General features: G+C 69.6%; 104 protein-coding genes, 1 tRNA gene and 1 pseudogene (2 of these 106 only partly in view). 38 read left to right on the top strand and 68 right to left on the bottom strand.

The window, feature by feature from the left end; all coding sequences use genetic code 11:
• A protein-coding gene (locus AFR_RS10880) for an ABC-F family ATP-binding cassette domain-containing protein (protein WP_023360328.1) crosses the window boundary here: on the bottom strand, positions 1-955 show its 5' portion. 650 nt of this gene lie to the left of the window's left edge; only the first 955 of its 1605 coding nucleotides appear in the window; its start codon is at positions 953-955; its stop codon lies off the left edge, out of view.
• A 235-nt stretch (positions 956-1190) separates the two neighbouring features.
• Between AFR_RS10880 and ypfJ the strand changes: the two genes are divergently transcribed.
• Positions 1191-2111 carry a KPN_02809 family neutral zinc metallopeptidase gene (gene ypfJ, locus AFR_RS10875; protein WP_023360326.1) on the top strand — a complete coding sequence of 307 codons (921 nt, stop codon included), beginning with the start codon at positions 1191-1193 and terminating at the stop codon, positions 2109-2111.
• 605 nt (positions 2112-2716) lie between these two features.
• Here ypfJ and AFR_RS10870 read toward each other — a convergent pair.
• Positions 2717-3379, bottom strand: a complete 663-nt coding sequence (locus AFR_RS10870) for an acVLRF1 family peptidyl-tRNA hydrolase (protein WP_023360324.1) — start codon at positions 3377-3379, stop codon at positions 2717-2719.
• A 394-nt stretch (positions 3380-3773) separates the two neighbouring features.
• Here AFR_RS10870 and AFR_RS10865 point away from each other — a divergent pair, with 394 nt between their 5' ends.
• On the top strand, positions 3774-4136 hold the full coding sequence (locus AFR_RS10865; RefSeq protein WP_148307922.1) for a DUF6232 family protein: 363 nt from the start codon (positions 3774-3776) through the stop codon (positions 4134-4136).
• A 1-nt stretch (position 4137) separates the two neighbouring features.
• On the opposite strand, the gene AFR_RS10860 is transcribed toward AFR_RS10865, so the two are convergent.
• The 3 genes from AFR_RS10860 to AFR_RS10850 all read right to left on the bottom strand — a co-directional run bounded on the left by AFR_RS10860 (position 4138) and on the right by AFR_RS10850 (position 7020).
• Positions 4138-5001, bottom strand: a complete 864-nt coding sequence (locus AFR_RS10860) for a helix-turn-helix domain-containing protein (RefSeq protein ID WP_084297964.1) — start codon at positions 4999-5001, stop codon at positions 4138-4140.
• Positions 5002-5067: 66 nt separating this feature from the next.
• The gene (locus AFR_RS10855; RefSeq protein WP_023360318.1) at positions 5068-5931 is read right to left on the bottom strand and encodes a helix-turn-helix domain-containing protein; all 864 of its coding nucleotides are present in this window, start codon (positions 5929-5931) and stop codon (positions 5068-5070) included.
• A gap of 231 nt (positions 5932-6162) precedes the next feature.
• Positions 6163-7020: a helix-turn-helix domain-containing protein gene (locus AFR_RS10850; RefSeq protein ID WP_023360317.1), complete on the bottom strand. Its 858-nt coding sequence runs from the start codon at positions 7018-7020 to the stop codon at positions 6163-6165.
• A 170-nt stretch (positions 7021-7190) separates the two neighbouring features.
• Between AFR_RS10850 and AFR_RS44995 the strand changes: the two genes are divergently transcribed.
• Both AFR_RS44995 and AFR_RS10845 read left to right on the top strand, forming a co-directional pair.
• Positions 7191-7385: a DUF397 domain-containing protein gene (locus tag AFR_RS44995; protein WP_438829927.1), complete on the top strand. Its 195-nt coding sequence runs from the start codon at positions 7191-7193 to the stop codon at positions 7383-7385.
• 44 nt (positions 7386-7429) lie between these two features.
• Positions 7430-8113 carry a DNA alkylation repair protein gene (locus tag AFR_RS10845; RefSeq protein ID WP_041840776.1) on the top strand — a complete coding sequence of 228 codons (684 nt, stop codon included), beginning with the start codon at positions 7430-7432 and terminating at the stop codon, positions 8111-8113.
• A gap of 298 nt (positions 8114-8411) precedes the next feature.
• On the opposite strand, the gene AFR_RS10840 is transcribed toward AFR_RS10845, so the two are convergent.
• The gene (locus AFR_RS10840; RefSeq protein ID WP_023360313.1) at positions 8412-9008 is read right to left on the bottom strand and encodes a LysE family transporter; all 597 of its coding nucleotides are present in this window, start codon (positions 9006-9008) and stop codon (positions 8412-8414) included.
• A gap of 166 nt (positions 9009-9174) precedes the next feature.
• On the opposite strand from AFR_RS10840, the gene AFR_RS10835 reads away from it, so the two are divergent.
• Entirely contained in the window at positions 9175-9870 is a 696-nt protein-coding gene (locus tag AFR_RS10835; RefSeq protein ID WP_023360311.1) for a histidine phosphatase family protein, read from the top strand.
• Here AFR_RS10835 and AFR_RS10830 read toward each other — a convergent pair whose 3' ends face one another.
• Entirely contained in the window at positions 9871-10617 is a 747-nt protein-coding gene (locus AFR_RS10830; protein ID WP_023360309.1) for a maleylpyruvate isomerase family mycothiol-dependent enzyme, read from the bottom strand.
• 40 nt (positions 10618-10657) lie between these two features.
• A complete protein-coding gene (locus AFR_RS10825) occupies positions 10658-12376 on the bottom strand; it encodes an IlvD/Edd family dehydratase (protein WP_023360307.1) in 1719 nt (572 codons plus the stop codon).
• A gap of 59 nt (positions 12377-12435) precedes the next feature.
• Here AFR_RS10825 and AFR_RS10820 point away from each other — a divergent pair, with 59 nt between their 5' ends.
• From AFR_RS10820 to AFR_RS10800, 5 genes are read left to right on the top strand one after another with little or no spacing between them, the layout of a single operon-like run.
• Positions 12436-13194 (top strand): IclR family transcriptional regulator, encoded by a 759-nt coding sequence (locus tag AFR_RS10820; RefSeq protein WP_041840775.1) that lies wholly within the window; start codon positions 12436-12438, stop codon positions 13192-13194.
• Complete coding sequence (locus AFR_RS10815) at positions 13191-14114, top strand: SMP-30/gluconolactonase/LRE family protein (RefSeq protein WP_023360303.1); 924 nt, start codon at positions 13191-13193, stop codon at positions 14112-14114. Before AFR_RS10820 ends, AFR_RS10815 begins: the two co-directional genes overlap by 4 nt.
• On the top strand, positions 14111-14953 hold the full coding sequence (locus tag AFR_RS10810) for a fumarylacetoacetate hydrolase family protein (protein ID WP_023360301.1): 843 nt from the start codon (positions 14111-14113) through the stop codon (positions 14951-14953). Before AFR_RS10815 ends, AFR_RS10810 begins: the two co-directional genes overlap by 4 nt.
• Positions 14953-15960, top strand: a complete 1008-nt coding sequence (locus AFR_RS10805) for a zinc-dependent alcohol dehydrogenase (protein ID WP_023360299.1) — start codon at positions 14953-14955, stop codon at positions 15958-15960. The genes AFR_RS10810 and AFR_RS10805 overlap by 1 nt, the downstream gene beginning before the upstream one ends.
• 4 nt (positions 15961-15964) lie before the next feature.
• Entirely contained in the window at positions 15965-16702 is a 738-nt protein-coding gene (locus AFR_RS10800; protein ID WP_023360298.1) for an SDR family NAD(P)-dependent oxidoreductase, read from the top strand.
• Positions 16703-16764: 62 nt separating this feature from the next.
• Here AFR_RS10800 and AFR_RS10795 read toward each other — a convergent pair whose 3' ends face one another.
• The 8 genes from AFR_RS10795 to AFR_RS10760 form a co-directional block, all read right to left on the bottom strand.
• A complete protein-coding gene (locus tag AFR_RS10795) occupies positions 16765-17244 on the bottom strand; it encodes a metal-sulfur cluster assembly factor (RefSeq protein WP_023360296.1) in 480 nt (159 codons plus the stop codon).
• Positions 17245-17329: 85 nt separating this feature from the next.
• Complete coding sequence (gene sufU, locus AFR_RS10790) at positions 17330-17788, bottom strand: Fe-S cluster assembly sulfur transfer protein SufU (protein ID WP_041842007.1); 459 nt, start codon at positions 17786-17788, stop codon at positions 17330-17332.
• Entirely contained in the window at positions 17785-19014 is a 1230-nt protein-coding gene (locus AFR_RS10785; protein ID WP_023360292.1) for a cysteine desulfurase, read from the bottom strand. Before AFR_RS10785 ends, sufU begins: the two co-directional genes overlap by 4 nt.
• A gap of 17 nt (positions 19015-19031) precedes the next feature.
• Positions 19032-19796, bottom strand: coding sequence for a Fe-S cluster assembly ATPase SufC (gene sufC / locus AFR_RS10780; protein ID WP_023360291.1), 765 nt, complete (start codon positions 19794-19796; stop codon positions 19032-19034).
• On the bottom strand, positions 19793-20125 hold the full coding sequence (locus tag AFR_RS10775; protein ID WP_023360289.1) for a non-heme iron oxygenase ferredoxin subunit: 333 nt from the start codon (positions 20123-20125) through the stop codon (positions 19793-19795). Before AFR_RS10775 ends, sufC begins: the two co-directional genes overlap by 4 nt.
• Positions 20122-21255: a Fe-S cluster assembly protein SufD gene (gene sufD, locus AFR_RS10770; protein WP_041840773.1), complete on the bottom strand. Its 1134-nt coding sequence runs from the start codon at positions 21253-21255 to the stop codon at positions 20122-20124. Before sufD ends, AFR_RS10775 begins: the two co-directional genes overlap by 4 nt.
• A gap of 47 nt (positions 21256-21302) precedes the next feature.
• Positions 21303-22736, bottom strand: a complete 1434-nt coding sequence (sufB, locus tag AFR_RS10765; RefSeq protein ID WP_023360285.1) for a Fe-S cluster assembly protein SufB — start codon at positions 22734-22736, stop codon at positions 21303-21305.
• Positions 22733-23476, bottom strand: a complete 744-nt coding sequence (locus AFR_RS10760; RefSeq protein WP_052359686.1) for a helix-turn-helix transcriptional regulator — start codon at positions 23474-23476, stop codon at positions 22733-22735. The genes sufB and AFR_RS10760 overlap by 4 nt, the downstream gene beginning before the upstream one ends.
• A 128-nt stretch (positions 23477-23604) precedes the next feature.
• Between AFR_RS10760 and AFR_RS10755 the strand changes: the two genes are divergently transcribed.
• Entirely contained in the window at positions 23605-24558 is a 954-nt protein-coding gene (locus tag AFR_RS10755; RefSeq protein WP_023360281.1) for a COX15/CtaA family protein, read from the top strand.
• A 1247-nt stretch (positions 24559-25805) separates the two neighbouring features.
• On the opposite strand, the gene AFR_RS10750 is transcribed toward AFR_RS10755, so the two are convergent.
• A complete protein-coding gene (locus AFR_RS10750) occupies positions 25806-26102 on the bottom strand; it encodes a hypothetical protein (protein ID WP_023360277.1) in 297 nt (98 codons plus the stop codon).
• A gap of 207 nt (positions 26103-26309) precedes the next feature.
• Complete coding sequence (locus AFR_RS10745; protein ID WP_084298361.1) at positions 26310-27269, bottom strand: heme o synthase; 960 nt, start codon at positions 27267-27269, stop codon at positions 26310-26312.
• Between the two features lie 338 nt (positions 27270-27607).
• Here AFR_RS10745 and tkt point away from each other — a divergent pair, with 338 nt between their 5' ends.
• The 6 genes from tkt (at position 27608) to pgl (ending at position 35669) form a co-directional block, all read left to right on the top strand.
• Positions 27608-29662, top strand: coding sequence for a transketolase (gene tkt, locus AFR_RS10740; protein WP_238547351.1), 2055 nt, complete (start codon positions 27608-27610; stop codon positions 29660-29662).
• 9 nt (positions 29663-29671) lie between these two features.
• Complete coding sequence (tal, locus tag AFR_RS10735; protein WP_023360272.1) at positions 29672-30811, top strand: transaldolase; 1140 nt, start codon at positions 29672-29674, stop codon at positions 30809-30811.
• Positions 30811-32256, top strand: a complete 1446-nt coding sequence (locus AFR_RS10730) for a hypothetical protein (RefSeq protein ID WP_023360270.1) — start codon at positions 30811-30813, stop codon at positions 32254-32256. The genes tal and AFR_RS10730 overlap by 1 nt, the downstream gene beginning before the upstream one ends.
• Before the next feature lie 50 nt (positions 32257-32306).
• Positions 32307-33824: a glucose-6-phosphate dehydrogenase gene (gene zwf, locus AFR_RS10725; protein WP_169739472.1), complete on the top strand. Its 1518-nt coding sequence runs from the start codon at positions 32307-32309 to the stop codon at positions 33822-33824.
• Positions 33821-34837 carry a glucose-6-phosphate dehydrogenase assembly protein OpcA gene (locus tag AFR_RS10720; protein WP_041842005.1) on the top strand — a complete coding sequence of 339 codons (1017 nt, stop codon included), beginning with the start codon at positions 33821-33823 and terminating at the stop codon, positions 34835-34837. The genes zwf and AFR_RS10720 overlap by 4 nt, the downstream gene beginning before the upstream one ends.
• Before the next feature lie 82 nt (positions 34838-34919).
• Positions 34920-35669 (top strand): 6-phosphogluconolactonase, encoded by a 750-nt coding sequence (pgl, locus tag AFR_RS10715; protein ID WP_023360263.1) that lies wholly within the window; start codon positions 34920-34922, stop codon positions 35667-35669.
• A 54-nt stretch (positions 35670-35723) separates the two neighbouring features.
• On the opposite strand, the gene fliQ is transcribed toward pgl, so the two are convergent.
• From fliQ to AFR_RS10700, 3 genes are all read right to left on the bottom strand, one after another.
• Positions 35724-35993, bottom strand: a complete 270-nt coding sequence (fliQ, locus tag AFR_RS10710) for a flagellar biosynthesis protein FliQ (RefSeq protein ID WP_023360261.1) — start codon at positions 35991-35993, stop codon at positions 35724-35726.
• Between the two features lie 99 nt (positions 35994-36092).
• Positions 36093-36449, bottom strand: coding sequence for a hypothetical protein (locus AFR_RS10705; protein ID WP_023360259.1), 357 nt, complete (start codon positions 36447-36449; stop codon positions 36093-36095).
• Entirely contained in the window at positions 36446-37030 is a 585-nt protein-coding gene (locus tag AFR_RS10700) for an RNA polymerase sigma factor (protein WP_023360257.1), read from the bottom strand. Before AFR_RS10700 ends, AFR_RS10705 begins: the two co-directional genes overlap by 4 nt.
• Before the next feature lie 68 nt (positions 37031-37098).
• On the opposite strand from AFR_RS10700, the gene AFR_RS10695 reads away from it, so the two are divergent.
• Both AFR_RS10695 and AFR_RS10690 read left to right on the top strand, forming a co-directional pair.
• Positions 37099-37512 carry a hypothetical protein gene (locus AFR_RS10695; RefSeq protein WP_148307920.1) on the top strand — a complete coding sequence of 138 codons (414 nt, stop codon included), beginning with the start codon at positions 37099-37101 and terminating at the stop codon, positions 37510-37512.
• A gap of 92 nt (positions 37513-37604) precedes the next feature.
• Positions 37605-38213, top strand: coding sequence for a GNAT family N-acetyltransferase (locus tag AFR_RS10690; protein WP_023360253.1), 609 nt, complete (start codon positions 37605-37607; stop codon positions 38211-38213).
• Between the two features lie 88 nt (positions 38214-38301).
• Here AFR_RS10690 and AFR_RS10685 read toward each other — a convergent pair whose 3' ends face one another.
• From AFR_RS10685 to rsgA, 13 genes and pseudogenes are all read right to left on the bottom strand, one after another.
• Entirely contained in the window at positions 38302-38649 is a 348-nt protein-coding gene (locus tag AFR_RS10685) for an RNA polymerase-binding protein RbpA (RefSeq protein WP_023360251.1), read from the bottom strand.
• Positions 38650-38826: 177 nt separating this feature from the next.
• On the bottom strand, positions 38827-39081 hold the full coding sequence (secG, locus tag AFR_RS10680; protein ID WP_023360249.1) for a preprotein translocase subunit SecG: 255 nt from the start codon (positions 39079-39081) through the stop codon (positions 38827-38829).
• Between the two features lie 90 nt (positions 39082-39171).
• Entirely contained in the window at positions 39172-39963 is a 792-nt protein-coding gene (tpiA, locus tag AFR_RS10675) for a triose-phosphate isomerase (protein WP_023360247.1), read from the bottom strand.
• A gap of 2 nt (positions 39964-39965) precedes the next feature.
• A complete protein-coding gene (locus tag AFR_RS10670; RefSeq protein ID WP_023360245.1) occupies positions 39966-41162 on the bottom strand; it encodes a phosphoglycerate kinase in 1197 nt (398 codons plus the stop codon).
• A gap of 5 nt (positions 41163-41167) precedes the next feature.
• Positions 41168-42163, bottom strand: coding sequence for a type I glyceraldehyde-3-phosphate dehydrogenase (gene gap / locus AFR_RS10665; RefSeq protein ID WP_023360243.1), 996 nt, complete (start codon positions 42161-42163; stop codon positions 41168-41170).
• Positions 42164-42596: 433 nt separating this feature from the next.
• On the bottom strand, positions 42597-43577 hold the full coding sequence (whiA, locus tag AFR_RS10660) for a DNA-binding protein WhiA (protein WP_023360241.1): 981 nt from the start codon (positions 43575-43577) through the stop codon (positions 42597-42599).
• Between the two features lie 41 nt (positions 43578-43618).
• Positions 43619-44689: a gluconeogenesis factor YvcK family protein gene (locus AFR_RS10655; protein WP_041842003.1), complete on the bottom strand. Its 1071-nt coding sequence runs from the start codon at positions 44687-44689 to the stop codon at positions 43619-43621.
• A gap of 386 nt (positions 44690-45075) precedes the next feature.
• Entirely contained in the window at positions 45076-45972 is an 897-nt protein-coding gene (gene rapZ, locus AFR_RS10650; RefSeq protein ID WP_041842002.1) for an RNase adapter RapZ, read from the bottom strand.
• Positions 45973-46479: 507 nt separating this feature from the next.
• Positions 46480-48750 (bottom strand): annotated as a pseudogene (gene uvrC, locus AFR_RS47725) (excinuclease ABC subunit UvrC); the annotation flags it as partial.
• A 136-nt stretch (positions 48751-48886) separates the two neighbouring features.
• Positions 48887-49429 carry a Rieske (2Fe-2S) protein gene (locus AFR_RS10640; RefSeq protein WP_041840770.1) on the bottom strand — a complete coding sequence of 181 codons (543 nt, stop codon included), beginning with the start codon at positions 49427-49429 and terminating at the stop codon, positions 48887-48889.
• Between the two features lie 208 nt (positions 49430-49637).
• Positions 49638-52595 carry an excinuclease ABC subunit UvrA gene (gene uvrA, locus AFR_RS10635; RefSeq protein WP_023360231.1) on the bottom strand — a complete coding sequence of 986 codons (2958 nt, stop codon included), beginning with the start codon at positions 52593-52595 and terminating at the stop codon, positions 49638-49640.
• 110 nt (positions 52596-52705) lie between these two features.
• A complete protein-coding gene (locus AFR_RS10630; RefSeq protein ID WP_023360229.1) occupies positions 52706-54502 on the bottom strand; it encodes a hypothetical protein in 1797 nt (598 codons plus the stop codon).
• A 24-nt stretch (positions 54503-54526) separates the two neighbouring features.
• A complete protein-coding gene (gene rsgA, locus AFR_RS10625; protein WP_023360227.1) occupies positions 54527-55567 on the bottom strand; it encodes a ribosome small subunit-dependent GTPase A in 1041 nt (346 codons plus the stop codon).
• 183 nt (positions 55568-55750) lie between these two features.
• On the opposite strand from rsgA, the gene AFR_RS10620 reads away from it, so the two are divergent.
• Positions 55751-56449: a maleylpyruvate isomerase family mycothiol-dependent enzyme gene (locus AFR_RS10620; protein ID WP_023360225.1), complete on the top strand. Its 699-nt coding sequence runs from the start codon at positions 55751-55753 to the stop codon at positions 56447-56449.
• 1 nt (position 56450) lies between these two features.
• Complete coding sequence (locus AFR_RS10615) at positions 56451-57104, top strand: MBL fold metallo-hydrolase (protein WP_023360223.1); 654 nt, start codon at positions 56451-56453, stop codon at positions 57102-57104.
• Positions 57105-57108: 4 nt separating this feature from the next.
• Here AFR_RS10615 and AFR_RS10610 read toward each other — a convergent pair whose 3' ends face one another.
• A complete protein-coding gene (locus tag AFR_RS10610; RefSeq protein ID WP_023360221.1) occupies positions 57109-57723 on the bottom strand; it encodes a cysteine hydrolase family protein in 615 nt (204 codons plus the stop codon).
• 120 nt (positions 57724-57843) lie between these two features.
• Between AFR_RS10610 and AFR_RS10605 the strand changes: the two genes are divergently transcribed.
• Complete coding sequence (locus AFR_RS10605) at positions 57844-58449, top strand: ATP-dependent Clp protease proteolytic subunit (RefSeq protein WP_023360219.1); 606 nt, start codon at positions 57844-57846, stop codon at positions 58447-58449.
• Positions 58450-58495: 46 nt separating this feature from the next.
• Here the strand turns inward: AFR_RS10605 and AFR_RS10600 are convergent, their stop codons facing one another.
• Together AFR_RS10600 and AFR_RS10595 are read right to left on the bottom strand one after the other, a co-directional pair.
• Positions 58496-58918 (bottom strand): uL11 family ribosomal protein, encoded by a 423-nt coding sequence (locus AFR_RS10600; protein WP_023360217.1) that lies wholly within the window; start codon positions 58916-58918, stop codon positions 58496-58498.
• A 184-nt stretch (positions 58919-59102) separates the two neighbouring features.
• Positions 59103-59903, bottom strand: a complete 801-nt coding sequence (locus AFR_RS10595; protein WP_023360215.1) for a transglycosylase SLT domain-containing protein — start codon at positions 59901-59903, stop codon at positions 59103-59105.
• A gap of 162 nt (positions 59904-60065) precedes the next feature.
• Here AFR_RS10595 and typA point away from each other — a divergent pair, with 162 nt between their 5' ends.
• Positions 60066-61934 carry a translational GTPase TypA gene (gene typA / locus AFR_RS10590; protein WP_023360213.1) on the top strand — a complete coding sequence of 623 codons (1869 nt, stop codon included), beginning with the start codon at positions 60066-60068 and terminating at the stop codon, positions 61932-61934.
• A 53-nt stretch (positions 61935-61987) separates the two neighbouring features.
• On the opposite strand, the gene AFR_RS10585 is transcribed toward typA, so the two are convergent.
• Positions 61988-63010, bottom strand: coding sequence for a TerC family protein (locus AFR_RS10585; RefSeq protein ID WP_193786359.1), 1023 nt, complete (start codon positions 63008-63010; stop codon positions 61988-61990).
• Positions 63011-63305: 295 nt separating this feature from the next.
• On the opposite strand from AFR_RS10585, the gene AFR_RS10580 reads away from it, so the two are divergent.
• A complete protein-coding gene (locus tag AFR_RS10580) occupies positions 63306-63635 on the top strand; it encodes an antibiotic biosynthesis monooxygenase family protein (protein WP_023360209.1) in 330 nt (109 codons plus the stop codon).
• Between the two features lie 28 nt (positions 63636-63663).
• Here AFR_RS10580 and AFR_RS10575 read toward each other — a convergent pair whose 3' ends face one another.
• The 5 genes from AFR_RS10575 to rpsA all read right to left on the bottom strand — a co-directional run bounded on the left by AFR_RS10575 (position 63664) and on the right by rpsA (position 71018).
• Complete coding sequence (locus tag AFR_RS10575; RefSeq protein WP_148307919.1) at positions 63664-64572, bottom strand: GNAT family N-acetyltransferase; 909 nt, start codon at positions 64570-64572, stop codon at positions 63664-63666.
• A gap of 782 nt (positions 64573-65354) precedes the next feature.
• Positions 65355-65744, bottom strand: coding sequence for an ester cyclase (locus AFR_RS10570; RefSeq protein ID WP_023360205.1), 390 nt, complete (start codon positions 65742-65744; stop codon positions 65355-65357).
• A 4-nt stretch (positions 65745-65748) separates the two neighbouring features.
• Complete coding sequence (gene uvrB / locus AFR_RS10565; protein ID WP_023360203.1) at positions 65749-67866, bottom strand: excinuclease ABC subunit UvrB; 2118 nt, start codon at positions 67864-67866, stop codon at positions 65749-65751.
• 363 nt (positions 67867-68229) lie between these two features.
• Complete coding sequence (coaE, locus tag AFR_RS10560) at positions 68230-69414, bottom strand: dephospho-CoA kinase (protein WP_041840769.1); 1185 nt, start codon at positions 69412-69414, stop codon at positions 68230-68232.
• An 83-nt stretch (positions 69415-69497) separates the two neighbouring features.
• A complete protein-coding gene (gene rpsA / locus AFR_RS10555) occupies positions 69498-71018 on the bottom strand; it encodes a 30S ribosomal protein S1 (protein ID WP_023360199.1) in 1521 nt (506 codons plus the stop codon).
• 333 nt (positions 71019-71351) lie between these two features.
• Here rpsA and AFR_RS10550 point away from each other — a divergent pair, with 333 nt between their 5' ends.
• From AFR_RS10550 to AFR_RS10540, 3 genes are read left to right on the top strand one after another with little or no spacing between them, the layout of a single operon-like run.
• Entirely contained in the window at positions 71352-72170 is an 819-nt protein-coding gene (locus AFR_RS10550) for a class I SAM-dependent methyltransferase (RefSeq protein WP_023360197.1), read from the top strand.
• A 17-nt stretch (positions 72171-72187) separates the two neighbouring features.
• On the top strand, positions 72188-72406 hold the full coding sequence (locus AFR_RS10545; protein ID WP_023360195.1) for a hypervirulence associated TUDOR domain-containing protein: 219 nt from the start codon (positions 72188-72190) through the stop codon (positions 72404-72406).
• A complete protein-coding gene (locus tag AFR_RS10540; RefSeq protein ID WP_023360193.1) occupies positions 72396-72716 on the top strand; it encodes a DUF3140 domain-containing protein in 321 nt (106 codons plus the stop codon). Before AFR_RS10545 ends, AFR_RS10540 begins: the two co-directional genes overlap by 11 nt.
• Before the next feature lie 816 nt (positions 72717-73532).
• Here the strand turns inward: AFR_RS10540 and AFR_RS10535 are convergent.
• The 11 genes from AFR_RS10535 to AFR_RS10485 form a co-directional block, all read right to left on the bottom strand.
• Positions 73533-73895: an ArsR/SmtB family transcription factor gene (locus tag AFR_RS10535; RefSeq protein WP_041840768.1), complete on the bottom strand. Its 363-nt coding sequence runs from the start codon at positions 73893-73895 to the stop codon at positions 73533-73535.
• Positions 73896-75007: 1112 nt separating this feature from the next.
• Positions 75008-77701, bottom strand: coding sequence for a DNA polymerase I (gene polA / locus AFR_RS10530; protein WP_023360189.1), 2694 nt, complete (start codon positions 77699-77701; stop codon positions 75008-75010).
• 54 nt (positions 77702-77755) lie between these two features.
• Positions 77756-78532, bottom strand: coding sequence for an amino acid ABC transporter ATP-binding protein (locus AFR_RS10525; RefSeq protein WP_041840767.1), 777 nt, complete (start codon positions 78530-78532; stop codon positions 77756-77758).
• A complete protein-coding gene (locus tag AFR_RS10520; RefSeq protein WP_023360186.1) occupies positions 78529-79530 on the bottom strand; it encodes an amino acid ABC transporter permease in 1002 nt (333 codons plus the stop codon). Before AFR_RS10520 ends, AFR_RS10525 begins: the two co-directional genes overlap by 4 nt.
• A gap of 7 nt (positions 79531-79537) precedes the next feature.
• The gene (locus tag AFR_RS10515; RefSeq protein WP_023360184.1) at positions 79538-80449 is read right to left on the bottom strand and encodes an ABC transporter substrate-binding protein; all 912 of its coding nucleotides are present in this window, start codon (positions 80447-80449) and stop codon (positions 79538-79540) included.
• Positions 80450-80481: 32 nt separating this feature from the next.
• On the bottom strand, positions 80482-81192 hold the full coding sequence (locus tag AFR_RS10510) for an ABC transporter ATP-binding protein (RefSeq protein WP_023360182.1): 711 nt from the start codon (positions 81190-81192) through the stop codon (positions 80482-80484).
• Complete coding sequence (locus AFR_RS10505; protein WP_202964028.1) at positions 81182-81994, bottom strand: ABC transporter ATP-binding protein; 813 nt, start codon at positions 81992-81994, stop codon at positions 81182-81184. Before AFR_RS10505 ends, AFR_RS10510 begins: the two co-directional genes overlap by 11 nt.
• 79 nt (positions 81995-82073) lie before the next feature.
• Complete coding sequence (locus AFR_RS10500) at positions 82074-83204, bottom strand: branched-chain amino acid ABC transporter permease (RefSeq protein WP_041840766.1); 1131 nt, start codon at positions 83202-83204, stop codon at positions 82074-82076.
• Complete coding sequence (locus AFR_RS10495; RefSeq protein ID WP_023360176.1) at positions 83201-84151, bottom strand: branched-chain amino acid ABC transporter permease; 951 nt, start codon at positions 84149-84151, stop codon at positions 83201-83203. Before AFR_RS10495 ends, AFR_RS10500 begins: the two co-directional genes overlap by 4 nt.
• 80 nt (positions 84152-84231) lie before the next feature.
• Positions 84232-85395, bottom strand: coding sequence for a branched-chain amino acid ABC transporter substrate-binding protein (locus AFR_RS10490; RefSeq protein ID WP_041840765.1), 1164 nt, complete (start codon positions 85393-85395; stop codon positions 84232-84234).
• 217 nt (positions 85396-85612) lie between these two features.
• Positions 85613-86230: an ANTAR domain-containing response regulator gene (locus AFR_RS10485; RefSeq protein WP_041840764.1), complete on the bottom strand. Its 618-nt coding sequence runs from the start codon at positions 86228-86230 to the stop codon at positions 85613-85615.
• Positions 86231-86359: 129 nt separating this feature from the next.
• Here AFR_RS10485 and AFR_RS46010 point away from each other — a divergent pair.
• The 3 genes from AFR_RS46010 to AFR_RS43525 all read left to right on the top strand — a co-directional run bounded on the left by AFR_RS46010 (position 86360) and on the right by AFR_RS43525 (position 88598).
• Positions 86360-86432 (top strand) — tRNA-Leu (locus AFR_RS46010).
• A gap of 71 nt (positions 86433-86503) precedes the next feature.
• On the top strand, positions 86504-87217 hold the full coding sequence (locus AFR_RS10480) for a transcriptional regulator (protein ID WP_148307918.1): 714 nt from the start codon (positions 86504-86506) through the stop codon (positions 87215-87217).
• Between the two features lie 130 nt (positions 87218-87347).
• Positions 87348-88598 (top strand): HdeD family acid-resistance protein, encoded by a 1251-nt coding sequence (locus AFR_RS43525; RefSeq protein ID WP_023360168.1) that lies wholly within the window; start codon positions 87348-87350, stop codon positions 88596-88598.
• Positions 88599-89106: 508 nt separating this feature from the next.
• Here AFR_RS43525 and AFR_RS10470 read toward each other — a convergent pair.
• Together AFR_RS10470 and pyk are read right to left on the bottom strand one after the other, a co-directional pair.
• Positions 89107-89988: an acyl-CoA thioesterase gene (locus AFR_RS10470; protein WP_041840762.1), complete on the bottom strand. Its 882-nt coding sequence runs from the start codon at positions 89986-89988 to the stop codon at positions 89107-89109.
• Positions 89985-91433 (bottom strand): pyruvate kinase, encoded by a 1449-nt coding sequence (gene pyk, locus AFR_RS10465; protein ID WP_023360164.1) that lies wholly within the window; start codon positions 91431-91433, stop codon positions 89985-89987. The genes AFR_RS10470 and pyk overlap by 4 nt, the downstream gene beginning before the upstream one ends.
• A gap of 372 nt (positions 91434-91805) precedes the next feature.
• Here pyk and AFR_RS43520 point away from each other — a divergent pair, with 372 nt between their 5' ends.
• Both AFR_RS43520 and AFR_RS10455 read left to right on the top strand, forming a co-directional pair.
• Positions 91806-92789, top strand: a complete 984-nt coding sequence (locus tag AFR_RS43520) for a caspase, EACC1-associated type (protein ID WP_023360162.1) — start codon at positions 91806-91808, stop codon at positions 92787-92789.
• Positions 92789-94564, top strand: coding sequence for a vWA domain-containing protein (locus AFR_RS10455; RefSeq protein ID WP_023360160.1), 1776 nt, complete (start codon positions 92789-92791; stop codon positions 94562-94564). Before AFR_RS43520 ends, AFR_RS10455 begins: the two co-directional genes overlap by 1 nt.
• Here AFR_RS10455 and AFR_RS10450 read toward each other — a convergent pair.
• The 4 genes from AFR_RS10450 to gltB all read right to left on the bottom strand — a co-directional run bounded on the left by AFR_RS10450 (position 94561) and on the right by gltB (position 101768).
• Positions 94561-94920, bottom strand: coding sequence for an effector-associated constant component EACC1 (locus tag AFR_RS10450; RefSeq protein ID WP_041840760.1), 360 nt, complete (start codon positions 94918-94920; stop codon positions 94561-94563). The two genes, AFR_RS10455 and AFR_RS10450, sit on opposite strands and share 4 nt — an antisense overlap.
• 205 nt (positions 94921-95125) lie before the next feature.
• A complete protein-coding gene (locus tag AFR_RS10445; protein WP_023360157.1) occupies positions 95126-95695 on the bottom strand; it encodes a hypothetical protein in 570 nt (189 codons plus the stop codon).
• A 54-nt stretch (positions 95696-95749) separates the two neighbouring features.
• Entirely contained in the window at positions 95750-97225 is a 1476-nt protein-coding gene (locus AFR_RS10440) for a glutamate synthase subunit beta (protein WP_023360155.1), read from the bottom strand.
• Positions 97218-101768 (bottom strand): glutamate synthase large subunit, encoded by a 4551-nt coding sequence (gltB, locus tag AFR_RS10435; RefSeq protein WP_498368205.1) that lies wholly within the window; start codon positions 101766-101768, stop codon positions 97218-97220. Before gltB ends, AFR_RS10440 begins: the two co-directional genes overlap by 8 nt.
• 212 nt (positions 101769-101980) lie before the next feature.
• On the opposite strand from gltB, the gene AFR_RS10430 reads away from it, so the two are divergent.
• Positions 101981-102850: a GNAT family N-acetyltransferase gene (locus tag AFR_RS10430; RefSeq protein WP_023360151.1), complete on the top strand. Its 870-nt coding sequence runs from the start codon at positions 101981-101983 to the stop codon at positions 102848-102850.
• Between the two features lie 5 nt (positions 102851-102855).
• Here the strand turns inward: AFR_RS10430 and AFR_RS10425 are convergent, their stop codons facing one another.
• Genes AFR_RS10425 through trpC form a run of 5 tightly spaced genes read right to left on the bottom strand, consistent with a single transcriptional unit; the run spans position 102856 to position 108048 of the window.
• Positions 102856-104058: an FAD-dependent oxidoreductase gene (locus AFR_RS10425; protein WP_023360149.1), complete on the bottom strand. Its 1203-nt coding sequence runs from the start codon at positions 104056-104058 to the stop codon at positions 102856-102858.
• A gap of 28 nt (positions 104059-104086) precedes the next feature.
• Entirely contained in the window at positions 104087-105163 is a 1077-nt protein-coding gene (gene lgt / locus AFR_RS10420; RefSeq protein ID WP_041841994.1) for a prolipoprotein diacylglyceryl transferase, read from the bottom strand.
• A 43-nt stretch (positions 105164-105206) separates the two neighbouring features.
• Positions 105207-106010 carry a tryptophan synthase subunit alpha gene (trpA, locus tag AFR_RS10415; protein WP_023360146.1) on the bottom strand — a complete coding sequence of 268 codons (804 nt, stop codon included), beginning with the start codon at positions 106008-106010 and terminating at the stop codon, positions 105207-105209.
• The gene (gene trpB / locus AFR_RS10410; protein WP_023360144.1) at positions 106007-107248 is read right to left on the bottom strand and encodes a tryptophan synthase subunit beta; all 1242 of its coding nucleotides are present in this window, start codon (positions 107246-107248) and stop codon (positions 106007-106009) included. The genes trpA and trpB overlap by 4 nt, the downstream gene beginning before the upstream one ends.
• Positions 107245-108048: an indole-3-glycerol phosphate synthase TrpC gene (trpC, locus tag AFR_RS10405; protein WP_023360142.1), complete on the bottom strand. Its 804-nt coding sequence runs from the start codon at positions 108046-108048 to the stop codon at positions 107245-107247. The genes trpB and trpC overlap by 4 nt, the downstream gene beginning before the upstream one ends.
• A 398-nt stretch (positions 108049-108446) precedes the next feature.
• On the opposite strand from trpC, the gene AFR_RS44985 reads away from it, so the two are divergent.
• Entirely contained in the window at positions 108447-108734 is a 288-nt protein-coding gene (locus AFR_RS44985) for a hypothetical protein (protein WP_084297961.1), read from the top strand.
• Here AFR_RS44985 and AFR_RS10400 read toward each other — a convergent pair.
• Genes AFR_RS10400 through hisI form a run of 3 tightly spaced genes read right to left on the bottom strand, consistent with a single transcriptional unit; the run spans position 108668 to position 111149 of the window.
• Positions 108668-109207, bottom strand: coding sequence for a Trp biosynthesis-associated membrane protein (locus AFR_RS10400; protein WP_041840759.1), 540 nt, complete (start codon positions 109205-109207; stop codon positions 108668-108670). The two genes, AFR_RS44985 and AFR_RS10400, sit on opposite strands and share 67 nt — an antisense overlap.
• Positions 109207-110751, bottom strand: a complete 1545-nt coding sequence (locus tag AFR_RS10395) for an anthranilate synthase component I (protein WP_023360136.1) — start codon at positions 110749-110751, stop codon at positions 109207-109209. Before AFR_RS10395 ends, AFR_RS10400 begins: the two co-directional genes overlap by 1 nt.
• The gene (gene hisI / locus AFR_RS10390) at positions 110748-111149 is read right to left on the bottom strand and encodes a phosphoribosyl-AMP cyclohydrolase (protein ID WP_041841993.1); all 402 of its coding nucleotides are present in this window, start codon (positions 111147-111149) and stop codon (positions 110748-110750) included. The genes AFR_RS10395 and hisI overlap by 4 nt, the downstream gene beginning before the upstream one ends.
• 200 nt (positions 111150-111349) lie before the next feature.
• Here hisI and AFR_RS10385 point away from each other — a divergent pair, with 200 nt between their 5' ends.
• The 4 genes from AFR_RS10385 to AFR_RS10370 all read left to right on the top strand — a co-directional run.
• Positions 111350-113188, top strand: a complete 1839-nt coding sequence (locus tag AFR_RS10385; protein WP_023360132.1) for a hypothetical protein — start codon at positions 111350-111352, stop codon at positions 113186-113188.
• 124 nt (positions 113189-113312) lie between these two features.
• Positions 113313-114038, top strand: a complete 726-nt coding sequence (locus AFR_RS10380) for an ABC transporter ATP-binding protein (RefSeq protein ID WP_023360130.1) — start codon at positions 113313-113315, stop codon at positions 114036-114038.
• 64 nt (positions 114039-114102) lie between these two features.
• Entirely contained in the window at positions 114103-114840 is a 738-nt protein-coding gene (locus tag AFR_RS10375; protein ID WP_023360128.1) for an ABC transporter permease, read from the top strand.
• 13 nt (positions 114841-114853) lie between these two features.
• A protein-coding gene (locus AFR_RS10370) for a TetR/AcrR family transcriptional regulator (RefSeq protein WP_023360126.1) crosses the window boundary here: on the top strand, positions 114854-115343 show its 5' portion. Its footprint extends 113 nt past the window's final position; only the first 490 of its 603 coding nucleotides appear in the window; the start codon lies at positions 114854-114856; its stop codon lies off the right edge, out of view.

Here is a 115343-nt window from a genome sequence, read left to right as displayed (position 1 = left end):
TCGGGAAGCGGACCTTCGCCACCCGGTCCGAGGTGCGTACGTCCTCCAGGCCGTCGAGCAGCTTGTTGGCCCGCTTCGCCATGTTCTGCGCGGCGATGGTCTTGGTGGCCTTCGCCCGCATCTTGTCGGCCTGCGCGAGCAGCGCACCGGCCTTCTTCTCCGCGTTGGCCCGCTCGCGGCGGCGCCGGCGCTCGTCGGTCTCCCGCTGCGCCAGGTACGTCTTCCAGCCGACGTTGTACATGTCGACCTCGGCGCGGTTCGCGTCGAGATACCAGACCCGGTTGACCGTGGCCTCGAGCAGGTCGACGTCGTGGCTGATCACGATCAGGCCGCCCTTGTGCTGCGAGATGTACCCGCGCAGCCAGGTGATGGAGTCCTGGTCGAGGTGGTTCGTCGGCTCGTCGAGCAGCAGTATGCCCTTGCCGTTCTGACCCGAGTTCTGGAAGAGGATGCGCGCCAGCTCGATCCGGCGGCGCTGACCACCGGAGAGCGTGCCGATCGTCTGGGCCAGCGCCCGGTCGGGCAGGCCCAGGTTGGAGCAGATCCGGGCGGCCTCGGCCTCGGCCGCGTAACCGCCGAGGCTGGCGAACTGGTCCTCCAGCTGGCCGTACTTCCGGATCAGCTTCTCGTCGGCGCTCTCCTCGAGCTCGATCTCCAGCTTTTGCATCTCGGAGAGGAGCACGTCGAGGCCGCGGGCCGAGAGCACCCGGTCGCGGGCGGTGACGTTGAGGTCGCCGGTCCGCGGGTCCTGCGGAAGGTAACCAACCTCACTGGTGCGGGTCACCTCACCGGCGTAGGGCGTGCCCTCACCGGCGAGCACCTTCAGCGTGGTCGTCTTGCCGGCGCCGTTCCGGCCGACGAGCCCGATCCGGTCACCCGGCTGCACCCGCAGCGTCGTCGGTGAGATCAGGATCCGGGAGCCGGCGCGCAGTTCAAGTCCGGTGGCGGTAATCATGAGGAAGCGTCTCGCTCTCAGAGAATGAAGGCTGGCTCAGGGCACACGGAAGCGCCGAACGGTCTCAGGTCCAGTCGGACTCGAGGGTCCCGGTCGGCGCGGGGCAGGTCAGCCTTCGCAGAGCAGCACCCGCCGATTGTACCGGGCTCCCCCCGCGACCTCCCAACCGATTAGCGAGCAAGATCATCGGGTAAGCGCCGGACCACACGTGCCGGATGGGGCGAGCGAGGATGAGATGGAACTCAACGAGAACGCCAGGGTCGACACCAGTCAGATCGACGACCAGCGAGGTTCAGGTGGAGGCGGCGGCGGCATCGGCGGCCTCCCGATCGGCGGCGGCGGCCTGACGGGCATCATCGTCACCGTGCTGCTGGCTCTGGTCGGCGGTTACTTCGGCATCAACAACCTCACCGGCGACAGCGGCGGCGCGCCGCAGACCGGCGACAACACTTCGCTCAGCCAGAAGTGTTCCCAGTCGGACGCCCGCGGGCAGCTCGACTGTCGCAACGTGCTCTACGTCAACTCGATCCAGGACTACTGGGTCGAAGCCCTCCCGGCCAACTTCGGCGAACAGTACAAACCCGCCAAGACGGTCCTGTTCTCCAACGCCGTCCGCACCGGCTGCGGCAACGCCGACTCCGGCGTCGGCCCGTTCTACTGCCCCGCCGACGACCGCGTCTACATCGACCTGACCTTCTACAAGGTCCTCGCCGACCAGCTGGGCGCGCCGGGCGAATTCGCCCAGCCCTACGTCCTCGCCCACGAATACGGCCACCACATCCAGGACCTCCTGGGCACCGAGGCCGAGATGCGCCGCGCCCAGGAACGTGACCCCGACAGCGCCAACGCCCAGTCCGTGAAGCTGGAACTCCAGGCCGACTGCTACGCCGGCGCCTGGGCCAAGAACGCCACCGGCACGGACGACGGCTCCGGCCAGAAAATCTTCAAGAGCATCACCGAACAGGACATCCAGGAAGGCCTCGACACCGCCGCCAAAATCGGTGACGACGCTCTCCAGCAGCGCAGCGGCGGCTCGGTCAACCCCGCCGAATTCACACACGGCACGAGCGCCCAGCGCCAGCAGTGGTTCAGCAAGGGGTACAGCTCGGGCTCCCCGAAGGACTGCGACACGTTCGCCGCCGGAGCGGTGAGCTGACGATCAGGATGTCCTGCTGACCGTCGTACCTGGTTCGCTCTTTTTTCCAGATCAAGGCCAGGCTGTCGTGCCTGATTGCATGGCCCTGATCGTCGCTCCCGCCGAGACCGGGCGCGGGGATCCATTCGCTGGCGCTCATGAGCAGATCCCCGCACCCTGCCAGGTCCGTGCTCGGTAACCGCACAGGACGTCTCGCCCCGCCGACGCGTGCGCGCGTGACTTCGGTCTCGCCTCGGCTGCTCGGCTTTCCGACGCCGTCCTGGACGCGGTCCGGCAAGTGAAGGCCCAACTTCACGGAAGTTGGGCCTTCCTGCCTGTAGGTAGGCCCGACTTCGCTGAAGTTGGGCCTTCCTGCCCGGTAGGTAGGCCCGACATCATGGAAGTTGGGCCCTCCCGCTGGCAGGTAGGCCCGACATCACGGAAGTTGGGCCCTCCCGCTGGCAGGTAGGCCCGACATCACGGAAGTTGGGCCCTCCCGCTGGCAGGTAGGCCCGACATCACGGAAGTTGGGCCTGCAGGCGAGGGAGGGGCCAACTTCGCGGAAGTTGGGCCTGCTGGGTCTTCCGGACGTTGTCACGGTGGTTTCTGTCGGCGCCGGGAGGTGGCTATTTGTGGCTCGGTGCTGATTGGTCTGGGGTGGGGTCCTGGATGAGGATCTGGATTGTTCGAGCCGCGGCGGTGGCGTCCTCGAGCACAGTTTTGCGGGGTTCGGGGACGTCGAGGAAACGGTCGCTGATCAGCGGCGCCAGCGGTCGCAGATTGGGTGTGGCCAGGATCGTCTCCACGGCCGTGCGGTCGCCGCCGGTGACCAGGGCGGTGAGCGTGCGTACCTCAGGGAGGAGCAGGCGGGCAGCGATGCCGGCACCGTCGGCAGCGGCTGCTTTGGCCTGGTTGTCGCGGCGGCGGGCAAAACGCTGCTGCGACCAGCCGCCGGCCGCGGTACGCCCCTGCACGTAGTGCGTGTCGACCTTGGACACGATCAGCTTGGTGCCCTCCGCGACGCCGACCGCCACCGCTCCCTTGCGCGCCAGGAGCAGCCCGATGCGGCGCGCGACGGCGGCTTCACGCTGCAACGCCGCCAGGTCTTCCACGGGCGGTGCGCCCGGCGGCGGTGAGAGCTCCGCGGTGGCGCCGTCCTCGGCGGTGACGATCAGCCCTGCGGCCGTCCACGGGCCGTGCCGGGTGGCGAAGTTCTCCAGCCAGCGCGTCAGCCGCTCGGGCGCGACATCGACCCATCGTCCCCCACCCGCCGCCGGCTTCGCGCTCATGAACGACACCCTACGGCGATCGACTTAGCGGCTGATGCACGCTCGAGGATCACAACTCCACCGGACATGCTGTCGAGAACTGGCCGCAGCGAGGTCACTGCAGCAGTCGCGCGGTCAATGAAGTGAACCCGGCCATGCCCGGGCCCTCTACTGCCCCTGCCTCAGGTCTGCTCTGCAAGGCCACCCATATCTGCACTTTGCAGATTGGGTTTCGCAGATGGCGCTTTGATGTCGGCTGGATCCTTCCTGCAAGACGCTGGTAGCAGTTTAATGAGCGTTAAGGAGAGGGGTGGCGATGTATCAAGGACCTGAGCTCGGAGGTGGCGGCGGAGGCCGGCGCCCGCGATGGCGGATCATCTACCTCGACGACACGATCATCATCACCAGTTGGTACGTGGAGATCGACGGCGCTCGCATCCCCCTGGCAGACCTGCATGACGTGCTCGTCTGCCTGACGTACCGGTACCCGCTCGTCAAAGTCACCGCAGTGATGGGCTTGATCGAGGCCGCTATCGCGGGAACCTCAGCCGCGGTGTTGCAGTCCGGCTGGATGCTCCTTGCCGGAGTGTTCTCTGCCTGCACTGTGGCGATGGGGGCGATCACGGACTTCCGGAAGAACCCACGTTTCATGACGATCGAAGCCACCTGGCGCGGCAAACGGATCGTGCTCTTCCGCACCCGGGACAAGCAGAAGTTCGGTCAGGTGCGTCGTGCCCTGATCCGGGCCATCGAAGACAACCGCGGTTTCCGGCCCTGAGTCAGAGTCCGTCGCGGATTCGGCGGATCTCCTCCACCGCGGCGTCGCGGGTGAGGCCCGAGCCGACAATGGCATCCACAATGTCGTGGTACGCCGCGGTGGCGTCCGGGTCCTTCACCACGAAATCCTTGACGGGCGACTGAACGAAGACGACATCGGGATCGGCGGTTCCCCTGAACTGGAGCAGTTCGAAGAGTCCACCCGGCCCTGGACGGGCGCCGTGCCGGAGTGGCACGACAACGAGCCGGACATGCGGCTGCCGCGCCACTTCCACCAGATGGTCGAGTTGAGCACGCATCACGTCGGCTCCACCGATCGGACGTTCGAGGACTGCGCCGTCCAGTAGGGCTACAAGCTCTGGCGGCCGGCTCCCGGCGATTCTCCCGAAGAGCTCAGCCTGACGGCGCATCCGGACGTCGATTGCGTTCTGCACGTCGGTGTCGTCGGACTTCTTGCCGATCGACGCGGTGGCGGCCTTGGCGTAGAGCTCCGTTTGCAGCAGGCCAGGGATCAGCAGGGCCTGATAGACGGTGATCCGGGAAGCTTCGCTCTCGTACGCGACAAACTCGCGGTATTCCGGGTCGAGTCGGTAGCTGCTCCACCACTGCCGCCGACGGGAGATGAGTGCGAGGTCGATCAACTCCGCGACCTGACCTCGATCACGAACGCCGTACATCCGAAGGAGAGCCTCAAGATCGACAGGCTGGACCGTGACGGCTCCGGTCTCGATGCGGTGCAATTTGGAAACGGACCAGTGCGTGCGCCTGATCACCGAGCCCGGGCTCAGACCGCTCTCTTTCCGCAGGCCAACAAGCCTCGCACGCAATCGTTCGCGGGCGACGGCCTGACGGATCTGATCGGACATGGATGTCGCCCCCGTATCACTGCATCGGGACGTCGTCGAAAATCGGGCGCCGTACAACCCAGGCTACTAGCGCCCGTCGAGGACCTGCTGTATCAGACTTCTTGCGTTGTCCTCGGAGAGGCCCGTAGCGCGTAACCTGTCGGCCTTTCCGCGATATCGGGTCGTCACTTCGGGATCACGGCTCAGGGTGTCGCCGGTGGCTGACTCGATGAAGACCAGGTCGTCGTCGCGCGAATCGGGGAACTCGAGCAGCTCGAAGACTCCGCCCAGACCGACATGCCCACCAACCGCCGTCGGCATAATGATCAACTCGACATGCGCCCGCGCTGCCTGTGTGGACAGATGCTCCAACTGCTCTCGCATGACGTCGTCGCCGCCGATCCGCCGGCGCAGCACCACCTCGTCCACAATCGCCACGATCGCCGGCAGGTCGTCCGTGGCCAGACGACTCTCGACAACACGCTGTCGCTCACGCCGTACCTGCACCACCGCGACGACATCGGAGTCTGTCGGTCCCGCTCCCAGGATGGTCGCGGTCGCTGCGAGCGCGTAAGCCGTCGTCTGGAGAAGACCGGGCACGATCAGCGGCTGGTAATGCGTGATTCTCGACGCCTCGGACTCGTAGCCCGCAAATTGCAGGTACTCGCCGGTGAGCTGATGTCGCCCCTGAGAAAGCGGCGTGCGGGCGATCCGTACCAGCCGAACCAGTTCGATCGTCTCGCTGTCGTCGCAGCCGTAGTGGGAAAGAACCGTCTCAAGCTCGAGAGGCTCAATGAGCCGCGTACCGGATTCCACATCGACCAAGGCAGAGGCCGGCCAATGCACGGCTCTCTCCACCTCGCCAACCTGCAGGGAGCGGGCTTCGCGGAGCTCACGGAGGCGCGTACGAACCCGGTCGCGGGCGATCGCCGGTCCGATGAATTCTGGCATGACGAGCCTCTCTAGGTGGGAGGTCCGACGTCGGCGTCGTCCTGGTGGCGGGTAGGAGGGAACTCCTCTCGGTGGAGAGCACGAGCAAACAACAGGTGGCCGGTACAACGATAATGGACCCGACGTCAGCGTCGAATGGCTTGACAAGTCCGCCGAGCCCGGCATAGGCGGGAATTGTCCTTGCTGAATCCGCGATCTGCGAAATCGGGCGACCTGAAAGACCCAAGGCCACTAAGGACGCCGGGTCTTGCGCACCTTCCGCACCGTCTCGTCAAGGCTCTCGCCCATGGTGAGCAACTCATCCATCACCCGGCGGAAGGGTGCGGTGTTTTCTGTGTCGGTGAGCAGGAAGTCGGTCCCCGGAGTTTCGATGAAGACAACGTCCAAGTCGCGATCTTCGGTGAAGGTCAGGAGCTCGAATGCTCCGCTGAGCCCGGGATGCACGCCGAGGCGCAACGGGAGGACCGTGAGTTCAACGGTTTCGCGCCCGGCCATCTCGACCAGGTGGTCAAGCTGAGCGTCCATGACCGCCGCGCCACCGATCGGCCGCAACAGGACCGATTCGTCGATCGCTTGGCTCACCGACGGCGGATGACCACTCGCCAGCCTGGCCATCAAGGTCTCTCGCCGCTTCATCCTGGCGTCGACCAGACCGGCCACTGTCGGGTCGTCGACGGGTTTCTGGAGAACAGATGAGGTGAGCGCCTCGGCGTATGCCCTGGTCTGCAGTAGTGGCGGGACAAAAGTGGCCTGGTACGCGTAGAGATGAGAGGCGTCGTTCTCGAAGGCGATGAAGTTCGTCAACTCGTCGGGGAAATGACGATCACGCCACCACATGCGCTGGCGCGAGATCAGCGCCAGGCCAACGAGCCGTTCGAGCGCTTCTGCATCGGTGACTCCATAGTGCTTCGCCAGTGCCTCGACCTCGAGGGCCTGGATCGTCACCTTGTTGTTTTCGATGCGATTGAGCTTTGCGAGAGACCAGTGCATCGCGCCGGCGACGTCTGCTGCGGGCGCATCGCCACGAAGAGCTCTCAGCTCCTTCGAGAGCAGAGCTCGGGCCAGCGCAGGGCCAACCGGCTCCGTCATGGCGACTCTCCCTTGGCGCACGACTGCTGTGATCTCAGCCTACAAGTGCGATCTGCAAAGTGCACTTGGTGATTTGCTTGCGATCTTGTATTCCAGCGCCTACAGTCCGAGGGTCTCTCTCAACTCTGCCCAAATGGGCATTTTTCTCATTTTAGGTGGATGATCCGATCGTGGATGCGCTCGTCTGGCGGAAGAGTTCTCGCAGCTCAAGCGGTGCATGTGTCGAGCTGGCGCCGGGCCGCAATACGATCATGGTCCGAGACTCGAAGGATCCTCAAGGGCCGATGCTGACCTTCGGACGGGACACATTCGCCGCCTTCATCGTTGGCGTGACCCAGGGTGAGTTCGACTTGCACTCCGCCTGATTCGCGGCCCGCAGACCATCGTGACGCGGTGCGATGATCGTGGGATGACGCGACCACTTGCCGATGAGCTGGTGGAACGGCTGGTCCGGGTGTTCGAGGCGGCGCGCGACCCGGAGCGTGCTGCCGGTGCGGCTGCTTACATGCGTGACCAGTTCGCCTTTCTGGGGCTGGCCACGCCGGCGCAGCGGGCTCTCGCTCGTACCGTGGTGGCCGGTCTGGGAGCACCGGCCGAGGGTGACCTGCACAAGGTTGCGCTGGCGTGCTGGGAGCGGGAGGAGCGCGAGTTTCAGTATTTTGCCTGTGACTGGCTGCGCACGCATGTTGCTGTGCCGGGCCCTGGTTTTCTGGCGACCCTTCGCACTCTGATCACCACGAAGCCGTGGTGGGACACCATCGACCCGCTGGCGACGCGGGTGGTCGGCGGACTGGTTCGGCGGCATCCGCAGCTCAGTGCGGATATGGACGCCTGGTCGGCCGACCGCGACAAGTGGCTGGTCCGCACGGCGATCCTGCACCAGCTGCACTACGGCGTGGAGACGGACACCGAGCGGCTGTTCACCTATTGCACGCGGCAGGCCGGGCACTCCGACTTTTTCGTGCGTAAGGCGATCGGCTGGGCGCTGCGGCAGTACGCCCGCACGGACCCCGACGCTGTCCGGCGCTATGTGAACCGCAACCGTGACGCGCTCTCCCCGCTCTCGATCCGCGAGGCCACCAAACACCTCTAGGGCGTCACAACGACGTCCAGGTTCGCCTCGCCAGTGGGACAGAGGGTTGTCTGCGTTCTTGCGGACCGCGCAGTCAGGCGGAAGCTGGGCCGGCGCAGTTTGGCGTGACCCGCTGGACACCCCTGGCCGGGCGCGACGACTCAGCGCGATACCGCGGCGAAGTGCCGACTCGCGACCGGGTCCCTGGGCTGGAAGCCGGCCGCAGAGCTCAACAAATTCGGCGCCGTCCGCCGACGCATTCGAGCCCGATGCAGGCGCGACGCCGCGCTGGAGCGCGGGACGGGCCGGCGGGATGGGGTCAGTGGGTGATGAGGCTGATGGCCAGGATGGTGATGACTGCGCTGGAGATCAGGGCGGTGGTGCGGCGGCCGCGGGGACCGGTCAGGATCTGGCCGATCAGGGAGCCGCCCCCGGCGATCAGGAGTTGCCAGCTGGCCGAGGCCAGGAAGGCGCCCAGCACGAACCAAACCCCACCCCCCGCGCCGCCGCGGCCCAGGACCAGAGCGGCGAAGTAGACGATCGTCATGGGGTTGAGAAGAGTAAGGACGAGAACGCCGAGGTACGCCGCACCGGCCGTCGTCGTGTCGGTAGAGGCCGCCACCGCGGGCTTGCGCAGCGCGGACCACGCCGTGTGCGCGGCCAGCAGCAGCAAAACACCGGCCGCAGCCCAGCGCAGCGGCGTGGCGATCGGGGCGACAGCCCCGGCCAGCGCCGCACCCCCCAGCACGGCCAGCAGGGCGTAAATACCGTCAGCGGTGGCCGCGCCAAGGCCGGCGGCGGCGCCCACCCGGAGTGAGGTCCGGGCGGTCAGGCCGGCGATGAGGACGGCGATGGCGCCGACGGGTACGGCCACGCCGTACCCCGCGATCACCCCGGCGACGAATGGGCCGGTCACGACAGCAGTGGAAAGACCGCCGGGGCTGCGGCCGTACGCTGCTGTCGCGGGGGCCGGTCGGGCTCGGCGGCAGACAGGTACGCGGGCAGGCTCGGCTTGGTCACCGGGTCATGATGGTCGCCTCAGTTCGTTGAGGGCCACCGGTTTTCGTGGCTAGCCTCGGATCATGGGTGTCGTCGCGGAACTGATCCTGATCCGGCACGGGCAGAGTGCGGCGAACGTCGCTTTTCCGCTCGCTGATGAGAAAGGGCTGCTGGAGTCGGGGCTCAGTGGCCGTGACACCGACGTGGAGCTGACGGAGACCGGTGTCGAGCAGGCCCGGGCGGTCGGGCGCTGGCTGGCTGGGCTGCCCGCGGATCAGGTGCCCGAGACCGTCATCACCTCGCCTTATCTGCGGGCGCGGGAGACGTGGCGGATCGCCGCCGAGACGTCCGGGCTGAGCTTTCCGGAGCCGTCGACTGATGACCGGCTGGTGGACCGGCTGCTGGGTGACCTGGAGATGTTGACGCGGGCGGCCGTCGACCAGCGGTTCCCTGATGAGCGGGCGCGGTGGGAGCAGGCCACGGAGTACACCTACCGGCCGCCCGGTGGTGAGGACTTCGCTGACATCGCCGCGCGTCTGACGAGTTTTCTGGACGATCTCAATGCCACGCACGCCGGTGAGCGGGTGGTGGTCGTCGCCCACGATTCGGTGGTGCTGATGATGCGCTATGTGATCGAGGGGCTGGACTGGACCAGGCTGGCCGCCGTGGTCGCCGAGGCGGGACGGGTGCTGAACGCGTCGATCAGCCGCTTCGACGGGTCGTCGGGGCGGCTGGTGCTGGATCACTACAACTCGGTGGATCATCTGCCGGTGGAGTGATCAGGCGGTGCCGGCCCAGGCCAGCAGCTCCTCGACGGCTTTGCGGTCGCCGTCGACGTCGAGGCTGTCCAGCGGGATGCGGTGGTAGAGGGCGAGCACGAGGTCGCTGGCCGAGCCGCGCAGTGTGGCCAGGGGTTCGCCGCTGGCGGCCGGGCCGGACTTCACCCCGGCGGGTGTCAGGTCGAGTGTCCAGGCCGGGCCTTCGACCGCTGACAGTGCAAAGCGTGCCGGCCGGTGCGGCCACGCGCCGAGCGAGCCGAGCGTGACGACCAGGAACTCGTCGACGGTGTCGACGGCAACGCCGGCCGGGATCGGCTCGGGTTTGCCGATGGTCTCCTGGGCGTCCCATGCGTGCACCGCCGCCTCCTGGACCTGGTGCCGCGCCACCGCGCCGGAGGTCATCGGGGCCTCGGACTCGCCCCACCACGTCCAGCAGTCACGGTCCGGTCCCGCGGCGCGCAGGGCGTCGAGCAGCACCCGCGTCGAGTCGGCCGACCACTCCCCCAGGTCGCCGGTGGGCTCCTCGTGGGTCACGGTCGCCGGCTTGTCGGCCGGACCGGCGGCCACGCGGACAGCCCAGGACCGCTGGACCTGGCCGAGGTGCACGACCAGGTCACGCAGCGTCCAGTCCGGACAGCCCGGCACTCGCAAGCCAAGATCGCCGGTGGTGGCAAACGCCGAGCGGAAGGTGGCCGACCGCTCGGCGATCAGGTCGAGCAGCTCGGGGAACGGCGGCAGCTGAGTCATGCCCGTCTGTCTACCACCGGGCACCGACAGAAACGGCGGCTCAGTGGGATTCGCGGCTGACCGTGTCTCCGCTCCCTCCGACCAGGAAGTCCAGGTCAGCGCCTGTGTCGGCACCGAGCACAGTGTCCACGTAGAGCTTCTGCCAGCCGCGGTCCGGACGGGCCAGCGCGGCCTGCAGCGCCGCCGACGGCTCGCGGGCCGCGAACTCCTCATCCGGTACGTCCACCGTGATGCTGCGTCCGGCCACGTCGAGGGTGATCCAGTCCCCGTCCCGCACCCGGTCGAGGGGCCCACCGGCGGCCGCCTCCGGCGCGACGTGCAGCACGACCGTGCCGTACGCCGTACCGCTCATCCGGCCGTCGCAGATCCGGACCATGTCGCGGACGCCCTCGTGCAGCAGCTTGGTGGGAAGTGGCATGTTCGCCACCTCGGGCATGCCGGGGTAACCGCGGGGTCCGCAGCCACGCAGGACGAGGACCGTGTCGGCGTCGACGTCGAGGCCGGGCGCGTCGATGCGGGCGTTGAAGTCTTCGACCGAGTCGAAGACGAGCGCCCGGCCGCGGTGTTGCAGCAGGTGCGGGCTGGCCGCCGCGGGCTTGATGATCGCTCCCTTGGGCGCGAGGTTGCCGTGCAGGACGGCGATGCCGGCGTTCGGCTGCAAGGGCTTGTCGCGGGTGCGGATGACGTCCTGGTCCCAGATCTGGGCCTCGGTGAGCGACTCGACGAACGGCCGGCCGGTCACGTCGATCGCGTCCTGGTCGAGCAGGTCGGCCACCTCACGCAACACCGCGGCCAGGCCACCGGCCCGGTAGAGGTCCTCCATCAGGTACTTCCCGGCGGGCTGGAGGTTCACCAGCAGCGGCACCTCGGCGGCGATCCGGTCGAAGTCGGCCAGGCTCAGCGGGACGCCGAGCCGGCCGGCGATCGCCAGCAGGTGCACGACCGCGTTGGTGGAGCCGCCGAGCGCGGCCAGCGCCACGATCGCGTTGTGGAACGAGCCGGTGGTCAGCACCTGGCTGGGCCGGCGTTCCGCGGCGACCATCTCCACGATCAGGCGGCCGGTCTCGTGCGAGCGGGCCAGCAGGCGGCTGTCCGGCGCCGGGGTGCCCGCGGTGCCGGGCAGGACAGCGCCGAGGGCCTCGGCGAGCAGACCCATCGTGGAGGCCGTGCCCATGGTGTTGCAGTGCCCGCGGCTGCGGATCATCGAGGACTCGGAGTCGAGGAACGCCGCCTCGCTGAGCGTGCCGGCGCGGACCTCCTCGGACAGACGCCAGACGTCGGTGCCACAGCCCAGCGGTACGCCTCGGAACGTACCGGTCAGCATGGGTCCGCCCGGGACCACGACGGCCGGGAGGTCGACGGAGGCAGCGGCCATGAGCAGGGAGGGGATGGTCTTGTCGCAGCCGCCGAGCAGGACGACGCCGTCGATCGGGTTGGCGCGCAGCATCTCCTCGGTGGCCATCGCGGCCATGTTGCGCCAGAGCATCGCGGTCGGGCGGACCTGGGTCTCGCCGATCGACACGCAAGGGAGGTTGAGCGGGACGCCGCCGGCCTCCCAGATGCCACGTTTGACGTGCTCGGCGACCTCGTCGAGGTGGCTGTTGCACGGGGTCAGGTCGGAGGCGGTGTTGGCGATCGCGATCTGCGGACGACGGCCCTCGAACGCCGAGTTCGGCGATCCCCGGCGCATCCAGGCGCGATGGATGTAGGCGTTACGGTCCTGTCCGGCGTACCACTCGGCGCTGCGCAGCTCAGGCATAGACCTTCCAATTATCGGAACGCTGGGTGCCTATCTGGAATATCAGGTACCGTACGCCGGTGCCCCCGGATATCGCACCCCCCTTGGTCGGTACGGATCGGGTGCTCGCTGTCCTGACCGAGCTGGCGCAGCACGGCGATGGCGTCTCGCTCGAGGAGATGACCCAGGCCGTGGCCAGCCCCAAGCCCACTGTGCACCGCGCCCTGGCGTCGTTGTGCCGGTTCGGCTTCGCCGCCCGCAACGGGCACGGCCGGTACGTGCTCGGCGACGAGTTCTTGCGGCTGGCGTTCGCCCACCACGAGGCCCGCCCCGACCACCTGCGGATCGCACCGGTGCTCACCGAGCTGGCCCGGCGGTACGGCGAGACGGCCCACTACGCGGTTCTCGACGGCGACACGGTGGTCTACCGGGCCAAGGTCGACCCTCCGGCCGGCGCGCTGCGCCTGACCTCCACGGTCGGCGGGCGCAACCCGGTCCACAGCACGGCGGTCGGCAAGCTGCTCCTCTCGTACGCGCTCAGTGACGAACCCGCCGTCGCGGACTGGATCGGCGACCGCCCCCTGACCCGGCGCACACCGCACACGCTGACCACGGCCGAGGCCCTCGCCGCCGACCTGGCCCGGATCCGCGTCGCCGGGTACGCCGTCGACGACCAGGAGAACGAGCCCGGCATCGTGTGTGTGGCCGTGCCCGTTTTCATGACCTCACCGACCCGGCCGAGCGGCGCGGTCAGCGTCTCCGCACCCGCCTTGCGCACCTCGCTGGAAACGCTCCTCGCGCAGATCCCGGCGATCCGGGCGACGGTGGAGGCGCGATGAGGTGGACGGCGACGGCCGCCTCGGCCGAGACGTTCAGCCTGGGTGAGGGCCCGGTCTGGGACGCGCCGCGAGAGCGCCTGCTCTGGGTCGACATCGACGCGGGCGCGGTCCACCAGGGCACCCTCGACGGCGACCGCGTCATCGTCACCCACACCCTGCCGCTGGACCGGACGGTCGGTGCCGTGGTCTGTTCCGCCGACGGTGAGCTGCTCGTCGCGGGCGCGCAGACGGTTTTCACGACCACGCCGGGCGGGCCGGCCGGTGAGCCGGTCGCGGGCCGTACGGCGACCGATCCCGCGGGCATCCGGATCATCCCGGCCGCGGCGCGCCGCCGGCTCAACGACGGCGCCTGCGACCCCGCCGGGCGCTTCCTGATCGGCACCCTCGCGCTCGCCGACACCCCTCGAGAGACTCTGGTACGCCTGGAGCACAGCGGCGAAGTCACGGTTCTCGACGACGACCTGAATCTGTCGAACGGGCTGGCGTGGAGCCCCGACGGGACGCTGTTCTACAGCATCGACAGCCGCCCGGGCATCGTCTGGGTCCGCTCGTACGACGTCACGACCGGTGCCGTCGGACCGCGCCGCGAGTGGCTGCGGATCAGTGACGGCCTGCCCGACGGGATGTGCGTCGACGCCGAGGGCCACGTGTGGATCGCGATCTGGGGCGCGGGCGAGGTGCGCCGGTTCACCCCCGACGCGCAGCCCGCCGGGGTGGTCGAGGTGCCTGCACCCCACACCACCAGCGTCGCCTTCGTGGGGCCCGGCCTGGACCGGATGCTCGTCACCACCGCCACGGCGGAGCTGGGGGCGGAGCGTCTGGCCGCGTACCCGATGTCGGGTTGTCTGTTTCTCGCCCAGGTCGGCGTGACCGGTCTGCCGGTGACCCCGTGGGCCGGACCTATCTCTGGAGAGTCATGAAGCTGATGCGGATCGGGGACGCGGGTGCCGAGCGGCCCGTCGTCCGGGTCGACGAGAGCACCTATGTCGACGTCGCAGACCTCGGCGATCAGTTCTTCACGGCGCCGGACGACTTCCGCTCGACGGTCGACGCGCGGATCACCGCCGGGCAGGTCGCGAGTTTTGCGGGTGAGCGGATCGGCGCGCCGATCCCCCGGCCGCACCAGATCCTCTGCATCGGGCTCAACTACCGGGACCACGCCGCGGAGACCGGCCAGGCCGTTCCGGACGAGCCGATCCTGTTCACCAAGTCGCCGAACACCCTGGTCGGACCGCACGACGACGTCCGGCAGCCGCGCGGTTCGACCAAGCTCGACTGGGAGGTCGAGCTGGGCATCGTGATCGGGCGGCGGGCCAGCTATCTCGACGACCACAACGCCGCCCGGGAGGCGATCGCGGGCTGGGTCGTGACCAACGACATCAGCGAGCGGGCGTTCCAGACCGAACGCGGCGGACAGTGGTCCAAGGGCAAGTCGGCCGAGACTTTCAACCCCGCCGGGCCGTGGCTCGTCACACCGGACGAGATCCCGGACGTGAACGCGCTGGGGATGTGGCTCGACGTCAACGGCGTACGCCGCCAGACCGGCAGCACCTCGACCATGGTCTTCGACCCGTACGAGATCGTGCGCTACCTGAGCCAGTTCCTGGTGCTCGAGCCCGGCGACCTGATCAACACGGGTACGCCGCCCGGTGTCGGCATGGGCTTCAAGCCGCCGATCTGGCTGCAGCCCGGAGACGTCATGGAGCTCGGCATCGACGGGCTGGGCAGCCAGCGCCAGACCGTGGTGGCCGCCCGCTGATGCGCGCCTTCGTGATCACCGGACCCGGGAAAGCCGAGGTCCAGGACGTGAAGCCACCCGAGGCCCGCGCCGGCGAGGTGGTCGTCGACGTCGCCCGGGCCGGGGTGTGCGGCACCGACATGGAGATCTACAGCGGCGCGATGTCCTACCTGCACACCGGTCAGGCGCAGTACCCGATGCGGATCGGGCACGAGTGGTCCGGCACGGTCGCGTCCGTCGGGCCGGGCGTCGACGAGGCGTGGCTCGGGCGCCGCGTCACCGGCGACACGATGCTCGGCTGCGGCCACTGCGCCCGCTGCACCAGCGGACGCCAGCACGTCTGCGCCGACCGGTACGAGATCGGTGTCCGCAACGGCTGGCCGGGTGCCCTCGCGGAGCAGTTGCCCGTACCCGTCAAGGCTCTTCAGGTTTTGCCCGACAGCGTGGATCCGGCTGCGGGAGCGATGGTCGAGCCCGCCGGCAACGCGCTGCGGGCCGTCCGCGGAGTTGCGCTCCCGCCGGGCGGACGCCTCCTGATCCTCGGCCCCGGCGCGATCGGCCTGCTCACCGCCCAGGTCGCCGCCGCCCAGGGTGCCGAGGTGCACCTGCTCGGGCGCAGCGCGACCTCGCTGGAGTTCGCCGCGTCGATCGGCTTCCCGCGCGGCTGGACCACCGAAACCCTGCCCGACCTGACCTGGGACGGCGTCATCGATGCCTCCAACGGCGCCGCGCTGCCCGCCTTGGCGGTGGACCTGGTCGAACCCGGCCGCCGTGTCGTCTTCGTCGGGCTCTCGTCGTCACCGAGCCTGATCGACTCGCGGAACCTGGCGTTGAAGGACGTCACCGCGGTCGGCGTGCTCAGCGCGTCGGGCGGCTTCGCCGGAACGGTCGAGCTGTTCGCGTCGGGCGAGGTCGACCCCCGGCCGCTGATCGCCGCGACCGTGGGTCTGGACGACGTCGCCGCCGTCCTGGCGGGCGATCGCTCCTGGGGAGCCGCCCCGAAGATCCACGTTGATCCGAGGAGTTGAGGACATGAGCGAGTTCGACGGACTCACCGCGATCGTCACCGGCGGCGCCAGCGGCATCGGCGCCGCGACGGTCGCCCTGCTGCGCGAACGCGGCGCCCGGGTGGCCGGCCTCGACCTCACCGAACACGACTCCGACCTGTCGGTCATCTGCGACGTCGGCGACTCCGCCTCGGTCGACGCGGCCGTGGCCACCGTCGCCGACAGCTTCGGCCGCCTCGACATCCTCATCAACAACGCCGGCATCGGCGCGGTCGGCGACGTCACCGCCAACAGCGACGACGAGTGGCTGAACGTCCTCAACGTCAACGTCGTCGGCATCGCCCGCCTGTCCCGCGCCGCGATGCCGCTGCTCCTCGCCTCCCCGAACGCCGCGATCGTCAACACCTGCTCGATCACCGGGTGGCTCGGCCTGCCCCAACGCGCGGTCTACTCCGCGAGCAAGGGCGCGGTCGCTGCGCTGACTCTGGCGATGGCCGCGGACCACGTGCGCGAAGGGGTACGGGTGAACGCCGTCATGCCCGGGACGGCCGACACTCCGTGGGTGGCCCGGCTGCTGGACGCGGCCGACGATCCGGTGGCGGCCGGAGCTGCGCTGCGAGCCCGCCAGCCGACCGGCCGGCTCGTCACGCCGCAGGAGATCGCGCACGCGATCGCCTACCTGGCCAGCCCCCTGGCCTCGGCGACAACCGGCACGCTACTGGCCGTCGACGGCGGCCTCGCCGGCGTCCGCCTCCCCACCTGACGTCGCTGCGCATCAAGCAAAAACGCCGGGTCAGTGACCCGGCGTTTTCTTCGTTCGCAGCCTCAGACGTTGAAGCCGAGCGACCGGAGCTGGTCGCGGCCGTCGTCGGTGATCTTGTCCGGGCCCCACGGCGGCAGCCAGACCCAGTTGATCCGGAAGTCCTTGACCAGGCCTCCGCCCGGGCCCGTGGTGAGGGCCTGACGCGTCTGGTCCTCGATCACGTCGGTCAGCGGGCAGGCCGCCGACGTCAGCGTCATGTCCAGCGTCACGACGTTGTCGTCGTCGACGTGGGCGCCGTAGACCAGGCCCAGGTCGACGACGTTGATGCCGAGCTCGGGGTCGACAACATCCTTCATCGCCTCCTCGACCTCATCGATCGTCGCCTTCGAAACGACAACGCCACTCTCGCCGGCCGGCGCGGTGCCGGCGTCCGCGGAAACTGGCGCAGCGTCCGTCTCGGCGACAACCGGGGCGGTCGCGTCATCCGGACCCGCGGTGTCGGCCGCATCCGAAGCGATCTCTTCAACAGTCTTGTCGGTCATGCTGTGCCTTCCTTTGACATGCCCTCATGGCCCTCGCGGTCGTGGCCGTCGCTGGCCGGCGGCAGGCGACGCTCGGTGCAATCGGTCATGCCTTCACCTCGGGGCTCACGCCCACACCGGCGCGCGCCGAGGCGTCCTTGAACGCCATCCACGGCAGCAACGCACATTTGACCCGGGCCGGGTAACGCGCCACACCGGCGAACGCCACCCCGTCGCCGAGGACTTCCTCGTCGGGCTCGATCGTGCCGCGGCTCTGCATCAGCGCCACAAAAGCCTCGTGCACCTGGGTGGCCTCGTCGACCGAAACACCCTGGAGCAGCTCGTACAGCACGGACGCCGACGCCTGACTGATCGAGCAGCCGATCCCGTCGTACGAGATGTCCGAGAAGGAGGAACCGTCGACGGCGACCCGGAAGGTCACCTCGTCACCGCAGGTGGGGTTGACGTGGTGGGCTTCCCCGCCGAAAGGCGCCCGCAGGCCCTTGCCGTGGGGATGCTTGTAATGGTCCAGGATGATCTCCTGGTAGAGCTGGTCGATCATCAGGCGAACACCTTCCGAACCTGCTCCAGACCGCGCGCGAGGGCGTCGATCTCGTCGGTCGTCGTATAGAGGTAGAACGAGGCCCGGGTCATCGCCGGGACCCCGAACCGCGTGCACACGGGGCGCGCGCAGTGGTGACCCACCCTGACCTCAACACCGAGATCGTCGAGAATCTGCCCGACGTCGTGCGGGTGTACCCCTTCGACCTCGAACGACACCGTTCCGCCGCGGCCCTCCGGCGTGGCCGGGCCGAAGATGCGCACGCCGGGGACGTCCGCGAGCGCCTTCAACGCGTACGCGGTGATCTCCTGCTCGTGGCGGTGGACGTTCTCCATGCCCAGGGCCGTGAGGTAGTCGACCGCCGCGCCCAGGCCGATGGCCTCGGTGATCGGCGGGGTGCCGCCCTCGAACCGGGCCGGCGGCGGCGCGAACGTGGTGCCCGCCATCGTCACGGTCTCGATCGTCGACCCGCCGGCCAGGAACGGCGGCATGGCCTCGAGCAGCGACATCTTGCCCCAGAGCACACCGATGCCGGTCGGGCCGAGCATCTTGTGGCCGGTGAAGGCGATGAAGTCGGCGCCGAGCGCGACCACGTCGATCGGCAGGTGCGGCACCGACTGCGAGCAGTCGAGCAGGACCAGCGCGCCGACCTCGTGGGCCCGGGCGACGATCCGCGCCGGGTCGTTGATCGTGCCCAGGATGTTCGACATGTGCACGATCGAGACGATCTTCGTGCGCTCGTTGACCAGCTCGTCGAGGGCCGACTCGTCGAGCCGTCCCTCGTCGGTGACTCCGAACCAGCGCAGGGTCGCCCCGGTGCGCTGACACAGCAGCTGCCAGGGGACGAGATTGGAGTGGTGCTCCATCTCGGAGACCACGATCTCGTCACCGGGGCCGAGCTTCAAAAAGTCCGCCGACGTGTACGCGACCAGGTTGATCGCCTCGGTCGAGTTCTTGGTGAACACGATCTCGTCCGGGCTCGGCGCCCCGATGAAGGCAGCGATCTTCGCCCGCGCGTCCTCGTACGCCGTTGTCGACTCGGTGCCCAGCGTGTGCACGGAACGGGACACGTTGCCGTTGTACCGCTCCTGGTGCTCGCGCATGGCGTCGAGCACCTGGCGGGGCTTCTGCGAGGTGTTGGCGCTGTCGAGGTAGACCAGCGGGTGCCCGTTGATCTCCCGGTCGAGGATCGGGAAGTCGGACCGCACCCGGGTCACGTCGAACGTCATGATCGGTTCCTCGATCCTCAGGCGCGCGCGCCGGCCACGTAACGCTCGTAACCCTCGGCTTCGAGCTGCTCGGCGAGCTCGGGGCCGCCCTCCTGGACGATCTTGCCGGCGACGAAGACGTGCACGTAGTCCGGCTTGATGTAGCGCAGGATGCGCGTGTAGTGGGTGATCAGCAGCAGACCGGCCTCGCCGGACTCCCGGACCCGGTTGACACCCTCGCTGACGATGCGCAGCGCGTCGATGTCGAGACCCGAGTCGGTCTCGTCGAGGATCGCCATCTTCGGCTTGAGCAGCTCGAGCTGCATGATCTCGTGCCGCTTCTTCTCACCGCCGGAGAAGCCCTCGTTGACGTTGCGCTGGGCGAACGCCGGGTCCATCTGGAGCTTCTCCATGGCGCCGCGCAGCTCGCCGGCCCAGGTCCGCAGCTTCGGCGCCTGGCCGTCGATCGCGGTCTTCGCGGTACGCAGGAAGTTGGCCACCGACACACCGGGGACCTCGACGGGGTACTGCATGGCCAGGAAGAGGCCGGCGCGGGCCCGCTCGTCGACGGTCATCGCGAGGACGTCGTCGCCGTCGAGGGTGACGCTGCCACCGGTGATCTCGTACTTGGGGTGACCGGCGATGGAGTAGGCCAGGGTCGACTTGCCGGAGCCGTTCGGGCCCATGATGGCGTGCGTCTCGCCCGACTTCACGGTCAGGTCGACACCGGCGAGGATCGGCTTCAGGTCGCCCTCGGGCAACTTGACCGACACCTGCAGGTCGCGGATCTCGAGGGTGCTCACGGCATTACTCCATTGCTCGGTGTCATAGAGACGTAGATGTCGCCGTCGCGGATCTCGACGGGGAAGGTCGCCACCGGTTCGATGGCGGGCAGGCCGCTGGGCTCGCCGGTACGCAGGTCGAAGCGGGAGCCGTGCAGCCAGCACTCCAGGGTGCAACCGTCGACCTCCCCCTCGGAGAGGGCGATCGACGCATGGCTGCACTCGTCGCGGACGGCGTAGAACTGGCCGTCGTCGGCGTGCACGATCGCGACGTCCACGCCGTCGATCTCCGCGGTGGTCACCGAGCCCTTGGCGAGATCCGCCGCGGGCCCGACTCGCTCGAAGCTCATGAGCCCGCCTTCGCCAGCCTCGCCTCGATGGCGTCGCCCAGGCGCTCGCGCAGCTCCTCGACCGGGATCTTGTTGATCAGCTCGGCGAAGAAGCCGCGGACGACCAGCTTGCGGGCCTCACCCTCGGGGATGCCGCGGGCCATCAGGTAGAAGAGCTGCTCGTCGTCGAACCGGCCGGTCGCGCTGGCGTGCCCGGCGCTGACCACCTCGCCGGTCTCGATCTCGAGGTTCGGCACCGAGTCGGCGCGGGCGCCATCGGTGAGCAGCAGGTTGCGGTTGATCTCGTACGTCTCGGTGCCGGTCGCCGAGGCCCGGATGTGCACGTCGCCGACCCAGACGGTGTGCGCCGACTGGCCCTGCAGCGCGCCGCGGTACCCGACGTAGCTGCGGCAGTCCGGCACGCTGTGGTCGACCAGCTGGCGGTGCTCGATGTGCTGACCGGCGTCGGCGAAGTAGAGACCCCAGAGCTCGGCCTGACCGCCGCGGCCGGCGTACTCGACGCTGGCGAACTGGCGGACCACGCTGCCGCCCAGGGTGACCTGGACGTGGTCGACGCGGGCGTCCCGGCCGACCTTGAACTTGATGTGCTGCGCCTGCACCGTGGTGTCGTCCCACTCGGCGAGCGTGACGAACGTCAGCTGGGCGCTGTCACCCAGGACGACCTCGATGTTGTCGGCGAGGGTGGCCTGGCCGACCTGCTCCAGGACCACCGTCACCTTGGCGAAGTTGCCCACCTTGACGTAGGTGCGGGCAGCCGCCGCGGCGCTGCCCTGACCCACGACCTTGATGACCACCGGCTCCGCCGCGACCGTCTCGGCGGCGATGTCGATGAGGGTCACCGAGGCCGCCGAGCCGTACGCGAGCGCGCTGATCCGGTCGAACGGCGTCAGCACCGACTCGACCTTGCCCGCGTCGACCTGCGTGAGCGACACCCCGGCCGGCAGGTCGCCGGGCGCGTAGCCCGGCGCCGTGCCGGTGAGAGCGGTCGCGGTGACGAGCTCACCGAGCCGCTTGATCGGGGTGAAGCGCCACTCCTCCTCCAGGCCCTTGAGGGCCGGGAAGTCGGCGACGTCGAAGGAACGCAGCACCTGCGACTTGGTGCTCGGCGGTGCCATGGCCTCGGTAGTCATCTCGTCCTTGCTACTGGTGGCTTGGTTTGGTTCGAGGGCGGCGGCGATCAGCCGACTGCCCCCTCCATCTGGAGCTCGATGAGGCGGTTGAGCTCGAGGGCGTACTCCATGGGGAGCTCCTTGGCGATGGGCTCGATGAAGCCGCGCACGATCATCGCCATGGCCTCGTCCTCGGTCAGGCCGCGGCTCATCAGGTAGAACAGCTGGTCGTCGCTGATCTTGGAGACCGTCGCCTCGTGACCCATCGACACGTCGTCCTCACGGATGTCGACGTACGGGTAGGTGTCCGAGCGGGAGATGGTGTCGACCAGGAGCGCGTCGCACTTGACCGTGCTGGCGCTGTGGTGCGAACCCTCCATGACCTGCACGAGACCGCGGTACGACGTGCGGCCACCGCCCCGGGCGATCGACTTGCTGATGATCGACGACGAGGTGTGCGGCGCGGCGTGCACCATCTTGGCGCCGGCGTCCTGGTGCTGGCCCTCGCCGGCCATCGCGACGCTCAGGACCTCGCCCTTGGCGTGCGCGCCGGTCATGTAGACCGCCGGGTACTTCATGGTCACCTTGGAGCCGATGTTGCCGTCGACCCACTCCATGGTCGCGCCCTCTTCGCAGGTGGCGCGCTTGGTGACCAGGTTGTAGACGTTGTTCGACCAGTTCTGGATGGTCGTGTAACGGCAGCGGGCGTTCTTCTTGACGATGATCTCGACGACCGCGCTGTGCAGCGAGTCCGACGAGTAGATCGGCGCGGTGCAGCCCTCGACGTAGTGGATGTAGGCACCCTCGTCGACGATGATCAGCGTCCGCTCGAACTGGCCCATGTTCTCGGTGTTGATCCGGAAGTAGGCCTGCAGCGGGATGTCGACGTGCACACCCTTCGGCACGTAGATGAACGAGCCACCCGACCACACCGAGGTGTTCAGCGCGGCGAACTTGTTGTCGCCGACCGGGATGACCGTGCCGAAGTACTCCTTGAAGAGCTCCTCGTGCTCCCGCAGAGCCGTGTCGGTGTCGAGGAACAGGACACCCTGCTCCTCGAGGTCCTCACGGATCTTGTGGTAGACGACCTCGGACTCGTACTGGGCCGCGACACCGGAGACGAGGCGCTGCTTCTCCGCCTCGGGGATGCCGAGCTTGTCGTACGTGTTCTTGATGTCCGCGGGCAGGTCGTCCCAGGACGCCGCCTGCTTCTCGGTCGAGCGTACGAAGTACTTGATGTTCTGGAAGTCGATGCCCGTGAGGTCGGCGCCCCAGTTCGGCATGGGCTTGCGGTCGAACAGGCGCAGACCCTTGAGCCGCAGGTCGAGCATCCACTGCGGTTCGCTCTTGAGCGCGGAGATGTTGCGCACCACCGCTTCGGACAGGCCGCGCTGGGCGGTCGCCCCGGCGGTGTCGATGTCGGCCCAGCCGTATTCGTACTTGCCCAGTGCGGCGAGGTGCTCTTCCTGGGTGACGACGGGCTGAACGATCTGCTCGGTCATCTATCTGTCCTCACAGTGGTGGCGGTCGTAGCGATGGTCTTGTCAGTGGCGCGCGGCGGGGCTGGAATGTGCGTGGTGCACACCCCGTCGCCGTGCGCGATGGTGGCTAGGCGCTGCACGTGGGTGCCGATGAGCCGCGAGATGACCGCGGTCTCGGCGTCGCACAACTGGGGGAACTCGGCGGCCACGTGCGCCACCGGGCAGTGGTGCTGGCACAGCTGCCCGCCGGACGCGATCGCGGTCGAGTTGGCAGCGTAACCCTCGGCGGTGAGCGCCTCGGCAAGCGCCTCCGCCCGGGCGATCGGATCGTCGCCGGCCTCGAGCAGAGCGGCACGGCACCGCTCCTCGAGCGCGGCGACCTGCGCGGTCGCGAAGGCGCTGACCGCCTCCGGGCCACCGTGCTCGGCGATCCACCGCAACGCGGCGGTGGCGATGCCGTCGTAGAAGTGCGGAAAGCCCTCCCGGGCAGCCGCGGTGAGCACAAAAGCCTTGGCGGGCCGGCCCCGGCCCCGCGGACCCTGCGAACGCGTCTCACGGACCTCGACCAGCCGCTCGGCCAGCATCGCGTCGAGATGCTTGCGGATGGCGGCGGGACTGAGCCCGAGCCGAGCGCCGAGCTCGGCCGCGGTGGCCGCGCCACTCTCGAAGAGCAGCTGAGCGACCCTGTCGCGGGTCCGCCCGTCGGCGATCTTGCTCTCGAGCCCGGGCAGCCTGGAGCCCACGGCCGGAACGGCCGTCAGAGTGAGCTCCTGGGTTTTCACTACGCCAACGTTACGTATTTCCCCGGAGCCCTGCAAACCGGCACCCCGGTGATCCACGACACCGCCGGCGACGGGCGCTCAAAGTCAAGATCAATTTCGGGCGTACGATGCCCGGGGTGAGCAATCGCACCCTCCTGCGCCCACTGGCCCTGACGTCCCTGATCGCCAACATCGCCTTGGTCGTCACGGGTGCCGCAGTCCGCCTCACCAAATCCGGCCTGGGCTGCCCCACCTGGCCCCGCTGCACGGACGAGTCGTACACGACAACGCCGGAAATGGGCATCAACGGCGTCATCGAGTTCGGCAACCGCGTCCTCGGCATCGTCCTGGGCCTCATCGCCCTGGCCGCGCTCGTGGCCGCCCTCCTGGAGAAGCCCCGCCGCAGGTCCCTGATCATCCTGGCCCTGGCGGCGGGCCTAGGCATCCCCGGCCAGGGCGTCATCGGCGGCATCACGGTCCTGACCGACCTGAACCCGTGGGTGGTCGGCCTCCACTTCCTCCTGTCGATGACCCTGATCGCCCTGACCTACGCCCTGTGGAAACGCACCAGGGAAGGCGACCGCCCCCGCCGCACCCTCGTACCCACCCCCCTGCCCACCCTCGCCCGCCTGACCGCCCTGATCAGCGCCGCAGTGATCGTCGTAGGCGTCATCGTCACCGGCAGCGGCCCCCACGCCGGCGACGCAGGCGCCAGACGCAACGGCCTGGACCCCGAACTGGTCTCCCAGGCCCACGCCGACCTCGTCTTCCTCCTGATCGGCCTCTCGGTGGCCCTCTGGTACGCCCTCCGCGCCGTAAAAGCCCCCCGCGCGGCGATCCGGGCGGCCGGCATCCTGGTGGTCGTCGAGCTGGCACAGGGCCTGATCGGCTTCATCCAGTACTTCACCCACCTCCCGGTAATCCTGGTCGCCGCCCACATGCTCGGCGCGTGCCTGGTCTGGGTCGCCACCCTGAACGTCCTCTGGAGCCTGCGCGAGCGGCCGTTCCATGAGGCTCGCCCTGCACCTGCGCCGGTCGCCCTGGAACCCACCGAGCCGGCCACTCCTACCCCGGTCGCCTGACTGTCCGCGCACTTCGGGACCGATGCCGCACCTGGCACCGTCAACCCCTGGCGCCCACGTCCGGATCTGACGGATGTCGGGCCCAGACCGGGGCCTGCCCTGAGTCACGTCCGACTTCGAGTCACGTCCAGCCCTGAGTCACCTCCGACTTCGAGTCACGTCCAGCCCTGAGTCACGTCCGGCCTGAGCCACGTCCGGCCCTGAGTCACGTCCGGCCTGAGCCACGTCCGGCCTGAGCCACGTCCGGCCTGAGCCACGTCCGGCCTGAGCCACGTCCGGCCTGAGCCACGTCCGGCCTGACCGGCGTGGCCCTGAGTGGCGTCCAGCCATGACCGGCCGACTCCGCCCTGACTGACCTCGCCCCAGACCCGACGCCCGGCCATGAGTGACGTCCGGCTCTGATCAACGGCCCGGCCCTGACCGACGCCAAGACTTGGCTGATCGCAGCCCGGACCATGCCCAGGGCGCCGCAACGCGCAAAATCAGCTAACTCCCTCCGCCTACCATCAAGTTGATCTTGTTGATCAAGGCTGGGCAGGCCGAGAGACCGGGCAGGCCGAGAGACCGGGCAGGCCGACGCCCAACTTCAAGGAAGTTGGGCCTTCCGACCACCTCAAAGGGTCAACTTCCTTGAAGTTGGGCCTTCCCGACCCCCTCGAAGGGCCAACTTCAAGGAAGTTGGGCCTTCCCGACCCCCTCGAAGGGCCAACTTCAAGGAAGTTGGGCCCGCCGTCAGCCCCTCACACGCGGAGATGGACCCGACGACGGCTGGGCTCCGGCTGCAACCCGTCCTCCGGGCGGACGCGGCGGCCCACCGGGGCACGTTCCGCAACTGGGCCTTACCGAGCACGGACACGGCAGGGTGCGGGTGGCCGTTCATGAGCCGCCAGGCGATTGGCCACCTGCGCCCGGTCTCGGCGTGAGCGACGGTCAGAGACATGCAGCCAGGCACGACCAGACCTTGATCGAAAGGCCCCCACCGACCTGACTTCGCATGGGAAACCCAGCACGCCGACCGCTCGCTGGAAGCCCGGCACAGCATCCGCGAGCCGCTAGCCAGCACGACACGACACGTCGGGGATGGATGCCCCGGCATCACAACCGCGATCTGAGCACCCAGGATGACAACCGTGATCCGGTTGCACGGGCATGGCCTGGTTTGATCTTGGTCTAGACAAGGGGCACACAGAAAGCGACCCGGGATCACTCCCGGGTCGCGGCGGTAGGGGAAGTCTCAGTAGAGGCGGTCAGCGGGCCATGGAGCGGCGGGACATGGAGCGCCACAGGTCGTTGCTGGGGCGCATTTGCTCCATGAGTTCGCGCTCCCATTCGTTCTCGACCTCGACGCCGGCTGTCTTGCAGGCCGCTCGGGCTGCTGCGGTGCCGTCGGCGGCGAACTGGTCGGTCCATTCGCCGTCCTCGCCGACCAGGACGATGCGGGCGCCCCGCTTGCCGACGTACTCGATGACCGCCTTGGCGCCGCCGTGGCCGGCTGCGAAAGTCTTGATGTCGGCGGTCAGTGTCGTATCGGAACCTTCTGCCATGTCCGCAGCCTAAGCAGATCGGGGCCGGGGGCAACCAGGTCCCGCACGAATTTGTGATGCCAATTACCTGCGGGTTTAACGGTTTGGGGCATTGTTTTGGACCGATATTGTCCGAATTGCACCGCGCTCCTGGGTTCCCTCCAAAGAGGTAAGGAGCGTCACTCTTTCCACACCGACAACGGGCATTCTGTGCGACGCCCGTGAATGTCAGATGAGGGCGTCGACCGCTACCGCGATGAAAAGAATCGTCAGGTACGTGTACGACCAGTGGAACAGGCGCATCGGCTTCAGGGGCTCACCGCGGCGGGAGCGGTTGACCAGTTTGACGGCCTCGAGGAGGAAGACGAGGCCCGTCACGATGGCGGTGACGCCGTAGATGGGGCCGAGGCCCAGCGGCCAGGCTGCGAACGACGCCGCGAGCATCAGCACGGTGAAGAGGAGAATCTCGGTGTTGACGCGGCGGGCGGAGCGCACGACGGGCAGCATCGGGATGCCGGCCCGGGCATAGTCGTCCTTGTACTTGATGGCGAGCGCGTAGAAATGCGGCATCTGCCAAAAGAAGACAATGGCAAAAAGTGCCCAGCCCAGCGGGGCGATGGAGCCCGTCACAGCGGCCCAGCCGATGAGGACCGGAGCGGCTCCGCAGATCCCGCCCCAGAACGTGTTGGCCGGGGTGCGGCGCTTCAACCAGAGCGTGTAGACGACGTCGTAGTAGAAGATGGAGCCCGCGGTCATCGCGGTGGCGAGCCAGTTGGTGAAGACGGCCATCAGGACGACCGAGATCACCGCCAGGACCAGGCCGAAGATCAGGGCCGAGCGCGGGGTGACGACGTGGGCCGGCAGCGGGCGGCGCTTGGTACGCCGCATGAGCTGGTCGATGTCGCGGTCGATGTAGCAGTTGAGCGCGCTCGCGGCGCCGGCGGCGAGTGAGCCGCCCACCAGGACCACCGCGACCAGCCACAGGTCGGGCCAGCCGCCCGCGGCGAGCATCATCGCGGGGACCGTGGTCACCAGCAGGAGCTCGACGATTCGCGGCTTGGTCAGCGAGACGTACGCCTTGATCACAGCGCCGAGGTCGCGCCGGCGGCTCTTCGCGTTGGCCGCCTCTCGCGGCGCCGCTGGGAGGAGATCGGGCGACCGCCCCTGGTCGGGACGCTCGGTGATCATGCTCACGGACAGCCACCTTCCGGCATCGGCGAGGGTGCAGAACTTGCCGTTGCCGGCAGGAACCGGCTGGCACGCTCGGACAGACTACGCGCAGCCCGGGGCGCTCCTCGGTCGACCCGTCCGGGGTGCAAGGCGTCACAGCCCGGGCGGTTCACTGTCCGCTCTCAGCGTATGGGCCTGAGCCGTTCCCCCGGCGGGGGTTTACCGCGAATGGATAGGGTCAAGTCAAAAGGGTTCCCACACCATGCCCGAGGAGCACAACCGACGTGGCTGCCAAAGACGTATTGAACTGGTCCGACCTCGACCGACGGGCGGTCGACACCGTACGGGTGCTCGCCATGGATGCCGTCGAGAAATCCGGCAACGGCCACCCCGGCACGGCCATGAGCCTCGCGCCTGCCGCATATCTGCTGTTCAACCGCGTCATGCGGCACGACCCCACGGATCCGCTCTGGGCGGGCCGCGACCGCTTCGTCCTCTCCTGTGGTCACTCCAGCCTCACGCTCTACATCCAGCTCTACCTCTCCGGGTACGGCCTGGCGCTCGACGACCTGGCCTCGCTGCGCCAGTGGGGCTCGCTGACCCCGGGTCACCCGGAGTACGGCCACACCCCCGGCGTCGAGGTCACGACCGGCCCGCTCGGCCAGGGCATCGGCAACGCGGTCGGCATGGCCATGGCCGCCCGCCGCGAGCGCGGTCTGTTCGACCCGACCGCCGACGGTGACTCGCTGTTCGACCACAACGTCTACGCGCTGTGCTCCGACGGCGACATCGAGGAGGGCGTGAGCCACGAGTCGAGCGCCATCGCCGGCGTGCAGAAGCTCGGCAACCTCACGCTGATCTACGACGACAACGAGATCTCCATCGAGGACGACACCCGGATCGCCAAGAACGAGGACGTCGGCGCCCGGTACGCCGCCTACGGCTGGGACGTTCGCCACGTCGACTGGCGCAAGGGCGACCCGGAGAAGGGCTCGGAGTACCACGAGGACGTCGAGGCCCTGTACGCCGCGATCAGGGCGGGCCAGGAGGTCACCGACAAGCCGACGTTCATCGTGCTGCGTACGATCATCGGCTGGCCGGCCCCCAACAAGCAGAACACCGGCAAGATCCACGGCTCCGCGCTCGGTGCCGACGAGGTCAAGGCGACCAAGGAGATCCTCGGCTTCGACCCGAACAAGACGTTCGACGTCGCCGAGGACGTGCTCGCGCACACCCGTGAGGTCGTCCAGCGTGGCCGCGCCGCCCACGAGGAGTGGAGCAAGGCGTTCGAGGGCTGGGCCGCCGCCAACGCCGAGGGCAAGGCCCTCTTCGACCGGCTGTCGACCCGCACGCTGCCCGAGGGCTGGCACAAGGCGCTGCCGGAGTTCCCGGCCGACGAGAAGGGTGTCGCCACCCGCGCCGCCTCCGGCAAGGTGCTCGACGCGCTCGCCCCGGTCCTCCCGGAGCTGTGGGGCGGCTCGGCCGACCTGGCCGAGAGCAACAACACCACCATGAAGGGCGAGCCCTCGTTCATCCCGAGCGAGTACGCCACCAAGGCGTTCCCGGGTCACGAGTACGGCCGCACGCTGCACTTCGGCATCCGTGAGCACGGCATGGGCTCGATCCTCAACGGCATCGTCGCGCACGGTGGCACCCGCCCCTACGGCGGCACGTTCCTGGTCTTCAGCGACTACATGCGGGGCGCCGTCCGGCTGTCCGCGCTGATGAAGCTGCCGGTCACGTACGTGTGGACGCACGACTCGATCGGCCTGGGCGAGGACGGCCCGACGCACCAGCCCATCGAGACGCTGTCCGCCCTGCGCGCCATCGTCGGCCTCGACGTGATCCGCCCGGCGGACGCGAACGAGACCGCGTGGGCGTGGCGTGGCGCGCTGGAGAAGACGGACCGCCCCGCGGCCCTGGCGCTCTCGCGGCAGAACCTCCCCACCATCGACCGCACCAAGTACGCGTCGGCCGAGGGCACCCTCAAGGGCGGCTACATCGTCTCCGAGGCGACCGGTGGCGAGCCCCAGGTGATCCTCATCGGCACCGGCTCCGAGCTGTCGATCTGCCTCACCGCGCAGGAGCGCCTCGAGGCGGAGGGCACCCCGACCCGCGTCGTGTCCATGCCCTGCCAGGAGTGGTTCTACGAGCAGGACACCGCCTACCAGCAGACCGTGCTGCCGCGCGGCGTCAAGGCGCGCGTCACGGTCGAGGCCGGCATCCGGATGAGCTGGGACCGCCTGCTGGGCGAGGCCGGCGAAGCCGTCAGCATCGAGCACTACGGCGCCAGCGCGCCCGCCAAGGTTCTCTTCGAGCAGTTCGGCTTCACCGCGGACAACGTGGTGGCCAAGGCCAACGCCGCCCTCGCCAAGGTCGGCGAAATCACCGGTCACACGACCGGAAACTGAGGAGTAGCGATGACCGACAGGCTTGCAGAGCTTTCCGCCGCGGGTGTCGCGGTATGGCTCGACGACCTCTCCCGCGTCCGGCTCGAGACCGGTTCGCTCGACAAGATGCGCACGGAGCAGCACGTCGTCGGCGTGACGACCAACCCCTCCATCTTCGCGAAGGCGCTCGCCGACGCGGAGGCGTACGACAAGCAGCTCAAGGACCTGGCCGCGCAGGAGGTGACGGTCGAGGAGGCCGTACGCCTGCTGACCTCGTACGACGTGCGCTGGGCGTGCGACGTCATGAAGCCGGCGTACGACTCGTCGGACGGTGTCGACGGCCGCGTGTCCATCGAGGTGGACCCGCGCAGCGCGCACCTGACCGAGAAGACCGCGTCCGAGGCCAAGACGCTGTGGTGGCTCGTCGACCGCCCCAACCTGTACATCAAGATCCCGGCGACCGAGGCGGGCCTGGCGGCGATCACGTCGACCCTGGCTGCGGGCATCAGCGTGAACGTGACGCTGATCTTCTCGCTGGAGCGCTACCGGGCTGTCATGGACGCGTTCCTGGACGGTGTCGAGCAGGCCAAGGCCAACGGCCACGACCTGACCAAGATCGGCTCGGTCGCCTCGTTCTTCGTGTCGCGCGTCGACTCCGAGATCGACAAGCGGCTCGACAAGATCGGCTCCGACGAGGCCAAGGCGCTCAAGGGCAAGGCCGCCGTGGCCAACGCCCAGCTGGCGTACCAGGCGTACGAGGAGGTCTTCGCCTCCGACCGCTGGAAGGCGCTGGCCGCCGCCGGCGCGAAGCCGCAGCGGCCGCTCTGGGCCTCGACCGGCACCAAGAACCCGGACTACAAGGACACCATCTACGTCGAGGAGCTGATCGCTCCCGGCACGGTGAACACCATGCCCGAGTCGGTCATCAAGGCCTTCGAGGACCACGGTGAGGTCCGCGGCGACACGGTCACCGGCTCGTACGCCACCGCGCAGAAGGTCATGGACGACGTCGCCGCGATCGGTGTCGACCTGACCGACGTGTTCAAGGTGCTCGAGGACGAGGGTGTCGAGAAGTTCGAGGCCAGCTGGGCCGAGCTCCTCGAGGACGTCAAGAAGTCGCTCAAGGCCGCGGCCAAGGGCTCGGGCAACCCGAGCGACGCCGCGAAGTAATGACCGACGACCTGCTCGCAGGCGTGGAGGCCGCCGCGGGGTTCGCCGTTTTCGGCGGTTCCCCGGCGGCTTCCCGCCGCGAGCTGGTCGCCCGGGGCATCCCGGGCCTGCTGGCCAGCAAGGACCCCACACTGTGGGGCCCGGCGGCCGAGGCGGGCGCGAAGGAACGCCTCGCCTTTCTGGACGACCACCGGCACGGCCTCGAGCTGCTGCCCCTGATCGCCGAGCTGCACGAGGAGCTCGGCGATCTCACCGAGGTCGTGCTGGCCGGTCCCGGAGGGACGGCCGAGGTCGCCGCCCGCACTCTGGGCCTGCGCCTGACCGTGCTGGACGACGCCGACCCCCACCGGGTCCGCGCGCTGATCGACGACGCTGCACGGCTGCGCCGCACGCTGATCGTGCTGCGCGACGACAGCCTCCACCCCGTGCTCCGGCAGGCCTACCTGGACCTCGGGCTGTCACCGGCCGAGGCGGGCCGGCACTTCGTGACCCTGACCGACACCGAGATCCCCGGGGCGCTCGCCGTTCCCGGTGACTCCGGGGCGCTCACCGCGCTCGCCTTCGCGGGCGCCGACGTCGCCGAGCTGATCGACGAGGCCGAGCTCTTCGCCCCGTCGCTGGCGGCCGACGAGGACAACCCCGCCATGGCGCTCGGCCTGGCCCTGGCCGGTGCGCGGCAGATCATGCTGGTCGCCGACGGGTCCAGCCTGGAGAGCGTCGGCGACTGGGTCGCTCCCCTGCTCACCGACGCCCTCGGGGTGCTCACCCTGGTCGTGGAGCCGCCGGGTGAGCGGCACGAGGACGTCTTGACCATCTCGTACGGCGGCAGTCTCCCACCGGCGGCGGTCGCGGGCGGGCCGTTGCGTCCGGACCTGGCCGTCAACGGGCCGCTGGGGGCGCACTTCCTCGCCTGGCCGTACGCCGCAGCGCTCGCCGCCCACGTCCGCGGAGTCGATCCGTTCCGCTCGTACCCCGGTGAGCCGGCCTTCGACGACCCCGCAACACCGTCCTTCACCGACGGCACGGTGGAGATCTTCACCACTGGCGCCGCGGGCAATCTTGCCGAAGCCCTGCGCGAGCTGCTCGCCGGAGTGGACGATCATCTCGCCGTACAGGCCTTCCTGGACCGTGACGGCGACGCCGCCGTGGCCCGGATCAGGCCGCTGCTGGCCGCCGCCTGCGGCCGTCCGGTCGCGTTCGGCTGGGGGCAGTATCCCCGGTGCGGCCCCCAGCACGGCTCGTTTCTGCAGATCACCGGCGCGGTGACCGGCGACGTGCCGGTGCCGGGAGGGCCGGAGACACTCGGCGGCCGGCAGGCGGCCCGCGCCGCGGCCGACCGGCACACCCTGACGCGCTGCGGCCGCCCGCTGCTGCGCCTGCATCTGACCGACCGGACCGAAGGTGTACGCCAACTCCTCGCCGCGGCAGAGATGTTGCGGCACTGACCCTTGCCCGTAACCCTGCGGGACCACAAAAAGCTGGCAGGATGGAACACGTGGGTAATCCGCTGCGCACAGCACAGGACCGACGGCTTCCCCGGATCCCCGAGCCCTGCGCTCTGGTGATCTTCGGAGTCACGGGCGACCTGTCTCGAAAGAAGCTCATCCCGGCCGTCTACGACCTTGCGAACCGGGGTCTGCTGCCTCCCGGATTTGTCGTGCTGGGCTTCGCCCGCCGCGACTGGGGCGACGGTGACTTCGAGTCGCTGGCCTACGAGGCCGCCAAGAAGGGTGCCCGGACACCGTGGCGTGAGGACGTCTGGACCCGGCTCGCGAGCCAGTTCCAGTTCGTGCCCGGCTCGTTCGACGACGACGCCGCGTTCGACCACCTGGCGACCACCTTGGACGAGTTGCGCGAGCGCAACGGCATCGCCGGCAACGCCGCCTTCTACTTCTCCATCCCGCCGGCCGCGTTCCCGCTGGTACTCAACCAGCTCGCCCGCACCGGGATGGCCGACAACGCCAAGTCGGGTGGCTGGCGCCGGGTCGTGGTCGAGAAGCCGTTCGGCAACGACCTGCAGTCGGCGATGTCGCTCAACCAGCTCGTCGACGAGGTCTTCACGCCGGAGGACGTCTTCCGGATCGACCACTACCTCGGCAAGGAGACGGTCCAGAACATCCTGGCGCTGCGCTTCGCGAACAACCTGTTCGAGCCGGTGTGGAACTCCAAATACGTCGACTCCGTGCAGATCACCATGGCCGAGGACGTCGGCATCGGCACCCGGGCCGCGTTCTACGACGCCTCCGGCGCCGCCCGCGACGTGCTGCAGAACCACCTGCTGCAGCTCCTCGCGCTGGTCGGCATGGAAGAGCCCACGAGCTTCGACCCCAACGACGTACGCGCGGAGAAGCTGAAGGTCCTCAAGGCCATCAGCCTGCCCCGTGACATCGCCAAGGGCTCGGTCCGCGGGCAGTACCTGCCGGGCTGGGTCGCCGGTGAGCGTGCCGTCGGTTACCTGGAGGAGAAGGGCGTCCCCGAGGACTCCACGACGGAGACCTACGCGGCGGTGCGCCTCGGCATCCAGAACAGGCGCTGGGCCGAGGTGCCGTTCTTCGTCCGCGTCGGCAAGCGGATGCCCCGGCGGGTCACCGAGATCGCCATCATGTTCAAGAAGGCGCCGCACCTGCCGTTCGACCCGGCCGACATCGAGATGCTCGGCAACAACCAGCTGGTCATCCGGGTGCAGCCCGACGAGGGTGTGGTGCTGAAGTTCGGTTCCAAGGTGCCGGGCACCACGATGGAGGTCCGCGACATCGCGATGGACTTCCAGTACGGCGAGGCGTTCACCGAGTCCAGCCCCGAGGCGTACGAACGCCTCGTGCTCGACGTGCTGGTCGGCGACCGGACCCTGTTCCCGGACGCGGCCGAGATCGAGCAGAGCTGGAAGGTCATCGACCCGCTCGAGGCGGCGTGGGCGGGCACCAAGCCCGAGCCGTACCGTTCGGGCGAGTGGGGCCCGCGGGCGTCGGACGAGATGCTGGCCCGCGAGGGCCGCGCGTGGAGGCGAGCATGATCGGTCTTTGGGACACCACCGGCAACGAGGTCGTCAAGGCGCTCGCGGCCGAGCGGCGCAGCGCGGGCGGTGTGGCCAGTGGCCTCGCCCTGACGCTGGTCGCCGTCGTGGAGGAGAAGAAGGTCCGCGAGGCGGAGGCCGCGGCGACCATCGCGGCGTCGGCGCACCCGTGCCGCCTGCTCATCGTGGTCCGCTCGGACCTCGAGGGCCGCAGCCGGCTCGACGCGGAGATCGTCGTCGGTGGCCGGCTCGGCCCGGCCGAGGCCGTCGTGATGCGCATGTACGGCCGCCTGGCCCTGCACGCCGAGTCGGTCGTCATGCCGCTGCTCGCCCCGGACGTCCCGGTGGTGACGTGGTGGCACAGCGAGCCGCCGGACGTCATCGCCAACGACTTCCTCGGTGTGGTCGCCGACCGGCGCATCACCGACTGCAAGCTGGCGCCGGACCCCGTCGCGGCGCTGGGCCAGCGGGCCCGTGACTACGCCCCCGGCGACACGGACCTCACCTGGACCCGGATCACGCTGTGGCGCACGCTCGTCGCCGGCGCGTTCGACACCACCGAGGAGCGGGTCACCGGTGCGACGATCGTGGCGCCGCTGAACGACCCGACGGCGGCCCTGATGAAGGGCTGGCTGAAGTCGCGGCTGGGCATCGAACCCCACTGGGAGCACACCGACCGCTCGCCGCTGATGCGTTCGGTCGAGCTGAAGTGCGCCAACGGCGACTGCGTGCGGGTCACCCGTGAGGAAGGGACGGCGTTGTTCAGCCGGACCGGCCAGGAGGACCGTTACATGCCGCTCCCGCGGCGGACCGTCGGTGACGAGCTGGCCGAGGAGCTGCGCCGCCTCGACGCCGACCAGATCTACGGCGAGGCTCTGGGCGCCATGGCCGGTGTCGCGGGCCTGGACAGCAAGCCGGCGATGCGCGTCCACGTCTGGAAGGACCCGGCTCTGGCCGCGCGCGCGGGTGACGCCGCCGGTGCGTACGCCGGGCCCGGTGGGTCCGCAGCCTGATCTTCTAAGATCGACGGGGCCGTTCCGCCTTTCCGGCGGGCGGCCCCTTTTGCTAGCGAGTTGCCGAATGACGAGGGGTCCCATGAGCGAGACCGTTGTGGTGGTGGTTCCCGACGCCGACGTGCTGGCGTCGGCCGTGTCGGCCCGCCTGGTCATCAAGATCATCGACGCGCAGGCGACACGCGGCTGGGCGAGCATCGTGCTCACCGGCGGCCGGGTCGCGGCCAAGGTGCTGCGCGCGGTCAAGGAGCTCCCCGCCTCGGCCGCGGTCGACTGGTCGCGGGTCGACCTGTGGTGGGGCGACGAGCGTTTCCTCCCGTCCGGCGACCCGGACCGCAACGAGACCCAGGCCCGCGAGGCGTTGCTGGACTCCCTGCCCCTGGACCCGGCCCAGGTGCACGCCATGCCGCCCTCCGACGGCCCGGACGGCGACGACGCGAAGGCGGCCGCGGCCCGTTACGCCCGTGAGCTGGCCGCGGCGGCCCGGCCGGACGGCTCGGAGCTCCCGCCTTTCGATGTGCTGATGCTCGGTGTCGGCGAGGACGGGCACGTGGCGTCGCTCTTCCCGGGTCACCCCGGCCTGTCCGAGACGGGTACGACCGCAGCCGTCCACGACAGCCCGAAGCCCCCGCCGACACGCGTGACGCTGACCATGCCGACGATCCGCACGGCCGACGAGGTCTGGCTGATCGCGGCCGGGCCGGACAAGGCCGCGGCGGTCCGTACGGCGATCGAGGGCGGCGCCGACCCGGTGCCGGCGGCGAGCGCGACCGGCACGTCCAAGACGCTGTTCCTGCTGGACACCGCCGCGGCGGCTGACCTGAGCCGCTGACGCAGACAAAAAAGGGCCGCCCCGAGGGGCGGCCCTTTTGTCGTTTCCGGTGGCTCAGGCGAGCAGCGACGGGATGTTCTCGAAGAGCTGCGTCGTGTACGTGACCATCTCGTGCAGCATCCAGTTGCCCGAGAACAGGATCGCCGCGCCGACGCCCACCGCCTTCGGGACGAAGGACAGCGTCGCCTCCTGGATCTGCGTGACGGACTGGAACAGCGAGATCGCAAAGCCGATCAGCAGCGCCGTGATCAGCACCGGGGCACACATCTTGGCGGAGATGGTCATCGCCTGCAGGCCCAGCTCGACAATCTTCGTGTCCGTCATGCCATCCTCTTCGGGCCCCGCGCAGGCCCTGGGAGTGCACAACGGGCGCGCCGCGGTTGCCGTTCGGTTCAGGCCCGCGGAACCCTCAAGTCAGGCCGTTCAGGGTGACGTCTCGGGCGCAACCGGCGTTGCTGTGGTGTCCGGCGACCCGTCCGCGGTGGGCGACGGCTCCGCGGGACTCGGCGAGACCACGGGCGACGGTTCGGGTGAGGCCGGGACTGTGGCGGCGGGCGGCTGAGGGATGGGCACCGGCGGGGAGTCGTGCTGTGGGCGTACCGAAAAAACGACCGCGACCACGACGGCCGCGACCACCAGGAGCGACCGCCACCAGGGGCGCCAGAAGGGCCGGGACGGCACCGCCGTGGGCGGCACGGCGGGCTGGAGCCGCTCCGGGGTGATCTGAGCGGCGCGCCCGGCCAGCGCGCGGCGCACCCGGGCCTCGACGTCCGTGCTCATCGCTTCTCCCCCAGCAGCCGGCGCAGAACGGTCAGGGCACGGCTGGCGGTCGACTTCACCGTGCCGCGCGACACGTGCAGGGTCTCGGCGATCTCCTGCTCCGACAGCTCCGACCAGTACCGCAGCACCATCACCTGTCGCTGGCGCACCGTCAGCTCCCCCAGCGCGGCCAGCACCTCCCTGTCCCCCTGCCCCAGCAGCACCTCGTCCTCGGCCGCGGGCGCCAGGCCCGGGCGCGGCGGCACGTAAGCCCGCGCGCTGCGGCGCCGGCGCAGAGCCGACCGCGCCGCGTTCATCACGCCGGTGGTCAGATAGGCGTGCGGATCGGCCACACCCCGCAGGTCGGCGCCGTGCCGCCGGTAGAGCGCGGCGAAGACGTCCTGCACGATGTCCTCGGCCGTGGGCAGGTCGTCGACCATGAGCACCGCCAGGCGCACCAGGCTGAGCCGGCGTGCGTGGTAGAGCTCGTTGATCGCCGGCGGGCCCTCCCCGGCGGCGCGGCGCACCACCGGAGAGGAGCCGGACACGACCGACCGCAGCAGGCGCAGCAGCGGCCTCGGCAGCGGTAAGACGAAGGTCATGGTGGTCCTGGGGTCAGCGCCGGATCCGGGTGGGCGAGGGTACCGGGGTCGGGCCACGCGGGGACTTCTTGGGCTTCACGGCCGGTGAGGTCACCGGCTCGGCCGGGGCCGCGGTCGGCGCGGCCGGGCTCGCCTCGGCCGGCTCGGGCACGGCCGGCGACGTCATGGCGGTCGGGCTCGCCTCAGCCGGCGCGGCCGGTGACGTCACCGCGGTCGGGCTCGCCTCGGCCGGCGCGGCCGGTGACGTCACCGCGGTCGGGCTCGCCTCGGCCGGCTCCCCGGTGGGCGGGCTCGCCTCGGCCGGCCTCGATTCCGCAGCGGCCGGAGACGTCGTGGCGGTCGGCCGGGGTGCCGGCGTCTCGTCCGCGAGCGCCCTCGTAGCTGTCACCGCTCCCAGAGCGACAACAACCGTCGCGGCGGCGGCGAACGAGGCTGTACGGGCAGTCAGACGCATCACGGAACTCCTGTGCGGTCGGGGGTGAGCCTTCGCAGGAGTAGACGTCTGACGGGCGAGGAGGTTGGCGATCTCATGGTGACGCGCGTCACACCTCAGGCGCGGCTTAGACTCGCGGCCGTGCAGCCCTCGATCCGCGCCTACCGCCCAGCCGACCTCGACGCCGTTTACGACATCTGCGTCCGAACCGCCGACGCCGGAGGTGACGCCCGCGGCCTGTACTCGTCCGACAAGCTCATGGGCGACATCTTCGCGGCGCCCTACGTGACGCTGGAGCCGGAACACGCCCACGTCCTCGACGACGGCACCGGAAAAGCCGTCGGCTACGTCCTCGGCACGGCCGACACGAACCGCTTCGCGCAGCGCTACCGCGACGAATGGCTCCCGGCGACCGAGGGACGCTACCCGGGCCCGGTGGCCGAACCGGCCACGCAGGAGGAAAGCATGCTGTGGCTGCACTACCACCCGGAGCGCATGGTGGTGCCCGAGCTGGCCGACTACCCCGCCCACCTGCACATCGACCTGGTGCCGGAATGGCAGGGCAAAGGCTACGGCCGCGGCCTGATCGACGCGTTCCTGGCCGGACTGCGAGCTGTGGGCGTGCCGCGCGTGCACCTCGGTATGGCTGCTGCCAACGTCGGTGCACGCGCTTTCTACGACCGGCTCGGCTTCACCGAGATCCCGGTCCCGCACCTGCCCACAGTCGTCTTCCTCGGCCGCAACACCTGAGCCGGGGCGCAGGCTCTCGCGCGCAGTGAGGCTGAGTCAGCCGCATGCCGGCCCGGGCGTGACGCCCGAGCCGGCTGCGGCGTCGGGTCTATTCGGGGCGGCCGCGGCGCTGGCGGACCTTGGCGAGGGCTTCGGCGAGGATCGCCGCGCCGTCGGCGTCGGAGCGCCGCTCCTTCACGTACGCCAGGTGGGACTTGTAGGGCTCGCTCCGCATCCGGCCGGGGGGTTTCTCCCGGTCGAGTCCGCCGGGCTGGCCGCACCGGGTGCAGTCCCAGGTCTCCGGGGGAACGACGTCGGCGGCGAAGCGAACCTCGACCGGGTGCCCTGCAGCACACCAGTAGGTCACCTCCCGCCGGGGGGCGGGCTCGCTGCGCTCGTCGGGGCGCATCGGGCTGGAACCGACGCGGCTGCCGCGGATCGCACTGCCACTGGACACGGATGTCACTCCTGTCTCGAGGGCGTTTCATCGCCGGGGAAAGCGGCGGTATAAAGCGGTGGAAAAACAACCGCGCGGCCCGGACGGACCGGACCGCGCGCCAGAGTCTACGACTCCGAGGGCTACTCAGGAAGAGCTGAACACGAACGCTTGGAAAGCGGACGTTAACTGTGTGTTTCAGCCGGCCTGGGCGAGCTTCAGCCAGAGGCCGAGACCGACGATGCAGGCGAACCAGATGACACCCACGAGCACCGTGTAGCGGTCCAGGTTTTTCTCCGCGACCGAGGAACCGGCCAGGCTGGAGGTGACGCCGCCGCCGAACATGCTGGACATGCCGCCGCCCTTGCCGCGGTGCAGCAGGACGAGCAGGGTCAGCAGGATGCTGGAGATGATCAGCAACACGATCAACGTGTAGGCGAACGCGATCGGCATGGTCGGGTCATTCCTCTCGAAGGGCACAGCAGCGCCACAACAATAGCGGAGACCCGGCCGCCCCGATGAGGCGGCCGGGTCCCGAAAAGATCAGCGCTGGACGTGCTCGCGGAAACGGACGATCGAGGCGAACTCCTCGGCGTCCAGTGCGGCACCACCGATCAGCGCACCGTCCACATCGGGCTGCGCCATGATCGAGGCGATGTTCGCCGCCTTCACGGAGCCGCCGTACTGGATGCGCACCGCGTCGGCCGTCTCCGCGCCGTACTTCTCGGCGAGCCGCACCCGGATCGAGCCGCACACCTCCTGCGCGTTCTCGGGCGTGGCGGTCTTGCCCGTGCCGATGGCCCACACCGGCTCGTACGCGATCACGATGTTCTTGACCTGCTCGGCCTTGAGCCCGTCGAGGGCTCCGTCGAGCTGCGAGGCACAGTGCTCCACGTGGCCGTTGGCTTCGCGGACGTCCAGGCCCTCGCCCACACAGAGAATCGGCGTGAGGTCGTTCGCCAGGGCAGCCTTCACCTTGGCGTTGACCAGCGCGTCGTTCTCGTTGTGGTACTCGCGGCGCTCGGAGTGCCCGATCACCACGTAGCTGCAGCCCAGCTTGGCCAGCATCGCGCCGGAGATGTCCCCGGTGTACGCGCCGCCCTTGTGCGGGGACAGGTCCTGCGCGCCGTACCCGATCAGCACCTTGTCGCCGTCGATCGCCGTCTGCACGCTGCGCAGGTCGGTGAACGGCGGCAGCACGACCGCCTCGACGTCGGTGAGCTGCTGCTCGTTGAGGCTGGCGGCGAGCTTCTGCACCAGAAGGATGGCCTCGAAGTGGTTGAGGTTCATCTTCCAGTTGCCGGCCATGATCGGGCGGCGGGAAACGTCAGCCATGCTCAGCTCTCCAGCGCGGCGAGACCCGGCAGGGTCTTGCCCTCGAGGTACTCCAGCGACGCGCCGCCGCCGGTCGAGATGTGCCCGAACCCGGACTCGTCGATGCCGAGCGTGCGCACCGCCGCGGCCGAGTCACCGCCGCCGACGACCGAGAAGCCGTCGATCTTGGTGATGGCCTCGGCGACACCGCGCGTACCGGCGGCGAACGGCGCCAGCTCGAACACGCCCATCGGGCCGTTCCAGAAGACGGTCTTCGCGGAGCCGATCGCGTCGGCGAAGAGCGCAACACTTTCCGGGCCGATGTCCAGGCCGAGCCGGTCGGCCGGGATCGCTTCGGCCTTGACCACGTCGTGGTCCGCGGAAGCATCGAATGCCGTGGCCGCGACGACGTCCACCGGCAGCACGATCCGGCCGTCAGCCTCCGCCAGCAGATCGGCGCAGGTCTGGATCATCTCGGCCTCGAGCAGCGACTTGCCGACCTCGTGGCCCTGGGCCTTGAGGAAGGTGAAGCACATGCCGCCACCGACGAGCAGCTTGTCGACCTTCGGCAGCAGCGCCTTGATCACGGCGAGCTTGTCGGAGACCTTCGAACCACCCAGCACCACGACGTACGGCTGCTCGGGGGTCTCGGTCACCTTGCGCAGGACCTCGACCTCCTTGAGCACCAGGCCACCCGCGAAGTGCGGGAGCCGGGCCGGGACGTCGTAGACCGAGGCGTGCTTGCGGTGGACCGCACCGAACGCGTCGTCCACGTAGTACTCGGCGAACGCGGCGAGCTGGTCCGCGAAGGCACCACGCTCGGCGTCGTCCTTGCTGGTCTCACCGGCGTTGAAGCGGAGGTTCTCCAGCAGCAGCACCTGGCCGTCACCGAGCACGTCGACCGCGGCGGACGCCGAGGCGCCCACCGTGTCGTCCGCGAACGCGGCCGGCGAACCGAGCAGCTCACCGAGACGCTTCGCGACCGGCGCCAGCGTGAACTTCGGGTCCGGCGCGCCCTTGGGGCGGCCGAGGTGCGAGCACACGATCACGCGCGCACCGGCGTCACGCAGGGCGATCAGGGTCGGCAGCACCGCGCGGATGCGGCCGTCGTCGCTGATCTTCCCGGCTTCACTTTTGTCGAACGGGACGTTCAGGTCGGCGCGCACGAGCACGCGCCGACCTGTAACACCCTCGCCGAGCAGGTCGTCGAGAGTCCTCACGTGTGTCAGCCGACCAGCTTGACCAGGTCGACGAGGCGGTTCGAGTAGCCCCACTCGTTGTCGTACCAGCCGACGACCTTGACCTGGTTGCCGATGACCTTGGTCAGGCCGGCGTCGAAGATGCAGGAGGCCGGGTCGGTGACGATGTCCGACGACACGATCGGGTCCTCGGTGTAGACGAGGATGCCCTTGAGCGGGCCGTCCGCGGCCGCCTTGATCGCGGCGTTGACCTCGTCGACCGAGGTCTCCCGGGTCGCGGTGAAGGTCAGGTCGGTCGCCGAGCCGGTCGGGATCGGCACCCGCAGCGCGAAGCCGTCGAGCTTGCCCTTGAGCTCCGGCAGCACCAGGCTGACAGCCTTCGCGGCACCGGTCGAGGTCGGCACGATGTTCAGCGCGGCGGCGCGGGCGCGGCGGAGGTCCTTGTGCGGGCCGTCCTGCAGGTTCTGGTCCTGCGTGTACGCGTGGATCGTGGTCATCAGACCCTTGTCGATCCCGATGGTGTCGTTGAGCACCTTCGCCATCGGCGCGAGGCAGTTCGTGGTGCAGGAAGCGTTCGAGATGATCGTGTGCTTCGCACCGTCGTACAGGTTGTCGTTCACGCCCATCACGATCGTGATGTCCTCGTTCTTGGCGGGCGCCGAGATGATGACCTTCTTCGCACCGTTGTCGATGTGCGCCTTCGCCTTGGTGGCGTCGGTGAAGAAACCGGTCGACTCGATGACCACGTCGGCGCCGACGTCGCCCCAGTGCAGGTTCGCGGGGTCACGCTCGGCGAACGCCTTGAAGGTCTTGCCACCGACGGTGATCTCGTCGGCGGTCGCCTTCACCTCGTGGCCGAGACGGCCCAGGATGCTGTCGTACTTCAGCAGGTGGGCGAGCGTCGCGTTGTCCGTCAGGTCGTTGACGCCGACGATCTCGATGTCCGCGCCGGAGGCGAGCACCGCCCGGAAGAAGTTGCGGCCGATACGGCCGAAGCCGTTGATGCCAACCCGGATGGTCACAGGTGGATCTCCTCGTTTCGGTCCGCCGGGATCTAGGACCGGCGGAGGTCTGCGTGCCGACCGTTTCGAGGGCCGGCTTTTGCTCGATCAGGCCACCACGCCTCGGCGCTGCGATCACCGCGGCAGCTTGCCGGGCGGCGTCCTGGGCGCGGGCGGCCATGCTTGCCGGCACCGTCGCCGTCGCCGTCACCCTATCCGAGGAGGTCTTTTACCCACGACTCGGGGCGCGACCTGATCGTTACCTAAGCTCTTCAGGCTTTTACGGTACGGGCGCACAAGTCCTCAGAAGCAACAACGGCACCAGCCTCCACCGGGAGCAGCCCCCTGCATCTCCAGGCCGAGGGATCCGCCGCCGGGCTGAAACTCTCGCCAGACCAAACCGGGCCGACCGAGCCGAACCGCCGCCGGGCTTGGCCTTTGCTGGGGGTTCCGGTCAGCAGGCCATCATTTCGGGGGTTACGGCGGCTTCGGTGTCGGGGATGCCCAGGTCGCGGGCGCGCTTGTCGGCGAGGGCGAGCAGACGCCTTATACGGCCGGCGATCGCATCCTTGGTCAGCGGTGGGTCGGCGAGTGCGCCCAGCTCCTCCAGGGAGGCCTGGCGGTGCTCGAGGCGCAGGCGACCGGCGGACGTCAGGTGGTTCGGGGCCTCGTCGGCGAGGATCTCCAGCGCGCGGGTCACCCGGGCCGCCGCGGCGACGGCCGCACGGGCGGACCGGCGCAGGTTGGCGTCGTCGAAGTTCGCGAGACGGTTGGCGGTGGCGCGCACCTCACGGCGTACCCGGCGCTCCTCCCAGGCGAGCACGCTGGAGTGCGCCCCGATGCGCGTGAGCAGGGCGGCGATCGCGTCCCCGTCCTTGATCACGACGCGGTCGACACCGCGCACCTCACGCTCTTTCGCCGTGATCCCTATGCGGCGGGCAGCACCACGCAGCGCCAGGGCGGCCTCGGGCCCCGGGCAGGTGATCTCCAGCGCGCTGGAGCGACCGGGTTCGGTCAGCGACCCGTGCGCCATGAACGCGCCCCGCCACGCGGCGACCGCGCAGCAGACGTTCGCGGAGACGACGTGCGGCGGGAGCCCACGGACGGGCCGCCCCCGCACGTCCAGCAGCCCGGTCTGCCGGGCCAGCGCCTCACCGTCCTTGACGATGCGCACGATGTAGTGGCTGCCCTTGCGCAGGCCGCCCGAGGCGAGGACGTGCACCTCGCTGGGGTACCCGTACACCTCGGCGATCTCCTTGCGGAGCCGCCGCGCGACCGCGCCGGTGTCGAGCTCGGCCTCGACGACCACCCGCCCCGACACGATGTGCAGGCCGCCGGCGAAGCGCAGCAGGGCGGCCATCTCCGCACGGCGGCAGCACGGCTTGGGCACGTCCACGCGGCTCAGCTCGTCCTTGACCGCTGCCGTCATCGCCATTTCGAAGTCACCTCATGCTTGTTTCGCGGAACGCCAGTTGCTTAACGATCGGAGCCGAGGACTGGCACCAGTGCTGTGCCCAACGACTCAGGATCATGCTTCGGACTGCCGTCCGCAACGGCCAAGGATGCCAGGACCAGCCGCGCCCCGAGCGCCTCGGCGGCCCGGTGCACCGGATCGGGCTCACCGACCCACTTCGCGTCGGCCAGCACGGCATCGACCCGCAACTGCGGGAGGTACCAGTGCAGAGCGGCCAGATGGTCGGCCACGGACATTCCGAGGGTCTCGTTGTCAGCGGCAAGGTTGAGCGTCACCACCCGCCGAGCGGGACTGGCCACGATGGCGGCGGCCAGCTCCGGCACCAGCAGATGCGGAAGAACACTCGTGTACCAGCTCCCCGGCCCGAAAATCAGCCAGTCGGCCTCGGCGATGGCCGCCACCGCCGGCGGACAGGCAGGCGGCGACGCCGGCACGATCCGCAGCGCTTCGACATGCCCGGTGGTCACGGCCACGGCATGCTGCCCCCGCACGGTCACCACGTCGTCGGGCCGCGCCGGATCACCACCCCGCACATCGGCTTCGATCCCGACCGCATGGCAGGCCATCGGCAGCACCCGCCCCCGGGCCCCGACCATCGCCCCGGCGTGCTCGAGCGCCTCGACCGGATCGCCGAGCAGCTCCATCAGCCCGAGCAGCAGCAGGTTGCCGACAGCGTGACCGGCGAGGGGATCGTGCTTGCCACCCACGGAAGCGATCCGCCGGTCACCAGGCACCTCGGCCCCGGCGGGCTGCACAAAACTCTCCCCCGACGACACCGGAATGCCGTCGGCCGCGCGCCGGTCCGGCTTCCCGACCAGCGCAAACCGGTGCTGCAGGAGCGCAACGGTCCGCTGATGCCCCGGGTCGTCGTCGGCCAGCGCGGCGAGAGCCATCCGCAGGTCACCGGGCGGCAGCTGAGCATCCCGCTCGGCTCTCAACCGCCCACTGGACCCACCGTTGTCCCCGACGGTGACCACCGCGGTGATGTCAAGATCGAGCTCGGGCGCACACCGCAGCAGCCCTCTGAGCGAAACCGCCAGCCCATGCCCCCCACCGAACGCCACCACCTTGATCGGCCGCGTCTTGCCTCGGCCACCAGCAGTCAGCCCGGCACCCGGCAACCGGGTGTCGGATCGGTCGTCAGCATCCCGCCCCGCAGCCGACGGCAGGGTGGTCGCTCGGTCGCCGGCCGTCTGCCCGGCGGTGAGGCCGTCGTTGGCCGGCGGTTCGCCGATGGGGCCGTCGTTGGCCAGCGGTTCGCCGGTGAGGCCAGCGTTGGCCGGCGGTTCGCCGGTGAGGCCAGCGTTGACCAGCGGCTCGCCGGTGAGGCCGGCGTTGGCCAGCGGTTCGCCGGTGGGGCCGGCGTGGCCGAGGGGCTGTTCGGTGGTGGTTTCGTGGCGGGCGGTATCGCCGCGCGGTTCCGCTGGGTGACCGCCCGGTACTCCCGGCTGAGCCGCCGTCACTCCCGCCCCAGGTCGCGGTGCGAGGAATGGGCGGACAGGCGGATGTCACGCAGCTGCGCCGTGAGCTCCTCCGCGATCGCAACACTGCGGTGCTTGCCGCCGGTGCACCCGATGGCCACCGTCAGGTAGCGCTTGCCCTCGCGTTCGAACCCGGGCGCGGTCGTCGCGATGAGCGAGGCGTAGGTGGCGACGAAGTCGTGCGCACCCTCCTGGCCCAGCACGTACCCGCTGACACCTTCCTCGAGCCCGGTGTGTTCGCGCAGCTCAGGCACCCAGAACGGGTTGGGCAGGAAGCGCGCGTCCAGCACGTAGTCGGCGTCCGGCGGCAACCCGTACTTGAACCCGAACGACAGCACAGTGATCCGCAGCCGCCGCGCGTCCTCACCACCGAAGAGCTCCTCGACGCGGCGCCGGAGCTGGTTCACGTTGAGATGACTGGTGTCGATGATCACGTCGGACTGCTCGCGGGCCTCCTCGAGCAGCTTCCGCTCGGCGGCGATCCCGTCGGCCAGCCGCCCGTCACCCTGCAACGGGTGGGACCGGCGCACCGACTCGAACCGCCGGATCAGCACCTCGTCGTCGGCGTCGACAAAAACCACCCGCGGCGAGAACCCGCGGTCCTTGAGCGCCCGCACCGCCCCGGCCAGGTCGGTCGAGAACGCCCGGCTCCGCACATCGAGCACCATGGCCGTCCGCCGCGCCGCGCCACCGGCCTCGAAGGCCAGCTGAGCCATGTCCAGCATCAGCGCCTGAGGCAGGTTGTCGACGACGTAGAAGCCGACGTTCTCGAGGGCCCGGGCGACCGTGCTGCGGCCACCACCGGACACCCCGGTCACCACGACAAGGTCGGTATCGGCCTCGTCAGGCGTGGGCTCCGGAGCGAACTCCGGCATCGACTCGGTCACGCACTCCTCCTGCACCGCACTGCTTCTCTGCACCCCGTCCGGACGGACACTGCATCCTAGGCCGAAGCGTCGACCGCACACCGACGGACATCGTGTCCATTACCCGATCCGGTGCCCGATGGGTGAACAGCAGCCCCGCTCACCCGTATTCCACCCGGCCGTCCCACCACCCACCCGTGTCCCGGCCACCCAGCCGGGCATCGACTACGTGCCCGGGTCCAGCTACGTGGCTCGCTCCGGGTCCGTGGCTCGCTCCGGGTCCCGGGCTGGCTCCGGGTCAGGGGCTAGCTCTAGGTCCGAGGCTGCCTCCGGGTCCGAGGCTCGCTCCGGGTCCATGGCTAGCTCCGGGGGCGCCGTGTTGGTGTCGGGGTCGGCCTGGGCGAGGGGGCGTGCCACCCGGGCGCGGTTGGCGCCGGCCTTGGTGCGGCCCGCGCCGCCGGACGGGACCGGGTCGGCCGCGGTCGAGTCGGCTGACTCGTCCGTGGACGGTTTTTCGGAACCGGCCAGGGCCGCGAGGATCGCTTCCGCTGTGCGTCGGCCGATACCCGGGACTTCGGCGATCTCTTCCGGTGTGGCCTGGCCGACGCGTTTCAGCGAGCCGAAGTGCCGGAGCAGCGCCTTGCGGCGGGTCTCGCCCAGGCCCGGGATATCGTCCAGCGCCGAGGTGGTCATGCGCTTGGTGCGGCGCTGGCGGTGGAAGGTGATGGCAAAGCGGTGTGCCTCGTCGCGGGCGCGTTGGAGCAGGTAGAGCGCTTCCGAGGTGCGGGGCAGGATCACCGGGAAGTCTTCGCCGGGGAGCCAGACCTCTTCGAGGCGCTTGGCGAGGCCGCACAGGGCGACGTCGGTGATGCCGAGGTCGGCGAGGACCGCTGCCACCGCGTTGACCTGGGGCTGGCCGCCGTCGACCACGACCAGGTTGGGCGGGTAGGCGAACCGGCGCGGCCGCCCGGTCAGCGGGTCGATGCCCGGCAACTCGTTGGTCGCCGGCTCGTCGTCCACCGTCGCGTCGATCGCCGGGGTGGTGACTCCCAGCGCTTCCGCACGTCCTTCGAGCGTGTCACCACTCGATCCACCTCGCAGGCCCCCGGCCAGAGACTCCTCGTCACCGCCGTCAGCAAAGTCGGAATCAGACCCCAACCCATCGGCCACAGCGGCGGCCCCAGAACCAGAGACCGAACTACCCGCCACGGAACCAGAGCCGGAATCAGAGACCGAACCACCAGCCACAGCCGCCGAACCGGAACCAGAGCCCGGACCGGCCGCGGACCCAGAACCGGAGATCGGGCCGGACCCGGCTGCAGGCCCGGAAGCGAGCGCAGACCCGGCGTCGGCAGCGCTGTCGGTGTCGGGCGAGCCGGGCTGGGCGCGGTAGCGGGCGAACCGTCGCCGCATCACCTCGCTCATGGCCGCGAGGTCGTCCGTGCCGGAGCCGTCCGGGTTGCCGCGGACCGCGAAGCGGCGGTACTCGCTCTTGCGGGCCAACCCGTCCTCGAAGACCACCATGCTGGCCACGACGTCCGTGCCTTGAATCTGGGAGACGTCGAAGCATTCGATGCGCAGCGGAGCGGTCTCCATGCCGAGGGCTTCCGCGATCTCGTCGAGGGCCTTGCTGCGGGTGGTCAGATCGCCCGCGCGGCGCAGTTTGTGGCGGGCCAGGGATTCGCCGGCGTTGCGCGCGACCGTTTCGAGCAGCGAGCGTTTGTCGCCGCGCTGGGGCACGCGGAGGCTGACGCGGCTGCCGCGGTGTTCGGACAGCCAGTTCTCCAGGGCCTGCGAGTCCGGCGGCAGGGCCGGGACGAGGAGTTCGCGGGGGACGTCGTTCTCGCCGTGTTCGTCGCCGTAGACCTGGGTGCAGAAGTGGTGCACCAGGTCGCCGGTGGTGAGGTCCTCGACTTTTTCGACGACCCAGCCGCGCTGGCCCCGGATGCGGCCGTCGCGGACGTGGAAGACCTGGACCGCGGCTTCGAGGGGGTCCTCGGCGAAGGCGACCACGTCTGCGTCGGTGCCGTCACCGAGGACGACCGTCTGCTTTTCCATGGCTTTGCGCAGGGCGGCGATGTCGTCGCGGAGGCGGGCGGCTTTTTCGAACTCGAGCTGCTCGGACGCGTCGAGCATGTCGCGCTCGAGGCGTTTGACGAACGTGTCGGTGCGGCCGGCCATGAAGTCGCAGAAGTCGTCGACGATCTCGCGGTGCTGCTCGGCGGAGACCGTGCCGACGCAGGGCGCCGAGCATTTGCCGATGTAGCCGAGGAGGCAGGGGCGGCCGATCTGGCCGGCGCGTTTGAAGACGCCGCTGGAGCAGGTGCGGGCCGGGAAGACGCGCAGCAGCAGGTCGAGGGTCTCGCGGATGGCCCAGGCGTGCGAGTAGGGCCCGAAGTAGCGGACGCCTTTGCGCTTGGCACCACGCATGACCTGCAGGCGAGGGTATTCCTCGTTGAGGGTGACGGCGAGGAACGGGTAGGACTTGTCGTCGCGGTACTTGACGTTGAACCGCGGGTCGAACTCCTTGATCCAGGAGAACTCCAGCTGGAGCGCCTCGACCTCGGTGGCGACGGTGACCCAGTCGACCGCGGCCGCGGTGGTGACCATCTGCTGGGTCCGCGCGTGCATGGTCCAGGTGTCGGCGAAGTACGAATTCAGCCGGTTGCGGAGGCTCTTGGCCTTGCCCACGTAGATGACACGGCCGGTGGGATCACGGAAGCGGTAGACACCGGGAGCATCGGGAACGGTCCCCGGCGCCGGACGGTAGCTGGACGGGTCAGGCACGCACTCAACACTAGTGCGGACCCCTGACATGATTGTCCGACCGGAGGTCCGTTGCCGCCGCCACGGCGTCGGGCCTCCGGCCGGAAACGTGCTGGGGCCGGCCGTGTCGGCAGGTCAGGGCCGACCCCAAGATTTCTCAGGCCGCGACGATGTTGTCGCCGTCCACCTTGACCTTGGTCTCGGGCAGCGCCTTGGTGGCGGGGCCACCGGTCGGCGAACCGTCCTCGATGGAGAAGGTGCTGCCGTGGCACGGGCAGGTGATGACGCCGGCGTCGACCTTGCTGACGTCGCAGCCCGCGTGGGTGCAGACCTTGCTGAACGCCTTGAAGGTGCCCGAGGCGGGCTGGGTGATGACGTAGTCGCCCTTGATCACACCGCCGCCCTCGGGGATGTCGGCCACCAGGGCCAGCGCGGAGCCGCCCGAGTCGCCGCCGGAGGTCGAGGTGCCACCGGCGTCGGCGCCCTTGCTGCCCGCGGGCGCGGGGTCGTTGCTGAAGTCGCCACCGTTGGCGCCGTTGCTGCCGGTGCCGGTCGAGTCCGTCCCGCACGCTGCCAGCAGGCACCCGGCGCCGAGCGCGCCGGCGCCGACGAGCACGACGCGCCGCGACGAAGCGACTCCCGCCCGGGCCGGTTCCTGCGCCGGAGCTTGCGTTTCAGGCCTCGTCTGCACGTCAGTCATATGATTCGAACCTTTCCTTAACCCCTGAGCCGCGCGCTTACGTCACGCGGCGTTGCTTGTACATACGCTCTCGTCACCGATGTGGTTCATGAGCCTGCGGGAAATTATCGGCGTGGTTGCTGTGTTTCGCCTTAATTTCCCGGGCGTGCGAACGCCCGCCCCCAGGTCGGAGGCGGGCGCTGCTTCGTAGCTGTGTGTTACCTGTGTGTCAGACGGCGGCCTTGGCGCGTGAGCGGGTCGCGCGCGGCTTGGTGGCCGGCTTCGGGGCGCCGTTGGCCTTGGCCGCGCGGGCCAGGGCCTCTGCCGCGCCGGCCGGTTCGCCGGTCAGTCCGAGCATCGGGCGCAGATATTGCCCGGTGTGACTGTCCGGGACGTCGGCGAGCTCCTCGGGTGTGCCGGTGGCGAGCACCAGCCCGCCCTTGTTGCCGCCCTCGGGACCCATGTCGATCAGCCAGTCGGCGTTCTTGATCACGTCGAGGTTGTGCTCGATCGTGATGACCGTGTTGCCCTTGTCGACCAGGCCGTTGAGGACCAGCAGGAGCTTGCGGATGTCCTCGAAGTGCAGGCCGGTGGTCGGCTCGTCGAGCACGTAGACGGTCCGGCCGGTGGAGCGTTTCTGCAGCTCGGAGGCGAGCTTGACCCGCTGCGCCTCACCGCCGGAGAGTGTCGGCGCGGGCTGGCCCAGGCGGACGTAGCCGAGACCGACGTCGACCAGCGTCTTGAGGTGCCGGTGGATCGCGGGGATCGCCTCGAAGAAGCCGGCGGCCTCCTCGATCGGCATCTGCAGGACCTCGGAGATCGTCTTGCCCTTGTAGTGCACCTCGAGGGTCTCGCGGTTGTACCGGGCGCCCTTGCAGACCTCGCACGGCACGTACACGTCGGGCAGGAAGTTCATCTCGATCTTGATCGTGCCGTCGCCGGAGCAGTTCTCGCAGCGACCGCCCTTGACGTTGAACGAGAACCGGCCCGGGCCGTACCCGCGGACCTTCGCCTCGGTCGTCTCCGCGAAGAGCTTGCGGACGTTGTCGAAGACACCGGTGTACGTCGCGGGGTTGGACCGCGGCGTCCGCCCGATCGGCGACTGGTCCACCCCGACGACCTTGTCGACGTTCTCCAGGCCGGTGATCCGGGTGTGCCGGCCCGGCACCATCCGCGCGCCGTTGATCTGGTTGGCCAGCACGGTGTAGAGGATGTCGTTGACCAGCGTCGACTTGCCCGAGCCGCTCACGCCGGTGACGGCGATGAACTGCCCCAGCGGGAAGCCGACGGTGATGTTGCGCAGGTTGTGCTCGCGCGCGCCCTGCACGACGAGCTCACGGCCCGGCTCCTGCACCCGGCGTGTGGCCGGCGTCGGGATCTTCTTACGACCCGACAGGTACGCACCGGTCGGCGACTCCTTGTTGGCCAGCAGCCCCTTGACCGAGCCGCTGTGCACGATCTTGCCGCCGTGCTCGCCCGCGCCGGGACCGATGTCGACGATCCAGTCCGCCGTACGGATGGTCTCCTCGTCGTGCTCGACCACGATCAGGGTGTTGCCGAGTTTCTTGAGCCGGACCAGGGTCTCGATCAGGCGGTGGTTGTCGCGCTGGTGCAGGCCGATGGACGGCTCGTCGAGCACGTAGAGGACGCCGACCAGGCCGGAGCCGATCTGTGTGGCGAGCCGGATGCGCTGCGCCTCACCACCGGACAGGGTGCCCGCGCCGCGGTCCAGCGACAGGTAGTCCAGGCCGACGTCGACGAGGAAGCGCAGCCGCGCGTTGATCTCCTTGAGCACACGCTCGGCGATCATCTTCTCGCGGTCGGTGAGCTCGATCGTCGCCAGCAGCTCGGCGCACTCGCCGACCGACAGGTTGCAGACCTCGGCGATGCTCTTGCCCGCGATCGTGACCGCCAGGACCTCCGGCTTGAGCCGGGTGCCGCCGCAGGCCGGGCACGGGATGTCGCGCATGTAGCCTTCGTACTTGTCGCGCGACCAGTCGCTCTCGGTGTCGCCGTGCCGGCGCTCGATCCACTGCACCACACCCTCGAAGCCGGTGTAGTACGAGCGCTCGCGGCCGTACTTGTTGCGGTAGCGGACGTGGACCTGGTCCTCGGAGCCGTAGAGGATCGTCTTCTGCGCGCGGCTGGGCAGCTGCCGCCACGGGGTGTCGAGGCTGAACTTCTCGGCCTTGGCCAGGGCCTCGAGCAGGCGCAGGAAGTATTCGAGGGTCGAGCCGCCGGACCACGGCTGGATCGCGCCCTCGCGGAGGCTGCGCTCGTCGTCCGGGACGATCAGCTCCGGGTCGACCTCCTTCTTGGTGCCCAGACCGGTGCACTCCGGGCAGGCGCCGTAGGGCGCGTTGAAGGAGAACACTCGCGGCTCGAGGTCCTCGATCGCCAGGGGGTGGTCGTTGGGGCAGGCCAGGTGCTCGGAGAAACGGCGCTCACGCTGCGGGTCGTCCTCGGGCAGGTCGACGAAGTCGAGCAGCACGATGCCACCGGACAGCGCCAGGGTCGCCTCGACCGAGTCGGTGAGCCGCTGCTTGCTGGAGGCCTTGACGCTGAGGCGGTCGACGACCACCTCGATCGTGTGCTTCTCCTGCTTCTTCAGCTTGGGCGGCTCGGCCAGCGGGTGCACGACGCCGTCGACGCGGGCGCGGGCGTAACCCTTGGACTGCAGCTCGGCGAAGAGGTCGACGTACTCACCCTTGCGGCCCCGGATGACCGGCGCCAGGACCATGAACCGGGTGCCTTCCTTCATGGCCAGGACCCGGTCGACGATCTGCTGCGGCGACTGCTTGCTGATCCGCTCGCCGCAGATCGGGCAGTGCGGGATGCCCGTCCGGGCGAAGAGCAGCCGCAGGTAGTCGTAGACCTCGGTGATGGTGCCGACCGTCGACCGCGGGTTGCGCGAGGTCGACTTCTGGTCGATGGACACCGCCGGGGACAGGCCTTCGATGAAGTCGACGTCGGGCTTGTCCATCTGCCCGAGGAACTGCCGTGCGTACGACGACAGCGACTCCACGTATCGGCGCTGGCCCTCGGCGAAGATCGTGTCGAAGGCGAGGCTGGACTTGCCCGAGCCGCTGAGACCGGTGAAAACGATCATCGCGTCGCGGGGCAGGTCGAGGTTGACGTCGCGCAGGTTGTGCTCCCGCGCGCCGCGAATGATCAGTCGGTCGGCCACAGCCAGCCACTCCGTAACGTCAAGACAATGGGCGCCGCCACCCTAGCCGCGGGGTACGACAAGTTTTCCGCCGCCGAGTAACAGCGCTGGAGCAGGACCGGGCATTCCCGTCACTCGGACGGGCGAACCTGGTCCCGGACGTCCCACACCTGCACGCCGCCGACCTGCTGCGGCTCTTTCTCGAGCAGATCGGAGACCAGCGTTTGCAGCAGGTCGTGGTTCGGGGTGCCGGGAACCAGCACCACGACCGCGGCCCGCCAGTAGGTCAGGTCGGTGATCGCGGCCCGCCGGTCGGCGCCCGTGACCACCGGCATCCGACCGTACGCCCCTGCAATGCGTAACAGGTCGGAGGTCGGCCTGGGTGCGGCGTTCCACGATCCGGTCTTGTCGGCCGGTGGGTTCGCCGGTCCCATGAAGTACCCGCGGGGCACCGAATAATCCAGACCGGACAACGCGAACCAGCGCATCCCGGCCCGCCCGGTGGTGACCTCGGGCAGCGGCACGGTGACCAGCGTCCGGTTGCCGGGCACGTAGTCACGCCACATCTGCTGCGCGATGAACGGTGGCAGCGGGTCGGCGGTGACCACGGGCAGTGGTTTCGGCAGCACGGGCACGATGGCCAGGGCCAGACCGATCCCGAACGCGACCCGCTTGCGGTGTGGCAGCAGCGGCGCCCGGTCGGCGGCCAGCGCGAGCAGCAGCCCGATGATCGTCGCGGGAACCATGCCGAACCGGGTGACACTGACCAGGTCGATGATCGGCACGTGGGCGATCAGCGCGAACGGCAGCGGGATGCCGGTGTTGTATCCGCCGACGCGCAGCTCCGGGCCCATCGAAATGATCAGCAGGACCAGACCGGCGATCGCGGCGGACCGCGCGGCGATGTTGCGCCACAACAGGACGACCGAGACCACGATCATGACCAGCATCGGTACGCCGAAGAACGTGTTGTCCTCGGTCGGGCTCACACTGAGCGCTCGCGCGATCGCACCGTTGCCGGCCAGTGACTGCCGGGCGTACGCCCCGAGCGCGAGCAGGTCGGTGACGAACTTGCCCGGCTCGAACGGCTGACCGCTGTAACTCTGCGGCCCGGTGAACTGGAAGTACAACGGGTACGCGAGCGGCACCAGCGCCGTCACGATCGCCACCCCGAGCCCGGCGGCCATCCGGCGCACGTAACCGACCGCGGTCCGCCAGGCCAGGGCGGCGTACGCGATCACAAAAACGCCGAGGGTGAGCGCCGTGAAGAGCAGCGTCTCCTCGTTGATGAAGACCTGCAGCACCACCAGCAGCCCGAGGATGATGCCGCCGCGGACGACCCGCCCGGGCTCGCGCAGCCGCAGCACCTGCAGGACGATGAACGGCACCACAAAAAGCGAGACGAAGTTGATGTGCCCGTTGGCGTGCGACACCATCGCCGGCGCGAAGCCGCACCACAGACCGCCGATCCACGCGGCGGCGCGGCTCGTGACCAGATGCCGCGACAGCACCCAATACCAGGCAAAAGCCGTACCGGCGAGGCCGAGGGTGAGCAGCAGGACGACCGAGACGCCCACGCCGAAGAAGTGCGTGACCGGCGCCATCGGCACGCTCAGGCCCAGCACCGTGGTGTTGGCCATCATGTTGACGCCGTCCGGCACGTTCATCCGGTCGCTGAACAGCGGGTTGGCGCCGTGGAAGACGACCCGCTCCCCGTGCGCCATCACGAAGGAGAAGAAGCCGTGGTCGTCGTCGTTGGACGACAGCACGCGGCCGCCGGGGCTGATCCACAACTGGATCAGGACCAGCACCCCGAGTGCGAGATAACTGATCGCCGCCCAGACATCGGCGTACCGATAGGCGCGTTTTTTCGGCTCGGCCTCGACGGAGAGGCCGGGCTCGTCCAGGACCTCATCCACCGCGGGCACCGGTGAATTGTGCCAGAGGCCGCGTCAGCGGCGCGGTCTGCGCCGGGACGGACCGGCGAGGCCGGCCAGGCGGGCGGCCCGCCGGCTGCTCTCGACGGCGACCTCCCGGTGCAGCTTTCGCCAGCTCTCCAGGCGTCGCGGCGAAAGACTGCCGTCCTCCAGCGCCGCGACGACCGCACATCCGGGCTCGTCCTCGTGACGACAATCACCGAAACGACACCGTTCAGCCAGCGCCGCCACGTCGGCAAAAGCCTTGTCGAGGCCCTCACCGGTGTCGAGCAGACCGACCCCCCGGATGCCCGGCGTGTCCAGGACGGCGCCACCTCCCGGGATCAAAACCAGACTCCGGTACGCGGTGGTGTGCCGGCCCTTCCCGTCGGCGCGCCGGATCTCCTGCACACCCATCACGTCGGTGCCGGCCAGGGCGTTGACCAGCGACGATTTGCCCGCGCCCGATCGACCCAGCAACGCCAGCGTGCGGCCGGGAGTCACGTACTCCCGCAGCGCCTCGACGCCGGTGCCGTCGTGCACGCTGACGGCCAGGACGCGTACCCGGGGAGCCAGCGACGAGAGCTGACGGGCGACCGCCTGCGGGTCGCTCGCGGTGTCGCTCTTGGAAAGCACGATGACCGGCTCGGCGCCGGACTCCCAGGCCAGCGCGAGCAGACGCTCGACGCGGGCGTCGTCGGGCGCCGGATGCATCGGCTCGACCACCGCGACGGCATCCATGTTCGCGGCCAGGACCTGCCCGGACGCGTCCTTGTCGGCGGTACGCCGGATCAGCGCGGTCCGCCGCGGAAGCACACCCTCCACGGTGGTCCGCCGGTCGGGCCAGCGGCGCAGGACCACCCAGTCGCCGGCACAGGGCAGGTTGGCGGGGTCGCGAGCCGCGCCGAGCAGCACACTGCCGGCGAGGCTGGCCCGGGTGACACCGGAGGGGCCGAGAACGGTGCAGACGCCGCGGTCGGCGCGCAACACGCGCCCGGGCTGCGCGTCGGGACGGTCGAAGGGACGATAGGCGGAGGCAAGTGTCTCGCCCCAGCCCAGAGCGGGCAGGTCAGACATGGGAAACCCTTTGGGGTGTGAGGAGGCTCGGCCGGATCTCAGGCCAGGACTCCCGGGCGAAGCCGGGAATTGACGGACAGCACCTTCCCCACCCCCTCCGCGGTTGCTCGCTTCACGTCTGGCACAGACGGTACGGACGCGGTCACGGGCGCGAAAGCGAATTCCGCCGCTAGGGTCGATCACGTGACCGTTGACCCGTTGGTGCTGATGACCGATGTCGAGCAAGCCACCGAACGCCTGATCCGTACCGCCGAAGGGCTGGACGACGCCGCGGTGAAAGCGCCGTCGGCCCTGCCCGGCTGGACGGTCGGCCACGTCCTGACCCACGTGGCCCGTAACGCCGACGCCTACACCAACCTCCTGACCTGGGCGCGGACCGGCGTCGAGACCCCCGCGTACGCGTCGCCGGCCGCGCGTACCGACGGCATCGACGCGGGCGCCGAGCGGCCGCTGGCGGAGCAGATCGCCGACATCCGCGAGGCCCACGAACGCCTCGCCGACGCGGGCGCGTCGATGCCGGCCGAGGCCTGGACCTTCTTCATCCCGCCGACCGGCGCCTCGGCGGCGGCGATCCCGTGGGCCCGGCTGCGCGAGGTCGAGGTGCACCACGTCGACCTCGGCGCCGGCTACTCGCCGGAGGACTGGGACGACGCGTTCGCCCTGCGGCTGCTCCGGGAGATCGTCACCGGCGCCTCCGACCTCTCCCTGGTGCTGCGCCCGCACGGGGTCGATCACCCCCTGACCATCGGCGACGCCGACGGCGCACCCACGGTCGCCGGCCCGACCCGTTCGATCGCGGCGTGGCTCTCGGGCCGCGGCGACGGCGCCGACCTGACCGTCTCGCCTGAGGGCGAGCTGCCCCAGCCCCCGAGGTGGAAGTGACATGACCTACACCGGAGACGTGACCCGCGGCGGCGAACCGGCCGTCCGCGAACTGGCCGGCCTCACCGTCACGAAGGTGTCGGTGGGCCCCACGGACAACAACGCCTACCTGCTGACCTGCCGCTCCGATGGCTCGCAGCTGCTGATCGACGCCGCCAACGACGCGCAGACCCTGCTCGACCTGATCGGCCCGGCCGGCCTGGCCACGGTCGTGACGACCCACCAGCACCCCGACCACACGGGAGCCCTGCAGCAGGTCGTGAAGGAGACCGGCGCGGCCTCGATCGCCGGCACGGACGACGCCGCGGGGATCCCCGTCGTCACCGGCACGGTGAACGACGGCGACACCATCGCGGTCGGCGACTGCACCCTCGAGGTGATCCACGTCGTGGGTCACACACCGGGCTCCATCGTGCTGCTCTACCGCGAGCCCGGCGGCACCGCCCACCTGTGGACCGGCGACAGCCTCTTCCCGGGCGGCGTCGGCAACACCCGTGGCAACAAGAAGAACTTCGCGTCCCTGATCGCCGACGTGCAGACCAAGCTCTTCGACCGCCTGCCCGACGACACCTGGTTCTACCCCGGCCACGGCAAAGACTCGACCCTCGGCGCCGAACGCCCCCACCTGGCCGAATGGCGTGAACGGGGCTGGTGACCCTTTACAGCGCGGCGGTGACCTTCGTGGACTCCATCGGCAGCGAGAACATCGGGTAGTCGTACGCGATGGCGTTGTCGTGCTCCTCGGGTGAGGTCGCCGCCGTGCAGTCGGTCAGGGTGATGACCCGGTAACCGTTCTCGTACGCGCTGCGCATCGTCGACTCGACGCAGCAGTTCGTCAGGAAGCCCGCCAGGATCACCGTCTCGATACCCCGCCCCCGCAGGATGAAGTCGAGATTGGTGCTGGCGAAGGTGTCGAGGCCACGCTTGCCCTCGATGAGGATGTCGCCCTCGGCCGGGGTCAGGTCATCGACGATCGCCGCACCCCAGGTGCCCTTCACGAAGGCGTTGCCGTCGACGACTCCCTTGAGGATCCCGTACGGGTGGCGCGACAGCTCGCCGTAGCCCGGCGCGAAGGTGATCGGCGCGTGCATGATCGTCACACCCGCGGCCCGGGCGGCGTCGACCAGCGCGACGGTGTTGGCCAGCATCCCGGTCTTGTCCATCACCGGTGCGACGGCGTTGTGCAGCACACCGCCGTCCGAGGTGAACTCGTTCTGGTATTCGATCAGCACGATCGCGGTCCTGGCCGGATCGAGCTGCAGGGTCTCGTCCATCGGATCTCCCGGTGTGCAGTGGGTCACACCGACTCTAGTCCGCCCTGGGCTGAACGACGCCACCATCACCCGTGCGCGTACCTAGACTCGGAACCCCTCGAGCCCCACGGAGGATCCCCGGTGACACCCAACCTGCGCTGGCAACCCAACCCTCCCCCGCAGCCGGACCCGTGGCAGGGCGGCGGACCGCAGCTGCCGGGCTGGCTCGAGGAACGCCTCTTCGACCAGCGCATCGTCATGATCCGTGGTCCGCTCACCGGCCAGGCGGCGTCGGGCATCGCGGCGGCGCTGCTCACCCTCGACACCGCCGGGCCCGAGCCGGTCCAGCTGCACATCGCCAGCTCCGGCGGTGACCTGAACGCCGCCCACGCCGTCATCGACGTCATGGATGCGATGACCGCGCCCGTGCACGCCGTCGTCACGTCCGAGGCCGGCGGGGCCGTGCTGGCGGTGCTGGCCGCGGCCGAACGGCGCTCGGCGTACAGGCATGCCCGCTTCAAGCTGGCCGAGCCGCGCGCGGCCGGGGTCACCGGGACCGCCGACGAGGTGGCCGCAGCCGCCGGGCAGCACCTGCGGGAGCTCGAGGAGGTCGTGTTGCGGCTGGTCGAGGTCACCGGGCAGTCCCGCAGCCGGATCGAGGACGACCTCTCCGCCGGGCGCAGCCTGTCGTCGGCCGAGGCCCGCGACTACGGCCTCATCGACGAGGTCGTCGGCAAGGGCGCATGAAAAAACGGCGCGGACCCGCCCGGGTCCGCGCCGTTCTCAGGTCTTACTAAGCGACCTTGACACCCATCGAGCGGGCGGTGCCGGCGACAACCTTGATCGCGGCATCGACGTCGTTGGCGTTCAGGTCGGGGAGCTTGCGCTCGGCGATCTGCTTGATCTGGTCGGCGCTCAGCGTGCCCACGGTCTGGGTCAGCGGGTTGGACGCGCCCGACTGGATGCCCAGAGCCTTACGGATCAGGAAGCTCGTCGGCGGGGTCTTGTAGACCAGCGAGTGGCTGCGGTCCTCGAAGACGCTGACAACGACGGGGATGATCTCGCCCCGCTGCTTCGACGTGGCCTCGTCGTACTCGAGCTTGACCGCGCGCATGTTGGCACCGGTCGGGCCGAGCATCTTGCCGAGGTCGACCATCGCGGCGTTACCCGCCTCAAGCGCGAGGGTTACCTCATGGGTCTTTTTCTTGGGCGGCATTACGCAAAGCTCCTTAGTGTGTGCTGCACGGGCCTAAGTCAGGAGCTCGCCAGCATCTCAACGCACGACAACCCCGAGACTCTACAGCCGCGCTCGGTAATGGGTCAAAGCAGCGGGCACAGTCCCGGGTTCCGCCCACAAGTGTAACGCGGCCGGTCCGGGACCCGGTGACCCGGTGGTGCAGTCAGTACCGGTCGCAGTAACACGACTTCATCAGCGACCGGACGCTGTTGACGTAGACGGGGTTCGGCAGCTCCTTGGAGGCCCACGCCTCGTCCACCGAGCCCCGCCCCACGTTGTACGCGGAGATCACCAGATTGAGCAGGCACATGCTCTTGGTGCTCTTGCACTTGCTCGCACTCAGGTCGTACTTGCCCTTGAAGTACGAGTCGCCGAACGCCTTGGTCAGCCAGGCCAGATAGTTGGCCCCGAGCACGGCGTTCTGCTTGTAGTCACTGCTCTCGTACGACTGCTCGAAGCGCTGGTTGATGAACGCCTCGGTGTCGGGCATCACCTGCATCAGGCCGTGCCCGCCGTCGCAGTTGACGAAGTTCGACGTCCAGCCGCTCTCGTGCCACGCCGTGGCCAGCACCAGCCGGCTCGGCACCTTCAGCTTGGGCGCGGAGGTCGGCCAGTACTTCTTGGAGGCGGCCACGACCAGAGCCGACTTCGCCTTGGACTTGGAGACCTCCTTGCCCTCACGCTCCGCGCACGGGGGCAACTGGAAGTTGTTCGGGTCCTCGGTCGGGGTGGGCTTGGCCTTCTTCGGCTTGGCCTTGCTCTTCGACGGCGAGGGCTCCGGTGTGACCTCCGACTCGGGCTCGTCGGTCTCGACCGGATCGACGACGCTCTCCGGCTCGGACGCCGACGGCAGGGGCGCCGCGACCGAGACGGGCACCTCGTCGTTACCGCCGAAGATGCCGCAGCCCGAGACGAGCAGGGCCCCGGCCAGTGCCGTGACAAGCCAGGACAGCCTGCGATTCATCGACGAAGTCCTTCCGGGTGCCCGTGACCGACGCCCGAACGCTAGCAGCGGCGTGCCGGGGGCGCCGCCCGGCAAACAGGACATCGGGGACGAGGTCTGCAACCGGTTCCGGCAGACCACCCCGGGAGGCCGCCCGCAACAAAGACCGGGGACAATGGTGGTATGCAGACCCGCACCGACCTACGCAACGTCGCCATCATCGCTCACGTCGACCATGGCAAAACCACCCTGGTCGACGCCATGTTGCGCCAGGGAAGCCAATCCCACGCGCGTGGCGAGATGGCCGACCGAGCCATGGACTCCATGGACCTGGAGCGGGAAAAGGGCATCACCATTCTCGCCAAGAACACGGCGATCAGCTACCAGCCGGCCGACAGTGACACGCCCGTCACCATCAACATCATCGACACTCCCGGCCACGCCGACTTCGGCGGTGAGGTCGAGCGCGGCCTGACCATGGTCGACGGCGTCGCACTGCTGGTCGACGCCTCCGAGGGGCCGCTCCCCCAGACCCGCTTCGTGCTGCGCAAGGCGCTCCACGCCAAGCTGCCGATCATCCTCATCATCAACAAAGTCGACCGCCCGGACGCGCGGATCAAGGAGGTCCTCGACGAGACGTACGAGCTCTTCCTCGACCTCGACGCCGACGAGCACCAGATCGAGTTCCCGATCGTCTACGCGTGCGCGCGCGACGGCATCGCCTCGATGACCCAGCCCAAGGACGGCACCGTCCCCGAGGACGCGACCGACCTCTCGGTGCTGTTCAAGACGATCCTCGAGACCATCCCCGCGCCCACCTACACCGAGGGCGCGCCGCTGCAGGCGCACGTGGTCAACCTCGACGCGTCGAACTTCCTCGGCCGGCTCGCGCTGTGCCGGGTGCACGAGGGCACGATCCGCAAGGGCCAGACCGTGGCCTGGTGCAAGACCGACGGCACCATCAGCAGCGTGCGCATCTCCGAGCTGCTGATCACCGAGGGCCTGGAGCGCAAGCCCGCCGAGAGCGCCGGGCCGGGCGACATCATGGCCGTCGCCGGCATCGCCGACATCATGATCGGCGAGACCCTGGCCGACGCGGAGAACCCGATCCCGCTGCCGCTGATCACGGTCGACGAGCCGGCCATCTCGATGACCCTGGGCACGAACACCTCGCCGCTGGTCGGCAAGGTCAAGGGCGCCAAGGTGACCGCCCGGATGGTCAAGGACCGCCTCGACAAGGAGCTGATCGGCAACGTCTCGTTGCGCGTACTGCCGACCGAGCGCCCCGACGCCTGGGAGGTCCAGGGTCGTGGTGAGCTCGCTCTGGCCATCCTGGTCGAGCAGATGCGCCGCGAGTCCTACGAGCTGACCGTCGGTAAGCCGCAGGTCGTCACCAGGACCATCGACGGCAAAGTGCACGAGCCGGTCGAGCGTTTGACGATCGACGCCCCCGATGAGTACATGGGCGCCATCACCACGCTGCTGTCCACCCGCAAGGGCCGGATGGAAGAGCTGATCAACCACGGCACCGGCTGGCTGCGGATGGAGTGGCTGGTCCCGGCGCGCGGCCTGATCGGCTTCCGCACCGAGTTCCTCACCGAGACCCGCGGCACCGGCATCCTGCACCACCTGTTCGAGGGCTACGAGCCCTGGTTCGGCGAGCTGCGCACCCGTAACAACGGCTCGCTGGTCGCCGACCGGGCCGGCGTGGTCACCCCGTTCGCCATGATCAACATCCAGGAGCGCGGCTCGCTCTTCGTCGAGCCGACCACCGAGGTCTACGAAGGCATGATCGTCGGCGAGAACTCCCGCGAGGACGACATGGACGTCAACATCACCAAGGAGAAGAAGCTCACGAACATGCGCGCCGCGAGCGCCGACAACACCGAAAAGGTGATCCCGCCGCGCAAGCTGTCGCTGGAGCAGGCCCTCGAGTTCTGCCGCGAGGACGAGTGCGTGGAGGTCACCCCGGCCGCCGTGCGCATCCGCAAGGTCGTCCTCGACCAGCAGGCCCGTGGCCGGGCGGCTTCCCGCCGCAAGCACCAGAGCTGACACACCAAAAAGCCGGGGGTACGCACTGTGCGTACCCCCGGCTTTTGTGTTGCTCAGGCTTTGATCAGCTCTTTTTTGCGGTCGCGGGAGGACTTCACCAGGCTCGCGACGGTGGCGATGCCCAGGGTGCCCAGAATGACCAGCAGTGACAGCCAGATCGGGATCTCCGGCGCCCAGTGCACACCGTGGCCGCCGTTGATGAACGACAGCGCGTTCGTGTGCAGCGCCTCGAGGAACAGCTTCACACCGATGAACGCCAGCACGAACGCCAGCCCGATGTTGAGGTAGACCAGCCGCTCCAGCAGCCCGCCGAGCAGGAAGTAGAGCTGGCGCAGACCCATCAGCGCGAACACGTTCGCGGTGAAGACGAGGTACGGCTCCTTCGTGATGCCGAAGATCGCCGGGATCGAGTCGAGCGCGAAGATCAGGTCGGTGGTCCCGATCGCGATCATGACGATCAGCATCGGCGTGAACAGCCGCTTGCCGGTCTCGCTGACCATCGTCATCTTGCCGCTGTCGAACGACGACGAGATCGGCAGCGCCCGCTTCGACCAGCGGATGAGGATGTTCTCCTTGAAGTCGTCCTCGTCGTTCTCACCCTGCTTGAGCAGCGTGACGGCCGTGTAGACCAGGAACGCGCCGAAGATGTAGAAGACCCACGAGAACTCCGAGATCAGCGCGGCGCCGGCCGCGATGAACGCACCCCGCATGATCAGCGCCAGCACGATGCCGATGAGCAGCACCTTCTGCTGGAACTGCCGGGGCACGGCGAACCGCGCCATGATGATCACAAAGACGAAGAGGTTGTCGACACTCAGCGAGTATTCGGTCAGCCAGCCGGTGTAGAACTCACCTGCCGCCTGCCCTCCCGCGAGGACCCAGACTCCGACGCCGAAGGCGAGCGCCAGGCCGACGTAGAAGGCGACCCACCCCCCGGCCTCACGCATGCTGGGCTCATGGGGACGGCGGCCGACGATCAGCAGATCAACGGCAAGGACGACAACCAGGGCGATCAGGGTGGCGATCCAGACCCAGGCAGAAACGTTCAACGAGAACCTCCGGCAGACACGGTTCATCGCTGTGCCCACCCGTGATCGAGTGCCACAGCGACGTGCGACTGTCGGAGGTCTCTTCCGCCCTCGCCCGGCGGGCGACGACCACCGGCCCCGGGCTCACCGCGAACGATGAAGACCGTGCTGACGAGACCGGCGCAGAGGAATACTCCCCTCCTACGCGGCTATTGTGTCCCATCACGGACCCGATCCGCACATCCCCCAGCTCAACGTGTTGCGCCTAACGCATTTTCGTGCCGCCGAAGCCGACATTAGGTGCCGCACCACACCACCCGCAGGGCATCCTAGGAGGCTAGCCATGGTTCTCGAGGTCGCGGAATTCGAGGTCTTCCCCGGCCAGGAGGAGGCCTTCGCCACCTCCTACCGTCTCGCCCACCCGATCCTGGCCGGCGCCCCGGGCTGCCGATCGGTCCGCATGACCCGCGGCGTGGAGTCACCGTCCCGCTTCATCCTCCTCGTCGAATGGGACTCGATCGAAGCCCACGAGCAGAACTTCCGCAACACGGACCGCTTCGCCCAATGGCGCGCCTTGATCGGCGCGGACTTCGCCAAACCGACGGTCGTCGAGCACTTCACCGACGTCACCCCCGGCACCCGCCCCGGCCCCGACCTTCCCCCGCCGTCCTGACAATCCTCCGGCCCGCTCCTGGGCGTCGTCAGGCCGCCCGCTGGTAGCGGGCCCGCCGCCCCCGATGCTCGAACCCCAGCCGCCGATACAGCCGGGCCGCCGCGTTGTCGACGTTGACGTCGAGCCAGGCGTGGGTGCCACCGCCGGCCAGCATCCGTCGCAGAGCCTCGGCGACCAGCGCACCACCGAGGTTGTTCCGGCGGGCCTCGGGCACAACACCGACCTGCACGATCCAGCCGTCCGCCGCCGTCACGAACCCCACATCACGGCCGCTCAAGGTCGCCAGCACCGACCACCCGGGCCGGAAATCGTCATCCTCGGCCACGTCGGCGATCCACTCGGCGGCCGGCAGCCCCGGAAACCCGGGTCGGTCCCGAAAAGCCGCCTCATAAACCGCATGGAAGCGCCCCGCAGCCTCCGCGGACCACTCCGTCAGAGCGATCCCTCCCGGCCACCCCACCTCCGGTACGCCTCGAGCAAAGTCGATCCGCATGACGCCCTCGGCGAAGACCTGCCGCAATCCGCGCGTCGCGAACAACGCCTCAGCCTCAGCAGTGAGCGATTCGGTCTCCACGGTGACCTGTCCCGGGCGGCGGGCGGCCTCGCTCAAGCCCCAGTCCAGCAGGTGTGCACCCAGCCCACGCCCCCGCGCGCCCGGATCAACCATCCCGGCGAAGGTGACACCCGCCTGACCCGATGTAGGCCGCACGGCGCCAGCCGCCACCAACGTCCCGGCGCCGTCCCTCCCTTGGATGCCATGGGCTTCGGACCCTGCCCACCGGCGCTGCAGAAAGCTCGGGTCGGCGGCCAGCGGCAACCCGCCATCGGCCTCCAGACACCGCCCGGCCAGCTCAACCAGCTCAGCAACATCCCCGAACGGCGCCGTGGTCCAAGCCACCCCATCAATCGCTGACACGCGCGCCAGCGTAGTAACCACCCACTCCCCCACCCCACCCGTTTTCAGCGCCCACGTCGCCTTACTCGCGAGTCCTGAGACAGCCAGCGAGAGGGGCAACCCCGACCGATCCGGACGGCCGGACCAATCCAAAGCCGCCGCGCACACTCAGATCGGAAGGGCTGGGTGGCGCGGGGTGCAGCGCAGTGCAAGGCGCAAGGCGCGGCGCAGGGGCGCGGGCGGGGACCAAGGCGTGGGTGCAGCGCAGGGCGCGGCGCAAGGACGCAGGGCGCGGCGCAAGGACGCAGGGCGCGGCGCAAGGACGCAGGGCGGGGCGCAAGGACGCAGGGCGGGGCGAAAGGCGCAAGGCGCGGGGCGGGGCGGGGCGGGGCGCAAAGCGCGGGGCGGGGCGGGGCGCAAGGACGCAGGGCGGGGCGCAAGGCGCGAGGCGGGGCGCAGGGCGCGGGGCGGGGCGCAAGGTGCAGGGCGGGGCGCAGGGCGCGGGGCGGGTCTTCCCCGACTCGGGCGCTGGCTGAGTCATCCCATCAGAGCAGGCGCAGCGAGCTGGCCGGAATGCGGGACGCGAGCCTCTCGAACAGCCTGACCCTCGCACCCCGGCCGCCTAGACCAGCCAGAACCGTCCGGCCGCGGATGGGATCGACCGGCCGAAAAGCAGGAAGCGGCCCAACCGATCAGAACGCAGCAAGCGGCCAGACCAACCAGAGCGCGGACACAGCCGGAGCGGCCAAAGCACGGACACCGCCGGAGCGGCCAAAGCGCGGACACGGCCGGATTCGCCGGGGCGCGGACGCGGGCGGGGCAGGTCAGCGGAGTTGGTCGAGGAGGGTCATGTTGTCGGCCGTGACCCAGACCTGAGCGATGCGGCCCTCCCGCAGGTGGTAGACCGCGAACTCCTGGATCCGCACCGCACGCCCCGTCGGCGGGACGCCGAGGAAGTCGGACTGGTGGGTGCCGGTGTCGATGAGGCGGGCGGCCAGGCGGTCGGCGTCGATGATGAGGTCGGTGAGGTGCCAGTGGTAGTCCGGGAAGGCCTGGACGACCCCGCGCAGGCCGGCCACGTAGGTGGCCAGCCCTTGCGGGGCGTCGTTGACCTCGACGTCTTCGACGACGAACGAGTTCAGGCGGTCGAAGGCGTGGGCGTTGCAGGTGGCCAGGTAGTGGCGGTAGAACGCCTCGGTTTCTGTGCGTCGCATGTTGTCACTTGACGCCGGCCACGTCCATGTTGCGGAGTTCCTTCTTGAGCTCTTGGACCTCGTCGCGGATGCGGGCTGCGAGTTCGAACTGGAGTTCGCGGGCTGCGGCCAGCATCTGGTCGTTCAGGTCCTGGATCAGCTGGGCGAGCTCGACGCGGGCCATGCCCTCGCGGGCCGGCACGGACGAGCCGCGCGCCTTGGAGCGAGTCTCGGGGACCGGGCCCTTGCCGCGTGACATCTGGCGGCCGCCGCCGCCGACCAGCTGGCCGCCGACCGCCGAGTCGGTGTCCTCGGCCTCGCGGTAGATGTCGTCGAGGATGTCGTGGATCTTCTTGCGGAGCGGCTCCGGCTTGATGCCGTTCGCCTCGTTGTGGGCGATCTGCTTGGCCCGGCGGCGGTCCGTTTCCTCGATCGCGTTTTTCATCGACGGGGTCATCTTGTCGGCGTACATGTGGACTTCGCCGGAGACGTTACGGGCGGCGCGGCCGATGGTCTGGATCAGCGAGCGGCCGCTGCGCAGGAAGCCTTCCTTGTCGGCGTCGAGGATGGCGACGAGCGACACCTCGGGCAGGTCGAGGCCCTCACGCAGCAGGTTGATGCCGACCAGCACGTCGTAGTCGCCCTTGCGCAGCTCCTTGAGCAGCTCGACGCGGCGCAGCGTGTCGACCTCGGAGTGCAGGTAGCGGACGCGGATGCCGTTCTCCAGGAGATAGTCGGTGAGGTCCTCGGCCATCTTCTTGGTCAGCGTCGTGACCAGGACCCGCTCGTCCTTGTCCGTGCGCAGCTTGATCTCGTGCATCAGATCGTCGATCTGGCCCTTGGTCGGCTTGACCACCACCTGCGGGTCGACGAGGCCGGTCGGACGGATGATCTGCTCGACGAACTCGCCCTGGGCCTCCCCCATCTCCCACGGGCCCGGCGTCGCGGACAGGAACACCATCTGCCCGACCCGCTCGAGGAACTCGTCGAAGCGCAGCGGCCGGTTGTCGGCGGCGCTCGGCAGCCGGAAGCCGTGCTCGATGAGGATGCGCTTGCGGGAGGCATCCCCCTCGTACATGCCGCCGATCTGCGGGATCGTCACGTGCGACTCGTCCAGGACGGTCAGGTAGTCGTCCGGGAAGTAGTCCAGCAGGGTGTGCGAGGGCTCGCCGGGCGAACGGCCGTCCATGTGCATCGAGTAGTTCTCGATGCCGTTGCAGAAGCCGACCTGGCGCATCATCTCGATGTCGTAGGTGGTGCGCATCCGCAGCCGCTGCGCCTCGAGCAGCTTGCCCTGGCGCTCCAGCTCGGCCAGCCGCTCGGCCAGCTCGGCCTCGATGTCGCGGATCGCCCGCTCCATCCGCTCCGGGCCGGCCGCGTAGTGCGTCGCGGGGAAGATGATCAGCTCATCGACCTCGCGGACGATCTCGCCGGTCAGCGGGTGCAGATAGTAGAGCTTCTCGATCTCGTCACCGAACAGCTCGATGCGGATCGCGAGCTCCTCGTAGGCCGGGATGATCTCCAGCGTGTCCCCGCGGACCCGGAACGTCCCCCGTTGGAAGGCCATGTCGTTGCGGGCGTACCGGATGTCGACCAGGCGGCGCAGCAGCTTGTCACGGTCCCACTCCTGGCCGACCTTGACGTTGACCGCCTGCTCGACATATTCCTGCGGGGTGCCGAGGCCGTAGATCGCGCTCACGGTCGCCACCACGATCACATCGCGGCGGGTCAGCAGCGACATGGTGGCCGAGTGCCGCAGCCGCTCGACCTCCTCGTTGACCGACGAGTCCTTCTCGATGTAGGTGTCGGACTGGGCGATGTACGCCTCGGGTTGGTAGTAGTCGTAGTAGCTGACGAAGTATTCGACGGCGTTGTTGGGCATCAGCTCGCGGAACTCCTTGGCGAGCTGAGCGCACAGGGTCTTGTTGGGCGCCATCACCAGGGCCGGTCGCTGCAGCTTCTCGATGAGCCAGGCGGTGGTGGCACTCTTGCCGGTGCCGGTCGCGCCGAGCAGCACCGTGTTGCGGTCGCCGCGGCGCACCCGGCGCTCCAGCTCGGCGATGGCCGTGGGCTGGTCACCGGCCGGCTTGTAGTCACTGATGACCTCGAAGCGGCCGTCGAGTCGTGGGATGTCGAGCGCCATGGGAACCACGGTACGTCGGGGGTGTGACAACTTTCCGCGGCCCGCTGGGAGGCCCGTGCTGAGGGTGCACATCCGGACGCCGGAAACGAGATTGCCCGCCGTTGCGCGGCGGGGCTAGCGTGATCAGGTAGGCCGCTCGCGGCGGCCGCCCGGCAGGTCCGGCACCACCACACGGTGCGACCGAGCCGGCCCGCGGATAGCAGCACCCGGCTCTGGCCGGCGCGCGCATCCCGCGATGGTCGCGCTTTGCGCGAGCAGGCCGCCGCGAGCGCCCCTATGCCAGGCCAGCGCCCAAAGGCCAGGCCACCGCCCAGAAGGCCGGGCCAGCGCCCAAAGGCCAGGCCACCGCTCAGAAGGCCGGGCTCAGCCGGCCGCCTGCCAGCCCGTCGCCTCGGCCCAGCTCTGAGCAGCGTCGGCCTCGGCGTCGAACCAAGGCTCCTTCGCATCCGCGTAGCTCTCCACGTCGCTGTGCTGCGCCGCCCACCGCTCCTTGGCCGCCGCGTAGCCGTCGCGGGCCGCGGTGTCCGCGCGGAGGTGGTCACGCATGAGCAGGGCAAAACGCCAGCCCGGCGAGCCCGTCACCCGCACGTGCAGGTTGACCGACCGGCCCGGGTCCGCGTTGCCGTGCAGGCGCTTCGGCCAGGTCTTTCCCGGTACGCCGCGGGCGTTGTCGAACCACTCGCCCTCCCGCTGGGGCAGGCCCGCGCGCGCCAGCGCCTCTGCGGCCTTGTCGGCGTCGTCCAGCGTCGGCACGGCGAGCATGAGGTCCAGCAGATCCTTGGCCGGAAGCCCCGGCACGGCCGTCGACCCGATGTGCGAGACCTCGGCCTCACCGCCGAGCGCGTGCCGGATCCTGGCGATCACCCGCTCCGCCTGCTCCGGCCAGGTCGGATCAGACGGTACGACATGCAGCGCCCGCTCATGCGGAGCGTGACGCTTCAAACGGACATTCTCCTCGTACGGGAGCAGCCGCGTCGTCCAGAGGTCCTCGATCCGGGCGTCCAGCTCGTCGAAGCCGGTATTGTTGGTGATCACCACGTCGGCGGCTGCGCGGCGGACAGCGTCATCGGCCTGGGCGGCGATCCGGGCGGTCGCCTGCTCCTCGGTCATGCCACGGGTCTCGACGAGCCGGCGGATGCGCCGGTCCGTGTCGGCCTCCACGACGATGACCAGGTGAAATGTCGCGGCGATGCCGGTCTCCACGAGCAGCGGCACATCGTTGACCACGATCGCGTCCGGTGCCGCCGAGGAGAGCATTTCGGCTGCTCCGGCGCGTACCCGGGGGTGAATGATGGTTTCGAGATGGCGGCGGGCCGCTGGGTCTCCGAAGATCTTCGCGCCGAGGGCGGGGCGGTCGAGCTCGCCGTCCGCGCCGAGGATCTCCTGGCCGAAGGCCGCGACGACCTCGGCCTGGCCGTCCGTGCCCGCGGCGACGACCTCGCGGGCCAGGACGTCCGAGTCGATCAGGATCGCGCCCCGCTGGACGAGACGCTGGGCGACCGCGCTCTTGCCGGCGCCGATTCCTCCGGTGAGACCCACTTTCAGCACGCCGACAGTATGCCGAAGGGCCGCCCGCGATCGAAATCGCGGACGGCCCTCAAGCCGATCTAGCTGCTAGCTGAGGCCCTGGATCAGGCCTTGCCGCCGGCGAGCTTCTCGCGCAGAGCGGCGAGCGCCTCGTCGGTGGCCAGGGTGCCGGCCGGCTCCTCCGCCGCGCGCGCCGGGCCCGAGGACGTGCTCGAGGACGACGTGGAGGTGGAAGTGGACGACGAGGTGGTCACGCCACCGGCCGGAGCCGGGTTGAGCGCGGCCTCGGCGTCGGCCTCGCGGGACGCCTGCACCTGCTTGGTGTGGGCCTCCCAGCGCTCGCGAGCGTCGGCGTACTGCTTCTCCCACACCTCGCGCTGCTTGTCGAAGCCCTCGAGCCACTCACCCGTCTCGGGGTCGAAGCCCTCCGGGTAGATGTAGTTGCCCTCGGTGTCGTACGTCGCCGCCATGCCGTAGAGGGTCGGGTCGAAGTGCTCCTCGCCCTCGACGAAGTTCTCGTTGGCCTGCTTGAGCGACAGCGAGATCCGGCGACGCTCGAGGTCGATGTCGATGACCTTGACCATGACGTCGGAGCCCACCTGGACGACCTGCTCGGGCAGCTCGACGTGCCGCTCGGCCAGCTCGGAGATGTGCACCAGGCCCTCGATGCCGTCGTCCACGCGGACGAACGCACCGAACGGAACCAGCTTGGTGACCTTGCCCGGCACGATCTGGTTGATCGCGTGGGTCCGGGCGAACTGACGCCACGGGTCTTCCTGGGTCGCCTTCAGCGACAGCGAGACGCGCTCGCGGTCCAGGTCGACGTCGAGCACCTCGACCTCGACCTCCTGGCCGACCTCGACAACCTCGGACGGGTGGTCGATGTGCTTCCAGGAGAGCTCGGAGACGTGCACCAGGCCGTCCACGCCACCCAGGTCCACGAAGGCACCGAAGTTGACGATGGAGGACACGACGCCCTTGCGGACCTGGCCCTTCTGCAGCTTGTTGAGGAACTCGGTGCGAACCTCGGACTGCGTCTGCTCGAGCCAGGCGCGGCGGGACAGGACCACGTTGTTGCGGTTCTTGTCCAGCTCGATGATCTTCGCCTCGAGCTCGCGGCCGACGTACGGCTGGAGATCGCGGACGCGACGCATCTCGACCAGAGAGGCCGGGAGGAAGCCACGGAGGCCGATGTCGAGGATGAGGCCACCCTTGACGACCTCGATGACGGAGCCGCGAACGACGCCGTCGTCCTCCTTGATCTTCTCGATCGTGCCCCACGCGCGCTCGTACTGCGCACGCTTCTTCGAGAGGATCAGGCGACCTTCCTTGTCCTCCTTGGTGAGGACGAGGGCTTCGATGTGGTCACCGACCGACACCACTTCCGCGGGGTCCACGTCATGCTTGATCGACAACTCGCGCGAGGGGATGACACCCTCGGTCTTGTAGCCGATGTCGAGCAGGACCTCGTCCCGATCGACCTTGACGACGGTGCCTTCGACAATGTCGCCGTCGTTGAAGTACTTGATGGTCTCGTCGATGGCTGCGAGGAATGCTTCCTCCGAGCCAAGATCGTCGACGGTGACCCTGTTGGCGCTCGAGGTGGCCTCGATGCTGCTCGTCATGTGGACTGTTGCTCCGAACGGATGGTGTCGTGGTGACTCTCGCGCCCCGCGGATCCGACGGCGGACACAGCACGAACATCCGGTGATCACGACAACTGAGGTCAGATCAAGCGAGCAGAATCATGCTGGGACCGACGACTTGCGGAACCTGCTCCCTGCCGAGGCACACGATCCGCGAGTGCATCGACTAGCTTACCGTGCGCATTACCACAGGTTGCAAGCCCTCCTGATGACCGAGGCACATTCATCCCGCGAAACCCCCCGCCACGGTCGTTTTGTGCCATTTCGGGCCCCGCTCGGGAAGTGTCGTACTGTCCCCGTACCGTCTGAACGGTGATCGAAGCGCAACCATCTTCCCTGGCCGGCACCCTGCGCCGGGTCGTCACCGACGCCGAGAGCCGGGTCGCCAGCCGTCATTGGTGGGATCTGGACGCCGACGACTACCAGGAGGAGCACGGCCCGTTCCTGGGCGACGTCGACTTCGTCTGGTGCCCGGAAGGAGTACGCGAGGCCGACGCCCACCTCCTCGGCGAGGTCCGCGGCAAACGGATCCTCGAGCTCGGCGCCGGCGCCGCCGCGGGAGCCCGCTGGCTCGACGGCCAGGGCGCGGACGTGGTCGCCCTCGACCTGTCGGCCGGCATGCTCCGCCACGCCCGCGAGGCCGCGACCAGGTCCGGCGTCGACGTGCCGCTCGTCCAGGCCGACGCCCTGGCCCTCCCCTTCGCGACGTCCTCCTTCGACGTGGTCTGCACGGCCTTCGGCGCTATCCCGTTCGTCGCCGACTCCGGCGCGGTCATGAAAGAGGTGGCCCGCGTCCTCAAGCCCGGCGGCAGATGGGTGTTCTCCCTCACCCACCCGATGCGCTGGATCTTCCTCGACGAGCCCGGCGAGGACGGCCTCCTGGCCGTCCACCCCTACTTCGACCGCCGCCCGTACGTCGAACAGGACGCCGACGGCGTGCCCAGCTACGTCGAACAGCACCGCACCCTCGGCGACCGTATCCGCGAACTGGTCGGCGCCGGTTTTGTCCTCACCGACCTCATCGAGCCCGAGTGGCCGGAGGGCCACGACCAGATCTGGGGCCAGTGGAGCCCCCTGCGCGGCAAACTCTTCCCGGGGACCGCCATCTTCGTCAGTTACTTGCCCGCCTGACCGGGTATCCCCAGCTCATGGCAGATGACGAGAACCTCAGCAAGGGCGAGAAGGTCACCTGGAACAGCCACGGCCAGAAGGTCCACGGCACGGTCGAGAAGAAGATCACCAAGTCGACCTCCGAGGCCGGGCGCAAGGTGGCCGCCTCCGAGGACGACCCCCAGTACAAGGTGAAGAGCGCCAAGACCGGCCGCGAGGCGGTCCACAAGCCGGGAGCCCTGCACCATGACAGCTGAGACCGACTTCCGCTCAGCGGTGAACATGACAGCATCCGAGCTGGAGAAGTGGCTCGACACGAAAGAGTCAAAGTCGGTCGGTCAGAAGGACGCCGAAGGCCACGAATCCGTGGGCCACGACTCCGGCCGCAAAATCGTGAAGCTCCTCGGCAAGAAGAAGTCGGACCTGAGCGAGGCCGACGAGGCGCACATGCGGAAGGTGGTCGGCTACGTCCACCGCCACCTGGCCCAGCGCCCCTCCGGCGACATCAAGGACTCCAAATGGCGCTACTCCCTGATGAACTGGGGCCACGACCCCCTCAAGAAGTAACGCCGCCGATCCGCGCGTGAACCCGGCGGCGAGGGTGGACCGATCGGCTCTACCTCTGCGGTCTCAGGCGACGCGCCCCCGGCCCGACCTGCGGTCGCCGGCAACGTGCTCCGGGCGGAAGGCAACGGCCCGCCTGCGCGGGTATTCGTCGCGGCCCTGGCCGCCCCTTCCCCTTCACCCTGTCGACGGGGTCGCCTGCGGCCGTGGGAATCGGACGGCCTCTCAAGGCGGGCGGCCACGTGGGAAGTTCGACCGCCCATGCGGTGGCGGGTCGCACCTGGCAGCACCGGGTGGGCTTCGCCTGCGTGGGATTGGCGGCGTTCGAGTAGTACAGCGGCCGAGTTCCGCTGTGGCCGAGCCGCGCAGTGACCGAGCCGCGCAGTGACCGAGCCGCGCTGTGGCCGGGCCGCGCTGTGGCCGAGCCGCGCAATGGCCGAGCCGCGCACCCGGATCCGGGAGCTGACGGTCCGGGGAAGCTGACCTGCTCGGGTGGCGTTACTTGACGACCGAAGCGCGTTGGGAACGATCTTGGCTTCGCGCGGGACGATCCAGCGCGTGGCAGGGCGAGTCTTCACCTCCACGGCCGATGCCGGGCGGCGCGGTAACGAGTGGCTCAGCTTGGTGAGGGATCGCGACCAGGACAGCAGCGTCTGCACGCACGGGCATGCGGGATCCACGGGAGCCGTGCCGCGGGCAGGTCGGCGCGCTGGAGCGCAGCGGGATCCGATGCGGGCCGCGATCAGGCTGACGAGAGCGGCAAGTGTCTGCGCAACGGGTCGATTGATCGGGCACCGCGCCGGCCGTGGGACAGCCGATTCAGGCGGAGGGGACGCTGCTGACGTCGAGGAGGCCGGCGAGGAGGGTCAGGGCGGCCGGGACCAGGCGGTAGTAGACCCAGGTGCCGCGGCGGTCGCTGTCGACCAGGCCGGCTTCGCGGAGGACCTTGAGGTGGTGGGAGATTGTCGGGCCGGTCAGCTTGAAGGAGCCGGTGAGGTCGCAGACGCACACCTCGCCGCCGCCGGCGGACGCGATCATCGACAGCAGCCGCAGCCGCACCGGATCACCAAGAGCCTTGAACATCGGCGCGAACGCCCGCGCCTGGTCGGCGTCGAGCGGCCGGCGGGCGAGGGGTGCCCACGCGCTTGACGACGGTGTCAATTCGATCGTAGAACTCGGCATGGGCCCACCCTTGCAAACCGAAGCAAGTGCAAGGAATCAGGAATCCGACGGCAACTGCGGAGGGCTAGCTCCCGGTCGCGCAACGCCAGAATGCATTGCCGCACAACGGGTTTCACGAAAGCCGGTTGACCCAGCCCTTCACCACGGATTCCGAGGTGGACGGTGCAGGTAGAGCCCGAACCGGCCCCCGACCTCGAAACTTTCGCCACCTAATTGCATCGATCACAATCTTTATAAGACCCGGTGCACCAACTCCCGCCAGTGGCCCCGGTCACGACCGCCAATAGTCAAGCCTCGCGAAAAGCCCTCAAGACACAAATCTGACACCCACCCCCCAAACGACACGCGCACCCCACCAAACGACCCCACAAAGCGACGACCCACCAACACAAAGAGACCGCCCAACAAAACAACCACCACAACAAACCCGCCCCCACAGCACACCAAGGCCAGCCGAAGCAGATGACCAGGTCTCAACGGCCGTCCAAACAAGCGTGACGAGGCGTCCACCAGCAGCCGGGCAACAGAGCTACCTCTGCGGCGGCGGAGCCCACGGCCGCCCAGCGAAGGCAAAGACCACCCATCAGACAGCAACGGCGAGGCAAGACCGATCGCGAAGGCCACCACGCCGGCGCCAGGAATCTCGGCGGCGAGCAGCGCGACCTCGCGGATGCGAGTCCCCCAAGCCAGCCACAGACGAAATCCGAAGCCGCAAGCTTCCAGCCCTGCGCTGATCATCGTGGCCAGCCGTCTGCACGCGAGCCCCACAACGGCGACAGCCCACCACGCAACAGAAGCCGAAATCGAAGCCCACCGGCCGCCGCGCAACCTCCCGGACCGAGCCGAGCCCGACAACGGCCGCACCACGAGCAGGACCCGATCACGACGAACCGGGCCAGCCGCATGAGACCAGGACCCACACCACGACGGGCCTGGGAGAGGCCGCAAAGAGCGAAAGCCGAACCACAACGGGCGGGAGAGCAGAAACCTGGACCACGACGGGCTTGGGGGCGGGGATGACCCACGCAGGGATCAAGCCTGACCGCCCGGAGTGGGTTATCCCCGCCCCCAAGCCCCCATGCAACCAGCCGGACCCTCGAGAAACAGAGGGCCTAGTGATCGGCCCCGTTCCAGTCCTGGCCGACGCCGACCGAGACCTCGAGCGGTACGGACAGGGGGTAAGCCCCGCCCATCTCCCGGCGCACCAGCTCTTCGAGAGCAGCACGCTCGCCCGGGGCGACGTCGAAGACCAGTTCGTCATGGACCTGGAGGAGCATGCGAGACGTGAGGTCGGAGGCGCGGAGGGCGGCGTCGACGTTGAGCATGGCGATTTTGATGATGTCGGCGGCTGAGCCCTGGATGGGGGCGTTGAGAGCCATGCGTTCGGCCATTTCGCGGCGCTGGCGGTTGTCGCTGCTCAGGTCCGGCAGGTAGCGGCGGCGGCCGAGGATGGTGGCGGTGTAGCCGTCCTGGACGGCGCGGCGGACGACGGCCTGGAGGTAGTCGCGGACGCCTCCAAAACGTTGGAAGTACTCGTCCATGAGGGTGCGGGCTTCTTCGGTGGTGATGGTGAGCTGGTTGGAGAGGCCGAAGGCGCTGAGGCCGTAGGCCAGGCCGTAGTTCATCGCCTTGATTTTGCGGCGCTGGTCGGGGACGACCTCTTCGACCGGGACGTGGAAGACCGACGAGGCCGTCGCGGCGTGGAAGTCGGCGCCGGAGTTGAAGGCGGCGATGAGGGCTTCGTCGCCGGAGAGGTGCGCCATGATGCGCATCTCGATCTGGCTGTAGTCGGCCGTCATCAGCTGCTCGTAGCCCTCGCCGACGACGAAGGCGCGGCGGATGCGGCGGCCTTCCTCGGTGCGGATGGGGATGTTCTGCAGGTTGGGGTCGGTCGACGACAGGCGGCCGGTGGCGGCGACCGTCTGGTTGAACGTGGTGTGGATGCGGCCGTCGTCGGAGACCGACTTGAGCAGGCCGTCCACGGTGGACTTGAGCTTGGCGACGTCGCGGTGGCGCAGCAGGTGCTCGAGGACGGGGTCGCCGGTCTGGGCGAAGAGGCTCTGCAGGGCGTCGGCGTCCGTCGTGTAGCCGGACTTGATCTTCTTGGTCTTGGGCAGGCCGCGTTCGGTGAAGAGGATCTCCTGGAGCTGCTTGGGTGAGCCCAGGTTGAACTCGCGGCCGACGACCTCGTGGGCGCCCTGCTGGGCCGATTTCACCTCGGCGGCGAAGTGGGCCTCGAGCTCCGACAGGTATTCGGTGTCGGCGGCGATGCCGACGTGTTCCATCTCGCCGAGCACGATCGCCAGCGGCTGCTCGACCTCGGCCAGGATGCGCTGGGAGGCGCCGTCGTCGCGGGAGAGCTCCTCGGTGATGGTGTCGGCGAGGTCGAGGGTGGCGCGGGCGCGGAGCATGACGTTCTGCTCGGCCGTGCCTTCCTCCTCGCCGAGGCCGTCGAGGGTGAGCTGGCCGTCCTGGGGGGCGTCGACGCGCAGCTCGCGTTTGAGGTAGCGCAGGGCCAGGTCGGTCAGGTCGTACGCCCGCTGGTCGGGTTTGGCGAGGTAGGCCGCGAGGGCCGTGTCGACGCGGACACCGGTGAGGGTCCAGCCGTGGGCGCGGAACGCCAGCATCGCCGGCTTGGCCTCGTGGATGACCTTCGGCCGGTCGGCGTCGGCGAGCCAGGCTGCGACGGCGCGTTCGTCGCTCTCGTCGAGGGTCGCGGGGTCGAACCAGGCGGCGGGGCCGTCGCCGGTCGCGACGGCGATGCCGGTCAGCTCGCCGGTGCCGCGGCCGAAGCGGCCGGTGACGGCGACGCCGACGGGGGCCTCGCGGGCGTGCTCGGTGAGCCAGCCGGCGACCTCGCCGACGCCCAGGACGGTGCCGGACAGGTCGAAGCCGGACTCGGCCTCGGGCTCGACCGCCTCCAGGTACGAATACAGCCGTTCCCGCAGCACCCGGAACTCGAGCGCGTCGAAGACCTGGTGCACCGCCTCGCGGTCCCAGCCCTGCCACTTGACGTCCTCGGGGCGCAGCGGCAGCTCGAGGTCGCAGACCAGGGCGTTGAGCTCGTAGTTGCGCATGACGTCGGCCAGGTGCGCGCGGAGGTTCTCCCCCGCTTTGCCCTTGATCTCGTCGACGTGCGCGATGATGCCCTCGAGTCCGCCGTACTGATTGATCCACTTGGCGGCGGTCTTGTCGCCGACGCCGGGGACACCGGGGAGGTTGTCGCTGGCCTCGCCGACCAGGGCGGCCTTGTCGCGGTAGCGGCCGGGCGGGACGCCGTATTTCGTCTCGATGGCCTCGGGGGTCATGCGCCAGACCTCGGAGACGCCGCGGACGGGGTAGAGGATCGTGACGTGCTCGCCGGCGAGCTGGAACGCGTCGCGGTCGCCGGTGGAGATGACGACCTCCATGCCGGCGTCGCGGGCCTGGCAGGCGAGCGTGCCGATGACGTCGTCGGCCTCGTAGCCGGGTTTTTCCACGACGGGGATGCGCAGCGCCTCGAGGATCTCCTTGACCAGGCTGACCTGGCCCTGGAACGGCTGCGGGGTCTCGGCCCGGCCGGCCTTGTAGTCGGCGTATTTCTCGGTGCGGAACGACACGCGCGAGACGTCGAAGGCGACCACGATGTGCGTGGGCTTCTCGTCACGCAGCATGTTGATCAGCATCGAGGTGAAGCCGAACACGGCGTTGGTCGGCTGGCCCGTCTGCGTCGAGAAGTTCTCCACCGGCAGCGCGAAGAACGCGCGATAAGCCAGCGAGTGCCCGTCGAGCAGCAGCAAGCGGGGGGTCTGGGCGTCGTCACTCACGTCGCTGAACTCTAGTCGCGACGTGCGACAGAAACCTGGACCGCCCCGCCTGCTTTACAGCACCTTGCTGAGGAATGCCTTGGTTCGTTCCTGCTGCGGATTCGAGATGACGTCCCGCGGGGGGCCCTGCTCGACCACCACACCGCCGTCCATGAAGATCAGCGAGTCGCCGACCTCGCGGGCGAAGCCGATCTCGTGGGTCACCACGACCATGGTCATGCCGTCGCGGGCCAGGTCCTTCATGACGTCGAGGACCTCACCGACGAGCTCGGGGTCGAGCGCGCTGGTGGGCTCGTCGAAGAGCATCAGCTTGGGCCGCATCGCCAGGGCCCGGGCGATCGCGACCCGCTGCTGCTGGCCGCCGGAGAGCTGCCCGGGATAGCTGTCCATCTTCTCGCCGAGACCGACCCGGTCGAGCAGCGCCGCCGCCCGGTCACGGACCTCGTTCTTGCTCTCCCGCTTGACGCGGCAGGGCGCCTCCATGACGTTCTGCATGACCGTCATGTGCGGGAAGAGGTTGAACCGCTGGAACACCATGCCGATGGCACGGCGCTGCGCGGCGACCTCCTTCTCGCGGAGCTCATGGAGCTTGCTGCCGCGTTCGCGGTACCCGATGAGGTCGCCGTCGACGAAGATGCGGCCGGCGTTGATCTTCTCGAGGTGGTTGATGCAGCGCAGGAACGTCGACTTGCCGGAGCCCGAGGGCCCGAGCACACAACAGACCTCACCGGCCTTGACGACCAGGTCGATGCCCTTGAGCACCTCGAGCGAACCGAACGACTTGTGGACGTTGTCAGCGCGTACCATCTCGGCGGCGGAAGCGTCGGTCATGGCTTGTCCCCCTCGGCGATGGTGCCGCCCTGCTCGGCCGTCAGGCCGCGCAGGCGCAGGCGGGCACGGCCGGCCGTGCCGTAACCACGACCGAAGTGCCGTTCCACGAAGAATTGCACGATCATCAGGACGCTGGACAGGATCAGGTACCAGATGCAGGCGGCGATCAGGACCGGGAGCACGATGAACGTGCGCGAGCTGATCGCCTGCAGTTGGAAGAAGAGCTCGAACGTCACCGGGACGAACGCCACCAGTGACGTGTCCTTGACCATGGCGATCGTCTCGTTGCCGGTCGGCGGGACGATCACCCGCATCGCCTGAGGCAGCACGATGCGGCGCAGCACCTGCCCGCGGGAGAGACCCAGCGCGGACGCGGCCTCGGCCTGCCCCTCGTCCACGGACTGGATGCCGGCCCGGACGATCTCGGCCATGTACGCGGCCTCGGACAGCCCCAGCGCCAGCACACCGGCGAGGAAGCCAGAGAGCAGGTCGGTGGCCTTGATGCTGTAGAACTGCGCGTTCAGATCGTGGATGCCGAACAGGTTGCCGATCTGCCGGTCGAACGGCAGGCCGAACCCGATCCGCTCCCACAGGATGCCCAGGTTGCCGAAGAGGATCGCCAGCACGAGCCGGGGCACGGCCCGGAAGATCCAGGTGTAGAGCCACGCGACGCCGGACAGGATCGGGTTGGTCGAGAGCCGCATGACGGCCACGACCACACCGAGCACCACGCCGATGATCATCGCGAGGACGGTCAGCAGGATGGTGCCGCGCAGGCCCTCGAGCACCGGGCCGGTGAACATGACGCCACGCTTGCCGTCACCGATGCTGACGAAGATGAACCGCCAGTTGAACCGGTCGTTGGTGACCAGCAGGTGGATGAACATTGCGGCGAGCACGGCGAGGACCGCGATCGTCACCCAGCGCCCGGGGTGCCGGACGGGCACGGCCTTGATGGCCTCGGGGCGTGCCCGTCCGGACTGTGTCTCCGTTGTCATCCGAAGGTCAGGAGACCTGCGGGTTGACTGCCGGGTCGGTGATTCCGCCGGCCTCGACGCCCCACTTGCTGAGGATCGTCTTGTACGTGCCGTCGGCGATCAGCGCCTCCAGAGCCTGCTCGATCGCGGCACCGAAGTCGGCCTGCGCCTTGGGGAGCACGTAGCCGTACGGGGCCGCGTCGTAGATCTCGCCGACCAGGGCCAGCTGGCCGTTGGTCTGCTTCACGGCGTACGCGCCGATCGGCGAGTCGGCCAGCATCGCGTCGTCCTTGCCGGAGACGACCGCGTTGGTGGCGTCCGCCTGCGACTGGTACTGGTCGATCGTGATCTTGGCCTTGCCACCGTCGGTGCACTTCTTCGACCGGGCGGTGATGTCGTCGAGCTGCACCGTGCCGACCTGCACGGCGACCTTCTTGCCGCACGCGTCGTCCGGGTTGATCGTCGCGCCGGCCTTCGCCGCCCACTGCGTACCCGCGGAGAAGTAGGAGACCATCGTCGCCTGCTTCTCCCGCTCGGCGTTGACCGTGAACGAGGAGACGCCGATGTTGTACTTGCCCGACGTGACACCCGGGATGATCGCGTCGAACTTCGACGACTGCCACTCCGTCTTCAGGCCCAGCTTCTGCGCCACCGCGTTGAACAGGTCGACGTCGAAACCGATGACGGTCTTGCCGTCGGCGTCCAGGTACTCGTTCGGTGCGTACGTGCTGTCCGTACCGATGATGAGCTTGCCCGCGGTCTTGATCTCGGCCGGAACCTTGTCGGCCAGCGACGTGTCGGCGGAGGCCGACGGCACCGGAGCGCCCGAGCCGGTGCCGGTGTCGCCCGACTCCTCGCCGCAGGCGGACAGGGAGACGGTCATAGCGAGCGCGGCGGTCAGGCCCACGAACGCGCGCCGCAAAGGGGTGGTGCGGAACATCGTCGTCAACTCCTCAATGGTGTTCGAGATCCTCAGGCGACGCCGAGGTAGGCGTCCTTGACCGAGGGGTCGGTCAGCAGTTCCGCGCCGGTACCGGACTTGACGATCTCGCCGGTCTCCAGCACATAGGCGCGGTGTGCCCGGGAAAGTGCCTGCTGAGCATTCTGCTCCACCAGAAGCACGGTTGTGCCCTGCTGGTTGATCTCGACGACGATGTCGAAGATCTGCTGGATCAGCATGGGCGCCAGGCCCATCGACGGCTCGTCGAGCAGCAGCAGCTTCGGCCGGCTCATCAGCGCCCGGCCGACCGCGAGCATCTGCTGCTCGCCGCCGGACATGGTGCCGCCGACCTGCTTCTCGCGCTCCTTGAGCCGCGGGAACAGGGTGAAGACGCGTTCCAGATCCTGGTTGATCTCGGCCCTGTTGCGCCGCGTGTAGGCGCCCATCTCCAGGTTCTCGAGCACCGACATGCCCGGGAAGATGCCCCGGCCCTCCGGCGACTGCGAGACACCACGGACGACCCGGAGGTCGGCCCGCAGCTTGGTGATGTCCTCACCGTTGAACGTGATCGAACCCTGCGCCACCGGCCGCAGACCCGAGATCGCCCGCATGGTCGTCGACTTCCCGGCGCCGTTGGCGCCGATCAGAGCGACGATCTCACCCTCGGCGACGGTCAGGCTGATGCCGTGCAGGGCCTGGATCCGCCCGTACGCCAGCGTGACGTCCTTCAACTCAAGCAGCATCGGTCGGCACCCCCAGGTACGCCGCGATCACGGCCGGGTTGTCCCGCACCTCGGCGGGCGTACCCTCGGCGATCTTCTTGCCGAACTCCAGCACGACGATCCGGTCGGTCACGCCCATCACCAGGCGCATGTCGTGCTCGATGAGCAGCACGGTCACGCCGCTGTCGCGGATCTTGCGGATCAGCGCGAGCAGCTCCTGCTTCTCCGCCGGGTTGAAGCCGGCGGCCGGCTCGTCCAGGCACAGCAGCGTCGGGTTCGTCGCCAGCGCCCGGGCGATCTCGAGACGCCGCTGCTCGCCGTAGGACAGGTTGCGGGCGACGTCACTCGCGCGGTTCTCGATCCCGACAAAACGCAGCAGCTGGTACGACCGGTCCCTGCCCGTACGCTCCTCGCGGTGGTGCCGGGGCAGCCGGAACAGGGCCGCGATCACGCTGGTCTTGTGGTGGGCGTCCGCGCCCACCATCACGTTCTCCAGCGCGGTCATCTCCGGGAACAGCCGCACGTTCTGGAACGTGCGGGCGATCCCGCCGCGGGTGATCTCGTGCTTCTTCTTGCCGACGATCGACTGGCCCTTGAAGCGGATCCCGCCGCTCGTGGGCCGGTAGACGCCGGTCATCGCGTTGAAGCAGGTGGTCTTGCCGGCACCGTTCGGGCCGATCAGACCGAAGATCTCACCCTTGCGCAGCGTGAAGCTGACCTCGTTGAGGGCGACGACACCACCGAAGCGCAGCGTCACGTTGTCGACCTCGAGGAGCACCTCGCCCTCGGGCTTGGCTTCGGCCGTTTTTGAAGGTGCGGCCACTTCGTCCGTCGTGGGTGCAGCCTGGTCGACAGGGCGCGCGTTCTCCGCGTCCAGCTCGGCAGGCGTCTCCTTGTGCGGCTCACTCAATGGGAGCCACCTCCTTCTCACGGTCCTTGAGCTCCATCGCGCGACGCCGGCTCGGGATCAGGCCCTGCGGCCGGAAGATCATGATCGCGATGATGACGGCGCCGAAGATGGCGAACCGGAAGCCGAACAGGTCCGTGTGCCAGATCGGGTCCTCGATGCCCCGGAGCCGGTCCGGGATGTACGAGATCAGCGCGCCGCCGAGGATCGCACCGGCGATGTTGCCGGAACCACCCATGACGACACCCGCGAGCACCAGGATCGAGAACTGCAGGACGAACGTCTGCGAGTTCATGAAGCCCTGCTGGCCGGCGAACATCACGCCGCCCAGACCACCGATGAACGCACCGATCGCGAACGCCCACAGCTTGTACTTGATCGTCCGCACGCCCATGATCTCGGCGGCTTCCTGGTCCTCACGGATCGCCAGCCACGACCGGCCGACCCGGCTGTTGTCGAGGTTCCGCACCCCGAAGATCACCAGGATGATCACGGCCAGGCCCAGCCAGTAGTACGGGATCGCGTCGGCCACACCGAAGATCGGCTTACCGTCGGCGTACTCACCCGGCGGGTGCGGGATGTCCGAGAAGCCCCGGTCACCACGCAGCGTCTCCGTGCTCGTCGCCACGATGCGGATGATCTCCGCGAAGCCCAGCGTCACGATGGCCAGATAGTCACCGCGCAGTCTCAGCGTCGGATAACCCAGCACCAGACCCGACAGCATCGCCACCGCCAGACCGACGGGCACGGCCACAGCCCAGCCCCACTCGGTACGCAGGACGCTGTCGGGCGAGGTCAGCAACGCGACCGTGTAGGCGCCGACGGCGAAGAAGCCGACGTAGCCCAGGTCGAGCAGACCCGCAAAGCCGACCACCACGTTCAGGCCAAGAGCCAGCAGAACGTAGTAGGACATGTTGAACAGCGCACTCGGCCAGTCGATGCCCTGCGTCACGATCTGCGGACCGATGACCGGGATCTCGCCGACGTACGGCAGCAGGAACGCCAGCCCGGCGAACACGATGCCCAGCACGATCCGGACCACGCGGGGCTGACGGCCGTACCAGCCGCGTACTGCAGCGCCGCGGCTTTCCTTCGGCGCCGCCACTGCTCCATTCGTCCCGGTCATGCCCTCGCCCTTCCGAGAGACTCGCCCAGCAGGCCCGTCGGACGGACCAGCAGGATCAACACGAGCAGCACGAACGACGCGGCGTGCAGCCACTCCGTGCCGAACAGAGACGCTGCGTAGTTCTGCAGGACACCCAGCATCAGGCCGCCCAGCAGAGCGCCCCGCAGGTTGCCGATGCCGCCGAGGACCGCGGCGGTGAACGCCTCGATGCCCAGCAGGAAGCCGGCGTCGAACCGCGTGACACCGATCTTCAGGTCGTACATGACCGCGGCGATACCCGCCATCAGGCCGCCCAGCAGGAAGACCAGCGAGATCACGCGGCTCTTGTTCACGCCCATCAGCGCCGCGCTGTCCGGGTTCTGCGCGACGGCACGGATGCCGCGGCCCAGCCGGGAACGGTTGATGAAGCGATCGAGCACGAACATCATCACGAGCGCCAGCACGATGATCAGAATCTGAAGATTCGTCACATGCATGTTGCCGATCACGAAGACGTCTCGCGGCTGGATCAGCGGCGGCACACCCCGGATGTTGCGCTGGGTCATGACGCCGACAGTTTCGGAGATGAACAGCGACGCACCGATGGCGGTGATGAGGAACGCCAGCGGCGGCGCGTTGCGCTTCCGCAGCGGCCGGTAGGCCACGAGCTCAACACCCAGTGCGGTGATACCGGAGACGACGATCGCCGCCACCAGACCCAGACAGATCAGGCCGATGACGCCGAGAACAGAGGGGGTAGGCGAGTTCTGGTCGAGTCCGAAGAAGCCCCACACGACGAGGCAGGCATACGAACCGAGCAGGAAGACCTCGGAGTGCGCGAAGTTGATCAGGCGGAGTACGCCGTAGACCAGGGTGTAACCCAGGGCGAAGAGCGCGATGATCGCACCCTGGGCCAGGCCCGTGATCGTGAGCGGCCCGAAGTCCTGGATCAGACCGGAGAAGTTCACAAGGGGCTCCTGAAACGAGAAGGTCGGTGCGGCCGGAGATCATCCGGCCGCACCGGCCCTACGAGAAGTTACTCAGTCGATCAGGCGGTCGGAACCTCTTGGTCCGCGATCGTGTTGCCCGTCGCGTCGAACTTGAACGTCCACACCTTGATGAAGTTCGGGTCGAGCTCGCCCTTGTCGGTGAACTTGTAGGTGTTGGCAATGCCCTTGTACTCCACCGTGGAGAGGTAGGTGTTGAGCTTCTCCGGGGTGGTGTTGCCGGCGTCGATGCCCTGCAGGAACATGTTGGCCGCGTCGAACGCAACGTCGGAGTAGGTACCGGCGTCGACGTTCCACTTCGCCTTGTAGTCCGTGACGAACGTGCCGCCCGCCTTCTCCGGCGGGGAGCAGGGGCAGGTCACGATCGTGCCGACCGCGGCAGCGTTACCGGCGGCCTTGGCCAGACCGGGGTCCTTCATGCCGTCGCCGCCGAGCAGGACGCCCTTCCAGCCGGCGGTGGTCAGCGCCTTACGGATCAGGCCACCGTTCTGGTAGTAGCCGCCGTAGAACAGCGCCGTCGCGCCCGAGGACACGACCTTCTGCACCAGAGCCGAGAAGTCGGTCTGCTTGCCGTCAGCCTCGGTCTTGTCCGTCGCGACCACCGAAGCGCCCAGCGTCTTCTTGACCACGTCGGCCAGGCCGGCACCGTACGCCGACTGGTCGTCCGCGACGAAGACCTTCTCGGCCTTCAGCACGTTCTTGATGTAATTGCCCGCGGCGGGGCCCTGCGCGTCGTCGTTCGCGACCGCGCGGTGGAACGTCTTCCAGCCGTTCGCCGACAGCGAGACCCGCGTCGCCGACGGGCTCACCGTCGGGATGCCGGCAGCCTCGAAGATCGGGTCGGCAGCCTCGGACTCGCCGGAGAACGGCGGGCCGACGATGCCGAGGATCTTCTTGTCCGCGACCAGGTTACGGGCCACACCGGGCGCCACGCCCGGCTCGCCCTGAGAGTCGAACTTCGCGACCGTGATGCAGTCGGAGCCCTTCTTCTCGTTGTACTGGTTGATAGCCAGCTCGAAGCCCTGCTCGATGTTCACACCGAGGTTCGCCGAAGACCCCGTCAGGGCGCCAAAGAATGCGAGCTTGTAGCCGCAGTTACCACTGGCCGTGTCGTCACTGCCGCTGTCGCTGTTGCAAGCAGCAGCCCCGGCGATGAGGCCGATAACGGCCAACCCGCCGATGGCACGTGCGAGAACCTGCCTCAAGGTTGGAACCCTCCTCCATACCGAACCCACCGAGCCACCGCAGGTCGATTGGCACTTGCGCACCGGCACGACACAACTGCGCCCGTCATGGGGCGGGACGCTATCCCACGATCCGGCACCCAGGTAAGTGTTCGCACGGGCATTCACCGAACCGTTACGTCCGGTGATCCCGGGAAGGAGAAGGTGTAACAAACAGGCAGTTCCGGGAGGCCAGGAGCTACGGCGCGGGCGTGCCCGGAGTCTCTTCACCCTCGGCGAGAATCCGGTCGGCGACCTCACGCATCGTCATGCGGTGGTCCATCGCCGTCCGCTGGATCCACTTGAACGCCTGCGGCTCGGTCATCGAGTACTTCGTCATCAACTCGCCCTTGGCGCGCTCCACCGACTTGCGCGTCTCCAGCCGGTCGGTCAGCCCGGCCACCTCGGACTCCAGCGCCGAGATCTCCGAATACCGCGACAACGCGATCTCGATCGCCGGCACCAGGTCCGACTTCTGGAACGGCTTCACCAGGTACGCCATGGCACCGGCGGCGCGTGCCCGCTCGACCAGCTCACGCTGACTGAACGCTGTCAGAATCACGACAGGGGCGATGCGCCCGCCCGCGATCCGCTCGGCGGCGGCCAGGCCGTCCATGATCGGCATCTTGATGTCCAGGATGACCAGGTCCGGCGTCAGATCTTCGGCCAGTCGGACGGCGGTCTCGCCGTCACCGGCCTCACCGACGACGTCGTAGCCCTCCTCCACGAGCATCTCGGCCAGGTCCAGCCGGATGAGCGCCTCGTCCTCGGCGATCAGCACCCGCCTGCGCTCGGCACTCGCTTGCGTGTCGGCCACGGAACCCCTACCCCCAGCACTGGTCAAGTCGCGACACCCGGGTATCTGGGTGCCACCGCCCTCAGCGTAGTGGGTACTCTGTGCATGGCTCAGCTCGGCGGGACCAAGTGTTCTCCAGCTGCTGTCCCGGTCCTCGTACTCCAACGGCAGAGAGAGTGGTCTCAAACACCACACAGTGTGGGTTCGAATCCCACCGAGGACACAAAAACTGTCGTACCTGAGCGGTTGAATGCGGGGGTGCATCCTCCCGGAATCCGCGAGCTCGCAATCTCCATGAAATCTGCCGGCGTGCCGTTCACGGAGATCTACCGCACGCTCGGACTGTCCCGCAACACCGTGGCCTGCTGGCTCTACAGCTCCCGATCCAAGATCAATTCTGATCGGGACCAGCGGTGCCCGTTCTGCGCCCGGCCACCACGATCGATCGGGCATCCGGCCGACTACGCCTATCTGCTCGGCATCTACCTGGGCGACGGCCATCTGCTCACGACGGGCCGGGTCCCCGTGCTCAAGGTGGCATGCGACCTGCGTTATCCAGGGCTGATCGAGGAGGCCGGCCGGGCCATGCTCGCCTGCGGCGCCCGCACGGTGGGGCATCAGCACCGCGACGGCCGCGACGACGTGCGGTCGTTCTGGCGGCATTGGCCGTGCCTGTTGCCGCAGCACGGCCCCGGGAAAAAGCACGAACGCCTGATACGGCTGGTCGAATGGCAGTCGGAGGTGGTCGACGCATTTCCGGGTCGCTTTGTCCGCGGCCTCTTCCACTCCGACGGCTGCCGCACCCGTAACAAAATTGTCCGGGGCGGCACGACGTACCTTTATCCGCGTTATCAGTTCGTCAACAAATCGGCCGACATCATGCAACTTTGCCGCGAATCATTGGACCGGCTCGGCGTCGAATGGCGTATGTGCCGGCCGACGATGCTGTCCGTGGCGCGGCGAGTGGATGTGGCGGTGCTGGACCAGCACGTGGGACCCAAGTACTGAGCTGTGACCGTACGGGCTCGGGGCCGGTGGGAAAGCGGGCATCGGGCGGCCGTGGGTTTTTCCGGGAAAGACCGGTTTGCCGGTCGCGCTGGTGTTGTCATTGGCAGTACCAGCACTGCCAGGAGGCTTCATGTTGTGGTCCGGTTCGTCGCCCCTGTCCGTCGTCCGCGACGGGATGTGGGGGTTCCTTCTGTTCGCGGGTGTGGCGTGGCTGGCAATCGCATGGAGTGTGCTGCGGCTCGAGCCCGCCGGCGTGGCCGACGTCGCCGGGCCGGTGATCCTCTTCGGGGCGGTCACCGAGGTGCTCCGAGCGCTGGCCGGGACGCGCACGTGGTGGCTGAACGCGGGCATGGCCGTGCTGTTCGCCGCCACCGGCGTGATCATGATGGCGGACGGCGGCGGGGCATGGACCACGCCGGCGGCGCTGATCGGCTGGTACCTGATGGTCCGCGGCGCCGCGGACCTGGCGATCTCGATGCTGACGCGGGAGTCGGACCGGATCTGGGGTCTGCTCATGGTCGTCGGTGTGGCCGAGATCGGGCTGGGATTCTTCGCGGCGAGCTCGTTCGCCCGGACGGCCGAGATGGTCATCGTGATCCTCGGCGGTGCCGCCCTGGCCCGCGCGGTGGCCGACCTGGTCGCGGCGCTGCGGCTGCGTGAGGTGTCCGTGGCGGCGCGGGCGGAACGCCTGCTGGAGCTGACCCCGGAGCGGGCGATCGGTGTGGCCGGATATTCGGCCGGGCTGTCGGACTTCGAGGCCGGGCAGCCGGAGCGGAGTGGCCGGGCCCGGCACAGGGCGATGCCGCGAACCACGACGACCACGATGGCCGGGCAGGACGCTTCCGGGCCGGTTCCGGGAACGCAGCTCGCGGCCCCTGAGGGCTATGGCGCGCAGGGCTCACAGATCTCCGGCCCGCTGGGCTCACAGATCTCCGGGGCGCAGGGTTCGCAGATCTCCGGGACGCAGGGTTCGCAGATCTCCGTCGCGCAGGGCTCGGGGGCGCAGATCGGCGGTGCGCAGGCTTCGGGGCAGGTGCAGCTCTCGGACGAGGCGCAGGGCAGCTTCCACGACGAGGTGCTGCGGACCACGGCCGACCTCGACGCGATGCTGGCCCTCGCGGGTGTGACCGGCGCGGCGGTGCCCGGAGCTGCGGCGCGGGCGGCGGCCGACGAGCAGGTCGAGGTGCCCGACACGGCCGAGGGCGCGGAGGTTCCGGCTCCGGAGGAGGTCGCGCACGCTTCCGCGGTGGCGCGCCGCCAGGGCCCGGCCCAGGACGATGGGTCGTTGCCTTCGCTCGACGCGGCGGCGCGGGCGGCGGAGACGGCGTCGCCGGGCATGGACGACACGGCGATCATCGCCCGCAGCCGGATGGTGGACTGAAAGTTTCCCCTGCCCCGCTGGTGGCGGGACCCGTTCCACGGCCAGTCGCCGGGCCGGGGTCCCGCACCGGCGGGGCCTTTCGCTGTTTCGGGGCCCTGGACGGGGTTGATCTGTCCGGCAAACCCACGGCCCGGACCGCGGCGCAACAAACCGCGACGCGCCCGTCGTGGTCCGGGCCGTCACAGACCAAACCGCTCACGTCAAACCGTGACGGGCGAACCGAGACGGGCCCGGCGCGGTCCGGGCCGTCACAGAAACCGCGGCACGTCGAACCGTGACCGGCAAACCGTGACGGGCCGGTCGCGGTCCGGGCCTCGACGGGGCCAAACCGCGACGGGTCGCGACCGAACGTGACAACAGCGACCGAGGCCATGGGATCACCACACAGCGGCGACGCCGCCAGAACCATGACGCGAACGGCAAAAGCAGCCACCCACGCCGGCTTGGAGCGGGTTCGGGCCGAGGTCAGGATCGGTCGGCCGATGGAGTGCGGAAGGCCTGCCCGGGGTCAGCGGGCGCCGACGCGGCGGAGGAGGCCTTCCTGGACTGCGCTGGCGATGTGGCGGCCGTCCTGGGTGAACATGCGGCCGCTGGCCAGGCCCCTGCTGCCGCTGGCCGAGGGGCTGCTGCAGTCGTAGAGGAACCATTCGTCGGCGCGGAACGGGCGGTGGAGCCACAACGCGTGGTCCAGGCTCGCGCCGATGACGCCGCCGGGGCCCCAGACCTCGCCGTGGGTCGAGAGGACCGAGTCGAGCAGTGACAGGTCCGAGGCGTAGGTCAGGGCGCAGGCGTGGAGCAGCGGGTCGTCGGGGAGTTTGCCGTTGACGCGCATCCAGACGCGTTGTTCGCTGGCGGCGTCGCGGTCGCCGGGTGGGACCCAGCCGGGCGTACCGATGTAGCGGACGTCGATGGCCTGGGGGGCCGAGCTGAAGGCCGCGGCGCGGTCGGGGTAGCGGGCGAGCCAGTCACGCATGGTGGGGGTCTCGTCCGGGCCCGGGATGCCGGCCGGGGCCGGGGTGTGGTGGTCGAGGCCTTCCTCGACGACCTGGAACGACGCGGACATGAAGAAGATCGTCCGGCCGTGCTGCTGGGCGGTGGAGCGGCGTACGGAGAAGGAGCGCCCGTCGCGGATGGTCTCGACGGTGAACTCGATCGGGACCGTGGGGTCGCCGGGGCGGACGAAGTAGCCGTGGAGGGAGTGCACGAAGCGGGACGGGTCGACTGTCCGTCCCGCCGCCACGAGGGCCTGGCCGGCGACCTGCCCGCCGAAGACGCGCTGGGCGCCGACCTGGGGGCTTTCGCCCTGGAACGTGGCCGCGTCGATCTGCTTGAGGTCGAGGACCTCGAGGAGCTGATCGACGGCGGCCTGTCCCACCAGTGGGGTGTTCACTGCGCTTCGGTCACCGTGGCCGGGTCGACGAGCGAGCCGAGCTGGTGCACCCGGAGGGTGTTGGTCGAACCGGGGGCATTCGGCGGGCTGCCGGCCACGACGACGACGTACTCGCCGGGCTTGGCCAGGCCGAGACCGAGCATGCTCTGGTCGACCTGACGGAACATGTCGTCGGTGTGCTGGACGAAGTCCGTCAGGAACGTCTCGACACCCCAGGAGAGGGCGAGCTGGTCGCGGACCTCGGGGACCGGCGTGAACGCGAGCAGCGGGAGCTCGCAGTGCAGCCGGGAGAGGCGGCGGACCGTGTCGCCGGTCTGGGAGAACGCGACCAGGGCCTTGGCGCCGATGTTGCGGGCGATGCGGCTGGCGGCGACGGTCAGGGCGCCGCTGTGGGTGCGCGGGTCGTGCTGGAGGACGGGGACGCCGAAGTCGCCGCTCTCGGTCGTGGTGACGATCTTCGCCATGGTGCTGACGGTGAGGACCGGGTACTTGCCGACCGAGGTCTCGCCGGAGAGCATGACCGCGTCGGCGCCGTCGAGGACGGCGTTGGCGACGTCGGAGGCTTCCGCGCGGGTCGGGCGGGAATTCTCGATCATCGAGTCGAGCATCTGGGTCGCGACGATGACCGGCTTGGCGTTCTCGCGGCAGAGCTGGACGGCGCGCTTCTGGACCAGCGGCACCTGGTCGAGCGGGAGCTCGACGCCGAGGTCACCGCGGGCGACCATGACACCGTCGAAGGCCAGGACGATGGCCTCGAGGTGGGTGACCGCCTCGGGCTTCTCGACCTTGGCGATGACGGGGAGGGTGGTGCCCTCCTCGGCCATGATCTGGTGGACGAGCTTGATGTCGTCGGGCGAGCGCACGAACGACAGCGCGATCAGGTCGACGCCGAGGCTGAGGGCGAAGCGCAGGTCGGCCTCGTCCTTGTCGCTCATCGCGGGGACGCTGACGGCGACGTTCGGCAGGGACACGCCCTTGTTGTTGCTGACCGGGCCGCCCTCGGTGACGAGGCAGGTGATGTCGTTGCCCTCGACCGCGGACACCTCGACGGCGACCTTGCCGTCGTCGATGAGGAGGCGGTCGCCGACCTTGACCTCCTGCGGGAGCTTCTTGTAGGTGCAGCTGACCCGGTCGGGGGTGCCCAGGATGTCGTCGCTGGTGATGGTGACGACGTCCCCGGTGTTCCACAGGTGGGGGCCGTTGGCGAACTTGCCCAGGCGGATCTTCGGGCCCTGGAGGTCGGCGAGGACGGCGACGGCGCGGCCGGTCTCCTTGGCGGCGGCCCGGACCAGGTCGTAGACCTTCTGGTGGTCCTCGTGGCTGCCGTGGCTGAAGTTCAGCCGGGCGACATCCATGCCGGCCTCGACCAGTCCGAGCATGCGCTCGGGGGAGGCGGTGGCGGGACCCATGGTGCAGACGATCTTTGCGCGGCGTGTCACAGCCATCAGGCTAGTCTCTCTTTCGGGTCGGCTCGCCGGCCGACCCCCGTCATGAGGATGAACTGCAAGTGGCGGCGCCGGTCGATGCCCCGGCGGGCGCGCCTCGGTCAGCAAGGGTCGCGGGCGTCAGCGACCGCAATCGGCTTCAGCTTATCGGTCGGCTCCCGGCGGTCGCCGGGAGATGGCCCTCACCGGGTACGCCCCGAGCATCGTTCCGCTGTCACGTCTCCCCCGCGGCAAATGGTCTGATGTTTGCCGCAACGATGCGTCCACTTTGCTGTCACCCGGAGTGGGAGATCGTCCGCGGAAGATGGAGAATCGTTCCAGAGACTCCTGCCTGAGGTGATCTGCCCGGATATTCGACGACGGTGGCCGGATTTGACCATTGCACAGAGTTCACAGTCCCGGCTCCCGCTCCGGTCGTCCTCGGCGGCGCTGCTGATCGGGGTCAGCAGATATGACCACGAGAGCCTGCGCCCGCTGCCCGGGGTGACCAACAACCTGGAAGGCCTGCACGAGGTCCTGACCGAGCCGGGGCACGGCGGGTTCGCGCCCGAGCGCTGTGCGATGCTGCCCGACCCGGGCAGCGCGGATGACATCGCCGAGGCGCTTGCCGCCCTGGCCGAGGACGCCGCGGACACGGTCCTGATCTACTACGCCGGTCACGGGCTGTTGGACTTCGAGAACAAGCTGGTCCTGACGACCACGGCGTCGGTGCCCGGCAACCCGCTGCACAAGGGTGTCCGGTTCGCCGATATCGAGGCCATCATGCGCAGTCTCGACCTGGACCGTGTCGAGCACCGGGTGCTCATCCTCGACTGTTGCTTCTCGGGTCAGGCGCTGCCGACCATGGCGGTCGAGGAGGCTCCGATGGGTGCCCGGGTGTCGCCGGACCGGCTGGCCGGGCTGGCGAAGATCGACGGGGTGTTCGTCTTCACCGCCACGGCGGCGACCGCGATGGCGCTGGCTCCGGAGGGCGCCCGGTACACCGCGTTCACCGATGCGCTGCTGACGGTCCTGAACGAGGGCGTGGACAGCCGGAACGAGTTCCTGAGCCTCGGCCGGGTGTACCGCGAGGTCGACGCCGCTCTGGACAGAGCCCGTCTCCCCCGGCCGCGGCAGGCGAGCCAGAACCATACTTCCTGGCTGGCGCTGACCCGCAACAGACAGGCCGGCCCGCGAGAACAGATCGAGACCGCGCCTGGTACCGACCGGCCGGGCCTCGCCCTGGCCGGCGTGCTGGCCGGCGCCGGCGGCGGCGTCACGTATGCCGTGGTGCACAGTCCGGTGGTCGCCGTGGTGCTGGCCGTGGTCAGCTTCGCGGTGGCCTGGGTGACCCGGCATCTGCTCAGGGACAGCTGATGTCGCGCAGGACGATGATCCCGATCGCCGCCGTCGCGATTCTGCTGCTGGTCGTCCTCGGCGGCTACAAGTTGATCGAGAAAGATCCGGCCTGTGCGGTGACGTTGCACGTGACCTCGTCGACGGAGAAGGACGAGCTCGTCGCGTCGCTCGCCAAGGACTACAACGCCGCCCGGCGCGAGTTGCGGGGTGGCGGGTGTGCGCGGGTCGAAGCGGCCGGCGAGACGTCCGGCCGGACCAAGAGCGCCCTGGCCGAGCACTGGAAAGGGCACAAGGGCAGCCGGCCCGACGTCTGGCTGCCGTCGTCGTCGATGTGGGTCGACCTGCTCCGCCAGGAGGAGCCGGACGAGGCACCGGCGACCACCCGATGGGCCAGCATCGCCCAGAGCCCGGTGGTGGTCGCGGTGCCGCGGGATCTGGCCGCCGGGCTCGGCTGGCCGGCGAAGCGCTTCAGCTGGGCGCAGCTCCTCGAGCCGCGGCCGGGGCGGAGTTTCTACGTCGGGCGAGAGGATCCCCGCACGTCGACGTCGGGGCTGGCGTCGACCATCGCCGCCTATTACGCGGCGACCTCCGGCGAGCTCGATGCGGCCAAGCTCGAGGAACCGGCGGTGCAGGCGTACGTGCGGCGGGTCGAGGCGAACGTCGTGCAGCGCGGGTTCGTGCAGGACGACATCATGAACCTGCTGCGTGATCAGCTCGGCATCGATCAGGGGCAGGCGTCGACGGATGCGCCGATCAGCGCGATCGTGCTGCAGGAGCAGCTGATCCACCTCTACAACACCATGAATCTGGAGGCCGACCCGCAGCGCCTGCGTTCCGGGGTGCACGAGTCGCCGAACCAGCCCCTCGTGCCGATCTATCCGACCGACGGCACGATGATGCTGGACCACCCGTACGTCGTGCTGCCGTCCGCCGAGGAGGACGGCGCGGTCCGTGACGCGGCCGATGATTTCCGGGCCTTCCTGCGAGCGGACCCGGCCCGGAAGCTGTTCCTGGCCGCGGGTTTCCGGGATGCCGACGGCCGGGCCGGGCAGGCGATGACGGCGGTGACACCGGTGCCCGCGAACGCGCGGCAGGTCGGTGACGGCCGGACCGGGCTGCTGATCCGGGACTCCCCCGACGCGGCGACGATCCAGGCCGTGCTCGCCAACCGCGAGGGGCTGAAGAAGCGCGCGCAGCTCCTGATGGTGATGGACGAGTCCGGCACGATGGACCGGCCGGCGGCGAGCGGCACCGAGGTGACGCGGGGCCGGGCGGCGCAGGACGCGGCGGCCAACAGCGTGCAGTTGCTGGATCCGCGCGACCGGGTCGGCCTGTGGTTCTTCCACTCCCTCGGCAACCCGCCGCGCACCGAGAAGCTGCCCGTCACCGAGCTGGGCGACGACGACGGTTTCCGTGTCGCGCTGCGTGATCTGAAGCCGACGAAGGACAAGGACACCGCGCTGTACGTGTCGGTCCGTGACGCGCACCGGCGGATGGTGCGCGACTACCGGCCGGACAGCATCAATGCGGTGATCGTGCTGACCGACGGCGTCAACGACTACGACAAGAGCAGGTACAGCCTGGATCAGCTGGTGAGGGATCTGAAGGCGAGCGACCGCACCCGCCCGGTGCGGGTCTACTGCATCGCGTTCGGCGAGACGGCCGCGGGCGGGAAGGCCGCCCTGGACCGGATCAGCGGGGCGACGGGCGCCGGACGCGCCCGCGACGCCCTGGACCCGGCCGCGGTGGAGAAGGTCTTCGGCGACATCGTCCGGGACGCCACAAAAGGCTAGGGCCGGTCCTCGTCGAGTTCGTCGAGTAGGTCGAGTCTGTCGAGGATCTCGCGGGTGATGGCTTCTGCGTTCTTGCCGCTCTCGACCTCGATCGTCCGGCCCTTGTGGGTAATCTTGATCTTGGTGCGGCGGACCCGGGTGCCGAGCCAGACGCCGAGCGTGGTGGCCACCGCCGTGAGCAGGTCGGCGTTGGCCACGATCTGCAGCGCGTCCGCCGGCCAGCCCATCTCGCCCGGACGCGGGGGCGCGCCGGTCGTGCCGAAGCGCGCGCTGCTGAGCAGCGGTTCCTTGCGCAGCCAGTCCGAAAGATCCTGGTGGGACTGCTCTTCGACCTGCAGGGTGACCACTGAGCTCATGCGTCCAGCTTAGACAGCGCCGCATGAACCAAAGCACTCACCGTCACGTGTTGACAGCAGCGAGTTGAATCAGGGCACGGTCATGGGGGTGCGCGATGGCGGTCCGATGGTGGGGAAGCAGGCGGCAGCGGGTTCTGGACCGGGCCGCCCGGGAGCAGCAACGCGAGAGTGAGGCAGCCCGGCGGCGGCTGCTGCACCACGCGGCTCAGATCAGGTCGAGCGCCGCCCGGGTCTGATCGGCGTGGGTGCGCAGACTCTGGGCGGTCAGGACCAGGATCCGATCCTCCCGGTACGGCAGGAGCCGGTACGCCTGCCACCACTGGTGCCCGTCGTGCTCGTAGGTCAGCTCGATGAAGCCGTCCCCGCGGCTCAGCACGGTCTGATCGGGCGCGACCAGGGAGTCGAGGTCGGCGACGCGCTCCTTCGGCACTGGGCCCTGCGGGTGGATCAGGGCCTCACCGGGACCGTGGAGCAGGAACGGCGTCGTGTCGTCCTCGTCGCGCGGTGACTCGACGGTGAAGCCGCCGGGCCAGCGCAGGGACAGCACCGAGGTCTGGATCTCCCAGTACGCGTGCTCCGGCCCGGGCTCGACGTCGACCGCGTCGTGCGGCTCGATCGGGTCGCCGGGGCGCACCACCAGCCACACCGGGCCGTCGGCGGTGCCGCGGACGACGCGTACCGTTTCGGGCTCGGTGGGGTGGCGTTCGAACTTGTACGGCCAGTGCGGCATCAGCACGCGGCCGTGGCCCGCCAGACGGGCGAAGACGTGTCCCACAGCGGCGCAGCTTAGTTGATCACGGGGCGGGTGCACCGCCCCGTGATCAGCGGATCAGCGAACAGCCGCGAGGGGCTGCGACGACGGGCGTACCGGGGCGGGGAGCTCGCCGAAGCCACCCAGGTAGGTGTGGATCGCGGCGGCCGCGGCCCGGCCCTCGGCGATCGCCCACACGATCAGGGACGCGCCGCGGTGCATGTCACCCGCGACGAAGACACCCTCGGCGTCGGTCTGCCAGTTGTCGTCGGCGTCGACCGCACCGCGGCCGTTGCGGGTGACACCGAACTGCGTGAGCAGCGGCTGCTGCTCGGTGCCCTCGAAGCCGATCGCCAGCAGCACCAGGTCGGCGCGCAGGTCGCGCTCCGATCCTTCCTGGACGGTGACCGTACGGCGGCCGTCGACGCGCTCGACCATGACGTCGGCGACACGCACCGAGACGACGTTGCCGTTGCCGTCGTCGACGAACTCCTGCACGGCGACGCCGAAGACGCGTTCGCCGCCCTCCTCGTGGGCCGGGTAGTTGCGCAGGATGACCGGCCAGGTCGGCCACGGGTGGAGTTCACCGGCGCGGACCTCGGGCGGCAGCGGGTACTGGTCGAGCTGGATGACACCGGCGGCGCCCTGGCGGTGGGCGACACCGAGGCAGTCGGCGCCGGTGTCACCGCCGCCGATGATGACCACGTGCTTGCCCTGGGCGTCGATCGGTGTCGTGTCCTGCAGACCGGCCGCGACGCGGTTGGCCGGGACGAGGTGCTCCATGGCCAGGTGCACACCGTTGAGCTGCCGGCCGGGGGTGCCGGCCGTGTCGCGGCCCGCGAGGGCGCCGCAGGTGAGCAGCACGGCGTCGAAGCGTTCGCGCAGGTCGTCGGCGGTGACGTCGACACCGACGTTGACACCGGTCTCGAAGATCACGCCTTCGCCCGCCATCTGGGCCAGGCGCTCGTCGATGCGCTGCTTCTCGAGCTTGAAGTCGGGGATGCCGTAGCGCAGCAGCCCGCCGATCTGGTCGTCACGCTCGTAGACGGTGACGCTGTGACCGGCCCGCGCGAGTTGCTGCGCGGCGGCGAGCCCGGCCGGGCCCGAGCCGACCACGGCGACGCTGCGGCCGGACAGGGTGACCGGCGGCTGCGGGACGAGACCGGCGGCGAACGCGTGGTTCGCGATCTCCACCTCGACCTGCTTGATCGTCACCGGGTCGTCGGCGATGCCGAGCACACACGCGGCCTCGCACGGCGCCGGGCAGAGCCGCCCGGTGAACTCCGGGAAGTTGTTCGTCGCGTGCAGGCTCTCCGCCGCCGCCGACCAGGCGTTGGTACGGACCAGGTCGTTCCAGTCGGGGATGCGGTTGCCCAGCGGGCAGCCCTCGTGACAGAACGGGATGCCGCAGTCCATGCACCGGGTCGCCTGGTCGCGGATGAGCTCCTCGCCGGCGGGAGGGTAGACCTCACGCCAGTCCTGGATGCGTACCGGCACCGGGCGGCGCTTGGGCAGCTGCCGTTCGTAGCGCAGGAAACCGTTCGGATCAGGCACGGGTGACCCCCATAACCGCCTCGTCGATGTTCCGACCGGCGGCTTCGGCGGTCCTGATCAGCTCCATCACGCGCTTGTAGTCGCGCGGTACGACCGCGGTGAACTCCCCCACCGCCGTCTGCCAGTCCTTGAGCAGCCGTTCCGCGACAGCGGAGCCGGTCTCCTCGAAGTGCTTCTGCACGAGCACGTGCAGCTGCTCCTGCTCCTCGTCGTTGAGCGGGGTCAGGTCGACCAGCTCGGGGTTGACCCGGCCCGCCTCGAGGTTGTGGATGAACGCGGTGCCGCCGCTCATGCCGGCGGCGAAGTTGCGCCCGACGGTGCCGAGCACGACCACGGTGCCACCGGTCATGTACTCGCAGCCGTGGTCGCCGACACCCTCGACGACCGCCGCGGCGCCGGAGTTGCGCACCGCAAAACGCTCGCCGGCCCGGCCGCGGAGGAAGACCTCGCCCCCCGTGGCGCCGTACAGGATGGTGTTGCCCGCGATGATGTTGTCCTCCGCGACGAAGGGTGCTTCGTCCGCGGGGCGGACGATGACGCGGCCGCCGGACAGGCCCTTGGCGACGTAGTCGTTGGTGTCGCCGATCAGCCGCAGCGTGACGCCGCGCGGCAGGAACGCGCCGAACGACTGGCCGCCGGTGCCGCGCAGGGTGAACGCGATGGTGTCGTCGGGCAGGCCGTTGCCGCCGTAACGACGGGTGACCTCACCACCGAGCATCGCGCCGACGCTGCGGTGGTCGTTGCGGACGGCCACCTCGGCGCGGACCTCGGTGCCCTCGGCGAGCGCCGGGGCGGCGAGCGCGAGGAGCTCGTTGTCGAGGGACTTCTCCAGGCCGTGGTCCTGCGCGACGATGCCGCGACGGGCGGCGCCTTCGGGCAGCTCCGGCACGAACAGCACCGGCGACAGGTCGAGGCCCTTGGCCTTCCAGTGGTGGACCGCGGGCGCGATGTCGAGGATCTCGGCGTGCCCGATGGCCTCGTCGATGGTGCGGAAGCCCAGCTCGGCGAGGTAGCCGCGGACCTCCTCGGCGAGGAACAGGAAGAAGTTCTCCACGAACTCGGGCTTGCCCGTGAACCGCTCGCGCAGCACCGGATTTTGCGTGGCGATGCCGACCGGGCAGGTGTCCAGGTGGCAGACCCGCATCATGATGCAGCCCGAGACGATCAGCGGCGCGGTCGCGAAGCCGAACTCCTCGGCGCCGAGCAGCGCCGCGATGATGACGTCACGGCCGGTCTTGAGCTGACCGTCGACCTGCACGGTGACCCGGTCACGCAGCTTGTTGAGCAGCAGCGTCTGCTGGGCCTCGGCCAGACCCAGCTCCCACGGCGAACCCGCGTGCTTCAGGGAGTTGAGCGGCGAAGCGCCCGTGCCACCGTCGTGACCCGAGATCAGGATCACGTCGGCCTTCAGCTTGGCCACGCCCGCTGCGACGGTGCCGACCCCGATCTCACTCACGAGCTTGACGTGTACGCGGGAAGCGGGGTTGACGTTCTTGAGGTCGTGGACGAGCTGCGCCAGGTCCTCGATGGAGTAGATGTCGTGGTGCGGCGGCGGCGAGATGAGGCCGACACCCGGGGTGGCGTGGCGGGTCTTGGCGATCCACGGCCACACCTTGTTGCCGGGGAGCTGACCACCCTCGCCGGGCTTCGCGCCCTGCGCCATCTTGATCTGCAGGTCGTCGGCGTTGACCAGATATTCGCTGGTCACACCGAAACGGCCGGACGCGATCTGCTTGACCGACGAGCGGCGCTGCGGGTCGTAGAGACGCTCGACGTCCTCGCCGCCCTCACCGGTGTTGGACTTGCCGCCGAGCCGGTTCATCGCGATCGCCAGCGTCTCGTGCGACTCCGCCGAGATCGAGCCGTAGCTCATCGCGCCGGTGGCGAACCGCTTGACGATCTCGGAGGCGGGCTCGACCTCGTCCAGCGGGACGGGCTCGCGGTCCTTGAAGCGGAACAGCCCGCGCAGCGAACCGGCCGCCTCGGCCAGGCCGTCGACCTTCTCGGTGTACTGCTTGAAGACGTCGTACTGCTTGCTGCGCGTCGCGTGCTGCAGCAGGAAGACGGTCTCCGGGTTGAACAGGTGGACCTCGCCCTCGCGGCGCCACTGGTATTCGCCGCCGACCTCGAGGCGGCGGTGGCTGCGCTCGGCCGGGTTCTTCGGGTACGCCTTGGCGTGCCGCGCCGCGACCTCCGCGTGGATCTCGGCCAGCCCCGAGCCGCCGATGCGCCCCGAGGTGCCGGCGAAGTAGCGCTGCAGCAGCCGGTTGTCCAGACCGACGGCCTCGAACACCTGCGCGCCGCAGTACGACGACACGGTCGAGATGCCCATCTTGGACATGATCTTCAGGACGCCCTTGCCGAGCGCCTTGACGTAGTTGCGGACGGCCTTCTTCGACTCCATGCCCGCGAGCGGGCCGGTGGCGATCAGGTCGTCGACACTCTCGAACGCGAGGTACGGGTTGACCGCCGCGGCGCCGTACCCGATCAGCACGGCCGCGTGGTGCACCTCACGGCAGTCGCCGCTCTCCACGACCAGGGCGACCTGGGTACGGGTCTGCTCGCGTACCAGGTGCTGGTGGACGGCCGCGGTGAGCAGGAGCGACGGGATCGGAGCGAGGTCCGCATTGGAGTCGCGGTCCGACAGGACCAGGATCCGGACGCCGTCCTCGATCGCCTCGGAGACGTGGCGGCAGATCTGCGTCAGGCGGGCCTTGATGCCGGCAGCACCGTCGCGCAGCGGGTAGAGACCCGAGACGCGCACGGCCTTGAAACCGGGCAGGTCACCGTCCTCGTCGATCGAGAGCAGTTTGGCCAGCTCGTCGTTGTCGAGGATCGGGTAGGGCACGACGATCTGCCGGCAGCTCGCCGGACCTGGGTCGAGCAGGTTGCCCTCGGGGCCGATGGTCATCGACAGGCTGGTCACCAGCTCCTCGCGGATGGCGTCCAGCGGCGGGTTGGTGACCTGGGCGAACAGCTGGTGGAAGTAGTCGAACAGCAGCCGCGGGCGGGTAGACAGCGGCGAGATCGGCGTGTCGGTGCCCATCGACCCCAGCGGCTCCGCGCCCAGGCGGGCCATCGGCGCCACGAGGATCTTCAGCTCCTCCTCGGAGTAGCCGAAGACCTGCTGGCGGCGCATGACCGAGTCGTGGGTGTAGATGACGTGCTCACGCGGCGGGAGGTCCTGCAGGTCGATCAGCCCGGCGTGGAGCCACTCGTCGTACGGCTCCGCGGCGGCCAGCTCGGCCTTGATCTCGTCGTCGTGCACGATCCGGCCGGCCTCGGTGTCGACCAGGAACATCCGGCCCGGCTGCAGCCGGCCCTTCGCGACGACCGTGGCCGGGTCGAGGTCGAGCACACCCGCCTCGGAGCCCAGCACGACCAGGCCGTCGCTGGTGTGCCACCAGCGGCCGGGGCGCAGGCCGTTGCGGTCCAGGACCGCGCCGATCATTGCGCCGTCGGTGAACGCGACGCTGGCCGGGCCGTCCCACGGCTCCATCAGGCTGGCGTGGAACTTGTAGAACGAGCGCCGCGCCGGGTCCATCGACGGGTCGTTCTCCCACGCCTCCGGGATCATCATCAGCACGGCGTGCGGCAGGCTGCGCCCGGACAGGTGCAGCAGCTCGAGGACCGCGTCGAAGTTCGCCGAGTCGGACGCCTCGGGCGTGCAGATCGGGAACAGCCGCTTGATGTTGCCCGGGACGTTCGGCGAGGCCAGCAGCGCCTCACGCGCGGCCATCCAGTTGCGGTTGCCCCGGATCGTGTTGATCTCGCCGTTGTGGGCGATGAACCGGTAGGGGTGCGCCAGCGGCCACGACGGGAAGGTGTTCGTCGAGAAGCGCGAGTGCACCAGCGCGATCGCGCTCTGGACCCGCGGATCGGTCAGGTCCGGGAAGAACGCCGGCAGCTGGTCGGGCGTGAGCATGCCCTTGTAGGTGATCGTGCGCGCCGACAGCGACGGGAAGTACGCCGCGACGCCGCGCTGGGTGCTCTCCCGCTCGGCCTGCTTGCGGATGCAGAACGCCACCCGGTCGAGCTCGAGACCCGACAGCGGCTCACCGGCCGGGCCGGTTTTCGTGCCGGTCAGCCGGTGCGCGGCCAGGAAGACCTGCTTGATCAGGGGGCGGGCCGCCTCGGCGGTCTCACCCAGCCCGGACGCGTTCACGGGCACGTCACGCCAGCCGAGGATGTCGCCACCCTCGACCAGGGCGTACTTCTCGAAGACGGCCATCGCGCGGGCCGCGGAGTCCGGGTCGTTGGGCAGGAAGACCAGACCCGTCGCGTACGAGCCGGCGGGCGGCAGGTCAAAACCGGCCACGTCGCGCAGGAACGCGTCGGGGACCTGGATCATGATGCCGGCGCCGTCGCCCGTGTTGTACTCGGCGCCGCGGGCGCCACGGTGATCGAGCCGGATCAGCGCCGACAGGCCCTTGGCGACCACGTCGTGGGAGCGCCGGCCGTAAAGGTCGGCGACGAACGCCACGCCACACGCGTCGCGCTCCTGAGCCGGGTCGTACAACCCCTGAGGGTGCGGAAGAGCCACCGGGCCTCCGATCGTCACTGGTGTTTCCGTTCAAGGTCGGGACGACGTCGGCCCTGCAAAGTCTCTAGAGTCTACGTTAGTCGTGACCGCTCTCCGCCAGGTGCGGATGGATCACACTTTTGCCCCACCGGAATTGTCACCGGTGGCCTGCCGGGGGCGGTATGTCGTTGCCGGGCGAGAGTCGTCGCCGGGCAGTTCGGTAGTCTCGCGCGGTGGCGCTAGAGGATACGGACGTCTACACCCGGCTGGAACGCTTCTACGATGCCGTGCCCCGCGACGCCGCCGTCGTGGAGGACATCGGTGGGTTCGTGCTCTTCGTCAACGACGGCTGGGGATGGCCCTATTACGCCCGCCCGCGCCTGGGCGGCGCCGAAACACCGTCCGCGGCCGATATTACCGCCGTCCGCCGGCGCCAACGAGAGCTCGGTGTCCCCGAGGCGTTCGAATGGGTGCACGAAACGACCCCGGACCTGCTGGCCGTGGCCCGGTCCGCCGGCCTCGACGTGCTGCTCGCGCCGCTGATGGTGCTGGAGAGCGCTGCCCTGGTGCCGGACCTGCCGCTGCCCGGGGCGACGATCCGCTTTCTCGACCCGGCGTCGGCGACGTTTGCCCAGGACATCAGCATCAGCCGCGCGGTGGGCCGCCTCGGCTTCGGTGCACCCGCGAACGCCACCGCCGTGCAGACGGGCTCGCTGGCGATCGAGGTCGCCGGTCCGGCGCAGCGTGACGCGGTGCCGCCGCTGAGCGAGGAGGCGATCGCCCAGCAGGTGCGCCGCCACGCTTCCGGCCGGTTCGTCAGCGCGGTCGTGGAGTCCCCCGCCGATGGCATCCTCGCCTGCGGTGCGGTCCAGCGCGTCGAGAGTGTCGCGGAGATCGCGGGGGTGGCCACGCTGCCGTCGGCCCGCCGCCGCGGTTACGCCTCGCAACTGACCGCCAGCCTGGCCCGCCGCACCCTGCTCGACGGCTCCGACCTGGTCCTGCTCTCGGCCGGCGACGACGACGTGGCCCGCCTCTACTCCAAGGTCGGCTTCCGCCGTATCGGCACAGCCTGCATCGCGGAGCCGGCCGCAGCCGCGATCTAGCCGCCCTAGGTGGTTTTCGGGTCCGGGGGTTGCCAGTCGGCGGTCAGGCCGTGGTCGTGGCCGAGGATCCGGGGGCGCAGCGAGCCGAGTGCCGCGTTGCGCGCCCGCAACGCCAGGCGTCCCCGTGCCTGCACGACCGCCGACATCCGCCGGGTCTGCCGGACCACACTGGCCGTGCGCGGCCGGCGGGCCCGGTCGTACTCCTCCACGGCCGCACCGAGGGCCGCGCCGGTCGGGCAGTCGGCGACCAGCGACCGCAGTGTCGCCGCGTCCTCGAACGCCAGGCACGCGCCCTGCCCGAGGTGGTGGGGCATCGCGTGGGCGGCGTCACCGATCAGGACCACTCCGCCCGTACCGGATCGAAAGCCGTAGGAACGGGGCAGGGGTCGCAACTCCCGGACCTCCTGCGGGACCAGGTCCTCGGGCCGGGTCGCCGCGAGCAGCGCGCCGACCGGCGCGTGCCAGCTCGCGAACCAGCGACGTAGCAGGGCGAGCTGGGTCGCGGCGGGCTCGGGCCGGGGTGCGCCCGCGGCGGTGGCGACCCAGTAGACGCCGCCACGACCGGCGGCACGCTCACCGAGCGGCATCGAGACGAAGCGGTAGCCGGCGCCGAGTGTCTCGCCACCGACGGCCTGATCGGCGGGGAGGTCCGGCACACGGTAGCCGGGGATGACCGCCTGCCAGGCGGCGAAGCCGGACCCGACGGCTGCGGCCTCCGGTGCGAGCGCGCGGCGGACGGTGCTGTCGATGCCGTCGGCGGCGACCAGCAGGTCGGCCTCGAAGTAGGTGCGGCCGTCCCCGACGGACGGTCGCTGGGCGCGGCCGGTGCGCACGGTGGTGATCTCGAAGCCGGTACGGATGTCGACGCGGTCGCCGAGCCCGGCCACGAGGGCGTCGTACAGATCCTCCAGGTGCACGACCGCCGGGCCCGGACCCGCGCCGGGGCGGGCGCGCGGCGCGACGAGCCACTGGCCGTCGGGCCGGCGGACGCCGCCGTCGGGCAGCGGCGACACGATCGCCGACCAGCCGCCGTCCGGGTCGATGGCCTCGAGGGCCCGGCGCCCGTTGGGCCAGAGCACCAGGGCCGTCGGGGACGCGGCGACACGTTCACCGCGTTCGAGCAGGGTCACCTGCCAGCCGTCACGGGCCAGGGCACCGGCGGTGGCCAGACCGGCCATGCCGGCTCCGACCACCACGGCCGTCCGCACGCCGCCGCCGTCCGCCGGGGCCGGGCGGTCAGTGCTCGTCGGCGGAGGCGGACGCGGACGACTTGTCGTCGCCGGTGTCCGCGGGCTCGTCGGCAGGTACGGTCACGGGCTCGGCCGGGGGCAGCGCGCCCGTGCGTTCGTACTCGTGGAAGCGGTCTTCGCTGACCACCTGGTAGGCCTTCGGGGTCTTGGCCACCGCCGGGCCGCTCCCGACGTCGACCTGGGACACGTCGCTCTCCGCGGCCGGCTCGGGCGCGGTGTCGGGCGCGTCGATCGGGACGACGTACTCGCGGGGGCCCTTGACCAGCAGGAAGTAGATCAGCGCGCCGAGGAAGACGATGACCGAGGTGAAGACGTTGAGGCGGATGCCGAAGAAGTGGTTGGCGTCGTCGACGCGCAGCATCTCGATCCAGCCGCGACCCACGGTGTAGGCCATCACGTAGACCGCGAACGCCCGGCCGCGCCCGAACTTGAACTTGCGGTCGAGCAGGAAGACCAGCCCGGCGACACCGACGTTCCAGATCAGCTCGTAGAGGAACGTCGGGTGGTAGAGGTCCGGCAGGGTCACGGCCTTGCCGTCGATGACGGTGGCGTGACCCGGGTTGGACCGGTCCATGTCGTGGACCCGCAGACCCCACGGCAGGCTCGTGACGGCGCCGTAGAGCTCGTTGTTGAACCAGTTGCCGATGCGGCCGATCGCCTGCGACAACGGCAGCGCCGGGGCGGCCGCGTCGGCGAAGACGCTCAGCGGGAGTCCGAGCTGGCGGGCGGCGAGCCAGGCGCCGAGCGCGCCACCGGCGACGGCACCCCAGATGCCGAGACCGCCCTCCCAGATCTGGAAGATGCGGATCGGGTCGCCGCCGGAGCCGAAGTACTCACCCGGGGAGGTGATCACGTGGTAGATCCGGGCGCCGATGATGCCGAACGGCACCGCCCACACCGCCATGTCCAGCGAGGCCCACGGTGCGACACCGCGGCGCCGCAACCTGTACTCCATGACGAGGACACCGACGACGATGCCCGCGACGATGCAGAGGGCGTACGCCCGGATCGGCAGTCCGAGGAGGTGCCAGACCGAGGTCGTGGGGCTGGGGATGGCGGCCATGTTCACGCGGGCACCCTACCGCCGGAAGCTGACACAGCAAGCATCAGGACCGTGCCGCCCGGACACCTTCTGCGAGCTCGGCACTGAGCGCGCGGAGCCGGTCCAGCCCGGTGCCCCGGTCGGGAGCGTCCAGGACGCACCGGATCAGGGCGCTGCCGACGATCACACCGTCGGCGAACGCGGCCACCTCGGCCGCCTGGGCGCCCGTGCCGACACCCAGACCGACACCGACCGGCATCTCCGGGTCCACCGCGCGGATCCGCTCGACGAGCTCCGGCGCCTGCGACGAGACCTGCGTGCGGGCACCGGTGACGCCCATCAACGCGGTCGCGTAGACGAAACCGCGGCACTGGTTGACGGTCATCGCCAGCCGGTCGTCGGTCGAGGACGGCGAGACGAGGAAGGTGCGGTCGATCGCGTACCGGTCGGCGGCGGCGATCCACTCCTGGGCCTCGTCCGGGATGAGGTCCGGCGTGATCATGCCGGTCGCGCCGGCCGCGGCGAGGTCGCGGGCGAACGCGTCCACGCCGTACTTCTCGACGGGGTTCCAGTAGGTCATCAGCACGACCGTGGCGCCCGCGTTCGCGACCGCCTCGATGATGCGCAGCGTGTCCTTGGTGCGGACACCCGCGGCGAGCGCGATGTCGCTGGCCTTCTGGATGACCGGGCCGTCCATGACCGGGTCGGAGTACGGCAGCTCGACCTCGATGACGTCACAGCCCGCCTCGGCCATGGCGACCATCGACTTGATGCTGTCGTCGACGGTCGGGAAGCCCGCGGGCATGCAGCCGACGAGCACCGCCCGCCCCTCGGCCTTCGCCTTGCCGAAGGTCTCGGAGATGCTCAAGAATTCTCCCCCGGAACGATCGTCTCGACCTCGTCGAGGATGCCGAAGTAGGCGCCCGCGGTGTGCACGTCCTTGTCACCGCGGCCGGACAGGTTGATGACGATCGTCGGCGTCCGGCCGAGCTCCTCGGTCAGCCGCGGCACGATGCGCGCGGCGCCGGCCAGGGCGTGCGCGCTCTCGATCGCCGGGATGATGCCCTCGGTGCGGCACAGCAGCTGGAACGCGGCCATCGCCTCGTCGTCGGTGACGGGCTCGTAGACCGCGCGGCCGGTGTCGTGCAGCCAGGCGTGCTCCGGGCCGACACCCGGGTAGTCCAGGCCCGCCGAGATCGAGTGCGACTCGACCGTCTGGCCGTCCTCGTCCTGCAGCACGTACGTGCGGGCGCCGTGGAGCACACCCGCCGAGCCGCCGGTGATGGACGCGGCGTGCCGCCCGGTCTCGACGCCGTCACCGCCGGCCTCGAAGCCGAACAGGCGCACGGACTCGTCGGGGACGAACGCGTGGAAGATGCCGATGGCGTTGGAGCCACCGCCGACGCAGGCCGCGACCGCGTCGGGCAGCCGGCCGATCTTCTCCAGGCACTGGGCGCGCGCCTCGATGCCGATGCCGCCCACGAAGTCGCGGACGATCTCCGGGAACGGGTGCGGTCCGGCGGCGGTGCCCAGCAGGTAGTGCGTGGTGTCGACGCTGGAGACCCAGTCGCGCAGGGCCTCGTTGAGCGCGTCCTTGAGCGTGCGTGAACCGTTCGTCACCGGGATCACGGTGGCGCCGAGCATGCGCATGCGCGCGACGTTCAGCGCCTGCCGCTCGGTGTCCATCTCGCCCATGTAGACCACACACTCGAGGTCGAGCAGCGCGGCCGCCGTGGCACTGGCGACACCGTGCTGCCCGGCGCCGGTCTCGGCGATGACCCGCGGCTTGCCCATCTGCTTGGCCAGCAGGGCCTGACCCAGCACGTTGCGCACCTTGTGGGCGCCCGTGTGGTTCAGGTCCTCGCGCTTGAGCAGCACCTCGGCGCCGATCGCGGCGGAGAGCCGGTCGGCCTTGTAGAGCAGCGACGGGGTGCCCGCGTAGTCACGCAGCAGACCCGTGAACCGCTCCTGGAAGACCGGGTCGGTCTTCGCCGTCCGGTACGCCGCGTCGAGCTCGTCGAGCGCACGGACCAGCGCCTCGGGGACAAAACGTCCGCCGTACCGGCCGAAGTGCCCGGCGAGGTCCGGCAGGACCGGCGCGCTCATCGCACGGGCCGGGGTGTCGCCGGGTGGTTACCGGCGTTGACGAGCTCGGCGACGGCGTCACGCGGGCTCTTCTTGGTCACCAGACCCTCACCGACCAGCACGGCGTCCGCGCCGGCCGACGCGTACCGGATCAGGTCGTGCGGGCCCCGCACGCCGGACTCGGCGATCTTCACGACGTTGTTGGGCAGGCCCGGTGCGATCCGCTCGAAGACGGACCGGTCCACCTCGAGGGTGCGCAGGTCACGGGCGTTGACGCCGATCACCTGAGCCCCCGCGTCCAGGGCCCGGTCGGCCTCCTCCTCGTTGTGCACCTCGACGAGGGCCGTCATGCCCAGCGACTCGATGCGCTCGAGCAGGCCCATGAGCACGTTCTGCTCCAGGGCCGCCACGATGAGCAGGACGAGGTCCGCGCCGTGCGCCCGCGCCTCGTGGATCTGGTAGCTGGAGACGACGAAGTCCTTGCGCAGCACCGGCACCTGCACGGCAGCACGCACCGCGGCCAGGTCCTCCAGCGAACCGCCGAACCAGCGGCCCTCGGTGAGCACGCTGATGCAGCGGGCGCCACCCGCCGCGTACTCACCGGCGAGCTCCGCCGGGTCCGGGATGTCAGCCAGCGCGCCCTTCGACGGCGACGACCGCTTGACCTCCGCGATCACCGCCACGCCGGGCTTGCGCAGGGCCGCGTACGCGTCGATCGCGGGCGGAGCCGCCGCCGCGAGATCACGCACCTGCTCCAGCGAGAGCTGTTCCTGCCGGGCCGCGACGTCCTCGCGCACTCCGGCGAGGATCTCCTCGAGCACGTTCTGCGGTCCCGCACCACGCTCCGCGGGTCCGCCACTGCCCGCTTCAGCCTGATCGGATGTCACCTAATGACTCCCCTCTCCGGGTGTCCTCGGCCCGATGCTAGGTGGCCGCCGACAGGTCCAGCCCCCCGGGGTATGGCGCGCCTCACGAGATGGGCTGCGGCATAATGCCCTGCCGGGTGGCATGTGTCTCCTCGGTCACATCCTCCTCCTGCGTCTCTCGCGGCTAGCTGGGACCCCCTGGATGATCGGCTGACCCCATCCGGCGTTGACGGTGGCGTCACGGTTCGGAAATACGACTCCGGCATCATCAGCGTCGGGCAAACTGGTCCGCGGCGTCGCGGAACGCCGGCCCCCGGTTCGAGACATATCCCGGTTCGAGACATGGAGTGACCATGGCTGCTGCAGAGGTTGGATTCGTCGCCGTCTCCCGCGCTGTTGTCGCGGCGGCCGCGGATCTTGTCGCCGGTGTCGAGCGCCGTGTGGTCGGTGACGCCAACGTGCGCACCGCTCAGGGCAACGCGTGGGCCGCGATCTGCGCCGACCGGGCCCGGGCCCAGGCCCGCGCCGACATGGACGCGATGGTCGCCGCGCTGGCCGCCCGTCCGCGCACCGATCAGCGCGCGGTCGGATCGTCCCCGCGGTCGAGGGCTTCCCAGACCGCTCTGGTGTCCACCCGCTGATCGACCTCCACCTGGTCGGCACTGACACGGCGCTCGTAACGCGCACCCATCGCCGGCCACTCGTGGCCGTAGCGGACAGCTGACAGGCCGCCGAGCACGATCAGCAGACCACCCAGCACGCACAGCACCGGCCAGATCACACCGCCCGCACCCGCCGAGCCGGTGTCGAGGCCGGCTCGTCCCGCGATCGCGCCCGCGGCGACACCCAGCCCGGCCAGGGCCAGCAGCCCGCCGAGCACCCGGCGCACGATCCCGCGGGTGGCCAGCAGCGCGCCCGCACCGGCCAGGGCCACCAGTGCCAGGCCGATGACCCACGGCTCCAGGTCCGCGCCCGTCCGGATCGCCCTCAGCGCGGACAGTCCGGGCCGTTCGGTCACGACCTCCGACCAGGTACGCGTGACGGCGTACACCGCGAGCCCGGCGCCCGCCAGGCAGAACAGCACGGTCGAGGTCAACCGGCGCCGGGGTGTCATCAGCGGGCCGCGCGCAAAGTCTCGGCGGCGGCGATCGCGGCCAGGACTGCGGCGGCCTTGTTGCGGGTCTCCTGCTCCTCGGCGGCCGGATCGGAGTCGGCCACGATGCCCGCACCGGCGCCGACGTAGGCCGTACCGTTCCGCAGCAGTGCGGTGCGGATCGCGATCGCCATGTCCATGTCGCCCGCGAAGCCGAAGTAGCCGACCGTGCCGCCGTACAGGCCTCGGCGGGTGGGCTCGAGGCTCTCGATGATCTCCATGGCCCGGACCTTGGGCGCGCCGGAGAGTGTGCCCGCCGGGAACGTCGCGGCCAGGGCGTCGAACGCCGTCCGGTCCTCGCGCAGCTCACCGACCACGGTCGAGACGATGTGCATGACGTGGCTGTACCGCTCGATGCGGGCGAAGTCGGGCACCTCGACCGTGCCCGCCCGGCAGACCCGGCCCAGGTCGTTGCGGCCCAGGTCGACCAGCATCACGTGCTCGGAGCGTTCCTTGGGGTCGGCCAGCAGTTCGGCCGCGAGCGCGTTGTCCTGCTCGGGCGTGGCACCGCGCCACCGGGTGCCGGCGATCGGGTGCAGCAGGGCGCGGCGCACCCCGCCCTCCTCGGCGCTGACCTTGAGGTGTGCCTCGGGCGACGAGCCGACGATGTCGAAGTCGTCGAAACGCAGCAGGTACATGTACGGGCTCGGGTTGGTCGCCCGCAGCACCCGGTAGACGTCCAGCGGGTCGGCGTCGGTGGGCCGCTCGAAACGCTGCGCGACGACGATCTGGAAGCACTCCCCCGCCCGGATCGCCTCCTTGGCCGTCTCGACCGCCTTCTGGTAGTCGCCCGGCGCGGTCCGGCTGACCACCTCACCGGCCGGCACCCGCTCGACCGTGGAGATCATCGGCGGGGTGGGCCGCGACAGCGCGGTGGTCATCGCGTCGAGCCGCCCGACCGCCTGGTGATAACCGGCGCGGGCCGCCGCCTCATCGGCCCCGGCGGGCAGGACGGCGTTGGCGACCAGGATCGCCGAGCCGTCGTAGTGGTCCAGCACGACCAGGTCGGTCGCCAGCATCATGCCCAGCTCGGGCAGCGGCACGTCGTCGGTGGCGGTCGCCGGCAGACGCTCGAAGCGGCGGATCAGGTCGTAACTGAGATAGCCGACCATGCCTCCGGTCAGCGGGGGGAGATCGTCGCCCGTACCGGGCTCCTCAGGGGCGGCCAGGGCCGCGACGGTCTCCCGCAGGGCGACCACCGGATCCCCGTCCACCGGTACGCCGTCAGGCGGGCTACCCAGCCAGGCGGCCTGACCGTCGCGCTCGACCAGCGTGGCCGCACTGCGGACACCGATGAACGAGTAGCGCGACCAGGCGGCGGAGCCGGCACCCTGCTCGGCCGACTCGAGCAGGAAGGTCCCCGGCCCGCCGGCCAGCTTGCGGTAGACACCGACCGGAGTCTCGCCGTCGGCCAGCAGCCGGCGGGTGACCGGCACGACCCGGCGCCGCGAGGCCTGCATGACAAAGGCGTCCTCATCGGGTGAAACCGCACCGGTGGTCGTCATGCGCGCGCCCCTTCTCCGTCGGTCACGGGCAGGTTGTCGGAGAAGCAGGTGTGCGTGCCGGTGTGGCAGGCCGCCCCGACCTGCTCGACCGTGACCAGCAGCGCGTCGCCGTCGCAGTCCAGCGAGACCGATTTCACGTACTGGTGGTGGCCGGACGTGGCGCCCTTCACCCAGTACTCCTGGCGGCTGCGGGACCAGTAGGTGGCCCGGCCCGAGGTCAGCGTGCGGTGCAGCGCCTCGTCGTCCATCCACGCCAGCATCAGCACGTCACCCGTGCCGGCCTCCTGGACGATCGCGGCCACCAGGCCGTCGGAGGAGCGGCGCAGACGGGCGGCGACGGCCGGGTCCAGCGCGGAGACAGGTCCGTTCACAAGGTCAGTTGCGGGCACAGCGTCAATTGTCCCGCACCTGCCCTCACCGTCCACCAGCGCGTACCTGTAGCCCACGATCCGGTCACGGACCCGCACCGGGGGTGTGACCGGACGGCTCTGGACGGTACCGTCGTCGTGCGCTGTGCCTGCCCGGGTGCCGCGCCCGCTGTCCGCACCGCCCTCGGGCGTGCGGGTCGCGCCGCCACTGGAACGGGAGTCTTGAACCGATGGAGCCGACGTCCGAGCCCGACCACAACCGGCAGTCACGCGGCCTCGGCCGCTTCTGGCCGGTCCACGGGACGCCCGCGCCGGCCCAGCGGCAGTCCGATGAGGATCCGGACGCGCCCCCCGGGGCAGCCGGCGCCGCGGCGCCCGCGTCCGACCACCCAGCCGGCGCCGCCGGCCCGACCGGGGAGCACCCGCAGGTGAGCGATCAGCAGTCCCAGCCGCAGGATGATCAGCACGGCGCCGACGAGCAGAGCCCGTTCGCTCCGGCCCGGCCGCACCCGGCGCTGACCAGCGACACGCAGATGGTCGCCCTCGGCTCGCGCCGCCCGGCCGACGCCCTGCTCGGCGGTTCCAACGGCTCCCGCTGGACCAACCAGGGCGGCTTCCCGCCCGCCGAGACCAACGGTCACCGCAACGGCGAGGCCGGTCCCCGTCACGGCGGCGCCCCGATCACCAACGGCGCGGCCGGTCCGGGCAGCAGCCCGGCGCCGGGGTCCCGCTCGCCGTTCGCCCCGTCCGGCGACGAGGGCACCCCCCGTCCGCCGTTCCCGGCCGGCGACAACGCACCGCACTCGCCGTTCGCAGCCGGTGACAACGCACCGCGCCCGCCGTTCGCAGCCGGCGACAACACTCAGCGCCCGCCGTTCGCAGCCGGTGACAACGCACCGCGCCCGTCGTTCGGGGCCGGTGACGACGGCGCGCCGCGCCCGTTCACGGCACCCGATCCAGCTCCGCGGCCGCCGTTCGCCATGGGTGGTGACGAGGCCGCGCCTCGGGCCCCGTTCGCGATGGGCAGTGACGCGGGACCGGGTTCCCGGTCGCCGTTCGCGCCCACCGGCAACGACACCCCGGCCCCGGCCCGGTCGCCGTTCGCCCCGGCCGAGGAGGACGCGCCCGCCACGCCGTTCGCACCGTCACCGTTCGCGCCGCAGGCGTCCGGCTCCGCGCCGGTGAGCAGCCCGGCCGCCCAGTCGCAGGTCGTCCAGTCGCAGGCCGCCCAGTCGCAGACCACCCAGCCCGCGCCGGTGCACCCGCTGGACCAGGTCCACCCGCTCGACCAGGCCCACCCGCTCGACCCGGGCACGCCGGTGCCCAGCAGCGCGCCGCCGGTGCAGCAGAGCCGCCCGGTCAGCGCCCAGCCCGCGGGGTCCGGGTCAGCAACGGGGTCGGCGCAGGTCCCCGTGCCGATGCCGGGCCGCCCGGTCAGCACACCGCCGGCCGCCGCTCAGGCTGCCGCCGCTCAGGCCGGCTCCGCGCCGACCAGTGAGCAGCCGCAGGCCACCCGGTCCGTGCCGCACGCCCCCAGCGCCGACAACGTCCCGACGCGGCTCGAGCCGACCGGCTGGGCCACCGGCCCTCGTGCCGGCGCCTCCGGCAGCGCCGCGGTGCCGGTCAGCCCGGCCGGCGGGCGCCGCAGCCGGGAGGACGACGACGAGTTCCGCACCCCGGCCCCGCGCCGGGCGGCGAACCTCGACGACGCCAACGAGGCCTCGGCCGGGCGCCGGTCGGCCCGCACCGCCGAGTCCGACGCCGTCGACGCCCCGCTGCGCCCGGGAGACGTGAACGAAACGTCGATCACCTTCTGGGAGGACGCCGCCAGCGAGCAGTTCCGGGCGGAGTGGCACGAGGTCAAGGCACAGTTCGTCGACGACCCGGTGGCCGCCCTGACCCGGGCCCACGACCTGCTCACCGAGGCCGTGCACGAGCTGACCGAGTCGATGCTGGCCGAGCGCGACGACCTGGACCCGCTGCGCGGCACCGCCACCCCGGACACCGAGAGCATGCGCATGGCGATGCGTGGCTACCGCGAGTTCCTGGACCGCATCCTCGCTCTCTAGCACCACCACCGAAGCCGCGATTCCCCACCAGGGGGATCGCGGCTTTTTTGGTGCTCGATTGTGCTGCCCGCGGAATTCATCTAGCGTTGAACTCATCACTTGATGAGTTCTTGAAGGGGGCATCATGACCAGCGCCATCGAGGTCCGGGACCTCGTGGTCGAGCGCGGCAAGCGCCGCGTGTTGCACGGGATCAGCTGCACGGTTCCGGCCGGCAGCGTCGCGGGCCTGCTCGGGCCGAGCGGCAGCGGCAAGACGACACTCATCCGGGCCGTCGTCGGGGTGCAGGTCGTGCGGTCGGGCACGGTCACCGTGCTCGGCGAGCCGGCGGGCTCGGCCACGCTGCGGCGCACCGTCGGCTACGTGACGCAGGCACCCAGCGTCTACGCCGACCTGTCCGTCCGGGAGAACGCCCGCTACTTCGCCTCCCTCTACGGGTTGTCGTCACCCGAGGCCGACCGGGCCATCGCCGACGTCGGACTGGCCGGTGCGGCCGGGCAGCTGGTCGGCAACCTCTCCGGCGGGCAGCGCAGCCGCGCGTCGCTGGCCTGCGCGATGATCGGCCAGCCGCGCCTGCTGGTGCTGGACGAGCCCACGGTCGGCCAGGACCCGGTGCTTCGGGCGGACCTGTGGGCGAAGTTCCACGCCCTGGCCGCCGCGGGCACCACGCTGCTGGTCTCCAGCCACGTCATGGACGAGGCCGGCCGCTGCGACCGTCTCCTGCTCATCCGCGAGGGCCGCCTCATCGGCGACGACTCCCCCGCGGCGATCCGCGCCTCCGCGGGTACCGATGATCTGGAAGAAGCCTTCCTGCGGCTCATCCGCGGGACCGGGGAAGGGGTTGCGGCATGACCGACTGCACCGAAGCGAGCTTGCGAGCGAAGGGCCAGAAGGGCATGCCTGAGGGGGGCACAGCATGAATTTGCGGATCACGTTCTCGACCGCGGCGCGGATCCTGCGGCAGTTGCGGCACGACCGGCGGACCGTCGGGTTGCTGGTCGCGGTGCCGGCCCTGCTGCTCACCCTCCTCTATTTCATGTACGACAACGCCGGCAGCACCTTCGACCGGATTGCCCTGGTCATGCTCGGGGTCTTCCCGTTCGTGATCATGTTTCTGGTGACCAGCATCGCGATGCTGCGCGAGCGGACCACCGGCACCCTCGAACGCCTGCTCACCACGCCGCTGGGCAAGCTCGACCTGCTCTTCGGCTACGGCCTGGCGTTCGGTGTCGCCGCGGCGATCCAGGCCGGTGTTGCGGTCGGGGCGGCGTACTGGCTGCTCGGGCTGGACACCGTCGGCAGCGCCGGCCTGGTCGTGCTGATCGCCGTGGTCAACGCCGTGCTCGGGGTGGCGCTCGGGCTGTTCTGCAGCGCCTTCGCCCGCACCGAGTTCCAGGCCGTACAGTTCCTACCGGTGGTGGTCGTGCCGCAACTGCTGCTCTGCGGGCTGTTCGTGCCGCGGGGGCAGATGGCGGGCTGGCTGCAGGCGGTCGCGGACGTGTTCCCGCTGTCGTACGCCGTCGAGGCGCTGGCCCAGGTCGGCGCGCACGCGGACCCCACCACGACGATGTGGCGCGACCTGACGGTCGTGGCCGGTGCGGCGATCGTCGCGCTGGTCCTGGCCGCGGCGACGCTCCGGCGTCGCACCCCCTGACCGAGGAGCGTTTTTGGTACGGCGCAGCGGGCGGCGTCCGGGCAACCAGGACACCAAGCAGTCCATCCTGGAGGCGGCCCGTCAGGTCTTCGCCGAGCGGGGTTTCGACAAGGCCTCGATCCGGGCCATCGCCGGTGAGGCGCAGGTCGACCCGGCGCTGGTGCACCACTATTTCGGCACCAAGGAGAAGCTCTTCCTGGCCAGTATGAACTCGCCGGTCGACCCGGCCGAGATCATCCCGCAGGCGCTGGCCGGGCCGCGGGACGAGGCCGGTGAGCGGCTGGTGCGGCTGATCCTCGGCGTCTGGGACTCACCGGCCGGCACCGCCGCGGTCGCGTTGATCCGCTCGGCGATGAGCAACGAGTGGACGGCGCGGCTGATGCGCGAGTTCATCGTCACGCAGGTGCTGCGCCGGGCCGTCGCCGAGCTCGGCATCGACGAGGAGGAGGCGCCGGTCCGGGCCGCCCTGGTCGCGACCCAGGTCGCCGGGCTGGCCGTGGTGC

Source organism: Amorphoplanes friuliensis DSM 7358 (genome assembly GCF_000494755.1).
Classification (GTDB): Bacteria; Actinomycetota; Actinomycetes; order Mycobacteriales; family Micromonosporaceae; genus Actinoplanes; species Actinoplanes friuliensis.
Note: the sequence above shows the minus strand (reverse complement) of the source record. Positions and strands in the feature narration are given on the sequence as shown.

Excerpts from the sequence above, each read along its gene's own strand:
- ypfJ (WP_023360326.1), top strand. The coding sequence starts at position 1,191 with ATGGAACTCAACGAGAACGCCAGGGTCGACACCAGTCAGATCGACGAC.
- AFR_RS10870 (WP_023360324.1), bottom strand. The coding sequence starts at position 3,379 with ATGAGCGCGAAGCCGGCGGCGGGTGGGGGACGATGGGTCGATGTCGCG.
- AFR_RS10860 (WP_084297964.1), bottom strand. The coding sequence starts at position 5,001 with ATGTCCGATCAGATCCGTCAGGCCGTCGCCCGCGAACGATTGCGTGCG.
- AFR_RS10855 (WP_023360318.1), bottom strand. The coding sequence starts at position 5,931 with ATGCCAGAATTCATCGGACCGGCGATCGCCCGCGACCGGGTTCGTACG.
- AFR_RS10850 (WP_023360317.1), bottom strand. The coding sequence starts at position 7,020 with ATGACGGAGCCGGTTGGCCCTGCGCTGGCCCGAGCTCTGCTCTCGAAG.
- AFR_RS10845 (WP_041840776.1), top strand. The coding sequence starts at position 7,430 with ATGACGCGACCACTTGCCGATGAGCTGGTGGAACGGCTGGTCCGGGTG.
- AFR_RS10835 (WP_023360311.1), top strand. The coding sequence starts at position 9,175 with ATGGGTGTCGTCGCGGAACTGATCCTGATCCGGCACGGGCAGAGTGCG.
- AFR_RS10830 (WP_023360309.1), bottom strand. The coding sequence starts at position 10,617 with ATGACTCAGCTGCCGCCGTTCCCCGAGCTGCTCGACCTGATCGCCGAG.
- AFR_RS10825 (WP_023360307.1), bottom strand. The coding sequence starts at position 12,376 with ATGCCTGAGCTGCGCAGCGCCGAGTGGTACGCCGGACAGGACCGTAAC.
- AFR_RS10815 (WP_023360303.1), top strand. The coding sequence starts at position 13,191 with ATGAGGTGGACGGCGACGGCCGCCTCGGCCGAGACGTTCAGCCTGGGT.
- AFR_RS10810 (WP_023360301.1), top strand. The coding sequence starts at position 14,111 with ATGAAGCTGATGCGGATCGGGGACGCGGGTGCCGAGCGGCCCGTCGTC.
- AFR_RS10805 (WP_023360299.1), top strand. The coding sequence starts at position 14,953 with ATGCGCGCCTTCGTGATCACCGGACCCGGGAAAGCCGAGGTCCAGGAC.
- AFR_RS10800 (WP_023360298.1), top strand. The coding sequence starts at position 15,965 with ATGAGCGAGTTCGACGGACTCACCGCGATCGTCACCGGCGGCGCCAGC.
- AFR_RS10795 (WP_023360296.1), bottom strand. The coding sequence starts at position 17,244 with ATGACCGACAAGACTGTTGAAGAGATCGCTTCGGATGCGGCCGACACC.
- AFR_RS10785 (WP_023360292.1), bottom strand. The coding sequence starts at position 19,014 with ATGACGTTCGACGTGACCCGGGTGCGGTCCGACTTCCCGATCCTCGAC.
- AFR_RS10775 (WP_023360289.1), bottom strand. The coding sequence starts at position 20,125 with ATGAGCTTCGAGCGAGTCGGGCCCGCGGCGGATCTCGCCAAGGGCTCG.
- sufD (WP_041840773.1), bottom strand. The coding sequence starts at position 21,255 with ATGACTACCGAGGCCATGGCACCGCCGAGCACCAAGTCGCAGGTGCTG.
- sufB (WP_023360285.1), bottom strand. The coding sequence starts at position 22,736 with ATGACCGAGCAGATCGTTCAGCCCGTCGTCACCCAGGAAGAGCACCTC.
- AFR_RS10755 (WP_023360281.1), top strand. The coding sequence starts at position 23,605 with ATGCCCGGGGTGAGCAATCGCACCCTCCTGCGCCCACTGGCCCTGACG.
- AFR_RS10750 (WP_023360277.1), bottom strand. The coding sequence starts at position 26,102 with ATGGCAGAAGGTTCCGATACGACACTGACCGCCGACATCAAGACTTTC.
- AFR_RS10745 (WP_084298361.1), bottom strand. The coding sequence starts at position 27,269 with ATGATCACCGAGCGTCCCGACCAGGGGCGGTCGCCCGATCTCCTCCCA.
- tkt (WP_238547351.1), top strand. The coding sequence starts at position 27,608 with ATGGATGCCGTCGAGAAATCCGGCAACGGCCACCCCGGCACGGCCATG.
- tal (WP_023360272.1), top strand. The coding sequence starts at position 29,672 with ATGACCGACAGGCTTGCAGAGCTTTCCGCCGCGGGTGTCGCGGTATGG.
- AFR_RS10730 (WP_023360270.1), top strand. The coding sequence starts at position 30,811 with ATGACCGACGACCTGCTCGCAGGCGTGGAGGCCGCCGCGGGGTTCGCC.
- AFR_RS10720 (WP_041842005.1), top strand. The coding sequence starts at position 33,821 with ATGATCGGTCTTTGGGACACCACCGGCAACGAGGTCGTCAAGGCGCTC.
- pgl (WP_023360263.1), top strand. The coding sequence starts at position 34,920 with ATGAGCGAGACCGTTGTGGTGGTGGTTCCCGACGCCGACGTGCTGGCG.
- fliQ (WP_023360261.1), bottom strand. The coding sequence starts at position 35,993 with ATGACGGACACGAAGATTGTCGAGCTGGGCCTGCAGGCGATGACCATC.
- AFR_RS10705 (WP_023360259.1), bottom strand. The coding sequence starts at position 36,449 with ATGAGCACGGACGTCGAGGCCCGGGTGCGCCGCGCGCTGGCCGGGCGC.
- AFR_RS10700 (WP_023360257.1), bottom strand. The coding sequence starts at position 37,030 with ATGACCTTCGTCTTACCGCTGCCGAGGCCGCTGCTGCGCCTGCTGCGG.
- secG (WP_023360249.1), bottom strand. The coding sequence starts at position 39,081 with ATGCCGATCGCGTTCGCCTACACGTTGATCGTGTTGCTGATCATCTCC.
- tpiA (WP_023360247.1), bottom strand. The coding sequence starts at position 39,963 with ATGGCTGACGTTTCCCGCCGCCCGATCATGGCCGGCAACTGGAAGATG.
- whiA (WP_023360241.1), bottom strand. The coding sequence starts at position 43,577 with ATGGCGATGACGGCAGCGGTCAAGGACGAGCTGAGCCGCGTGGACGTG.
- rapZ (WP_041842002.1), bottom strand. The coding sequence starts at position 45,972 with ATGCCGGAGTTCGCTCCGGAGCCCACGCCTGACGAGGCCGATACCGAC.
- AFR_RS10640 (WP_041840770.1), bottom strand. The coding sequence starts at position 49,429 with ATGACTGACGTGCAGACGAGGCCTGAAACGCAAGCTCCGGCGCAGGAA.
- rsgA (WP_023360227.1), bottom strand. The coding sequence starts at position 55,567 with ATGTCTGACCTGCCCGCTCTGGGCTGGGGCGAGACACTTGCCTCCGCC.
- AFR_RS10615 (WP_023360223.1), top strand. The coding sequence starts at position 56,451 with ATGACCTACACCGGAGACGTGACCCGCGGCGGCGAACCGGCCGTCCGC.
- AFR_RS10610 (WP_023360221.1), bottom strand. The coding sequence starts at position 57,723 with ATGGACGAGACCCTGCAGCTCGATCCGGCCAGGACCGCGATCGTGCTG.
- AFR_RS10600 (WP_023360217.1), bottom strand. The coding sequence starts at position 58,918 with ATGCCGCCCAAGAAAAAGACCCATGAGGTAACCCTCGCGCTTGAGGCG.
- AFR_RS10595 (WP_023360215.1), bottom strand. The coding sequence starts at position 59,903 with ATGAATCGCAGGCTGTCCTGGCTTGTCACGGCACTGGCCGGGGCCCTG.
- typA (WP_023360213.1), top strand. The coding sequence starts at position 60,066 with ATGCAGACCCGCACCGACCTACGCAACGTCGCCATCATCGCTCACGTC.
- AFR_RS10585 (WP_193786359.1), bottom strand. The coding sequence starts at position 63,010 with ATGAACCGTGTCTGCCGGAGGTTCTCGTTGAACGTTTCTGCCTGGGTC.
- AFR_RS10580 (WP_023360209.1), top strand. The coding sequence starts at position 63,306 with ATGGTTCTCGAGGTCGCGGAATTCGAGGTCTTCCCCGGCCAGGAGGAG.
- AFR_RS10570 (WP_023360205.1), bottom strand. The coding sequence starts at position 65,744 with ATGCGACGCACAGAAACCGAGGCGTTCTACCGCCACTACCTGGCCACC.
- uvrB (WP_023360203.1), bottom strand. The coding sequence starts at position 67,866 with ATGGCGCTCGACATCCCACGACTCGACGGCCGCTTCGAGGTCATCAGT.
- rpsA (WP_023360199.1), bottom strand. The coding sequence starts at position 71,018 with ATGACGAGCAGCATCGAGGCCACCTCGAGCGCCAACAGGGTCACCGTC.
- AFR_RS10545 (WP_023360195.1), top strand. The coding sequence starts at position 72,188 with ATGGCAGATGACGAGAACCTCAGCAAGGGCGAGAAGGTCACCTGGAAC.
- AFR_RS10540 (WP_023360193.1), top strand. The coding sequence starts at position 72,396 with ATGACAGCTGAGACCGACTTCCGCTCAGCGGTGAACATGACAGCATCC.
- AFR_RS10535 (WP_041840768.1), bottom strand. The coding sequence starts at position 73,895 with ATGCCGAGTTCTACGATCGAATTGACACCGTCGTCAAGCGCGTGGGCA.
- AFR_RS10525 (WP_041840767.1), bottom strand. The coding sequence starts at position 78,532 with ATGACCGACGCTTCCGCCGCCGAGATGGTACGCGCTGACAACGTCCAC.
- AFR_RS10520 (WP_023360186.1), bottom strand. The coding sequence starts at position 79,530 with ATGACAACGGAGACACAGTCCGGACGGGCACGCCCCGAGGCCATCAAG.
- AFR_RS10515 (WP_023360184.1), bottom strand. The coding sequence starts at position 80,449 with ATGTTCCGCACCACCCCTTTGCGGCGCGCGTTCGTGGGCCTGACCGCC.
- AFR_RS10510 (WP_023360182.1), bottom strand. The coding sequence starts at position 81,192 with ATGCTGCTTGAGTTGAAGGACGTCACGCTGGCGTACGGGCGGATCCAG.
- AFR_RS10500 (WP_041840766.1), bottom strand. The coding sequence starts at position 83,204 with ATGACCGGGACGAATGGAGCAGTGGCGGCGCCGAAGGAAAGCCGCGGC.
- AFR_RS10480 (WP_148307918.1), top strand. The coding sequence starts at position 86,504 with ATGAAATCTGCCGGCGTGCCGTTCACGGAGATCTACCGCACGCTCGGA.
- AFR_RS43525 (WP_023360168.1), top strand. The coding sequence starts at position 87,348 with ATGTTGTGGTCCGGTTCGTCGCCCCTGTCCGTCGTCCGCGACGGGATG.
- pyk (WP_023360164.1), bottom strand. The coding sequence starts at position 91,433 with ATGGCTGTGACACGCCGCGCAAAGATCGTCTGCACCATGGGTCCCGCC.
- AFR_RS10455 (WP_023360160.1), top strand. The coding sequence starts at position 92,789 with ATGTCGCGCAGGACGATGATCCCGATCGCCGCCGTCGCGATTCTGCTG.
- AFR_RS10450 (WP_041840760.1), bottom strand. The coding sequence starts at position 94,920 with ATGAGCTCAGTGGTCACCCTGCAGGTCGAAGAGCAGTCCCACCAGGAT.
- lgt (WP_041841994.1), bottom strand. The coding sequence starts at position 105,163 with ATGGCCGCCATCCCCAGCCCCACGACCTCGGTCTGGCACCTCCTCGGA.
- trpB (WP_023360144.1), bottom strand. The coding sequence starts at position 107,248 with ATGAGCGCGCCGGTCCTGCCGGACCTCGCCGGGCACTTCGGCCGGTAC.
- AFR_RS44985 (WP_084297961.1), top strand. The coding sequence starts at position 108,447 with ATGGCTGCTGCAGAGGTTGGATTCGTCGCCGTCTCCCGCGCTGTTGTC.
- AFR_RS10400 (WP_041840759.1), bottom strand. The coding sequence starts at position 109,207 with ATGACACCCCGGCGCCGGTTGACCTCGACCGTGCTGTTCTGCCTGGCG.
- AFR_RS10395 (WP_023360136.1), bottom strand. The coding sequence starts at position 110,751 with ATGACGACCACCGGTGCGGTTTCACCCGATGAGGACGCCTTTGTCATG.
- AFR_RS10385 (WP_023360132.1), top strand. The coding sequence starts at position 111,350 with ATGGAGCCGACGTCCGAGCCCGACCACAACCGGCAGTCACGCGGCCTC.
- AFR_RS10380 (WP_023360130.1), top strand. The coding sequence starts at position 113,313 with ATGACCAGCGCCATCGAGGTCCGGGACCTCGTGGTCGAGCGCGGCAAG.
- AFR_RS10375 (WP_023360128.1), top strand. The coding sequence starts at position 114,103 with ATGAATTTGCGGATCACGTTCTCGACCGCGGCGCGGATCCTGCGGCAG.